Source organism: Tsukamurella pseudospumae, from assembly GCF_001575195.1.
Lineage (GTDB): Bacteria > Actinomycetota > Actinomycetes > Mycobacteriales > Mycobacteriaceae > Tsukamurella > Tsukamurella pseudospumae.
Window position 1 is genome coordinate 391,142 of record NZ_LSRF01000056.1, and the last position, 112,445, is coordinate 503,586.

Here is a 112,445-nt window from a genome sequence, read left to right on the forward strand (position 1 = left end):
TCTTGCGGACAGTGTGCGGGACCACCCATTCGAGGTCGTCTCCGCGCGCTGCGCGCCAGTTCCTGTGCACGTTGGACTCGCCCTGGGGTGTCCCCACCGCGCTCGGGAACACCAGGGACCACGGGAGTCCCCGCTCACGCTGCCTCCGCAGGGCGTTTACGCCCAGCAGATCGACGGTGACGGTGATCGGGTCTGCTCCGCCCTTGCGGAGCGGCACCCGCCGACCCTTGAAGTCGAGGTGCCACCCGAAGTACGCCGTCACGGGTGCGGGGGTGCCGTCCTCAGCGGGTTCTGCGTCGAGCCCGCGCACGTCGCTCCACTCCAACGCCAGAATCTCGCCGATGCGCACACCCGTCGCGAGCAGCATGTCGAACAGCTCCACGCGGTCGGCTCCGCGCCTCGGTCCGTAGTGTTTCGCCTGCTGCCAGGCGATGATCCGCTCGCGGAACTCAATCGCCTCGTCGGGGGTCAACGCCCTGGGCTTCTTCCGCGACTTCGGCGGCTTGTAGGCAGCGCTCACGGGGTTGAAATCCATCGCCCCGAGCTGCACGGCGATATCGCACGCCTGCTTGAGCACGGTGCGGCTCATCGCCACGTTGGTCTCTAAGTTCCGCAAGAACCTGTCGGCGCGCGGAGTGGTCAACTCGTACAGTTTCACCTTGCGCAGGGCAGGCTTGATCACCTCGTTGGTGCACCGCGCGTACTGGTACAGCGTCCCTTCACCCTTCGCAGGGTCTGCGCCGTCGATCCGCGTTGCGGCGACGCGCTCCTGCTCCCATCGCGCGAGCGCGAAGTCCAACAGCTCCTCAACCGTGTTCTCGCGGGTGAGGTCAGCATCGGTGCCATCAGTACCCCGCTTGCGTGTCCTCAGCTTTTCGAGCAGGCGTGACTTCGCCTTCGCCTTACCTGCTCCATACGCCTTCACGGGGCGGGTAATGCCGTCTAGGTCGCGGTATCGAGCCTCTGCGCGGAACTTACCTGGGCTCTCCTCCCAGCAGGAGATGTCGCCCCAGGTACCCATCTTAAGGGCAGGTCTACCCATCGCTCTCACCTCGCTCGATCTGCTCTTGGCGAATCTTGTCTTGTACCGCCCGCTCCATCGAGCCCTCGGGTGCAGGGTCGGGGAGCTGGACATACGCCGCACGCACGGTCTGTTCGAGCTGTTCGGCGGCGTCCTGGGCAGCGGGGGAGTCGGGGTCATAGCCGCCGGGGCGCTGCGGGAGGAGCACCTGTGCGTCGAAGCCTCCGAAGGCGACCCCGCCCTGGTGACTGGGCTTGAACACGTCGAGGGAGAAGTCGAGAGCCTCGGCTATCGCCGCCGCCTCCCACAGCTTCGGCGGGCGTCCGCCTTCGAGCTTCGTGATGGTCACACGGCTCACTGTTTCCCCAGCTAGGCGGCTTACTTCCTCGGCGAGCCGCGCCTGGTTCCACCGCTTGACCGCGCGCCCTGCACGTGTCACGTCTCCGAAATCCATGCAACGAATGTAACAGAAGACCTAGCTATTGTTCTAGAGCGGAACATGTGCTAGCTTCGTTTCAGAGGTTCCGGTTGGGAACATCTACCCTACCGAAAGGAACACCGTGGCATCCGCTCAGTCACACCAGTCCGCTGTCATGGCGGTACGCGCCCAGGGCGCTGTCTCGCTCACGCAGGCTGCGTCTGCGCTGGGCATCAGCGTCGCCACGGCGTCCCGTGCCGTCCGCGACGGCACCTTCCCCGTCCCGACGATCCGCATGGGCGCTCGGGTGATCGTGCCGACACCCAAGCTTCGCGAGCTGTTGCAGCTCACCGCGTCGGAGGTCGCCTGAGACCATGCTCAACTTTTTCGACGCTCCCATCAGCGACTTCATCGAAGTCAAGCTGCGCATCGACCGAGAACTGGGGCAGCGAACTCTGTCCGTTGCCCGCCCACGTGACCATCGTTTTTTCTGGCAGACCGTGAGCTGGGACGGTTCAGGACAGCTGGTGCTCCACCCGTCAGCCGCGCGCGACTTCGTGGAGAAGGTCGGCGACCTGTCCGAGGACATCAAGTTCGCCTACGTCACGAACGACGAGCGCTACACCTGGGATTCCGACGGCAAGGCGACTGAGCACCCCGCGACCGAGGTCAGCTTCACGAAGGTGGGGCGCAAGACGAAGCAGCACTATCTCGTCTTCACGCGCGCCGAGCTGGTCGCCGCCGCCGAGCAGATCGGCGAGTTGCTCTGCCCACGCTACGTGAGCACCGACTGACCCCAGAAAGTGCGAAAGCCGCCCCTGGACCGGGCGGCTTCGCAAACCAACTCCGAAAAGAGAACACACCACATGTTCAATAAATACGATAGCACATACCTATCAATCGCTGACGATGACTCGGGATACACCCGCGCGGAATGGGATGCCGAGCAGGCCGAAGCCGACGCCGACGCCCTCGCCGCTATCGAGTTCCCCCTATGCGCGTCTCCGCGCTCGCTGCGCTCCCGAGGTATCCGTGCCAAGGCCGAGACCGCACCTGCAATCAAGTTGCCGCCAGAGCGTGCACTCGTCGTCCACGAACACGGGGATATCCCGTGCCACGCGGTGCCTGACCACCGTCCCGCGCATGAAGTCCGCTGGCGAACTCCACGCGCCCTCGGTCTCCCGTGGGGCAGCACGGAGTTCGTGCTCGTCGGCCCCGAGGCGGCGATGGTCCCCGGCACGCACGTGACCGTCACGCACAAGAACGGGGCTACCTCGACGGCCTACGTCGGCAGCCTCGGCCCCCTGACCACGTGTGGTGGTCGGGTCGGATTCCCGCGATAGCAGATAGTGAAGGAAGCAGTAGGTATGACAAATGCGATGATCAGCTTCAACCTCACCGACGACTCGGACGGGATCGCGGCGCGGGTGGGTAGCACCACGGTCACGCTCGACCGTGCGACGGCGGATCGCCTGATCGTGGACCTGCTGATGCCCCGCGACGGGCAGCAGATGTACGCCGACGGCATCCCGTATGGACACCTGTCCCGTGCCGATGCCCTGGTAGCCGCGCAACGGCTGCGGGCACTGCTGGACCACCTGGAAGAGGCGGAACCACGCGACCCCGAGCCTGAACTACTGGTGGCGGTCACGTGGGCTAATGAGCGCACGCCCCAGGACATCTGGTGGGGCGTGTCGCACGACCGCATGGAACACCTTGACCTCGAAAGCGCACTCGCTGTGCGTCAGTACCTCGCACCGGCGGTGCAAGCGGCGGGCTTTCACTCGGTGCACATCTTCGGAGACGACATGGCGATGGTGTACCCGTCCAGCCTCGCCGCTCTGGATCACGCCATCGCGCTTGTCCTCCCCACCACCCCTATCGACCCCGCCGCACTACCCAAGGAGCACTGACATGGCACTCACACGCGCGGAAATCATGCGCCAGCAGGTCGCGGACGCGGTAGCAGACGCCGAGGTCGAGGACTTCGACCCGCTGGGTACGCCCGACGACGCACCCTCTCAGGAGCGCCCCCTCACGACGGATCAGGGTGCATCGGACCCGTCCGACCGCGAGGACGCGCTCACAGACGAGAACACGGGCGCGGACAAGGGCGACGACGACCTCGCCGACGACGGCGGGCGGATCAGTCCCGCGCACAAGAAATACCTGGTGGAGAGCGGTATCTCGCGGGCATACGTGGACTCCACGGAACTGATCTACACCACCCGCATCATGTCCGACCTCCCTGAATCTCTGCGGGGGCTGGCTGCGGACCCGCGCGGGCTCGTCTTCGCGTGGGACGTGCTGGGGCGACGAATCCCGCAGTTCCGCCCCGATCATCCCGCCGCTGACCGCGAGGGACGCGAGATGAAGTACGTGTTCGCGAAGGGCGACGGTGCCCCGTTCGGTGTCCTCCGTCGCGCGCGGATCGCGGGCGGGGTCATGCTGATCGTGGAGGGCACCAAGCAGGGGCACGCGGTAGCTGCGGCGCTCGACGCCGACGCGATGAACGAGAGTTCGTTCCGTAGCCGCCTGCGACCGCAGGGGACGCTCGACTCCACGGTGCGGACGTTGAAGGTCCACGGGGCCACCGTGGTCGGGATCGCAGGGTGCCGTTCCTGGTCGGTGAACGGAGGGGCGGACCCGCGATTGGTCCAGCTCGCCGAGGGTAAGCGCGTCGTGGTCATGCTGGATGCGGACGCCGCCGAGAACCGCTCCGTATACGACGCAGGCATCCTGCTACAGAAGGCGTTGTCGAACGCCGAGAGCGTGACCTTCGCGACCGTGCCCGGCGGCGGCAAGTCGGGGGCTGATGACTACCTCGCGGGCGTCGCCGAGGGGGATCGCCTCGCGGCGGTGGCGCGGCTCATCGACAGTGCCGCCAAGAAGCCTGCCCCAACCCGTCCCAGCGCGAAGAAGGCGCACCTGCACGCCGTCGGCGATGCCCCGATGCCCGAGCTGTTCGGCGACGGCGGAGGGCTGCTGGTGAAGGCGATCGCGGATCACTTGCTGGAAACGCACCCGATGGCCCTCGCCCCTGACGGGCGGCTCGCGGTGTACGACAACGGCGTCTACCGCATCTCCGACTACCACCTACAGGGGCTGCTCGGGGAGCTGCTCGGGGACTTCTTCACGGTCGCCCACCTGAACAACGTGAGGGCCTTCCTCGAAGGCCAGTGCCACCTGCGTGGACTCAAGTTGCGCCGCGAGCCTGACTCGCGCGACGCCCCGCTGATGAACGTGCTTAACGGCATGGTGGACCTCCGTACCGGCGCGGTCCTCCCGCATGACCCGAAGTACCTGTCCATGCGCCAGGTCGGGGTCGCTTGGAACCCTGACGCGGACACGGCCCCGTGGCGAGCGTGGCTCACCGACCGTATCGGCGAGGGCCAGGTGGACGCCTTCGAGGAGTGCCTGTCCCAGATTCTCGACCCCCGCCGTAGCCCGTCGAAGGCGCTGTTCATGTTCGGGCCTCCACGGTCGGGCAAGTCAACGGTCGGGCGCATCATCACGGTGCTCGCTGGTGGCGCGGAATCGACTGCTGCGGTGTCCCTGCAAGACCTCGCCGACTCGGATTACGCACGGGCGTCGCTGTTCGGGAAGGTCGCGAACGTGGCGATGGACATCCCCGCCGCGCACGTCACGAGCCTGGACGCCTTCAAGATGGCGACGGGCGGCGACCTCATGTGGGCGAACAAGAAGTACGGCAAGGACTTCGAGTTCCGCTCCGTAGCTCTGAACGTGTTTAGCGCCAACAAGATTCCGAGCGTAGCCGACGACTCGGGCGCGTACTTCGAGCGCATCATCCCCACGGGGTTCGTGCGCACCTACGCGGGCAAGGAAGACCCGCACGTCGAGGACGTGCTGATGGAGCACCTCGACGGGATGCTGGTCTGCCTGGTCCGCGCCTGGCAGGCGCGCGAGCAGCGCGGGAAGTGGCTCACGGGACACACCGCTGTAGTCGAGCGCTTCACCGGACAGTCCGACCGCGTGCACCGCTTCGTGACGAGCTGCTGCGCCGTCGGCGTGCGCGAGGTGCCCGCCACGGACCCGTCCATGCCCCAAGGCGTAACCGAGTTCCCGCAAGGCCCGCTCACGAAGAAGGAGCTGTACGGCATCTTCGCGGACTGGGTGACCGACGAGGGCGGCTCGCCGATGGGTCAGCGCGCGTTCGTAGAGCGCCTGCTGGCGATCAAGGGCGTGGAGCAGATTTACCACCCCATCACCCGTGCCCGTGTGCTGACCGTGGGGATGCGCCCACGAGACCAGTGGGATGAGATCGCAAGCCACTCAGACCTGATCCCCGCGCTGTTCCCGAACCTGGCCTCCGAAACTGCGCAGAACAAAACCCCAGGTGAGAGCATGTTTTCGGGCAGTTCTGCGCAAAATGCGCAGGTAGGTCCACAAACTTCCTCTAGCCCCTGCGGGGCTGAGGCGGGGGTAGTGGGAGGAGAGGTGGGTGTCCAGCCCACTTTCTCCGACCAAGTTGCTCAAACTGCGCAGATCGGCTCAGAAATCCCCTCTGAACAGGGGTTTTCTTCTGCGCAGTTTCAGAGCACCCCTTCCGACTCCACCCCTCCTGTGGCGGATGCGCCCCTCCTCCCGCGTCTGATTGCCCTCGTGGAGGCGGCGGCGGTGCAGCAGTTGCCCGACTCTGCCTCTTGGCTCTCCCGTATGGAGAGCGGCGAGGTTCAGGGCTGGGGGCGCGAGAAGGGCAAGCGTGCCTGGGATGAGGAAGCCGAACGCGGGGGCCTGTTCTCTCATCCTCCGCAGGTGACCACCAAGCAGATCGCAGGCCACCTCGACATCGCGCCTGACGCCGTAGTCCCGATGATGCGCCTGCTCGCGCTCAAGCTCGGGGACCAGTACTACATCCGCGAGCGGGCGGGCCAGGCCGACGACGGTGGGCGCATCACGGTGCCGAACCCCGCTGACTACCTCGACCCCGCTGCGAAGAAGGCGGCGAAGAAGTCCACAACCCCCGAGACGGGCGGCTGGATCATCGAGCGCCGCCCGAACATCAACCACCAGGCATAGGAGCCCTCACCATGATCACCCTCACTGACCCCTTCGGGCGCACCGTGTACGCGCCTGCTGCTACGGACGATCCGCGCGAAGTGCTTGTTCGCGTCCTCGACCAGCGCGCGACTCCTATGAGCTGCATCGGGCTCGATGTGGAGACCACAGGCATCGACTGGTCCGACTCCCTCCGCACCGTCCAGTTCGGTTGCGGCGAGCTGGCAGTGGTGCTCGACGCCGCGTCCCCGCTTCACCGTTACGCTGCCGCAGAGGTGCTGTCGCGCGCCGACGTGTGGTTCACCGCGCACAACGCGGCCTTCGATATCGGACACCTGCACCGTGCGGGGCTCATCGACTACCGCGAGCTGTGGTCGCGGACCGTGGACACGATCATCCTCCTGCGGCTGCTGCACCCGGGAGATGCGTGGTCCCGCCCTGCCCACGGACTGAAAGCCGCTACCGAGCAGTGGTGCGGTCAGGGCGCATCGTCGGCGGACGCGAAGGACGCGCTCAAGGCTCTGTGGCGCGAGAACAAGTGGCGCAAGGAATCCGACGGGTGGAAGAACACGCCTGTGGATGCGGAGCCGTACATCCTCTACGGTGCCGCCGACGTTTTCGACGGCTCGCTCCTCTGCGCGACACTGCTTCCGCTCGCTGCTGAGCTGATCGGCGGCGCGGTCATCGCCCGCGAGCACCGCGTGCAGATGCTGTGTCACGGCATGACCCTGCGCGGCCTGCGGGTAGACGTGGAGGCCGCAGCCCAGGATGCCGAGGCGACCGCCGAGCTGGTCGAGGTGCTGCGTGCGGATATCGCCGACCAGTTCGGATTGGAGAACCCCAACTCGGGGAAGCAGCTCACGGCGTGGTTCGCCGCGCGTGGAGTCGAGCTGCCGGATACGAAGGCGGACACGATCAAGGCACTCGACCTCGACGGGGAAGCGGCGGAGCTGCGCGACATGCTGCTCAAGCTCCGTGCCACCTCGAAGGAGGGCGCGACCTACCTCCGCAAGCTCAGCAGCGCCTCGACCGACTCCGACGGGATCACACGGCTCCATCCGAGCATCGGCGCACTAAACGCCCGTACGGGCCGATTCTCGATCACGGGGCCGAGCATGCAGAACTTCCCGCCGAGCCTGCGGAAGTACGTGCTCGCCGAGCCGGGACACGTTCTCGTGGACGCCGACTTCTCCGCTGTGGAGGTGCGCCTCGCCGCCGCCCTGGCGGGTGACGAGGCACTCGCCGGGGTCTTCCGCCGTGGTGAAGACCCGTACCTCGTGGTCGCTGGCGCGATCTGGGGCGTGAACGAGAGCACCCCGCCCGATTTGCGGAAGATGCGCCGCAGCGCCAGCAAGCCGGTACTGCTCGGGCACATCTACGGGCGTGGTCCGAACAGCCTCGCGAAGTCCCTGGGGATCGAGAAGAACGAGGCCAAGGCATTGCAGTCCAAGATGAACGAGCTGTTCCCGACCTTGCCCGCTTACGTCGCCCGTGCGCGGCACAGCACCGCTGCGGGACTCACCGCGACGCGCCTGCCGTCAGGCCGCGTCGTACAGGTTCACCCGCGCGAGCAGTACACCGCATCGGTGAACTCCACTGTCCAGGGCGCTGGCCGCGACCTTCTCGTGGACGCGTTGCTGGCGCTCGATGACCTCGGATACGGAGAGCGCGTCTGGCTCCCGATCCACGACGAGTGGATCGTCCAGGTGCCCGAGGAAGAGGCGGAGAAGGCGTGCGCAGACCTGTCTCGTGTGATGACTACCGAGCTTCGAGGAGTCCCGATTACCGCCGACGCCGAGGTCATCGGCTCGCACTGGCGGAAGGCGTGATCATGACCCTCGCGCACTCCCGACCAGCCCGCGCTCGTCGCCACCTGACTCTGGTCCCGCCCCTGTCCGAGACCGAGACCGAGACCGAGACCGAGACCGAGCCTGAGCCCGCGCCGTACGGGCAGCCCTACGGCGGTCGCCCCAAGTACGTGCACTCGATCCCTGAGCAAGCGCCGCCTGACGACCACCACGACCACCCTCCGCGCAGGCGGGTCGTGTGGCAGCGCCCGAACACCGACCAGGAGGGCCACTGACATGACCACCCCCTTCGACCCTCCCGCCAACGAACCGCTCACCCTGGCGGAGCTGGACGAGACCAGCTCGGCGACCGCGCCCGCTGATCCCGAGCGTCTTCCGAGCATCCCCGACGATCACCCGGGCTGGGGGAATCCCCGTGGAGAACTGTGGGGGCAAGTCGGCATCGCCCATGCGTGCCTCGCCGTGCTTTGGCCCGCCGTCGCCGCCGCCGACGAGGCGGAGGACGGCCCCGAGGTTCGGGCGGACCTCGCCCGCACCTACGAGGCTGACTACGGCATGAGCCTGCCCACCGCGTTCGCACGAGCTGCCGAGTATCGCGGTCCGCGCACGGAGCTGCTCCACGCTCGGGCCGTCGCCCTGACCAACGCGGCGGACGCGGGCACCGCTGCCCTCAACGGCTCCGACGACCAGGCCGTGATCACGGCCCTGTCCGAGCTGCACCGCTGCATCGACGGAGCGGCGGGCAATGCCCCCGACGAGGAGAACTGACGTGGATGCGTACACCCCCGATCCCATGATCCAGCGTGTGCTCGCCGAATCCGCCGCGCAGGCCGAGGCACAGGTGCAGGCCCGTGACGAGGCTGCACGGGCGACTGCTCCCGTGAGGGCCGAGCGGGAGGAGCAGCGGCTCGCAGCGGCGGAGTATCGGCTCGCGCTGGCCCGTCGCGCGCACGAGCGCACACGACGCGAGCTGGACGATGCATTGGCTGCCGCAATCCCGCTGCGCCGTGCGCACGGGATTGCGCAGCGGGCCGCGTACCGCGCGACGCACTTGCTGTTGACCCCCGAAGAGAAGGCCGCAAAGGCCGAGGAGAACCCGTGAAGATGCCCCGCCCAACAGCCCCCGTGGATGTGGTCGTGCTGCGCCTGGCGCTGGCGATCCCGACGATGATCGCGATGTGCTTGAACGGTGCCCATGCTGTGCACACGTGGTCGGGTGCCTACCCGCTCGTGGTCACCGTGAGCCTGTGGGTGCTGATCCCTCCGCTGTTGCCCGCTGCTGTCCACTTGGTCGCGGTCATCGGGCGATCCGCGAAGTCCGCGACGCGACCCGCGAGGTGGGCCGCGATGGCTGGCGCGTTCGCCGTCGGCGCGGGAGCGTTCACCGTCAGCTTCGTCATGCAGCAGGACATGATCCTCGCGATGGGAGTACCGCACCCTGTGGTCGCGGTGGTCGCGCCGCTGTTGTTCGACGCCCTCGCGGCAATGGCGACGGTCGGCCTGTTCATGGTCAACCACCACGGAGAGCAGCAGGCCGTGGTCGGGGCAACGGGCTCGACCACCGACCTGTCGCCTGTCGATGAACAGGACCACAGCGGGCAGCAACAGCATGTTGCCGCGACCACCGCCGAGCCACAGGGTGTTGCTCCCGCCGTTGTTCCCGCAGGTGGCGGGCCTGTTGCTGACCACGGCGCAGCAACCGAGCCTGCTGCCGACATGACCACGGACATCGACATGCGCCCCGAGCCGGCCTCGGACGTGGACGCGAGCAACAGCACCGTTGTTGCTCGCCCCGAGGAGGGCAACAACGCGGCCCCCGCTGCGGTTGCCGATGCCGCTGCCGACGCTGCGGAGCAACGCCGCGCTGTTGCTCAGGCGGTGGTCGAGGCCCGCTCGCTCAAGGCGTCCGTGGACTCCGTGGTTGCTGTGCTCGCCGCGCTTGACGCGGGCATGAGCCAGTCCGCTGCCGCCCGTGAAGCGGGCGTGGATCGGAGCACTGTGCGGAAGGTCATCGACACCGTGGAGGTGTCCCAGGTCTCCGACGGCACGCCCGCGCTGAGCCTGGTCGGGTAGCTGCGCGATCCGCAACGGCGTCGGGCGTAGAAGCTATACAATGTCAAGGGATATGCACGGCTGTGGTGGTGTTTGGCACTCACTGACGCCTATTGGCATCTATTGACACACCGCAAGGGTTTGGGGGACTATGGACAAGGACATCGCGGACATCATCGCGTGGGCGGAGGCGAACCAGTGGACCGTCAAGACCACAGGCGATGGGTACAAGCGGTTCTACGACCCTGATGACAACTACATCGTTGAGTATCCGAACACCCCAAGTAACGCGAGGCGGAGGATGGCGGCGTTGAAGGTCAAGCTCAAGAACGCGGGGTTGCAGGTACCGCCTCCCAGCAAGAAAGAACAACGCGCGATGCGCAACAAGCTCAAGAAGACCGAGACGGAAGGAGAGTGACGAAGCATGTGGGCTGTGACGATCACCTATGACGCTGACCCTGCCGTGGAGGCGATGCGCCATCTTGAGCAGGAGCTGATGACGCACGACGGCTCGGTGTCTCGGCGTCCTCGCGTGCTCTACGCCGACGACACGATGGTCACCGACGTGACCGTGTTCGTAGACGAGGTGGACCCCGTGCTCGCATTGCAGCACGCGAAGAAGCTCGTCTCCGAGGTTGTGGGCGACACCGCCCCGATCATCGCGAGTGAGGTCGTGGACGAGGAGCTGTACTTCGAGCGAGCCGACGCGCCGACCCTCCCCGCGTTGGTCTCCGCCCCGGAGGTCGGCGACATCCTCGATGTGAGCCGCCAGCGTGTGCACCAGTTGAAGGACACGGCAGGGTTCCCCGCGCCCCTGTACGTCCTGCGCAGTGGCGCGGTGTGGGCAGAGGATGCGATCAGGTCGTTCGCGCGGACGTGGGAGCGGAAGCCTGGGCCTCGGCAGCAACCCATCATCGCAGCGTTCCGTACGACCTAGCGGACACGCCTAAGAGCCGCCCTCGGGATATCCGAGGGCGGCTCTGTTCGCATCGTGCGTTCCTCAGTCCCTTTCGTCGTCGCCGCCGCGTCGAAGGTCTGGGGGAGGCTTGAGGTGAGCTTCTACCTCACCCGCGTGCAGGACTACCTTCCCTGCTGCGACCCCGCCTGCGGGGCTGAACCTTTGGCCTACGCGGTACATCCCTCCGTGGACATACTCCACCAGCCCCTGATGGCACCGTGTGAGTTCTCCTGCGTCAAGGACAATCTCCAAGAAGATGCCCAGCATACGGTTGCCGGTATCGAGCGCGATCTGCTCGATCTGCGCGCACGCGCTCTCGATGTCTTCGCGTGCGTCGTTCGTAACCAAGTAGACGGTGGGCCGCAGCCTCGCGACGCCGGGGAAATGGTCTCTCAGCTCCCGCTCGTGACAGTCCATCCCCTCATCCTGCCAGGGACGTGACACGTTGTGGGGCGGCACTTGTCGGTGCCCACGGGCATGGTCGATCACATGGACACACGAGCCCTGATCCGCTTGGCGCGCGACCACGGATGGACCCTGGATCAACGCCGTCGGCACCTTCGCCTGATACCGCCACAGGGCAGTCCGCACACGGTGGTGTGGCTGCCGCGCACGCCGAGCGACTGGCGCGCGACCAGGAACGCGGCCAGTCTCTTGCGCAGGTGCGGCGTTCCTGTACCTCACCGAGGCGGGCGGTGATCGAGCACGTCCAAGCGCGGGCTTGGGCTGTCACAAGGGTGTCCCTGCATGATGGTCGGTATGACTGAGAAACTCACCGCGAACATCATCACGGACGCGTCCAAGAGCGAACTGGACTGGAACCTCGACCGAGGTGCCACCGCCCTCGCGATGGGTGTCAGCGAGGACATGGTGGGAACCACGGTCGCCCTGGACGCGGCACGAGAACTCCGTCAGCGGTACTCGCGGAAGCTTGGCCCCGAGGTCGGCCTGTACGACGTGATCCTCGCGGAAGCGGTTCGTCGGAAGGCCACTGTCATCCTCGACGGCGTGACCGTGGTGGACGCGGGCACGCCAGCGGAGCTGACCGATGACTGCTCCGTGCCCGACGACATCTCCGCGCTCGACAGCTAGACCACTGACCGCGAAGGACGTGACACCGCGCGGTCCCGTTCTGTCACATCACAATGGCACTGTCGAGGCCATGACCACTTCGACGCCCCACCTCGTCGGCTACGCCCGCGTCTCGACCACGCACCAGGATTTGACCGCTCAGCTCGACGCGCTCACCGCCGCTGGGGTGCCTGAATCGCAGGTGTACTCGGACAAGCTCAGCGGCAGCGCGGGCACGAGCCGCCCTGGTCTCGACGCCCTCCTCGCGTATGTACGTGCCGGTGACGTGATCGTCGTGCACGGCGTGGATCGCCTGGGCCGCAGCGTCGCGGAAGTGTCCACCACGATTGCTCATCTCACCGAGCGCGGGGTGCTCATCCGCTCGATCCGTGAAGGCATCGACACCTCGACCGCGACGGGTCGCATGGTCGCGTCGATCTTGGCGTCCGTAGCTGAGATGGAGTTGGAGCTTGGACGCGAACGACGGTCGGCAGCCCGCGATGCCCGTCGAGCGCGCGGACTTCCGACGGGGCGACCGCCCGCCCTCGCACCCGAGCGCGCAGAGCAGCTCCGCCGCCTCGCCGCGACGGGCGAACCTGTGTCGGAGTTGGCGGCGGCGTTCGGCGTATCGAGGCGCACAGCCTTCCGCATCGTGTCGGGCAAGTAGGCGAAACCCCGCCGTCGCGGGTTTCGGCACGATCAGTTTTGGCGCTTGTTATGGCACTGCGCCACCTGGCGCGATGCCTCCGCACGGCTCCGACCGAAAAGGATGGGCGATACCGAAGTATTGGCACGCGGGCGATGCGCGCTCTACGAGCGCCCTCGATATCGTCCATCCGACACCGCCGCGACCACACCCCAGACCACGCTCACGGTCATCGCTCGGATCACGCCCACGGATCGGTCCCACGGATAGCGGGTCGGATCAACCTGTCGGACACCGCCTGTGCGGTGCCGACAAGGCCGTTCTCCCATCCGTGATGCGGGCAGAACCGCTCAATCGGCCCTCTGCGACCCATCCGCGATTCCCGATTCCTGATCTACACAGCCATCCGTGGGGCCGATCTGGCGCGTGGACGCAGGCAGCGCGAAAACATGCTCGTGTTTTCGTCCAGTAGGCACTCTCACCTGCTGCGTTTATGAACACGCGCACCTTCTCGTCGCACCCCGATTCCATGATCCGAACCGCTATCCGAACGGGCACCGCCTTCACTCCTGCAATGATCCGACCCCTCATCCGTGGGATGATCCTGGCGCTGGGGGCTGATCGGGCGCGAAAGTGGGCAGATCGGGCGGAATCAGGCCCGATTGGGCTTCGCCAAGCGCGGCCCAAGGGGTCTGACGGATACTGCGACCGCAAAGCACCGCACAGACGGGACTGTCCCACGCGATGATCCGAGGGTGTATCGGGCGGGACAGGATCGGGGTCGGGATGGGGATGCGCACGTGTTTGTGCCGTGGACTGATCGCGAGGGGACGTGACATGAAAACGGGCTTCGCACAGGGTTGTTCGCGCGTTGAGGGTGGACCTGAACAAATGTTCGGGTTATCGTTTAGGCAGACAAAGGAGTGATGGACATGCGCAGGACAGTGACAGCAATCGCAGCGGTAGCCGTGATGGGCGCTGCTCTGTCGTCGTGCTCGGACAAGATCGACGGCACTCCTGCCACCGACGCGGGCGCGGCGGGGGCTGTCTCCACGGCTGCGGGTTCGTCCGAAGCGGCTGAGCGGGTCTCCCCGCTGAGTGTCGTCACCTGTCAGTCGTCCGCGTCCGCTGGTGGCACGGAATGCCGTCTGGCTTCGCTTCCCGCCCCCTCCGCAACAACTACAGCGCTTGATCTTCGCCCTGGCGATCCCGTCGTATACCCGCGCGGTGCGGGCGGTTCCGCAGTCAGCGTGGGCGCATTCGTCACGGACGGCTCCGCCACCTATGCCCTCGTCGGCAGCACCTTCGTTCCTCCGCGTGTAGGAGCGAAGGTGACCACCACCGACGGGAAGGGTGTGGGCACTGTGGCGGTGATCGTGCGCGACACGAGCCCTACGTCGGCGCAGCCCAACAGTATGTGGCAACTCGCAGCGGTGAAGCTCGACAAGGCAGTGCGCCCCAGCGGGGGCGTGACGACCACAGGCGTCACCAACAACATGCCGCTGACGGTGACGGGCGCGCGGAGCAATTCTGCCCGCGTGACCGCTATCGCCGATGCGCAGGCGACGGGCAGCGGTAGTGATGCGTTCGGGTTGGGTGACCTCGGTGCGCCCGCCGTCAGCTCCGACGGGAAGCTGGTCGCCTTCGTCGGAACCTCAGACGCGACGCTGATCCCATTCACGACCCGCGTGCTGCCCGCATTGCCACAGCTCGGCTCGGGCGTGCACCTCCTCACCTCATAGCCCCGCCGTAGTCGCGTGTCGTAAGTGGCGCGAACAATCCCATGCGCGTGAAGGTGGATGTACATATCCACCGAGCAGAGGATCACGCATGGGAATCCCCGTGGCGGGTAGCGACCCCGCCGAGACACAGGCAACCGTCGGCGACAGCGGCGCAGCGGACTTCGCCAACGACTGGGAGCAGCGCGGACAGAAGATCACGGCTATCGGCCACCGCACCGTGAACTTCGATATCTCAGCGACAGGTCCGTTCCCCGACAGCATCAAGCAGAGCATCTTCAAGATCGCTCAAGCGTGCACGACGACAGGCGCGGGCCTGACCGCCGCCGCCGAAGCTGCACGTGCTCAGGCGGAGAACGACGAGACGTTCCAGAAGGACTACAAGGACACGACCGAAGTCTTGACCAAGGCGGTCGCGGCGAAGCAACAGGCACTGGTCATCACCGCGCTGGGCGGCAGCCCTGCGTACATGACATCGGCGCAGGCGAGCGAGACCGCAGCCCGCGCGGCTCGCCAGGCTGTGCTCGACGGCGGCGTGACCAAAACCCAAGCTGCTCTTGACTGCCTCCCCGAACATGGGCGGCAGGCGGCGGCTGCGCAGCAGACGGCGTATGACGGTCTCACTCTTCGCACCGGGTACGAGACGCCGACGCAGAACTCCACGCCGACGCAGATCGCCCCGCGAGTCGAGACGCCGAACACCAGCGGTGGCGCGAACCCGAAGCCGAGCGGCGGAACTCCGAGCAAGCCCACCGACACGAAGCCGTCGGGCAAGCCGACCGAGAACAAGAACGAGGTCGCCGACACCAAGGGCGGCGGCGACCCTTCCGCGAACAAGCCGACGGGACAGCAGAGCCCGCAGGGACAGCAGCCGCAGAACCAGCAGGGTGCGCCGCAGGGAGGCGGACAGTCCGCGCCCGCTGGCGGCGCGGCTCCCGCTGGCGGTCAGCCGCAGGGCACCAAGCCTGGCGGCGCGGTGCCCATCTCTGCGCCGACTCCCGTTCGCGCGACCGACCCGAGCAAGGGCGGCGGCGTGCGCCCCTCCACTCCGCCTTCCCAGCCGAGCAGCAACTCGCCCGTCGGCAAGGGCGGCGTGATCGGCAGCGGATCGGGAGGCGGAACCACCGCTTCGCCCGCTGGCAGCGGAAACCAGGCCAACAAGGCGGGCGGCGGCATCGGCAGCGGCGCTGGCGGCGGATCGACCGCGAACAACAGCGCGGGTGCACGCGGCGGCATGGGCGGCATGATGAGCGGCGCTGGCGCAGGCGGCGGACACGGGGCGGGGGGAACAGCCCGACCGAAGGGTGAGGTCAAGGCCGACCCTGCCGACAAGAAGATGCGCGGGGAAGACGTGGCAGAACAGGCACTCGGCGGGATCGTCCGCGACGGAGATACGGGCGCTCCTGTTCCTCCTCCCGCACCCGGCTCGAACGGCGGTGCGCCGACACCCCCGCCGATTCCCCCGAAGCCGTAACCCCACATCACCACTGACTTAGGAGGCCAACATGGCACCGAAACAACCCACTACCGCCGACCTCGACGCCATCGACAAGCTGGCGACCGACCTGGAAACCGAAGCTGCCTCCCTCGCTGCGCTCGCAGCAGGGAGCGAAGCGGGCGGTGCCGCCGATGCCCGCGCGACCGCGACGGGTAAGACCGCGATGACCGCATACCGCGCCGACGTGGCGAAGGCGCTGGGCTCGACGGTCCCGTTGTTCTACGCACAGGCCAAGGTGCTGCGCGACTGGACGGCGGGCACCCGCGCGATCCAGTCGAAGGCGGCAAAGGACATCAAGGCGAACGGCGACGCCCTCGGAGAAGTCCAGTTGCCGAAGGACAAGCCGCAGGGGCCGTCGAAGATCGCAGGCGGCGCGGTGCGTGCCGACGGGACGGTGGAGCTGTGACCGAGCGCCCTGTCGTATACGTGCAGCGAGCCATGCCCGCCGAGCCGAGCTACCTCGGCGAGGATGCTCCGCTGACGACGCTGGAAGAAGTGTGGGATGTCCTGGCGGGCTTGCGCTCGGACATCCTCCCGCTGCTCCGCACCGAGGCGGACCGCTTGGATGCCGAAACGCACCGATGCTGGAAGGAGTGGTCGGAGGTCGCGATGCCGTACGTCGCGGAGACCTCGAAGACCCACGACGAGGCGATCATCAACAGCGCGGCGATCTTCTACTTCGGGCCGCACCCTTACCGCCCCGAGCGGGTGACTGTGCTGCGCGCGCTCGCACGGGAAATCGAGGTCTTCCTCGACACGTACGAGGGCGGCTACCCCAGCAAGGAGTTGCTCTTCCACGCCTCGTGGTTGTTCTACCGCGCGATGGTCGAGCACACGGGGCAGTTGTCCCTCGACGGCAGCGGCGTGCCTCCCACGTTCATCGAGGGCGGCGTGGAGATTGATCCTCCCGTGCAGACGACACCGCTCGCGTGGCACCCCGACATCGAGCGCTTCGTCAGCCCCGACGCGAAGTGATCGACGTGTCGCGGCGTGCGTGGGGACACCTCGCTGCGGCACTCTCGAACTTGGCGGCTCCCCATCAGCCTCTGCTCGGGCGGGGAGCCGCCAGTCCAAGATCGTGTCGGCGCTCGCGCATCACCCGCTGACGCGCTGACATAGAGATGACGGGGACGCCCGTCCGTTGCCCACCGCCCCGTAGCGCGCCGTTATCTGTCCTGATCCTCGGCGCTACGGGGCGGTGGTGTATCCGCACCCGCCCTGCACCCGACCGTGCGTGTCGTAAGTGGCACGAACAATCCCCGCAGCGCAACGCTGAATACCAGGACAGATAGGAGGCTCACCATGAGCGATTCCCCTGTCGGGACCACCCCGACACCCCCGAACAAGAAGTCGTCCGTGATCGACCACGAGCGCATCGCGAGCGCGGTCAAGGCCATCCGCGCGCACGCCGCCGATTTCGACATCAGCAGCGAGTGCGACGCGATCCTCGCGAGCTTCGACCGCGAGGTCACCGAGGGCGTAGCCGGGTGCCCGCTGCCCGACGTGTGGAAGGGGCCGCGCGCCGCGCTGGTCGAGTGCCTGGACGCGATCAAGGCGAAGGTCAGCGAAATCCCCGCCGCCATGCAGTCCGACGCGACTGCCTTGGAGAACTTCTCCGCCCGCACACGCGGGACGCAGGACGACGCGAAGACGCAGGTGCAGCAGACCGCGCAGACGCTCGACAGCCTGACGGTGAAGTAGGAGGGATCGACATGGGTAAATCAGTAGTGGACAAGGTGTACGCCGACGTTTGCGGTCAATGCCGTGAAGGTGACCGCGCGATTCCGCAGGGCGACAACCGCGTGTTGCCCACCATCCCGCGCGATCCCGCCGACGTGCTGCGGCGGGTGGAGGCGGCGGGCTCGGGCATGAGCATGTTGAATCCGCTGTACCCCATCGCCGCTGTCAAGGACACGGTGACGGACCCGTTCGGCAAGCGGGACAAGGAAGTCGCGACGCGCGTGCTCAAGAAGATCGACGAGGCGACCAACGCCTTCAATGCGGTGGACGCCAACCTCCGCCCCATCTCGAAGCTGTTCGCGTTCCCCGATCCTGACGGGAACAACCCGAACGCGGCGAAGGCCGTGTGGCGGAAGGGCTCGGGTCGTCCAGATGACATCACCGCGTTGCCGGAGACGACGCAGTTGATCCACGCGCTCAAGACCAAGCTCGATGAGCTGTCCGACAACTCGCTCACGCAGGTGTACAACAGCGGGAAGGCGAAGGAGGACACCTACGTCCAGCAGATTTGGACGGGTGGGCGGCAGAACACGGCGAAGGCGTTGCGTAGCAGCCCCGTGGACGCGCTCTGCTCCGCGCTGACGGGGTGCAAGAGCGCGGGCGGCGGATCGCCCATCAACATCCTCGGCGGTGGGAAGGACAAGCCCGCCGAGACCACCTCGGGCACGTCCGCGCGCGATGCGATCAACGTGCTGTGGAAGGCACTCACCGACAAGGCGGACAAGGCGCGCGACGTTCTCGTGAAAGGCGAAGACCCCCTGCGCGGCGGGAAGGTGATGACCGAGGAAGTGACGAACGCCGCCACGAGCGTTCTCGCGAGCGCAGCAGCATCGCTGGGCACGGCGGTGTCCAAGGCGAAGTCGTGGAATCTCGCGCTTGAATCAGGCGAGGTAACGGAGGTAGTGAGCGATCCGAAGCCAACAACCCCCACTCCGACAACCCCCAAGCCGAACGTCACCACCCCTGCTCCGACGACGCCGAAGCCCGAGGACAACAAGAACAAGGACAACGAGAACAAGGGCACCAAGCCGCTCACCACCGATGACATCAAGAAGATGATGGAGCAGCAGACCCCGAAGACCACCACGCCTGCGGCTACCACGCCGAGCGCGAACATCCCAGGTCTCGGCGGTGGAGGTAACAGCGGTGGTGGCAGTGGTCCGCAGTCCGCCAAGCCCGCGTCCACGAACCCGAGCGGTGACGAGCCGAAGAAGGTCGAGCCGAGCAAGACGGACGACAAGAAGGACGAGGACGCGATCAAGAAGGCGGAGGAAGAGCGCAAGAAGAAGGCGGAGGAGGAAGCCGCCAAGAAGAAGGAAGAGGAGGAGAAGAAGCGCAAGGAGGAAGAGGCAGCCAAGAAGAAGGCTGAGGAGGAGAAGAAGGGCGAGGACAAGAAGGACGGTCCCAAGCCGACACCGCCTCCTGGCTCCGAGACCAAGCCCGGGGATGAGAAGGACAAGCCCGCTCCTGGCGCGGCGCAGCCTCCGCAGCAGGGTCAGCCTGGCGTGCCGAACGCGCCGCAGGACACCAAGCCCGACAACACCGTCAAGATCGGGAACAAGGACGTGACCTACCCCAGCGGTAAGTCCGCCGCCCTGGGTGAACTGCTCTCGCGTGGCACGCCTGAGCATCCCGCGTCGTTCTCCAACGCCGCCGCGCAGGCGGGGATCAACCTGCCGCCTGCGGGTGAGCCGGTCGGCCAGCCCGTGTCCCCGCAGCAGGCGCAGGTCGGTGACGCCGCCGTGGACAAGGACGGGAAGATGTACCAGGTCATCGGTGACGGAAAGGTCGTCGGTGAGGACGGTAAGACGCACAACTTCGCCGACCTCAAGTTCAGTGAGACGGGCAACGGGTTCTTCAAGCTGGACGGCACAGCGGGGGATGCGCCCGAGGGAGCGGTTCCCCCGCAGGGTGACGCGGGGCAAACCCCGAAGCAGGGTGATCAGCCTGGCGGTCAGCCTGGCGGTCAGCCTGGCGGTGCTCCCGCTCCTGGCGCTCCTGGTGTCCCGAACGCGCCCGCTGACGGCGCGGGCGGTCAGGGCGGCGCAAGTGCACAGCCTGGCGCACCCGCTGGCGCAAGCCCGCAGCCTGGCGCGGCCATTGGGGCGAATGCAGGCATTCCGCAGCCGTCGGCCTCGCCCACGCCTGATGACGGGTCCAAGCCCGCGCCTGGCGGTAAGCCTGACGGGGCAGGGGCGACCCCCGCTCCTGGCGCACCGCCCGCAGGCGGTGGGGCGTCCACGTCGGGCGACCCGACGCTGCCGCAGACGGGCAAGCCCGACGACAGCACCCGTCCGCCGACCGCGCTCGGCTCGGGTGTGCAGCACGACCAGACCGTACTCAACCCGAAGGCGGTCCCGAGCGGGAACTGATCGGTTGGCGGAGGTCGATAGCTCCGCCCCTGTCCGAGTTCACGGACAGGGGCGGAGCTGTTTTGTGGGGTGGGCTGAGTTACTCAGGGGATTGTCAATGTGGGTTGACAGCGGGCGCGTCGGGAGCGGGCAGCAGCTCGATCAAGAGCTGCGCGCCGTCGAGCAGGATGCTCACCTGCGGGGAGTCCACTAGCCGCTCAGTCACTTCTTCCATGATCAGGTGCGCGAACATCTGCGGGATGCCGAGCTGGGACAGGGCGGCAGGGAAATCGCAGGGCGTCCACGCCGACCACCAGCCCTCCTGCGGGTCGTAGTCGCACATGATGTGCGGACCCGTGATCGAGTGGACTCCGCTGCGGGTGCTGAGCGAGATGCGGGCCATGCAGACGGGCTCGCAGTCGAGCCAGACGATGTACGGGACCAAGCAGTACGGCTGATCGGTGCACACGCGCTAGTCCTCGCTGAACCAGCAGTTGGTGTTGCACTCGTCGTACATGTCGGGGTCGTAGTCCCAGCGAGGGGACACCTCGACCCCGCCCGCCTTCTCGATGGCGGCACGGATCTGAGCGGGTGGGAAGTTCTCCGGAGAGTGCCTGGGCGTGAGCGACGCCTCGCCGCCGAACCACAGCCACAGGCTGCCCGCCCACCTCGAATCCCTCGGCGTGGTCCCGCCAGGCAGCGTGATCGCGGCCTTGGCGTGGTCGGCGCGCTGAGGCATCAGCAGGTGGGCAGGGCTCGTGCCCAAGCAGATGCAGAGCACGAGGAACTGGTCGATGGAGAGGGCGTCCCCATCGCCTTCCTCGAACCGCTCAAGCTCCCACGTCTCGATCCCCGTCGCGGCTGCGACCGTGGACACGGACAGCCCCAGTGCGCGCCGACGGCGCGCGGCGTTCTTCCCCGCGACCGCGCCATACTTCGGAGCGGGGATGGTCGGTTCGGTGATCCATCGTCGGTTGCCAGGGAGCGGTGGGCGCTCTCCCTTCGCGAGAGCGTCGGCGTTCTCGGTGACGAAGCGGGCGATGTCATCGGTCATGTCGCTCACCTTTCCTCGGGTCGGTTGCCAGGGGCTTGGCTCGGACTGAGGATCGCGAGCGCATGGAGGAGGTCAGCCCGCAGTGCCGCGCGCAGGTCCGAGTTGATCGGCTCGCCCTGCTCGACCATTGCGGGGCTCACGACCACGGCGACGGGCTTCCCGTTGCGCGTGATCGTCACCGGACACGTCGCGCTCCGCTCGACGATCCAGCTCAGCGCCGCTCTGGCGCGATGCAACGGGATCGAGGTCATGCTCCGATCATGTCCGTGACCACCGACATCGGGCGGGCGCGCGGTGTCACGTCCCGTGCTCAGGTTCCCCCGACCTACGGTGTGATGTCAGGCGGGAAAGCGGCACGATATGCAGTCACCACATCGTCCGCGTGCTTCGTGACGGCATCGCGCGCCCTGACGAACTCACTGAGGAATGAGTCATCACTCTCCGGTGAGGTCTCCGCCGCTTTGGAGAGTCGCTCGCCAGCCGCCGTGACCTGTTCGACGGCGGTTGCCAGCTCGGTCGGAGGAGCCAGCATCCGTATCTGATAGTCGAGCGACTTCGCCTTGTCGAGCTGCGCACGGAGGGCGTCGCGGTATCCGTCCAGTTCACGACTGCGTTCCAGGTTCTGATCAATGGTGGTCGCAGTCGTGATCTTGAGCCGACGGAGGAATCCACGGAGCTTCGTAGCCAGAGGTAGCGCCCCCGTGACGGTCGCGACCAGATCGCCGACGTGCTGAGCCATCAGCTCGCGACGGTGGCGCTCGCGTTCGCGCGCCTCAGCAGCAGCAACGTCACGCTGTCTACGCTCTTCCGCCGCTGCGATGTCCCCCTGCTGGCGCTTCCGCGCCGCGTCGAGGTCCGCACGTTGGCGCTTACCCGCAGCTTCAAGGTCCGACCGCTGCCGAGCGAGCGCCGAGCGGTTGTTCCACCACACGCCCGCGAGCGCGAGCAGGGCTGCGACGAAGGCAGCAATCCCTGTCACGAGCGGGGCGTACTGCGCGATCCACGACGGAGGGTCGGTGGTCACGTGCACCGTCAGCTCGGGCGGAACTGTCGCCGACGGTGAAGGGCTTGGCGACGGTACGGGAGTCGGCGTCATACGTGGGACGCTACTGCGTGCGAAGGTAGCGCGCCCGTAGACGAGGGACTCGACAACGGCAGGTCAGCAGGAAGAACGTCAGCGGAGTGCAGGCGGCAACGATGCTCGGACGTGATAGCACGTTCGCGCGGTAGGTTGGCTGCAAAGCCCAAGGGAATGAGGGAGATATGGCATCCGAGGTCTACTACAAGTCCATCCTCGACGAGGTGTCCAAGACAATGCTCAAGACACATGGCGAGAATGGGAAGTACGGCACACCTGTTCCATCGTCCGAAGCGCTCCGCAGCGACCCCGATTCTCTGTCCGGGTACGTCAGGCAGCTTGGTCAGCGCACGTGGGATGCTGCTAACGGAGCGGTCTACGCCACCGACACGACCGATGTTCCGATTGAGGACCAGATCAAGGCGTGGCAGGAACTGCGGACCCTGCTGGACTCGTTCACGCGGCACGCGATCACTGAGTTGGAGATGTACCGCTGACGATTCGCCCCACGGCGATGGCAGCAGGTGATACCTCACTGCTCCCGCAGACGACGTAGCTCAGCTTCCAGCTCGGCTATCCGCTGCTCCTTCTCATCCACCGACTCTGCTGCGGGCGTTGCTACCTCCGTCCCGCGTGTGGGGGACCGTTTCGGAGCGACGTACTCGCTCATCCTCTCCGCCAGGCGATCCGCACTGCCCCCTGCGGTGTGCATGTACCGCAGGGCGGCGCGGACGGTGCGGTGCCTCATTCGCTCCATGAGTTCGGCGAGGGTCGCGCCACTCTCGGCGGCGTACAGGTTGCCTGTGTGCCGCAGGTCGTGGAATCGAAGGTCCGCGCGCCCAACAGCCTCTCGTGCGCGGTAGTACCAGGGGTCGTAGAGGGTGCCCTTCGGAAGCGCCTCACGGGAGTCTCGGGACGAGGTGAACAGCCAGTCGGTCGGCTCGGGTCCGACATGTTGTGTGAGGTGCAGGAACACGGCTGGGACAACGTGGGGCGGGATCGAGACCGTACCCTCAGACCCCGCCTTCGCGCCGTCGTCTACCTTGCGCCCACCCTTCTCGCGATCCTGGTACACACGGCGATCCACGACGAGGCGGGTGACAGGCATTCGCGGAGGGTTCGTCGGCGATGACGGGTCCACGCGGACATCACGGCGTTGGAGGGCGAGTAGTTCGCCGACGCGCAGGGTGCACCAGGTGGCGAGCGTGATCGTGAGCTGCCACTGCTCGGGGATCGCGGCTGTGATGTCAGCGACCTGATCAACGGTCGCGGGGACCGTCTTGCTTTCGCGGCTGGTGGTTGATGCACCACGAATCCTCACCGGGTTCACATCGAGCAGCTCATCGTCCACGGCGCTGTTCATGATCGCGCGCAACAGGTCATAGGTACGGCTGCGCTGGGTCGGGTGTTTCGGGAGCAGTTTCGAGTGCCAAGTGTTCACGTCGGCGCGGGTGATCTGGGAGAGAGCCGTGTCCCCGAAGGTCGGGTAGATGTGATCACGGAGAATCTGGGCGTAGCCCCAGCGTGTCAGGTCTGCGAGGGGCTTGCCCTTCACCATGCGGGTCTTCACCCACAAGTCGGCGTACTGGCGGAGCGTGGTCTCCTCGGCTTCCTCGACCCTCGCCGCCTCGGTGTCGAGCCGCGCCTGTTCAGCGGGATCGACCCAGGTTCCTTCGTCGATGTCTCGCTGGGTCCGTGAGAGCGCACTCTCGGCTTGCTTCTTGGTGCCGAACGTCCCGAGGGAGTAGTCGATGGAGCGGTGCGTATAGCGAGCCTGATACCGACCCGAGCGCATCCGCTTGATGTTCCCGAAGCCGCGCCGACCCGCCATGTCGAGCCCTCCCACCCGTAGTGGTGCGTACCGTTTTGCACCACTCATGCACCACTAGCCAGGGTAAAACATGTCCATCCGTGTACATCAGTCGACTACCAAGACGCAGTGTTCATGCAGGTAGAGCGACCATCTATGCAGGTGGGCGGGTCAGCGGAGAATGCGGCAGCCACGTTTCGATCCCAGCTAGGACCACCGAGAAACCGCCTGGTGACAGGCGGTTTTTTCGTTTTCGCCCCAGCTCGCCACACGGATCGCGACATGGGGACCGCCGAAGACCACCTACTCGTTCGGCACAGAGCGCTCCGGAAGGCCGTGGCACGAGCATCGCGCGCGGCGCCCATCGGCGCTGTCCGCACGAGCAGAATCGGTCTGGAGATCGATGCCGAGAGATCCACCGAAGGCGTCGACGGCGACCCCGACCGGCTCCGGCTCGGTCCGCGGGACCGCCTCCGCCTCCACGACCGCGTCCGTCAGCACGACCACGTCCGTCGGCACAGCCACACCCGCCGGCACGGGCGTCTCACCCGCCACCGTGGAGCGCTCCGCCCCGTCGACCCCAGGACCGCGACCCGAACGCCACCCGCCGAGCACCTGGGCGATGTAGAGCGGGATACCGACGAGACCTGAGGCCACCCCGAGTACGCACAGCGCGATAGACAGGTTCGTGGGGAGCGCATCGATGAACACGGTCGCGATCGCCAGAGCGATCAACGCGACGCAGAGGCCGTTCCAGAACAGAGCACGATCACTGACACCGTTCGCGCGTGAGAAGAGTCGGGTCGACACGGGTACCTCTGCCAGGTGCACGATGCGCGATGGGCCGAGTGGCTCCAGCCCCAGGACGGAGATCGATCTGACCCGCGCCGTCAGCGCCGGCGCGGCACGTCATGCATCGTAACCGGTCAGGCCCCTTCTCGCTCGGCAGCGCCGACCACCGATTCTCGAAACGTCAAGCGTTGCAACCACATATGCCAACTCGGCCTGCGCCTCCTTACTCGAATCCGGCGCCGCTGACACCAGAAACGGCGATCCGCACCGACGGACCGCCCCGCAACCCCGCGCAACCCTTGCCGCAGGTCTCGCGGCGGACGTCTGATGAGCCGCCACGATCGGTCCCGAAACCTGCTGAGGGAGAATGCAAATGCCCCAAAGAGAGCAAAGCGGCCACGACGGAGCCCGACCCCGCGACACCGATCGGACCCAACGTCACGTCGTGGCGGCGCCCCGCTGGGATTCCTGGGCACGCCCCGCCGGCTTTCCCAGCATGCAGGCGGCACTGATCTGGGCGGCGCGCCACGCCCCCGATGCGAGCGATCCGATCCGCCTCCTCGCTCGCCGCCTCGGGGTGCCCTACGAGGTCCTGCACTCGACGGAGGTCGTGCAGCGGTTCCTCCATGCCGGCGGCGTCCTGGACGCACGGCGCAACCTCGGACGCTTCCGCTAGACACTCGACTCCACCTGGGTGTTGACACTGCTTACATGCCGCTCTACCCTCATGTAAGCAACGCATACATCACCGAGGCGAGGAGCCACGAAGACATGACCACCACAGCAACGGGCACCGTCGAGGTCGATCTGGGCGGGCGCACCGTCACCGTCCCCAAGGACGGCCTGTACGACCGCTTCCGGATGGACACCCCGCTGGACGAGGTCGCACGGGACCCGCGGGTGCCGGGCGTCGACTTCTTCCGCACGCTCCCCAAGACGCAGGTGGACTCCCCCATCGGGCCCACGCGCACACCGAACTTCTACTACGCGATGTCCTCCGCGCGGCTGACGATGCTGGCCCCGACCAGAGCCATCCGCAAGCGCCTGCCGGCCGAGCTCGCGCCCCTCGAGGTCGCGCCGGGTCTCGGTCTTGCCTCGGTCATGCTCTTCCGCTACGACGTGTGCGACATCGACTTCTACACCGAGGCAGCCGTCGGCGTGGCGGTCCGGCCGGCCCGGCACGGCGGCCTCGGCCTGGCCGACCTCGCGTCCGCGCTCGGCGACGACCACCTGCACTCCTACGTGTTCTCGCTGCCCGTGAACACGCGGATCGCCCAGGTCCGCGGGCACGACGGCTACGGCTTCCCCAAGTGGGTCACCGAGCTCGACGTCGACATCGACGAGACCCGCACGACCGCGCGGATCGCCAACGCCGACGGTGGCGTCGACCTCGCCTTCTCCGCCCCTACCCCCAAGCAGAAGCGGCACGCGAGCGGCGCGAAGGTCTCGACCCTCACCTCGTACACACAGCGCGACGGCTCCTGGTTCTCCACGCTCAACCAGACCAACGTGCTCGCCAGCGGGACCTCGCTGCTCCCCCGCGGTATCGACCTCACCCTCGGCGAGGGCCGCGTGTCCGACGACCTGCGTTCGCTCAAGCCGATCCGCGCGATCCAGTTCGACGTGAACACTGGAGCCCAGGCCGCGTTGCACATGCCGGTTCCGTTCTCCGTCCGCTGACCCCGCCCCCTCCGAAAGGCGCACCATGAGCACCACCGCCCCGACATCCATGCGCGCGATCGTCGTCGACGACGAGAAGAACCTCGTCGTCGACGAGGTGCCCACGCCCGCGCCGGCCCCCGGCGAGGTGCTGGTCCGGATCGCGGCCGCGGGGATCAACCGCGCCGACCTGATGCAGCGCCAGGGCCTCTATCCGCCCCCGCCCGGGATCACGGACATCATGGGCATGGAGATCTCCGGAACCGTCGTGGCGCTCGGCCCGGACGTCGACGGTGCCGCCGTCGGCGACGAGGTGTGCGCCCTGTTGGCGGGTGGCGGCTACGCCGAGTACGCGGTCGTCCCGGCCGCCCAGTTGCTCCCCGTCCCCGCGGGCGTCTCCCTCGTCGATGCGGCTGCACTCCCCGAGGTGGCGAGCACCGTCTGGTCCACGATCGTCATGGACGCCGGCCTGAGGGCCGGCGAACTGATCCTCGTCCACGGCGGCGGAAGCGGCATCGGCACCCACGCGATCCAGGTCGCGAAGGCGCTGGGCGCACGGGTCGCGGTCACCGTGGGGTCCGAGGGTAAGGCCCAGCGGGCCCGCGAGCTCGGCGCCGACATCGTCATCAACTACCGCGAGCAGGACTTCGCGGCCGAGCTCGCGGGCCAGGTCGACGTGATCCTCGACATCATGGGCGGCAGCTACGTTCCCCGGAACGTCGACGCACTCGGCATCGGCGGCCGCCTGGTGGTCATCGGTATGCAGGGCGGGTACACCGGCGAGGTCAACGTCGGGGCGCTCATCGGCAAACGGGCGCGCATCATCGGCCTCAACGTGCGCAACCGCCCGCTGACCGGGCCCGGGTCCAAAGCCGAGATCGTCGCCGCGGTCGCCGCGGACGAGTGGCCACTGGTCGCGGAGGGACTCATCGCGCCGGTGATCTCGGCGCGACTCCCGCTCGCGGAGGCGGAACAGGGCCAGGCGCTGCTGGAGTCGAAGGATTCCGTCGGGAAGGTCCTGCTCCTGCCCCGGGAACCGTGACGCCACCAGGCGATTCGCCTCTCGCCGCAACAGTCGTGTAATTTGTTGTTCGCCCGAGAGGCACGCGGATGTAGCGCAGTTGGTAGCGCATCACCTTGCCAAGGTGAGGGTCGCGGGTTCGAATCCCGTCATCCGCTCCAGGAGCCCCGATCGCGTACGCGGTCGGGGCTTCAGCCATTCACGGCCGGGTATCGCCAGGGGGCGAAGGGAATTCGGCCTGCGGGAACTGCGGGGGAACGGGTCCTCCCTGCTGCACCGGCGGGTACCCGGGGTACGGCGGGTACGGCGGCTGGGGGCGCGGTTTCGACGCCCGGACGATGAGGATCACCACACCGGCGACGGCCGCGATGACGATCGCCAGCACGACCAGCACGATGAGCGCCCCGAGAACGATGACCATGGCCTTACCCTACTGCGCCGGGCACCGTCGGGCATCCGACCTGCGGACATGGACGGAACCGGCCCGGCTGTCCAGTCGGGCGTGATCGCCTGCTAACTTCCGACTGTGAGTGATTCCACACCGGAGCAGGTGCTCAACGATCGCGTCCGGGTCGCCTACAACGCCGTGTCCGACGAGGCACGGGCCGAGAAGGTGGCCAAGCAGCACGGGCGCGGCAAGATGACCGCGCGCGAGCGAGTGGCGGTGTTGGCCAACGGAGGCTTCCACGAGTTCGGTGCGCTCGCCGGTCCGGGACCGGCGCAGCAGGGTGCCGCTCCCCTGGTCGCGCCCGGCGACGGCGTGGTCACCGGAATCGGCTACATCGACGGCCGGCCCGCCGCGATCGCCGCCTTCGACTTCACCGTGCTCGGCGGCAGCAACGGCGCCACCGGCATGGCCAAACTCGATCGCTGCGCCGAACGCGCACTCCTCGACGAGATCCCGCTGATCATGCTCATGGACGGCGGCGGGCACCGCATGCAGGAGGCGCTCGACTCCCGCCTCGCGGCACCGGGATCCCAGCTCCTACTGCGCCTCGCCGACCTCTCCGGGCACGTGCCGCTCGTCGCGGCGATGATGGGCCCCGGCTTCGGCGCCCCCGCGAACATCTCCGCGTGCTGCGACTTCGTGACGATCGTCCGCGACATGGGCACCATCGGCATCTCCTCCGCGCCGCTCGTCCAAGCGGCCACCGGCGAGAACCTCACCAACGACGAGATCGGCGGCGCGGACCTGCAGGCGCAGCGCGGCGTCGTCGACATGGTGACCTCCGACGAGCAGGAGGCGCTCGATTCGATCCGCGCGTTCCTGAGCTACCTCCCGCCGTCCGCAGCTGGACAGCCGCTGATCAACGCGGGCCCGCACGAAGCCGGCGACGGTGCGGAGACGATCGACACGATGATCCCCGCATCGATGCGGCAGGCCTACGACGTCGTCGAGGTCATCGAGGCGATCGCGGATATCGACAGCGTCTTCGAGCTCAAGCGCACGCACGCACCGAATCTCGTGACGACGCTGGTGCGCGTGGACGGCCGCCCGATGGGCGTCGTGGCCAACCAGCCGCGGGTGCACGCCGGCGCGCTCGACGCGCACGCGTGCGAGAAGGCGGCGCACTTCATCGCCGTGTGCGACGCCTTCGGCCTGCCGTTGCTGATCCTCATCGACCTGCCCGGCTTCCTCGTCGGCGCGGGGGCCGAGGAGACGAACCTGGTGCGGCGCAGCGCCCGCCTCGGCTACGAGCTCGGCGCGGCCACGGTGCCGCGCTTCGTGATCGTGACCCGCAAGGCCTACGGCGCCGCGTACATCGCGATGGGCGGCGGGCGCAGCATCCACGCCGACCTGTCCCTCGCGTGGCCCACCGCGGAGATCTGCGCGATCCCCATCGAGAGCGCCGTCGACCTGGCGTTCCGGTCGCAGTACGAGTCGGCGCCGGATCCCGCGCAGGCGCGGACCGATCTGATCACCCTGTTCAAGGCCAATGTCGACCCGCTGCTCGCCGCCGACGGCTTCGGCATCGACGACGTCGTGCTGCCCTCGGCCACCCGCCCGATGCTCGCCGAGGCCTTGAGACGGGTGAAGCGTCGCCCGCCGCGCGTTCCGCAGAAGCGACGCTCGATCTCCCCCATCTGACCGGCGCTCGGACCGCGGTCGATCAGGCCCGACGGTGCCGCCGCACCGCGTCGGTGTTCGCGCAGCGCGGCGAGCAGTAGGACTGACGCCCGCCGCGGCTGGTATCGGCGAACACCCGATCGCAGCCCGCGCGGGCGCACGTCCCGAGCCGAGCCCCCTCTGCCTCGGTGGTGAACACGGCGAGCCCGCCGGCGGTGACGGCCCGCACCCGCCCCAGCAGTGACTCCGTCTCCGGGGTGAAGTGCAGGTGCGGGCGCCAGTCGTCGTGCGCGGTCAGGTAGATGCCTGCTGTTCCCTCGGCCAGCAGTGTGTTCACGGCGTCGCACCGCGCGGCAACGGTGTCCGCCTCGAAGGGCCCACGCAGCAGCGCGGTCCAGTCGTGCACGCCGGCGATCGTGTCGGCGTCCACGTCGATCCGACGGATCTCGTGGTCGCGCAACGCCCCCACCACCCGCTCGGGCGTCCAGGCCCCGTCGACCCGGAGATTGACCAGGTCGACCGAGAGCCGAACACCGGTCATGTTGTCGTGATCGAACTGCACGTGTCGATCATCCCGCCTGCGCCGCGATCTCGGGCCAGACGGCGGGGTACTCGGGCGCGACGAGCTTGATCCGCCGCACGCCGCAGGAGCAGAGCTGGTACATCACCACCCCCTCGCTGGTCGGGTGGTGCGACTCGGTCTCCCAGGAATGGGCCAGGTGCGTGATCTCGTTCATGCCGACCAGCGTGGAACGAGGTCATCAAGCGTTTCAACCATTACATCCGGCGTTCGGGTCACCCGCGCGTCCCGCAACGCCTGCGCGTACCCTAGGGGGGTATAGTTCGGTGGATGTCGACGGAAGGAGCCGCGATGGCCACCCATGCCCCTGCCGTCGTGGACCTCGAGATCGACGGCATGACCTGCGCATCGTGCGCGAACCGCATCGAACGCAAGCTGGGCAAGCTCGACGGGGTCACCGCCACCGTCAACTTCGCCACCGAGCGGGCGCACGTCACCGCCCCGGCCGACCTGCCGGTCGAGCGCCTCGTCGAGGCGGTCGAGGGCGCCGGGTACGGCGCGCGCGTGCCGGCACCGTCGGCCCCGGACGGCGAGGCCGCCGCCGGGCGCGACCGGGACCCGGTCGACGAGCTGCGCCGGCGACTCCTGGTGAGCCTGGCGCTCGGCGTCCCCGTGATCGCCCTGGCGATGATCCCGGCGCTGCAGTTCCCGTACTGGCAGTGGGTCTCGCTCGCGCTCGCGACGCCCGTCGTGCTGTGGGGCGGCCTGCCCTTCCACCGCGCCACCTGGACCAACCTGCGGCACGGCGCGGCCACCATGGACACGCTGATCACGCTCGGCACCCTGGCCGCGTACGGCTGGTCGGTGTACGCCCTGATCTGGGGCACCGCGGGGATGCCCGGGATGACGCACCCCTTCCGGCTCACGATCGAGCGGACCGACGGTGCCGGCAACATCTACCTCGAAGCGGCCGCCGGCATCACCGTCTTCCTCCTCGCCGGCCGGTACTTCGAGGCCACGAGCAAGCGCCGGGCCGGCGCGGCGCTGCGTACCCTGCTCGAGCTGGGCGCGAAGGACGCGACGCTGCTCCGCGACGGCATCGAGACCTCGATCCCCGCGGATCGACTGGTCATCGGCGACGAATTCGTCGTGCGGCCGGGCGAGAAGATCGCCACCGACGGGATCGTCGTCTCCGGCCAGTCCGCGATCGACGCCTCGCTGCTCACCGGCGAGTCCGTGCCCGTCGAGGTGCATCCCGGCGACGCAGTGACCGGCGCGACGGTCAACGCCGGAGGCCGGCTCGTGGTCCGCGCGACGCGGGTCGGATCCGACACCCAGCTCGCCCGGATGGGCCGGCTCGTCGAGGAGGCGCAGGCCGGCAAGGCCCAGGTGCAGCGCCTGGCGGACCGCGTCTCCGCGGTCTTCGTGCCGATCGTGATCGTGCTCGCCGTCGCAACGCTCGGATTCTGGCTCGGCACCGGGGCGTCGGCGTCGACGGCGCTCACCGCCGCCGTGTCCGTGCTCATCATCGCCTGCCCGTGTGCGCTCGGCCTCGCGACGCCGACGGCCCTGCTCGTCGGCACCGGGCGCGGCGCGCAGCTCGGGATCCTCATCAAGGGGCCCGAGGCCCTGGAGTCCACGCGCCGGATCGACACGGTGCTGCTCGACAAGACGGGCACCGTGACCACCGGGGTCATGCGGCTGCAGGCCGTGCACGTCGCCCTCGGCGAGGACGAGGACGAGGTGCTCACGGTCGCAGCCGCGATCGAGTCCGCGTCGGAACACCCCGTCGGCCGTGCGATCGCCGCCGCGGTGGCCGCGCCGGGCACCGTCGAGCGGTTCGCGAACGTTCCCGGCCTGGGCGTGCGCGGCACCGTCGGGGGCCGGACGGTGACCGCCGGACGTCCCGCGCTCCTCGGCGAGGAGGGCATGCCGCTGCCCGCCGAGCTGCGCGCACGGTTCGACGAGGCACAGGCCCTCGGTGGGACGGCGGTGCTCGTCGGCTGGGACGGCGCCGCCCGCGGCGTGCTGGTCGTCGCCGACGAGGTCAAGCCCACCTCCGCGGACGCCGTGGCACGCCTCGTCGGCCTCGGCCTGCGTCCGATCATGCTGACCGGCGACAACGAGCGCGCCGCGCGGGCCATCGCCGCACGGGTCGGCGTCGACGAGGTGATCGCCGACGTGCTCCCCACCGAGAAGGTCGACGCCGTGCGGCGCCTCCAGGCGGAGGGCCGGGCGATCGCGATGGTCGGCGACGGCGTCAACGACGCGGCGGCGCTGGCACAGGCGGACCTCGGCATCGCCATGGGAACCGGGACGGACGCGGCGATCGAGGCCGCGGACCTGACCCTGGTGAGCGGCGACCTGCGCACCGTCGTCGACGCGATCCGGCTCTCGCGTCGCACCCTGGGCACCATCCGGACGAACCTGTTCTGGGCCTTCGCCTACAACGCGGCCGCACTCCCCCTCGCCGCGGCCGGACTGCTCAACCCGATGCTCGCCGGCGCCGCGATGGCGCTGTCCTCGGTGTTCGTGGTGAGCAACAGCCTGCGACTACGGGGTTTTCGACCCCAGAAGGAATACTGATCGTCATGACCACTGAGACCGGCCACGAACACCATCATGGCTACATGTCCGACAAGGACGAGTACCTCAAGCGCCTGCGGCGCATCGAGGGCCAGGCCCGCGGGCTGCAGCGCATGGTCGAGGAGGAGAAGTACTGCATCGACATCCTGACGCAGGTCTCCGCGATGACCAAGGCGCTGCAGGCGGTCGGGCTCGGGCTCCTCGAGGACCACATGAGCCACTGTGTCGTGGATGCGGCACGGTCCGGCGACGAGGCCGAGACCGCCGCCAAGCTCAAGGAGGCGACGGACGCGATCGCCCGGTTCACGCGCTGAACCACTGTTGCAGAAGGGCAGGTACGGGCGTCCGATCATGCCCCGCACGGATTTTGCGCAATCCGCTCGCGAAGGGGCGGCCGATTACCGTACTATCAGTGTTGTCAGCGAAGTGAGACCTCTCTCACACTCCGGCACCCTCACCCTTGCACCCGCCCGGCCCACACCTCGCCGGGCGGGTGCTGGTGTGTTCCGGGCCTACTTCGCGTCGGCCGAGGCGAAGCGCGACAGCGCGAGCAACCGCGAGGTGGCCCGCAGGTACTTCTTGCGGTAGCCGCCGGCGACCATCTCGGGGGTGAAGATCTCGTCCAGCTTCGCACCCGACACGAGCACGGGGATGCCCGCGTCGTACAGCCGGTCCGCGAGCACGACGATGCGCAGCGCGACGGTCTGGTTGTCCGCGGGGTGCACACCACTGATGCACACCTTGGAGATCCCCTCGACCAGCTGCTTGTACCGCGACGGGTGCAGCTTCGACAGGTGCTCGGACAGCGCGTCGAAGCTGTCGAGAGTCGCCGTGGGGTCCGCCTCCGCGATCGCGACCAGCTCCTCGTCGGTGAGCGGATCGGGTGCCGGCGGCAGGTCGCGGTGCCGGTAGTCGGGGCCGTCGACCCGCACCGACTCGAAGACCGAGCTGAGCTTGTTGATCTCGCGCAGGAAGTCCTGGGCCGCGAACCGTCCCTCGCCCAGCTGCCCGGGCAGGGTGTTCGACGTGGCCACGATGGACACTCCGCGCGCCGCGAGCTCGGTGAGCAGCCGCGACATCACCATCGTGTCGCCCGGATCGTCGAGCTCGAACTCGTCGATGCAGAGCACCGTGTGGTCGGAGAGGTACTCGACGCACCGGTTGAAGCCCAGCGCGCCCACGAGATGGGTGTACTCGACGAAGGTGCCGAAGGACTTCGGCGACGGGACGCTGTGGAAGATCGACGCGAGGAGGTGGGTCTTGCCGACGCCGAACCCGCCGTCGAGGTAGAGGCCCACGCCGTGCGGGGGCGTGCTCTTGCGGCCGAACAGCCCCTTCTTGTTCCGCTGCTTGGTCAGCTTGATCACGTCGTCGACGAACCGCCGGCCGATCTTCACCGCCGCGGCCTGCGTGGGCTGGTTCGGGTCCGGGATGTAGCTGTCGAAACTGACCTCGCTGAACATCTCGGGCGGGACCAGTTGCTCCACCATCTGCTCCGGCGTCACCGTCGGGTTGCGATCCACGAGATGCAGCGTCATGGGTGGTGATCATATCCGCTGGTCCGCCGCGTGATGAAATCTCGCGCTACCGTCGTGACGTGATCGACCACCTTCCTCCGGACGATGCCGCCCTCGCCCACCGCTACGCCCACCCCTTCGCCGACGGACGGGCCTTCGTGCGGGCCAACATGATCAGCTCGCTCGACGGTTCCGCGACCGCCGCGGGCCGGTCCGGCGGGCTCGGCGGCGACGGCGACCGACGGGTGTTCCGGGTGCTGCGCGAGCAGGCCGACGTCGTGCTGGTCGGGGCGGCGACGGTACGCGATGAGGACTACGGCACGCCGGAGCACCCCGCGCTGGCGATCGTCACGCGGGGCGAGGTCGCGCACACTCCTCGCCTCTACCCGGCCGACGGGGCCGAACCCCTCGTCTACTCGGGTGGGGGCTCCTCCGTGGACCTGCGGGAGGTCCTCGCCGACCTGTACCGGCGCGGCTTCCGGCGCGTGCTCGCCGAGGGCGGCCCCGGCGTCCTCGGCGCCCTCCTCGCCGACGGCCTCGTCGACGAACTGTGCCTGACCGTCGCCCCGATGCTCGTCGGCGGCGACGGCCGACGCATCGTCACGGGCCCTGATCTGCCGACCGAGCACTGGCGCCGCCTGCAGATCCTCGGGGACGACGAGGGCTACCTCTACACGCGCTGGGCGCGGTGACACCGCACGGTGTGTCGACGCAGCGCGCGCGACACGGTGCCGCGCCGTCGACGCCGATCTGGCTAGGGTGAACGACATGTCCCACCCGCGCACCCGTGCACTCGCCGTCGGCGCGTTCGCCGTGGCTCTGGCCGCGTCCGCGTGCGCCCCGATCCCCGCGTCCGCCCCCGAGTACGTGAGCGACCTCGGCAAGGGTGGCCGCACACCGTCGTCGGCGGGACCGCAGGCGCCGAAGGGACCGGAGTGGAAAGCACCCGGCAAGGACGCGCTGACCTGGCAGGACTGCACGGAGCGACTCGCGACTCGCTACGCCGCCCCGGCGGCCGGGAACGCGACACTGCAGTGCGCATCGCTCACCGTCGAGGTCGGTGCGTCGCAGTCGCCGCTGCAGCTCGCGCTGACGCGTGCCGAGGTCCCCGGCACACCCGACACGGCCGCCCCGCTCGTCCTGGTCGGCGGCACCGAGTTCACGGGGCAGCGGGCGATCGCGACCCTCGCGTCGGCCGACTCGCCGATCCTGAAGAACCGGCCCGTGGTCGCCGTGGAACGGCGCGGTATCGGCGCCTCCGCTGCGCTGACCTGCCGGGGCGCCGCCGACCGAGCCGTGCTGCGCAGCGGATTCACTGCGGGAGCGGACCTGGACACCCGGATCCGCAAGATCGGAGAGGCGGCCCAGGGCGCGGCCACCGCCTGTGGCGACGCCTACCCCGCGACCCTCACCGAGTACACCGCCACCGCCGCCGCCGACGACCTCGAAGCCCTCCGGACCACGTGGAACGTGCCCGCGCTGGGGCTCCTCGCCGTCGGTGACGGCTCCACGACGGCGCTCGCGTACGCCTCGAAGCATCCGAAGCAGGTCGCGCGCCTCGTGCTCGACTCCCCCGTCCGCTACGGCGGCACCGAGCTCCAGCGTGCCGAGGACGCCGCGCGGGGCCTGTCGGCGACCGTCGACGCCTTCGCCGCGCAGTGCGGCCCGGCCTGCGCACTCGGCGCCGACCCCGCCGCCGCGATGCGCGGCATCATCGACGACGCCGTCGCGGGTCGCCTGGGCACGTTCACCGATACCGATGTCCGACGGGCCGTCCTCGTCACGCTCGGCATCGGGCCCGGGGACCGCGATGCGCGGATCACGCGCCTGGCGACCGCCCTGCAGGGCGCCCGCACGGGCGACGCGGCCCCTCTCCGCGCCCTCCTCCGCACCGCCGACGACGCGCTCGGCAGTGACGGTCAGTTCGTGGCCCGCTGCTCCGACGCCACCACCAAGGCGTCCCCGGACCAGATCAAGGCGTCAGCGCTGACGTGGGGCCCGCAGTACCGGCTCGGCGCGGCGACGGCGCTGGACCTCACCGTCTGCTCGGCCTGGCCCGCGATGCCCGCCCCTCCGAAGCTGACCGACCTGGAGGTGAAGTCGGTGGTCGCCACCGCGGCGGCGGACCCGCTCAGCGCGCGTACCGCGCTCGACACGCTCACCGGCCAGCTCACGGTCGTCGGGGCGCAGCCCTCGGCGGTCACCTGGGCCGGCATCGGCGACGGTGCCGTCATCCGGTCGTCGTGCGTGCAGAAGTCCCTGATCGCCTACCTGGACCGCCAGGACGCGCCGACGGTGCGGGGTTGCCCGGCCTGATGCGGCCGGGCCCGGCCGGACCCGCGCGCACCGTCGGATACGGTTTAGCGGTGTCGTCCCATGCCCTGTCTCGGATGAAGTCCGATCCCGCGCTCGTCGCCAAGGCCGTCCTGTGGCCGCTCGCGATCCTCACGCTGCTGCAACGGTTGATCATCCTGGTCCCGAACGGCAACAAGACCGACGATTTCACCACCGTCTACGCGGCCGCCGTCCGCTTCCTGCGGCACGAGGCGGTGTACACCGAGAATTACGACACCGTCGACCCGCACTACCTGTACCCGCCGTCGGGCACGCTGGTCATGGCCCCGTTCGGGTACTTCGACCCGGAGACCGCGCGGTACATCTTCGTGGCGTTCAGCGCGATCGCACTGCTCGCGGCGCTGTACATCATGCTGCGGATGTTCGGCTACGGACTGAACTCCGTGGTCGCACCGGTGGTGCTGTTCTTCGCGGTCGCCACGGAGGCGGTCACGAGCACTCTCGTGTACACGAACTTCAACTGCTTCGTGCTGCTGGCCGAAGTGGCGGCGATGGCGCTGCTGCTCAAGCGGAAGGATCTGTGGGCGGGCGTCCCGCTGGGCCTGTCCTTCGCGGTCAAGCCGCTGCTGTTCGTGATGCTCATCCTGATCGTCGTGAACCGGCAGTGGAAGGCGCTGATCGCTGCGGTCGGCATCCCCGTCGTGTTGATGGCCGGGGGCATGCTGCTGTCCGCGGACCGCACCGAGTTCTTCCACAAGACGCTCCCCTACCTCAGCGAGGCGCGGGACTACTACAACAGCTCGATCGCCGGGAACGCGCAGTATTTCGGCCTGCCCACCTGGCTGGACCTGTTCCTCCGCGCGGCCGTCGTGGTCATGGCCGCGGTCACGCTGTGGCTGCTGTGGCGCTACTACCGCACGAGCAACGAGCTGCTGTGGCTCGCCACCTCCACCGGCACCCTGCTCACCACGTCGTGGCTCGTGCTGTCGCTGGGCCAGGGCTACTACTCGATGCTGCTGTTCCCGATGCTGATGACCGTGGTCTACCGCAGCTCCGTGCTCGGCAACTGGGCGTCCTGGGTCGCGGTGTACGGCTTCCTCAGTTACGACAACTGGCTGTCCGGGAAGTGGCCCGCGTTCGGGCGATCCCTCGCCTACCTCAAGTGCACGCTCGGCTGGTCGCTACTGATCATCGTGCCCTTCTGCGTGCTGCTGTTCCGCTACCTCGACGCCCGGGCCGAGAACCGGCTCGGCGAGGGCATCGACCGCCCGCTGCACCCCGATGAGGAGCCCGGTCGGCACGAGCTGGCACAGTCCACCGCGCGCGGTTAGTTTGGAACCATGACTGAGCCCAAGCCCAAACTGCAACTGAGCGATTCGGAGTGGCGCCAGCGCCTCTCGGCGCCGGAGTTCCGCGTGCTGCGGCAGGCCGGCACCGAGGCGCCGTTCACCGGCGAGTACACCGACACCAAGACCTCCGGCGTGTACCGCTGCCGCGCGTGCGGTGAGGAGCTCTTCCGATCGGACAGCAAGTTCGAGTCGCACTGCGGCTGGCCGTCGTTCTTCTCCCCGCTCGCGGGCGAGAAGATCATAGAGCGGGAGGACACCTCGCTCGGCATGCGGCGCGTCGAGGTGCTGTGCGCCAACTGCGGCAGCCACCTCGGCCACGTCTTCGAGGGCGAGGGCTACGACACCCCCACCGACCTGCGTTACTGCATCAACAGCATCTCGATGCGCCTGGAGCCGGACGAGGCCTGAGCCCCGTCCGGCCGGGCATCACGGTAGGGCGTTGACGAGGTCGCGGACCTCGACGCGCGGGCCCGAGAAGAACGGCGTCTCCTCGCGGGTGTGGCGCCGCGCGTCCGTGGCCCGCAGGTCACGCATGAGGTCGACGATGCGATGCATCTCGGGCGCCTCGAAGGCCAGCAGCCACTCGTAGTCGCCGAGCGCGAACGCCGGCACGGTGTTGGCCCGGACATCGGGGTAGCCGCGCGCGGCGCGGCCGTGGTCGGCCAGCATCTTGCGGCGCTCGTCATCGGGCAGCAGGTACCACTCGAGGCTGCGCACGAACGGGTACACGCAGATGTACGCGCCCGGGTCCTCCCCCGCGAGGAAGGCGGGGATGTGGCTCTTGTTGAACTCCGCGGGGCGATGCAGCGCGGTGTTGGACCACACCGGGTCGCTCGCTCGGCCCAGCGCAGTACCCCGCCGGAACTCGTTGTAGGCGGCCTGCAGATCCTCGAGCCGCTCCGCGTGCCACCAGATCATGAAGTCCGCGTCGGCCCGCATCCCGGCGATGTTGTAGACGCCGCGGACCACCAGATCGCCCTCCTGGATCTTCGCCAGGAAGGCCTCCGCCCCGGTCGCCGCCGCCGCGCGCTGCTCGTCGTCCCCGAGCTCCCCCGGGGAGATCGAGAACACCGAGAACATCAGGTAGCGAACAGTCGAATTGAGCTCCGCGTAATCCAGTTTGGCCATATCCCCGATCGTAGTCCCGTGACCGGGACCGGCTCAGGACAGGTCGGCCAGGACGCGCTCGACCGCGCGCTCCGCGCGCGCGATGCAGGCCGGCACCCCGACACCGTCGAAGTAGGCGCCCGCCAGCGCCAGGCCGCTCGGCGTGGCGGCATCGATCGCCGCGAGCGTCTCGCGGTGCCCGGGCAGGTAGACCGGGATCCCCTCGTACCACCGCTGCACGTGCGCATGGGTCGGTTCGACGGTGACCCCCAGGATGTTCGCCAGATCGTCCCGCGCCGCGGCGATGAGGCCGGAGTCGAGATCGTCGACGATCCGGCTCACGCCGAGACGCCCGAAGGACAGCCGGACCGTGCCGTCCGGCAGGTGGTCCCACTTGCGGCCGGACAGCGTCAGGGCCTTGGCGCTGACCTGCTCACGGCTCGCCACGAGCACGCCGGAGAGGTCGGGCAACTCGACATCGTCCGGAAGGCGCAGCGTCACCAGGGCCGAGCTCGCCGCGGGGATCTTCGACACCGCGGCACCGAGCTCCGGCAGGTTCATGCCCACGAGCCGAGCCACCTGCGGCGCGGGCACGGCGAGCACGACCGCGTCGAACATCGAGCCGCGCAGGCTCCACCCCGGCCGCACCTCCGGCACGGGCGCGCCGAGCATGATCCGGTCGCCGAGCCGCTCGGTGAGCGCGTCGAGGAGCTGCTGGTACCCGCCGCGGAACGCACCGAAGACCGGACTGTCGTCGGGCTCGCCGAGCGCAACGCGCACCGCCTCCCCCAGCGACGGCGCACCGTCGTCGAGGCGGGCGGCGAGGGCGGGCAGGGCGGCGCGGACGGAGACGTCGTCGGCGTGCGCCGCGAACACCCCCGAGACCATCGGATCGACGCTGCGCTCGACCACCTCGTCGCCGAGCCGCGAGCGGACCAACGCACCGATCGACGCGTCGGCACCGGCGTTCCAGCGCAACGGGATCCGCACCTCGTCCGCGTCACCCGGGACGCCCATCAGGGTGCGGCCGAAGCCGCCCCGGAGGCCACCGTCGGCGAACAGCGCCGGGCGGCGCCCCGCGGGCTCGACCACCTCGTCGGCGAGGCCCAGCTCGGCCGCGAGGTCGAGGACCTCGGGACGACGCCGAAGGAAGGCCTCCGCGCCCACGTCCAGGCGCTGGTCGCCGAGCATCTCCGAGCGCAGCTTCCCGCCGACCCGGTTGCCCGACTCGAACACCGTGACCCGGGCGCCCGCCTGCTGCAGACGGAGCGCGGCCACCAGACCCGAGATTCCCGCCCCGACGACGGCGACATTGCTCACAGTTCGTGCACCAGGTCGACGACGCGGGTGAGCACGTCGGGATCCGTCGCGGGCAGGACGCCGTGCCCGAGGTTGAACACGTGCCCCGTCGCGCCGGCGGCGACCGCCGCGTCGCCCTCGGCGACCACGCGCCGGACCTGCGCCTCGACGGTGCCCCGATCGGCCATGAGGACGGCGGGGTCGAGGTTGCCCTGCAGCGCCCTGCCCGGCCCGACCCGACCCGCCGCGACGTCGAGCGGCGTGCGCCAGTCGACACCCACGACATCGGCGCCGGCCTCGCCCATCGCGCCCAGCAGCTCACCCGTGCCCACGCCGAAGTGGAACGCGGGCAACGCGGGAGCGGACTCCCTCAGTGCGGCGAAGACGCGCTCCGAGTGCGGCTGCACGTACGTGCGGTAGTCGGCGAGCGAGAGCGCGCCCGCCCACGAGTCGAACAGTTGGAAGGCCTGCGCGCCGGCCTCGGCCTGCGCCCGCAGGAAGGTGATCGCGATGTCGCCGAGCTTGCCCAGCAACGCGTTCCACGTGTCCGGATCCGAGTACATCAGCGCCTTGGTGCGCTCGTGGTTGCGGCTGGGACCGCCCTCCACCAGGTACGAGGCCAACGTGAAGGGCGCACCCGAGAAGCCGATGAGCGCGACGCCCGCGGGCAGCTCACCGCGCAGCATCCGCACAGCCTCCGCCACCGGCGCGACCTGCTCGGGATCGAGCTCCGGCATGGCCGCGACGGCGGCGGCGTCCCGGACGGGCTGCTCGATGACGGGGCCGATCCCGCTCACGATGTCGAGGTCGATGCCCGCTGCCTTGAGCGGCACGACGATGTCGGAGAACAGGATGGCGGCGTCCGTCCGGTGCCGGCGCACCGGCTGGAGGGTGATCTCGCACACCAGATCGGGGCGGAAACACGACTGCAGCATGCCGATTCCCTCGCGCACCTTGCGGTACTCGGGCAGCGAACGGCCCGCCTGGCGCATGAACCACACCGGCCGGCGCGAGGGCGTGGCGCCCGTCGCGGCGGCGAGCAGCGGGTAGGCGACCGCGTCGTCCCTCGTCGACTCGTCCTTGGTACTCATCGCCGTCGATCATGTCATGAGTGCGGCGCCGTGGGCTTCAGGCCTGCGGCGCGCCTCCGCCGAGAGCGCCGGCTTTGCGGCTACGGTCACGGTTTGTGAGCCAACCAGGAACGGGTGCCGATGGGGCGACCGACGGAGCGGGGCAGCGCGGCACCGAGCCGGAGCCCTTCCGCGTCGCCGTCGAATCCCTGCACACGGCGACGGTCCGCCCGGAGATCGAGATCGGGAGCATCCGGCCACCGCAACGGCTCGCGCCCTACAGCTACGCGCTCGGTGCCGAGGTCCGCTCACCGGAGACCGACGTCGTCCCCGAGTACTCCGACGGGGAGACATTCGGCCGCCTGATCCTGCTGTACGACCCGCACGGGCACGAGGCGTGGAACGGCCTGATGCGGCTCGTCGCGTACGTGCAGTCCGAGGTCGACGAGTCGCTCGCCTCCGATCCGCTGCTTCCCGAGGTCGCGTGGAGCTGGCTGACCGACGCGCTCGCCGAGCGTGGCCAGGAGGTCACCGCACTGGGCGGCACCGTCACCGCCACGGCGTCGGTGCGCTACGGCGACATCGCCGGACCGCCCCGCGCCCACCAGCTCGAACTGCGCGCGTCATGGACCCCGCTGGGAGAGAACCTGTCCGGGCACGTCGAGGCGTTCTGCTCGGTGCTGGAGATGGCTGCCGGGCTGCCCCCGGCCGGCATCACCCGACTCGGGTCGTAGGCCGGCCGTGGCGAAGGGCCCCGCGGAACCCGTTCCCGGCATTCCCCTGACCGAGCCCGACGAGGGCGTCCCCGAGCCCCTCACGACCGTCGAGGAGTTCGCCGACTGCGCGGCCGCGCTACTGCGCGGGACCGGCCCCGTCGCCCTCGACACCGAACGCGCCTCCGGATTCACCTACTCCTCCCGCGCGTACCTGATCCAGATCAAGCGGACCGGTTCCGGACTGTTCCTGCTGGACCCGATCCACGAGCCCGAGGGGCTCGCACCCGTCATCGGCGCGCTGCGGGGCGTCGAGTGGGTGCTGCACGCCGCCGACCAGGACCTGCCCTGCCTGCGCGACGACGGTTTCGTCTGCGACGAGCTGTTCGACACCGAGCTCGCCGGGCGGCTGTTGGGTGCGCCGCGGGTGAACCTGGCCGCGATGACCTCCGAGTACACGGGATACGCGCTGGCGAAGGGGCACGGCGCCGCCGACTGGAGCACTCGCCCGCTGCCGCACGATTGGCTCAACTACGCCGCCCTCGACGTCGAGGTCCTCGTGGACCTGCGCGACGAGGCCTACGAGCGCCTCGAGGACGCAGGGAAGCTCGAGTGGGCCCTCGAGGAGTTCGAGTACGAGCGCACCCGGCCGGACCCGCCGCCGAAGCAGGATCCGTGGCGTCGACTGTCGGGCCTGAGCACCCTGCGCAACCGCCGCCAGTTGGCCCGCGCCCGCGAGCTGTGGCTCGCGCGCGACGAGATGGCCGAGCAGCGCAATGTCGCGCCGGGACGCACCCTGCCCGATGCGGCGATCGTCAACGCCGCCGCGAAGAACCCCACCTCGGAGGCGGAGCTGACCGCGCTGCCGGTGTTCGGCGGGCCCAGGATGCGCCGATCGGCGAAGCGCTGGATGTCGGCGATCGACCGTGCCAACGCACTGTCGGACGCGAAGCTCCCCCCGCTGCACGGCCCGCGCAACGGCATGCCCGCCAACAACCGGTGGGCCAAGTCGAATCCCGAGGCCGCCGAGCGGCTCGCGAAGGTCCGGGCAGCGCTGGCCGGGATCTCCGACGAGGTCGCGGTGCCCGTCGAGAACCTTCTGCCCACCGACGCCGTCCGGCAGTTGTGCTGGGAGGGCACGGCCGCGGGCGTCACGCAGGTCGACGATGCCCTGGCAGCGTCGGGTGCGCGGGACTGGCAGCGTCGCCTGACGGTGCCCGCCGTCGCCGCCGCCCTGGCGACGGCGTAGGTGCGAGCGGCTCAGCGCACCTGCTCCCCCGCCACCTCCGCGGCGGGAAGGCTCACGTGGGCGCACGCTGTGACCCAACCGGTGATGCGGAACGCGATCTCCGACGGGGTCAGGCCCAGGTCACTGAGGATCTCGCCACGGGAGGCGTGGTCGAGGAAGGCCTGCTCGATGCCGAGCACCCGGGTGGGGACGTCCACCTCGGCGGTCTGCAGCGCCGCGGTCACCGCAGAACCGATGCCGCCCGCCACGCCGTTGTCCTCCAGGGTGACCACGAGCTGATGCGTGCGGGCCAGGTCCACGACGGACGCCGGCACCGGGAGCACCCAGCGCGGATCGACGACGGTCACCGAGATGCCCTGGTCCCGCAGGCGGGCGGCCACGTCGACGGCGGTGTGCGCGAACGCACCGACCGCGACGAGGAGCACGTCCGCGCCGCGACTGTCGTCCTCGACCAGCACGTCGACACCGTCGGGCAGGCGGCGGAGGGCCTCGAGGTCCGCGGGCACCGCGCCCTTGCCGTAGCGGACGAGCGTGGGCGCATCGTCGACCTCGAGGGCCTCGGCGAACTCCTCGCGCAGACGGGCGGCGTCGCGCGGCACCGCGGCACGCAGGCCGGGCACGATCGCGGCGAGCGAGAGGTCCCACATGCCGTGGTGGCTCGCACCGTCGGGACCCGTCACGCCGGAGCGGTCGAGCACGACCGTGACGCCCTGCTTCAGCAGCGCGACGTCCATGAGGAGCTGATCGAAGGCCCGGTTGAGGAAGGTGGCGTACAGCGCGACCACCGGGTGCATGCCGCCCAGCGCGAGGCCGGCGGCGGAGGTCAGCGCGTGCTGCTCGGCGATGCCCACGTCGTACATCCGGTCCGGGAACTTGCGCCCGAAGTCGGCGACGCCCGTCGGTTCGGCCATCGCACCGGTGATGGCGACGATGTCCGAGCGCTTCTCGCCGTGCGCGACCAGTTCCTCGGCGAACACCGACGTCCAGTCGGCCCCGCTGCCCCCGCCCACCGGCAGGCCGGTGGCGGGATCGATGACGCCGATGCCGTGCATCTGGTCGGCCTCGTGGTTCTCCGCGTGCTCGTAGCCGTTGCCCTTGCGGGTGATCGCGTGCACCACGACGGGGCCGCCGAAGTCCTTGGCGCGCCGCAGCGCGGCCTCCACGGCCGCCTCGTCGTGCCCGTCGATCGGACCTAGGTACTTCAGGCCGAGGTCCGCGAACAGCGCCTGCGGGCTGACCATGTCCTTGATGCCGGTCTTCATGCCGTGCAGCACGGAGTACGCGGGCTCGCCGAGCACGGGGACGTTGCGCAGCCGACGCCGTGCCTCCCCCAGCAGCCGCTCGTACTCGGGCTGGGTGCGCAGGCCGGAGAGGTGGGTGGCAAGGCCGCCGATCGTGGGCGCGTAGGACCGGCCGTTGTCGTTGACGACGACGACCACCGGCCGGTCGGACGCGGCGATGTTGTTGAGGGCCTCCCAGCACATCCCGCCGGTCAGGGCACCGTCACCGACGACCGCGACGACCGTGCGCTTCTCCCCCTTCAGCGCGAAGGCCTTCGCCAGGCCGTCGGCGTAGCTCAACGCCGCCGAGGCGTGCGAGGACTCGACCCAGTCGTGCTCGGACTCGGCCCGGCACGGGTAGCCGGAGAGCCCCCCGGCCTGTCGCAGCGTGTCGAAACCGTCGCGCCGGCCGGTGAGGATCTTGTGCACGTACGCCTGATGACCGGTGTCGAAGAGCACCGGGTCCACCGGCGAGTCGAAGACCCGGTGGATCGCCATCGTGAGCTCGACCACGCCGAGGTTCGGGCCGAGGTGCCCACCGGTGGCCGAGACCTTCTCCACGAGGAAGTCACGGATCTCCCCGGCCAGCGCAGTGAGCTGGTCCTGGTCCAGCCGACGCAGGTCGCGTGGGGACTCGATGGTGCTCAGCAGGTTCATATCCCTCGTGTCTACTCCCGTGAGAGGTGCTCCGCCCACCTTACCGGCCACGACGGTCCTCGTGCCCCGGCACCAGCACGGCGAAGGCCTCCAGGTGATGGGTTCCGGGGAAGGCGTCGTAGGCCGAGAGTTCGGCCACGCGGTAGCCGTTCTCGCACGCCGCGCCCAGGTCGCGGGCGAACGCCGCGGGATCGCAGCCGACGTGCACGATCGCCCGCGGGGCGGACGCGGTGATCGCGGTCATGACCGCCGCCCCGGCACCGGTGCGCGGTGGGTCCAGCACCACGGTCGACGGTGCGCGCAATCCCTTGAGCCGCGAGGCGACGTCGCCACGATGGAACACGACCGGCTCCTGTGCCAGGGTCTGTTTCCCGGCGGCGATGGCGCCGCCCGAGGTCTCCACGACGTCCACGGTCATGCCCTCGTCGACCAGCGCGCCGGCGAGCACGCCCGCGCCGCCGTACAGGTCCCAGGCATGGCCGGCGCCGCCGCCGTACTGCCCCGCGTATCCGCCGACGAGCGCGGCATAGCGGGTGGCTGCGTCGCGATGGGCCTGCCAGAAGCCGCCCACCGGGACCTTCCACGAGCGGGTGCCGACACGGTACTCGGCGAGCCCGTCCCCGGACAGCGCCTTCGCCGGCCGCCCGCGCCGGGCGGGCACCGCGGCGTGCGCGGCGCCGGCGTCGTCGAGCACGAGCGCGACCTCGGTGCCGGGCTCGGCGCGCACGGCTCCCGCGAGGTCCGTGAGCGCGGCGGGCAGCTGCACACAGGGCGCGGCGACGACCGCGGCGCTGCGGAACGCGTGTTGCCCGAGCGCGCCGGCACCGTCGGCCACCAGACGCGCGCGGTGCCGCCATCCGGTGACCGGGGCGCCGGACAGGGGCTCGACGGTCGGCTCGAACGCGCCCGGATCGAAGCCCCCGAACCGCGCGAGGAGGTCGTGGAGGACGTCGGCCTTGAGTTCTCGCTGGTAGGCGGGGGTGGTGAAGGTCAGGTCGCAGCAGCCCGCTCCGGCCGCCGCGGCGGCACAGGCCTCGGCGACGCGGTGCGGCGACGCCTCGAGGACCTCGACGGTGCCCGCGCGGGCGTAGGACTTCTTGACCTCGGTGACCCGGGCGCGCACCGTCTCCCCCGGCAGCGCGCCGCGCACGAAGACCGCGCGGCCCTCGTGCCGGGCGATGACGAAGCCGCCGTGCCCGGGCGCGCCGCAGGTCAGCTCGAGCAGGTCATTCGGCGCGAGCATGCGTGAACCTCCGGGCGACGAGGAAGACGATGAGCAGGCCGGCCGCGAACATCGGCCAGCCCATGAGGATCCGCGCGATGCCGAGCCCGCCGACGTTGTCGGTGACGTACAGGTAGAACTGGACTCCGAAGCGGAACGCGAACATGGCCGTCCACATCAGCGTGAGCCAGGTGAACGCCCGGAACTGCCGGAGGTCCGCACGCCAGTCCTGCGGTGCCGTCGGCGCATCGTCGTCGGTCTCGCCCGCGTCCTGCCGCTCGGAGAACAGGTGCCACAGCACCCCGACGAGGGGTCGCCGGACCAGGATCGACACCAGGCACGCGACCGCGAGCACGGCCTGCATCACGATGCCGTAGAGGAAGTAGCCCTTGCCGTTGCCGCCCACGAGCAGGGCGATCACGACGCACACCGCCACCCCGAAGAACCCCGAGATCGCGGGCTGGATCGAGCTGCGGGTCGCGAGCCGGACCACGGCCACCAGTGCGGCCACGACGAGCGCGGCGATGACGCCGCCCCACAGTCCCCACAGGGCGTTGGCGGGCACGAACGCCACGACCGGCAGGGCCGAGTACACCATGCCCTGCCAGCCACCCATCTGCTCGAGCACCTGGTCCTTGATCGAGGGTTCGGCGGTCTCCGCCGTCGTGTCCCGTTCCTCGCCGTCCGTCACCCGTCCACCCTACGTGGCGGCCCTGGCATGCTCGTCCCATGCAGTTCCTCGAGCGCACCACCGCCGTGCTCCTGCCCGGTTCGGGCTCGGACGCCGACTTCGTGCTCCGCGCCTTCGCCCCACTCACCCGGCTGTGCGCGCGGACCGTCGCCGTGGACGCGACGCCACCGTCGGTGGTGGCCGGGTACCGCGCCGCCCTCACCGCCGCAGCGTCCGACGGTCCGCTGTTGGCCTGCGGCGTGTCCCTGGGCTCGGCGGTCGCGGCGGGCTGGGCCCTGGAGAACCCCGACGCGGACATCACGCTGGTCCTCACCCTGCCGCCGTGGACGGGCGCCGCGGGCCCGGAGATCCCGGCGGCGATGTCGGCGCGGGTGACCGCGGACGTCGTCGATGAGGTCGGTGCGACCGAGGCCATCGCGCGGATGCGGGCGGGCAGTCCGCCATGGCTCGCGCGCGAGCTGAGCCGGTCGTGGGCCGCCCACGGGGACTTCCTCGCGCCCGCGCTCCGGGAGGCGGCCGTGTACGTGGCCCCGACGGAGGCCGAGTTCGGGCGGCTCTGCGCGCGCACCGTCGTCGTCGGCGCCGAGGGCGACCTGATCCACCCGGTCGCCGTCGCGCGGCAGTGGGGCGCGGCGATCCCGGGGGCGGCGGCGACGGCCGTCGACCTGGCCGACCTCGGCCCGGACCCGGAGGTCCTGGGCCGGGCCGGGCTCGCGGCGCTTACTGCTGGTTGTTGAGCCGGCTCAGGGCCGAGCCCTGGGTGAGCCGGTCCTGGTTGTTCTGCCGTAGGGCCGCGGGGCCGTCCGCGGCGGCGCGCTGCGCGACCTGCGCCGCGATCGACGCGGCGGCCTCCTCCTGTTGCGCCTGCTGCTGGGCCATGGCCTGCTGCAGCTGCTGCACCAGCTCGGCCGGCAGCTCGATCTCGAGGTGGTCGCGAGCGGGGCGCGGGTCGGTGCCGCGCCGGATCACGGTCTCCGCGAGCATCGCCCGCGCCAACTGCGCGGCCTGATCGGCGCTCTCGAGCGGCGAGGCCACGACGAACCGGACCATCCACCGCGGACCGTCGACGCCGATGAACCGGAGCACTCCGTCGGGCTGGACACCGACGACCTCGCGGCCCCAGTGACCGTCCTCGATCGTGACCTGCGCACCGTTCTCGCGGAGCGAGTCCGCCAGCTCGGTGACCACCTCACGCCACTGGCCGCCCGACTTCGGGGCAGCGAAGACGCCGGGCGTCACGCGGCCGGCGGGCGTGTCGAGGTGCACACCGATGGGCACACCCTCGGGGCTCATCTCCACCTGCAGCTGCGACTCCGGCGGCATCGCCAGAATGATCGAACCCAGGTCGAGGCGGCCCTCGTCGAGGCCCTCCTCGCTGCTCAGCGACGAGAGGTCGTACGGGCCGGCGCCGCTGCCCAGCTCCTGCGCCTCGTCGTCCTCGGCGGGCGCGGGGACGGTGTGGTGCTCCGGCTGGCCGATCGTGGCGTACGGGTCGACGCTCGAGGTGCTGCGCGGCTTGGACTTACGGCGGCCGAGGGCCATGGGGACTCGCTCCTGAGGTGTGTGGATCGGGTGGGACGGGGTGTGACCGGGCGCGGTCTACGACGAGGATTCGAGGCTGGCGTGGCCACCGGACGAGCCGTAGCCGCCGGCGCCGCGCACCGAGTCGTCGAGGAAGGTGACCTCGAGGAAATCGGGCAGTTCCACCCGCTGGACGAGCAGTTGGGCGATCCGGTCGCCCCGCTTGATCTCGACGGCGCTCTCGCGATCGGTGTTGAGCAGGCACACCTTGATCTCGCCGCGGTACCCGGCGTCGATCGTCCCGGGCGTGTTCACCACGGTGAGACCGTGTTTCGCGGCGAGGCCGGAGCGAGGGTGGATCAACCCGACGGTGCCGTAGGGCAGGGCCATCGCGATGCCGGTGGGGACCAGCGTGCGGGCACCGGGCTCGAGCCGGACGTCCATCGTCGAGTAGAGGTCCACGCCCGCGTCGCCGGGATGTGCGCGCTTGGGAAGTGGGAGGCCTTCGTCCAGCCGCAGTAGGGGTATCTGGCTCACCATGGGATGCAGACTACGCTGAGGGTGTGTCGGAAGATCGTGCAGTGAAGACCTCGAAGCCGGGAACCGGGTACTTCGAGAGGCTCACGGTGCCGTGGTACTGGTGGCTCGCAGGCGCGATCGTGGCCGGTCTGCTCTGTTTCGAGGTCACCCTGGCCACGCGCTGGGGCGATTGGATGATCGGCGTGTTCGTGGTGATCGTGGCCGTCATCGCCGTCCTGCTCTGGTCGATGGGGCGGGGCTCGGTCGCCGTGCGCGACGGTGAGCTGTGGGCGGGTAACGCCCATCTCCCGCTGGAGCTCGTCTCGCGGGCCGCGGCCGTGCCCGCGGCCGCGAAGAGTGCGGCGCTCGGTCGGCAGCTCGATCCCGCCGCCTTCCTGTACCACAAGGGGTGGATCAAGACGATGATCGTCGTGGTGCTGGACGATCCCGAGGATCCGACGCCCTACTGGATGGTGTCCACGCGGCACCCGGAGAAGATGCTGGAGCACATCCCGGCCGCGACGACGCTGGGCTGACCGAGGGCCCGAGCCGACGGTGGGCCGCCGCGCACGGCGAGGCTGATGCCGCCGCGGTGGCCCTGGTCGTCAGGCGCAGTCGACGCAGATCAGCTCGCTGCCGTTCGGGTCTGCGAGCCGGCTGCGGTGGTACACCAGGAAACAGCTGGTGCACGTGAATTCGTCAGCCTGCTTGGGCACCACTCGGACGCTCAGTTCCTCGCCCGAGAGGTCGGCGCCGGGCAGCTCGAAGGACTCGGCGGTCTCGCCCTCGTCCACGTCCACCGTGCCGGACTGGCCCTCGTTGCGGCGGGCCTTGAGCTCCTCCAGCGAGTCCTCCGAGACCTCGTCGGCCTCGGACCGCCGTGGCGCGTCGTAATCAGTTGCCATACCGTGTCATCCCCATCCTTGCTCGTGCCCCCGGTCTCGGGGTTTCCGAGACCGCCGGGCGCGTTGTCCCGCGCGAGCGGCCCAGAGTGTAGCTCACTCACGGATCGTTGTCACGGGGTTTGATCCCGGGCGCCGAATCCGCCGCTTGCAGCCGGTCTAACGCACGACGGGTCGGGATGATTCCCGCGCCGCGTCCGCGCCGCCTCCCCTGCTCCGGCGGCGTGCTCCCGTACAGTCGGGGCCGTGGTTTCCCAGCTCACCGGCGCAGGCCGGCGATTCGACCGGAACGGTGAACCGTTCCGTCGGCGCAGCATGCTGCCGATCCTCATCGTGATCGCGGTTCTCGCCGTCATCGCCATCGCCACCTGGGCGCGGGCCATGTCCTCCCAGGAGGAGGTCGCCGCGCCGGTGTCCTGTCCTCCCCCGGCCGCACCGTCGGCATCGGCCACCGCGACCGCCGGGACCACCGCTCCGGCCGGCGCCACGCCGCCGCCCGCGGCGCCCGCCCGGTTCGAGGTGGTCGCGCCCGACGACCTGATCTCCGTGCGGCCGGCGCCCCTGGCCTCGTCGACGGTGCGCGTCCTCAACGCCTCGGGTCAGTCGGGGCGCGCCGAGACCACTCTGAACAAGCTGGCCGACTACGGTTTCCAGGCTCCCAAGACCGGCGGCTACGGCAACGACCCGCTGTATCCCCAGATGGAGTGCCAGGCGCAGCTGCGGTTCGGCGACGCGGGCCGGGCCGCCGCCGCCGCGGCGTGGATCATCGCCCCGTGCGCGGAGCTCATCAACGACGGCCGGCGCGACAACACCGTCGACCTGGTGCTGGGTACCTTCTTCACCGATCTCGAACCCAGCACCGACGCGCAGGAGATCCTGCGGATCCTGCGTGCCGCGCCGGCGGGAGCGGCCGACGGCGGCGCGAACCCGGCCCTGGTGTCGGCGGTGCACACGCAGTCCTGCAACCGCTGATCGTCGGCGCTCCGGGCCGGCCCGCGGCTACAGGTTCTGCAACCCGCCGGCGGCGTCGAGTGCCGCGATCAGCCGATCGGCGATCCCGGGCGCTGCTGCGAGGGTGAGCGCACCGTCGGCGCTGGACGAGTCGGGACGCGGCACGATGACCCGGGCACCGGCCTCCTGAGCGATGAGCGCCCCTGCGGCCCAGTCCCACGGGCTCAGGCCGTGCTCGTAGTGGGCGTCCGCGCGGCCCGCCGCCACCATGCAGAGGTCGAGCGCGGCGGAGCCGATCCGGCGCACGTCACGCACCTGCGGCAGCAACTCCGCGAGCACGCGTCCCTGCTTCTCCCGGCGCTCGCGGGCGTAGCCGAATCCGGTCGCGACGAGCGCGAGCGCCGGGTCGGTGATCGGGTTCGCGCGCAGCTCCCGGAGGGCGCCGTCGGGCGCGATCTCCCGCGCGCCCGCACCGAGCGCCGCGGCGTAGACGGTGCCGTGCACCACGTCGGCGACGGCACCCGCGACGGACACCCCGTCGACCTGAGCACCGATGGAGACCGCGTAGGCGGGCACGCCGTAGAGGAAGTTGACGGTGCCGTCGATCGGGTCGACGATCCACCGCACCGCTCCCGGCTGCTCGTCCTCGCCGCCGAACTCCTCACCGAGGACCGTGTCGTCGGGGCGGAGCTCGGCGAGGCGATCCCGGACGAACCGCTCCGTCTCGGTGTCGACGACGGTGACCGGGTCGGTCGGGGTCGACTTGGTGGTCACCGCTTCCGGGGCCGCGCCCTCCGGTTGATCGAATGCGTTGGCGCCGAACACCTCCGCCCGTCGGGAGGCCACCCTGTGCGCGGCCTCCCGCGCGACGGTCACGGCGATCTCGGACAACTCCCACCGGTTGTGTTGCACGCCCTCCACAGAACCACAATCCGCGGTACTTTGACAGCGCCGGGTCACCCCGGCCGGAGGACGAGACGTCCGGAACTTCGAGGAATGCGGAGCAGGCAATGGCGGAGAATCTGGGGTTCGGCGTCGACATCGGCGGCAGCGGGATCAAGGGCGGGATCGTGGACCTGGACACCGGCGAACTGGTCGGCGAGCGGTTCAAGGTGCTCACGCCCCAGCCGTCCACGCCGGGCGCCTGCGCCGGCGCGGTCCGCGAGGTCATCACCCACTTCGGCTGGGAGGGTCCGGTGGGCATCACGGTGCCGGCGGTCGTGACCAGCGGCACGGTGCGCAGCGCCGCGAACATCGACCCGGGCTGGGTCGGTACCGACGCGAACGAGCTGTTCACGTCGACCCTCGGCCGACCGGTCACCGTGCTCAACGACGCCGACGCGGCCGGCCTCGCCGAGGACCGCTACGGCGCGGGCCGCGACTTCGACGGCGTGATCCTGCTGCTCACCCTGGGCACCGGGATCGGCTCCGCCCTGCTGTACCGCGGCACGCTGGTGCCGAACACGGAGTTCGGCCACATCGAGGTCGAGGGCAAGGAGGCCGAGCACCGCGCCGCGAGTTCGATCAAGGAACGCCGCGGGTGGAGCTACGAGAAGTGGGCCGGACAGGTCAGCCGGGTGTTCCGCGAGTACGAGAAACTGCTGTGGCCCGACCTGATCATCGTGGGCGGCGGCATCAGCCGCAAGGCCGACAAGTGGGTGCCGTTGCTCGAGGTGAAGACGCCCGTGATCCCCGCGAAGCTGCTGAACACCGCGGGCATCGTCGGAGCGGCGATGGCATCGCGGCAGGTGTGATTCGGCACGCTTCCGGCGCTTTGACCGCAGGTGAATGCGGGCGGAGCTACCGAATCGTTACAATGGGGGCCCGGCGTCGATGCGCCGGACCAGACGCCGGACCTCCTCGCCCCCGGACGCCGCAGCCACCACCGACGCCCCGTAGGCACGGGACCGGTGCTGTTGTCGCGCCCGGGAAGCGGTTCCGGCGCACGCAGGCACAGTAGGAAAGGGCGTACGTGGCAGCGACGCAGACCAGCTCCAGCGCACCGTCGGCGGACGGCGTGGACGGTTCGGCCACCTCGGCGGAGACCCCCGCCAAGAAGACCACCGCCAAGAAGGCACCCGCGAAGAAGGTCCCGGCCAAGAAGGCTACGGCCAAGAAGGCCCCCGCCAAGAAGGCCCCGGCGAAGAAGGCTGCGGCCAAGAAGGCCGCCGGTCCCGTCAAGCGCACGGCCAAGAAGGCCGCGGGCAAGAAGGACGCCTCCGCGGCCGGTGCCGAGGGCGGCGCCGAGGACGAGGAGGACGTCGAGCTCGACGGCGATCCCGATCCCACCGAGCTGTCGGACGAGGACGTCGCGATCGATGCCGATGACGCCGACGACGCGGGCGAGTCCGCCGACGCGGCCAAGGGCAAGAGCGCCGTCACCAAGCCCGCCCCGGCGGACGCGGAGGACGAGGAGCCCTCCGAGGCCGACAAGGCGTCCGGCGACTTCGTCTGGGACGAGGAGGAGTCGGAGGCACTGCGCCAGGCACGCAAGGACGCCGAGCTCACCGCCTCGGCGGACTCGGTGCGCGCCTACCTCAAGCAGATCGGCAAGGTCGCGCTCCTCAACGCCGAGGAGGAGGTCGAGCTCGCGAAGCGGATCGAGGCCGGCCTCTACGCCGAGCAGATGATCGGCCGCTGGCTCGAGCGCGGCGAGAAGCCGGCGATCGGCATCCGGCGCGACATGAACTGGATCTCCCGCGACGGCAATCGCGCGAAGAACCACCTGCTGGAGGCCAACCTGCGCCTCGTGGTCTCGCTCGCCAAGCGCTACACCGGCCGTGGCATGGCGTTCCTGGACCTGATCCAGGAGGGCAACCTGGGCCTGATCCGTGCGGTCGAGAAGTTCGACTACACCAAGGGCTACAAGTTCTCCACGTACGCCACCTGGTGGATCCGGCAGGCCATCACCCGCGCCATGGCCGACCAGGCCCGCACCATCCGCATCCCGGTGCACATGGTCGAGGTCATCAACAAGCTCGGCCGCATCCAGCGCGAGCTGCTCCAGGACCTGGGCCGCGAGCCCACGCCGGAGGAGCTGGCCAAGGAGATGGACATCACGCCGGAGAAGGTGCTGGAGATCCAGCAGTACGCGCGTGAGCCCATCTCGCTCGACCAGACCATCGGCGACGAGGGCGATTCCCAGCTCGGCGACTTCATCGAGGACTCCGAGGCCGTGGTGGCCGTGGACGCGGTGTCGTTCACCCTGCTGCAGGACCAGCTCCAGTCCGTGCTCGACACGCTCTCCGAGCGCGAGGCCGGCGTCGTCCGCCTGCGGTTCGGCCTCACCGACGGCCAGCCGCGGACTTTAGACGAGATCGGTCAGGTCTACGGCGTCACGCGTGAGCGCATCCGCCAGATCGAGTCGAAGACGATGAGCAAGCTGCGGCACCCGTCGCGCTCGCAGGTCCTCCGCGACTACCTGGACTAGGTCCCGTTTCCGAACGCCCGACGGTACGCCGTCGGGCGTTCGGCGTCTCGCGGACCGAACCGTTCCTCGTGGAGCGGGTGATACCTCCCGCGCAGCGCGATTCCTCCGAGGAGGGAGCCGGTCAGCGGGTGATTCGGGTGCGGATGGCCACTCGCACCCGTTTCGCCCGGTCGCACCCTGCATGCCGGGTGCGCTGGCGCATTTCGGGTGCGGATGGCTTCCCGCACCCGTTCTGCCCGGCGCAGCGGCTATGGCCGGCACGGTGATCCTCACGAAGGCCGATCGCAGGAGGACTTCAGCCACGGTCACTGGCCGCCCGCGGTCCGCTCCCCTCGTCCCGCCACCCACAGCGGACCGGTGAGGAGCCAGATCACGGTGATCACGCCGAGCGTGCCGAACACGCCCATGAGCGCCTCGCGCTGGGTGTCGTCGGCCACGGTGTAGCCCAGCCCCAGCGACACGGCGCCCGCGATCGCCACCGCGCCGAGCCAGCGGTAGAAGTCCGACCACTCCTTGCGGGTACGTTCCGGGCCGAGTTTCGGCACCCTGTGCGGCGTGGGGCCGCCCGCGAACCGGTGGGCGAACCGCTCGTCGGCCCAGGTGATCATGCGGTGCCCGAACATCAGGGTGCAGCCGAGGTAGATGCCCGCGAGCCGGTGCGCGAAGCCGACCTCGCCGCCCCGGTAGAGGTCGATCGCGACGGCGGCGATGAGGACCACGTCGAGGGCCGGCACGAGGGCCAGCGCGACCATCCCCGCCCGGCGCGCCCGCACGATGTAGCGGAGCGTCAGGCCGCCCAGCACCAGGACCCAGAACCCGATCTCGCACCCGGCGATCGTCCACAGCACCGGACTGTTCAACTCGTTCATACGCCCCACTCTGCCGGGCCGGCGCACAGTCGTCGTCCCCCCGACGATGCGCCGGCCTCCCCCGATCGGCGGACCCCGCCGGGGGCGTCGTGTGTTGGAATGAAGTCATGACGGGGGACGGACGCGACGCGTCGAAGGTGTTCGCCGCCGTGCCCGCGTTGGGTGCCGCCATGGTGGGCGCGCTGTTGTGGGCGGCGGGCGGGTGGTCCGCACGGGCGGTGAACGAGGACCTGTACCCGTGGCCGGTGAAGGCCGCACTCCTGTGCGCCGCACTCGCCTTCCAGATCCTGGCCCGCCGGCGTCCCGCGCTGGGGTTCGGCCTCACGCTGGCGCTCGTGCTCGCGGATCTTCCGTTCGGGCCGTCGGTGCCTCTGTGGATCGCACTGTCCGACCTCATCTACCTCGCCACGGCGCTCGGCTCCGAGCGGCTCGTCCGAGTGGTCGCGGGGGTGTCCTTGGCCCTCACGATCGGCGCGGCGGTCACCGCCACCGCGTTCGAGGGGGTCAAGGCCGGCGTGTACGCCGCGCTGATCCTCGTGGCCCTGACGTGGTCGCCGATCGGCTACGCGAGAGCCCTGCGCGCCTACCGGAAGCTCGCCGAGATGGAGCGGCAGGAGAGCGAGGCACGGCGCACGAACACGATCGCGGAGGAGCGCCGCCGGCTCGCACGGGAGCTGCACGACACGGTCGCCGGGCATCTCTCCGCGGTCGCCATCCTGGCCGATGCCGCCCAGCGAACGCCGCGGAATCCAGCCGTGCTGCAGTCGATCCGGTCCGGTAGCCTGGCCGCGCTCGAGGAGATGCGATCCACGATCAACCTGCTCACCTCTCCGGACGATGCGGCGGTCCGCACCACCCTCACGTCCCTCGAACCGCTCATCGAGACCGCCGGGGCGGCGGGCGTGAACGTTCGGTTGCGCGTGCCCGACGGTCCGCTGCCCACCGCCGCCGAGGCCGTGCTCACCCGCATCCTCGGCGAGGTCATCACGAACGCCACCAAACATGCGCCGGGCTCTCCGTTGGAGGTCGTCGTGGACACCGACCGGGAGGAGCTCACCATGACTGCGACCAATCCCCTGCCCGCCGCTGCGTGGTCGGAAGGCGCCGGCGACGGCCTGCGCAACATCGCCTTCCGCGCCGAGTCGGTCGGTGGCACCGCGACCGCCGGCCGGCAGGGCGACACCTGGGTCGTCCGGGCGAGCGTACCGATGGAGGTCGTGCGGTGACGGTCACCGTCGTCCTGGCGGACGACCACGCGGCAATCCGGGCCGGCCTGCGTCTGCTCCTCGAGTCCACCGGCGAGGTCCGGGTCGTCGGTGAGGCGGCCGACGGTGCCGCCGCGCTCCGGCAGGCCCGAGCCCTGAAACCGGATGTGGTTGTCATGGACGTCCGGATGCCGCGGGTGGACGGCCTCGCCGCGACCGCCTCGGTCGTGGCGGAGACCGACAGTGCGGTGCTCGTTCTCACGACCTTCGACCTCGACGAGTACGTGCTCGGCGCCCTGAGCGCCGGAGCGAGCGGTTTCCTGCTCAAGTCCGCCGGCGGCGACGAGCTCATCCGCGCCGTACAGGCGGTCGCGGACGGCGATGCTGTGCTGGACCCGAAGGTGACCCGCGCCGTGATCGGCGCGCTGCCTCGCGCGGCCGTCGAGCCCGCACCGGTGGACCTGTCCGCGCTCACCGACCGCGAGCGCGACGTGCTCGCCGGGCTGGGCGACGGGCTGTCGAACCAGCAGATCGCTCGTCGCCTGGACATCGGGGAGGCGACGGTCAAGACCCACGTGTCCCGGGTGCTGATGAAGCTCGGCGTGCAGTCGCGCGTGCAGGCCGCGGTGATCGCCGCGCAGTCCGGTTCCGGCGACGCCGGAACGAAGCCTTGACCTCAACATTGCTTCGGGTTGTCTGATGGAGTCGTTCCAGAGAAACGACACGAGGAGACACCATGACCGCCATCGACACCGCAACCTCATCGACGCTCCACATCACCCGCACGACAGCCGTGCTCGGCAGCGTCGGCCTCGCGCTGCTCGGCAACCTGATCCTGTGGCTCGTCGGCCTCGCCGCCGGCGGCGACTTCACCATGACCGACGAGGCCGGTGCCCGCGCGTCGGTGGCGCCCGGTGGCGTCGTACTCATGACGGTGGCGCCGCTCGCCGTCGGCATGACCGCGGCGGTGCTGCTCTCGAAGCTCTGGGCCCCGATCCTGCGCGTCGCGGCCGTCGTCGGCGCGGCCGCGTCGTTGGGCACCGTCGCGGGAACGCTCGCCGCGGACTTCGACGGTGCCTCCACGACGACGCTCGCGCTCATGCACGTGGTGATCGCCGCCGTGCTGGTGATCGCCCTCGAGGCCCTCTACCGTCGGGTGCGCTGACCGCGGACCGCGGACGATCCCACCGTCACCCGGTGGGACCGCCCACGGCGGATCCGTACCCTCATCCCCTCACCGGGTGAGGGTACGGATCCAGTTCCGGGTGGCGGCGGGGTCGATCACGTCGTCCAGCTCGAAGGTGGTGGCGGCGTGCAGGGCCCGGCCCCGCTGGTATGCCAGCGCCAGCAGCTGGTCGAAGAGCTCGGCGCGGGCGGCCTCGTCCGGCGCCGCGGCGAGTTCCTTGCTGAACCCCAGCCGCACGGCCCCCTCCGGGCCCATGCCGCCGATCTCGCCGGTCGGCCAGGCGACGGTGAACTGCGGGGCGTGGAAGCTGCCGCCGGTCATCGCCATGGCGCCGAGACCGTATCCCTTGCGCAGCACGAACACTCCGAGCGGGACCGTCAACCGGGCCCCGAGCACGAAGAGCCGGGAGAAGCGGCGTACCGTCGCCTGTTCCTCGGCGTCGGGGCCCACCATGAACCCCGGGGTGTCGCAGAGCGAGACCACCGGAAGCCCGTGCGCCTGCGCCAGTTCCAGGAAGTCCGCGAGCTTGTCGGCGCCCTCGGCATCGATGGCACCGCCCAGGTACCGGGTGCTGTTGGCGATGAGGGCGTAGGGCACGCCCTCCACCCGTACCAGCGCCGTGATGACGCCGACCCCGTAGTCGCGGCGCAGCTCCAGGACGGAGTCCTTGTCGACGATCGCGGCGATCGCGGCGCGGACGTCGTAGGCGCGCAAGCGGTTCTCGGGCACCACATGCCGAGCCCTGCGCGGATCGGGGGCGGTCCAGTCGTCGACCGGGCCCGCGAAGTAGCCGAGGTACCTCCGCGCCTGCCGAACCGCCTGCACCTCGTCGTCCGCGACGACGTGCACGACGCCGTTGCGGCGCTGCACGTCGAGCGGACCGATCGCCTCCGGGCGGAACTCGCCGAGCCCGCCCCCGGAGATCATGGCCGGGCCGCCCATGCCGATGTTCGCGTCGGGCGTCGCGATGATCACGTCGCAGATGCCCGCGAGCGCGGCGTTCCCCGCGAAGCAGCGTCCTGAGACCACCGCGATCAGCGGAACCCGCCCGCGCAACGCGCCGAGCGAGCGGAAGGTCGGGACGTCCAGGCCCGCAACGATGTCCAGGTCGGTGTCGCCGGGCCTGCCTCCGCCGCCCTCGGCGAAGAGCACGATCGGGACGCCGCGACGCTCCGCCACATCGATGAGCCGGTCGGTCTTGGCGTGGTTGCGCCAGCCCTGCGTGCCGGCCAGCACCGTGTAGTCGTAGGAGATCACCATCGCCTCGGTGCCGTCGATCGTGGCGAGGCCGCCGATCAGGCCGTCCGCGGCGCCGGTGGCGATCAGGTCCTCCTCGGACCGGCGGGCGCGCTGCGCCGGCAGGAGCAGCGCCCCGTACTCGGTGAAGCTGCCCTCGTCCACGAGGTCGTCGATGTTCTCGCGCGCGGTGCGCCGCCCGATCTTCCGCCGCTTGGCCACGGCGTCCGGGCGGCCCTCGTCGCGGGTCACGCGGTGTCGCTCACGCACCTCGTCGAGGTCCGCGCGGGACCGGTCGAGGTCCTGCTCGTCCCCGCCGGCGCCGCTGCCGCTCGAGCCGTCCGCCGGCATGTACGCCACGAGCGGCGTCCCCGCGCTCACGGTCTGCCCGGGTCGCACGAGCACCTCGCCGACGGTGACCGGCACCGCCAGCACCTGCTCGTGCTCCATTTTCATCGCCTCGAGGACGACCAGTGCGGTGCCCGGTTCGGCGGTCGCGCCCTCCTCCGCCACGGCGACGACGGTGCCCGTCATCGTCGCGACCAGGACGTCACCGTCGAGATCGACCGACGGTGCCGGGCCCGCGTCCACCACGGACGCGAGTTCCGCGATCCGGCGGCCGAGGTAGCCCGTATCGACGGGGCCCGAACGGAATTCGGCGTCCGCGAGCACGGCGCGCAGCAGCGCGATGGTGGTTCCGGGGCCGTCGATGACGAACTCCCCCAGCGCCGCGTCGAGCTTGGCGAAGGCGCGCTCCGCGGTCGCCGCGCGCACGATCACCTTCGCGAGCAGGGAGTCGTACCGGGCCGAAGTGGTCAGGCCGGGCCTGCCGTAGCCGTCCACGCGCACACCGGGCCCCGTCGGGGGCGTGTACCCGGTGAGCTCCCCCGCCGACGGGAGGACGGTCCCGTCGGGCTGCGGCACCTCGAGGTTGACGCGCGCCTGCACCGCGGTCCCGAGCGCGGCGGCCGGTGCGCCGGTGACGATCCCGTCGCGGCAGGTGATGCCGTCGGGCAGGCCCACCGAGGCGAGCGCGGCGCCGTCGGCGAGGGCGAGCTGCGCGGCCACCAGGTCGACGCCGGTGACCTCCTCGGTCACGGTGTGCTCCACCTGGATCCGCGGATTGACCTCCAGGAACACTGCCGCAGCGTCCCGCACGAGGAATTCGACGGTCGCGAGGCCGCGGTACCCGGCCGCGGCGCACAGGCGGGCGGCGTGGCCGTGCAGGGAATTCCGCAGCTCGTCGGTCAGTGCGGGCGCCGGCGCGATCTCGATCAGTTTCTGGTTGCGGCGCTGCACGCTGCAGTCCCGGTCGCCGAGCGCGAGGGCGCTCTGCCCGTCGCCGACGATCTGCACCTCGATGTGCCGGGCCCCGGTCTGCAGTTCCTCCGCGAAGACCCGGCCGTCGCCGAAGCCCAACTCGGCCTCGGAAACGCAGGCGCGGTATGCGGATTCGAGGTCGTCCTCGAACCGCGGCCCGGGCAGGACGGCCCGCATGCCGCGCCCGCCGCCACCGGCGACGGCCTTGATCATGACGCCGCTCGGGCGGCCGGCGGCGAACGCTCGCACCGTCGCGAGGTCGGCGCCGCCGTCGGTGGCGGCGGGCACGGGAACGCCCGCCGCGACGGCGGCCGCTCGGGCGGCGGCCTTGTCACCGAAGGCGCGCAGCACCTCCGGGGCCGGGCCGACGAAGACGAGCCCGGCGTCGGCACACGCCGCGGCGAAGCCCGCGTTCTCGGCGAGGAATCCGTAGCCCGGGTGCACGGCGTCGGCCCCGGTCCGCGCGGCGGCCGCGAGCACGGCGTCGACGTCCAGGTACGCCGCAGGGCCGGATCCGTCCAGCGCCACGGCGTCATCGGCCGCGGCGACGTGCGGGGTGTCGGCGTCGTCCGCGGCGTACACCGCCACGGTGGGGACGCCCAGATCCCGTGCCGTGCGGATGATCCGCAGCGCGATCTCGCCCCGGTTCGCGATGAGCAGTTTCACTTCGACTCCCCCTCGGCGGCCAGTGCCGCCGCGCGCTCGAACAGATCACCCTTGCGGATCTTCCCGGTTGCCGTCATCGGCAGCGAATCCACCACGACGAAATCGGGAACCTTGTAGGCCGCCATGTTCTCCCGGGACCACGCCCGCAGCTCGGCGACGTCGACCCGTCCCTCCGCCACGACGAATGCCAGGGGCACCTGCCCCTTCCGGGCGTCGGGGCGCGGGACCACGGACACCGCGCCGATGGCCGGGTGATCCTTGAGCAACGCCTCCACCTCCGACGGGAAGACCGACATGCCGTTCACCTTGATCATCTCCTTCGTGCGAGCGAGATAGTGCACCGCGCCCCACTCGTCGAGCCTGCCGACGTCACCGGTGTGCAGCCAGCCGTCGCGGATCGCCTCGGCGGTGGCCTCGGGGCGGCGGTGGTATGCAGTGAGGATGGACTGGCTCCGCACGACGATCTCCCCGGTCCCGCCGACGGGGACGGGCGCACCGTCGGCGTCCACGATCAGGATGTCCGTGCCGGGCACGGGAAGTCCGCAGAACACGGGGTCGGCCGTGAGGTCCCGGTCGTCGTCCTGGAAGCCCAGGGTGAAGGTGTCGGCGGTGTGCGTCTCGGTCATGCCGTAGGAGGCCTCGCGGAGCGTCCCGCCGGTCAGCCCGCGCCACCGGGCGCGCAGCTCCGGGGTCAGCTTGAGCACGAAGGAGACCGCGAGGGGGTTGACGACGGTGCCGAACGCGGCGCCGTCGAAACCCGGGAGTTCCATCAGCTCGACGTAGTTGTCGACGGTGCCCACGAGGTCGGTGACCGCGTAGCGGGCGACGAGCGCCGCGACGGCGACCGGGTCCCAACGGGTCAGGAGTACCACCGTCTGGCCGTTGATCAGCGGCTTGAGGATGCCGAAATCCTCTCCGGCGATCCAGAACACGGGCAGGAAGTTCAGGCCGACCGCGACGGGGTCCCCCACCGGCGCGCCGCCCGCGAGCGTCGCGGTGGCGGCGGTGTAGGCCATGTGCCGCTGCGTGTGCTCGCACCCCTTCGGCAGGCCCGTGGTGCCCCCGGTGTAGTTCAGCGCGGCGAGCGCGTCGGGGTCCGATCCACGGATCGGCGCGGGCGCGACTGCGGCCACGCGGTGCCAGTCGCTGCGCGGGTCCGGCGCGGTGTCGAAGGGCGGCAGCGCATCGGCGAACGGCGCTGTGCCGTCGAGGAGATCGCCCAGGGCCGTGGCTATCACGGTGTGCACGGGCGTCTGCGCGCGCACGGACTGCACCAGGTCCAGCAGGTCCGTCTGGGCCAGGAGCACGCCCACACCGGCGTCCTCCAGCTCGTGCTGCAGCTCACGCCCCTTCAGCAACGGATTGACGGGGACGTGGACGGCACCGAGCTTGAGGATCCCGAGCATGGCGATGGCGAACTGCGGGCAGTTGCCCAGGTACACACCCACCGCGTCACCCGGCCGCACCCCGTACTCGGCCAGCAGTCCGGCGAACCGGTCGGACAGGTCGTCGTACTCCGCGTAGGTCACCTCCCGCCCGTAGAAGGCGATCGCGACGGTGTCCGGGCGCTGCTGCGCCCAGTGCCGCAGGTGCTCGACCATCGCCGGCGCGCCGGCGGGGTATTCGACGGTGCGCGGCACCTGCGCCGGCCAGTTCCGCAGGCGCAGCGCGCGGATCTCCTCAGCGGCGGCGTCGAGCGCGGCGGCACCGTCGGTGATCGTGTCGGACATGCTTCTCCTTAGCCGACCGGCACCTCTCGGATGCCGATCAATCGCTCTGCGACGCGGATCTGGTCCGCGATGAAGCGCTCGCGCTCGGCCGCACTGCCGCGGGCCACGCGCTTCGCGCCGTGGTGGATGATGTCGTTGAGGATGCGGACCAGGGCCGCGGGCTCGAGGCACAGGTCGACGGTGCCGGGATCGAGCGCCGCGAGGTAGGCGGTGTAGCGGCGGTGAGTGCGCCGGATCATCCGCTCCCAGATCACGGCCACGTCGTCGCGGACCGGTGCCATCGCGTCGAACAGAGCGACCAGGCCGCCGTTCGCGAACACCCCGTCGGCGTAGGCCCGCATCGTCGCGGCGATGACCTCGCGCGGGTCCGTGGTATCGATCCCCGCGAGCGACTGCGTCGCCTCGAGCTCGGCCGCGACCCGGTCCACGAGGGCCAACAGGATCTCGTCCTTGGACCGGAAGTAGGCGTAGAACGTGGGCCGCGAGGTCTGTGCGCGGGCCGCGATGAGCTCGACGGTGGTGGCCGCGTAGCCGAGGTCGTCGAAGCACTCGGCCGCCGCCCGGAGGAGTTCCTCCCGGCGGGCTCCCCCGGCGTCCTTGCGGTTGGCGCGGGCCCGCTCCTGCGATTCGCTGATCGTCACGCTCACGAGTCTGCTCGGCTCCGCTCGGACCTTCAAGGACGCCGGGGACGCGTCACGCCGATGCCGGGACGCCGGGCACGGCCTCCGGATCCTCGCGGACGGCCTTGCCGTTCGTCTCCGTGAGGAAGTACGCGCTGGCCAGCGTGACCAGGCCCATCGCCGCGAGGTACACCGAGACGAAGGTGGTCGACCGGGTCTCGGCGATGATCGCGGTCATGATGAGCGGCGCCACGCCCGAGACGCCGACGGCCGCGAGCTGGTAGGCCAGCGAGGCTCCCGAGTAGCGGATCCGCGGTTCGAACAGCTCCGCCATGAACGCGGCGAGCGGGCCGTAGGTGAGCGCCTGTCCGAAGCTCGAGACGAACATCGCGACCAGCAGCAGACCGATGTTGGTGGTCTCCGCGAGCCAGAAGAACGGGAACGCCCAGACCATGAGGACGGCGGCGCCGACGAGGATCAGCGGACGGCGCCCCACCCGGTCGGAGACCGCGCCCGCGGCCATGATCACCAGCGGCATCACGACGGAGGTCACGAGGACGCACATCAGGATGGAGTTGCTGCTCATGCCGAGGCCGCCCGCGGAGGGCTTCTTGCTGCCGTAGCTGACGAAGCCCGCGATGGAGACGTAGAAGGCGGAGTTGGTGCCGGCCAGCAGGCCCGCGCCGAGCAGGATCTTGCCCCAGTGGAAGCGGACGGCCTCGGACAGCGGCGCCGCCGCGACCGCCTCCTTGCCGGCGTTCTTCGCCGCGACCTCCTGCTGCAGGGCGAGGAACTCGGGCGAGTCCTCGATCTTGTTGTGGATGTACATCACGACGGGCACGAGCACCGCGCTGGCCCAGAACGGCACGCGCCAGCCCCAGCTGAGGAACGCGGCATCGTCGAGGATGCTGTTCATCAGGATCATCATCAGGTTGCCCATGAGCAGGCCCAGCGGGACGCCCATCTGGCCGAAGGTGCCGGCGAAGCCGCGCTTCTTCGGACCGGCGGACTCGGTCAGCAGCAGTACCACGCCGCCCCACTGGCCACCGCAGGCGAGGCCCTGTACGAATCGCAGCGTCACCAGCAGGATCGGCGCGAGCGAGCCGATCGCCGAGGCGGTCGGCAGGCAGCCGATGAGGAAGGTGGCCGCGCCCATCGCGGTGAGGCACCAGATGAGCATCGGCTTGCGGCCGATCTTGTCGCCGAAGTGGCCGGCGAGGATGCCGCCGAGCGGCCGGGCGATGAAGCCGACCGAGAACGTGGCGAAGGCCATCAGGGTGCCCATCAGCGGCGACAGGTCCGGGAAGAAGACCTTGTCGAACACGAGGGCGGCGGCGGTGCCGTAGACGAAGAAGTCGTACCACTCGATCGAGCTGCTGATCAGCCCGGCGGTGAGGAGTTTGCCGTGCGACTTCTTCACCGGCACGACCGCACCGGACTCGCTGGTCTGTGTCATGGATAACCCTTCGTGAACGTTGTGATCCCCACCACAGAGAATGCTTGACGTTGACGTTCGTGTCAACCGCTTTCGAGAAATCGCTAAGCGTTTGCTTATGCAGATGGCGTGGTGTTTCCGCGACCTGGCACCGTTCCGCCGCGATGTCCGCACCGATCACGTAGAACTGGTCCATGGCGCTCCTCGAACCCGATTTCCCCTCCGCGAACGGCCGCGACACGATCCGCGCGTGGATCTACACCCCCGTGCGCGAGCCCCGCGCGATCGTCCAGCTGATCCACGGTCTCGGCGAGCACTCCCGCCGCTACCTGCGGCTGATCACCGCGCTCCTCGACGAGGGCTTCGTGGTGGCCGCCGAGGACCACGCCGGGCACGGCGCCACCGCGATGACCTCGGGCGTGTGGGGCGACGCGGGCGTCGACGCCGGGCACGTCATGGTGGCCGACGCCCGTTCACTCGGTGCGACGGTGCGCGCACGTCACCCGGGCCTGCCGTACGTGGCCTTCGGCCACTCGATGGGCTCGATGATCGCCCGCGGTGCGGCGATCGAGTCTCCGTCGGAGATCGACGGTCTCGTCCTGTGCGGCATCGCGGCGCAGATCCCCGGTGCCGACACGGGCATCGACCGGGCGGCGCTGGCCGCGGAGCCCGACCAGGCCGGGGCCGCCCCGCTCGAGTACGTCGGAACCCTGTTCGACGGCTTCGTCTCCCGGTTCGGCGCGGGCGCGGGCCCGACGGACTGGGTGGCCCGCGACCCCGACGTGGTCCGCGACCACGCGGCGGACCCGTTCAACAACTTCGGAGCGCCGCTGTCGGTCCGCTTCCTGCGCGGCTTCATCGACCTCTACGACGCCGCGAACGGCGACGGCTTCTACGCGGCCCTGCCGTCCACGACGCCCGTCCTGATCCTCGCCGGCGACCAGGATCCGGTCGCCAACTACGGCGAGGGCGCCTACCACGTGGCGAACCGCCTCGTCGCCACGGGACATCCCGATGTGCGGACCCGCGTCTACCCCGGCGTCCGGCACGAGGTGCACAACGAGCCCGAGACGCGCGACGACGTGGCGGCCGAACTGATCGCCTTCATCGAGCGCGTCATCGCCTGAGACGCCGCGGAGCCCCGTCGTGATCGACGGGGCTCCGGGGCATGGGGCTCGGGGGTCGGGTTCTAGCGCGTGCGCAGCTCCCGCTTGAGGATCTTGCCGGTACCGCCCTTGGGCAGCTCGGCGAGGAGATGGATCTCGCGCGGGTACTTGTACGCCGCCAGGCGCTCGCGGCTGAAGTCCGTCAGCGCCTCGGCGTCGGCGCTCGCGCCCGGCCGGAGCACGACGAAGGCGACGACCTCCTCCCCCAGCCGGTCGTCGGGACGCCCCACGACGGCGGCCTCGACGACATCGGGGGGGCTGTAGAGCACCTCCTCGACCTCGCGCGGGTAGACGTTGTAGCCGCCGCGGATCACCAGGTCCTTGAGCCGGTCGACGATGAAGAAGTAGCCGTCCTCGTCGCGATAGCCCAGGTCTCCGGTGTGCAGCCAGCCGTTCCGCAACGCCTCGGCGGTCGCCTCGGGCCGCTTGTAGTAGCCCTTCATCACGTTGTGCCCGCGGACCACGATCTCGCCGACGTTGTCGGCACCGGGCGGGAGTTCCGCACCGTCGGCATCGACGGCCCGCAGCTCGACTCCCCAGATGGGCTTGCCGATGGAGAGCACCTTGCGCTGCTCCGCGCTGATGTTGAAGGTCGCCGTGGACGCGGTCTCGGAGAGCCCGTAGCCCTCCAGGATCGCCAGGCCCGGGAACTTCTCCTCGAAGGCCCGGATCACGCCGCCGGGGATCGACGCGCCGCCGGAGACGGCCGCGCGCAGACTGCTCAGATCGCGGCCCGCGGTGTCCTCGCCGAGGAGCGCGACGTACATCGTCGGGACGCCGGACAGCACTGTGACGCGACGCCGTTCGATCACGTCGACCACCGCGCCCGCCTCGAACCGCGGCACCAGCGCGACCGAACCACCCCACCGCACAGCGGCGTTGAGCACGCTGGACAGCCCGAACACGTGGAACAGCGGCAGCGCGCCGAGGGCGACGTCGTCGTCACGCATACCGAACAGTTGCGGCGCGACGGTGCAGTTCATGTAGAGCTCGAAGTGGGTCAGCTCGGCGCCCTTGGGGCGCCCCGTGGTCCCCGAGGTGTAGAGCAGGACCGCGGTGTCGTCCGAGCTCGTGGGATGGATCTCCCCGGTGTCCGGCTCCGCCAGGAGCTCGGCGAAGGGCACGGCGCCCGACGGTGTCGGTGCGCCCAGCGAGACGACCACCACGTCGCCGACCGAGGCCTCCGCGGCGCCCGCCAGCGCGGCCTCGGCGGAGAAGTCGGACGCGATGAGCAGCTTCGCGTCGCTGTCGCCCACGTGGTACGCCACCTCGCGGGCGGTGAACAAGGGGTTCAGCGGCACCATCGTCAGCCCGGCCTTGAGGAGGCCGAAGTAGACCAGCACGAACTCCGGGAGGTTCGGTAGCTGCACGGCCACCTTGTCCCCCGGCGCGAGCCCGCGCTCCAGCAGCGAGGCGGCGACCCGCCCCGACTGCTCGTCGACCTCGCGGTAGGTGATCTCGCGGTCGCCGAAGTACAGGGCCGGAGCGTCGGGCGTCGCGGAGGCCGACTCCCGCAGCATGACCGCCAGGTTGAACGACATGCGCCTACTCCCCCGCCAGCACGCGACGCGGGACGTCGACCAGCATGGTGTCGATCTGCGCCTGCGTCACGCCGCGCTCGAGCACGTACGGGAAGACGTCCTCGAAGACGTGCGTGTAGTGCCACTGGAGCATGCCCGCCTTGACGTTCGGGTCGATCCAGTCGATGTAGCAGGACGCGTCCTGCGAGAGCACGATCTTCTCGGTGTAGCCGCGGCGCACCATCTCGATGAGGGTGTCGTTGCGCGCCTCGAAGGTCGTCTCCAGGTTGATGCCGAACCGGTCGAAGCCGAGCGTGAAGCCGGCGTCGGCGAGCGCCGAGAGGTGGTCGACGTCGGTGGAATCGCCGCTGTGCCCCAGGACGATCCGCGCCGGATCCACGCCCTCCTCGTCGCACATCACCCGCTTGACGAGCAGACCGGTCTCCGAGCCGGGGTGGGTGTGCACGGTGATGGGGACGCCGGTGGCGGTGTGCGCCTTCGCCACCGCGCGCATCACCCGTTCCACCCCCTCGGTGAGGCCGTGATGGTCGATGGCGCACTTGAGCATGCCCGCCTTCACGCCCGTCTCGCCGATACCCTGCTCGATGTCGCGGACGAACATGTCCGCCATGGGATCCGGGAAGTCGACGCCCGTCATCGCCGTCAGGGCCGGGCCGCGGTACATGAAGTACCGCGGCACGTCCCGGTAGGTGTAGACGCCGGTGGCCGCGACGATCTTGACCGGCGTCCGCTCCGCGATCCGCTGGATGCGCGGGATGTAGCGGCCGAGGCCCACCACCGTCGGATCGACGATGGTGCGCACCCCGGCGTCGTACGCCTTCTGCAGCTGCGCCACCGCGTCGTCCGCGCGGGCGTCCTCGTCACCGAAGTCCTCCGGATAGTTCTGCTGGATATCCGGGGTGAGCACGAAGACGTGCTCGTGCATCAGCGTGACGCCGAGGTCGGCTGCGTCGATGTCTCCGGTGACGGTGTGGACGGCTCCCATGGTTCCTACTTTCCGACGGTGACTCGTGATGGGGCTGGGCGGGTTTCGGTCAGGCGGGCAGGTCGATCAGGCCCGCGAGCGCGGCGCGATGCCGGCCGGCGGTGCCCAGCCCGATCTGATCGGCCTTGGCGCGCTTGAGATACAGGTGCACCGGCGCCTCCCAGGTCATGCCGATGCCGCCGTGCAGTTGCACCGCCTCCTCCGCCGCACGCACGGCGAGGTCCGAGCAGTACGCGGCGGCCACGGCGACCGCGATGACGCTCTCGGGATCCTCGGGCCCCAGTTCCGCGAGCGTGACGACGGCCGAACGGGCCGCCGCGGACGCGGACTCCGCATCGGCGTACAGCTCGGCGAGCCGGTGCTTGAGCGCCTGGAAGCCGCCGACGATCCGGCCGAACTGCCTGCGTTCCTTGAGATACGCGACGGTGGTGCTCACGCACCAGCGCGCGACACCGGCCTGCTCGGCGGCGAGCAGTGCCGCACCGGTGAGCAGGCCCGCGCGGATCGCGGCGGCACCGTCGGACGTGAGGACGTCGCCCCGCGCGCCGTCGAGGACGACGTCGGCGACCTGCCGCGTCATGTCCAGGGAGGAGACGGGCTCGATGCGGGTGTCGGACGCCGGAACGGCGTACAGCGCACCGTCGGAGCCCGGGACGAGGAGGACATCGGTACCGATCACCCCGGCGACGGATCGCACGGTGCCCGACAGCGCACCGTCGACGACGGGGACCGTCGGAACCGGCCCGTGCGGGTCCACGGAGAAGGGCACGACGAGTGCTGCGGACCGCTTCCCCGACGCGAGCGTCTCGGCGAGAACGCCGGCGCCGGCGGCCAGCGCCGTCGCGGTGGCGATGCCCGCGCAGGTGAGGAAGTCCGTTGCCGCGCAGGCGGCCCCGAGCTCCTCCGCGACGACGCCGGCGACGGCCGCACCGGCCCCGGCGCCGCCCAGGTCCTCGGGCACCAGCAGGCCCGCGACGCCCATCTCGGCGAGCTCGCCGTCGATCCCGGGGGCCGGGGTCCCGTCGTAGGCCGCGATGAGATCCGACGGTGCCGTGCGCCGCCCGAGGAGGTCGCGCACCGCCGCCCGCAGGTCGTCCTCGACGTCGGTGTTCAACAACTGCGGTGTGAAGCTCACTTGGGCACGTCCTTCCACGGCAGGTCCTTGTCGACCCGGTGCTCCGGCGGCAGGCCCAGCACGCGCTCCGCCACGATGTTCTTGAGGATCTCGGAGGTCCCGCCCTCGATCGAGTTGCCCTTGGCACGCAGATAGCGGTACCCCGCGTCGCGGCCGTAGAAGTCGACCCGGTCGGGGCGGACCATCGTCCAATCCGCGTACCGCAGGCCGTCCTCGGCGAGCAGCTCCAGTTCGAGCCCCGACAGCTTCTGGTTGAGCCGCGCGAAGGACAGCTTCATCGCCGCGCCCTCCGGCCCGGGTTGCCCGGACGCGAGCTTCTGCCCCAGCCGCTGCGCCGTGACGCGAGCGACCTCGCTGTCCACCCACAGGCGGAGCAGGTCGTCGTGCAGGTCGGGCGTGCGCAGCTCAGGACGCTCGCGCCAGGTCCTCGCGACGACGCCGATCATGCCGTCCTCGCGCTGCGCGGCGCGGCCGCCGATCGCGACCCGCTCGTTGTTGAGCGTGGCGTTCGCGACCTGCCAGCCCTGACCCACCGCACCGAGGCGATGGACGTCCGGGATCCGCACGCCCTCGAGGAAGACCTCGTTGAACTCGGCCTCGCCGGTGATCTGCCGCAGCGGCCGCACGTCGATGCCCGGGTCGGACATGTCGCACAGGAAGTACGTCAGGCCCTTGTGCTTCGGCAGGTCGGGATCGGTGCGGGCGACCAGGATCGCCCACTGCGCGTTGTGCGCGCCCGAGGTCCAGACCTTCTGGCCCGTGACCACCCAATCGTCGCCGTCGCGGACCGCGCGGGTCGCGAGGCCCGCGAGGTCGGAACCGGCGCCGGGCTCGCTGAAGAGCTGGCACCAGATCTCCTCGCCCGTCCAGAGCGGGCGCAGGAAGCGGTCGATCTGCTCTGACGTGCCGAAGGACAGGATCGTGGGCGCGGCCATGCCGAGACCGATCCCGTTGACGTGACTGCGGTTGTCGGGCGCGCCGGCGGCGGCGAACCGCGCGTCGACCGCCTGCTGCAGGGCCCGCGAGAGCCCCAGTCCGCCACGGCCTTCCGGGTACGCGACCCACGCGAGACCGGCGTCGTACCGGGCCCGCAGGAACTCCAGCGGGTCGGTCTCGGCCGGCGGATGCGCGGCGAGGAACTCGTCGACCCGCCCGGCGAGCTCCTCCGGACCCGGCACCGTCACCGCTGTGCCCGGGCCGCCGCGCGCTTCTTCAGCTCCGCGCGCGCGAGGGAGTTCTTGTGCACCTCGTCCGGCCCGTCGGCGAACCGGAGGGTGCGGATGCCGGCGTAGTACTCGGCGAGCGGGAAGTCCTGCGACAGGCCGCCGGCGCCGTGCGCCTGGATGGCCTTGTCCAGGATCCACTGCACGGTCTGCGGCGTCGCGATCTTGATCGCCTGGATCTCCGTGTGGGCGCCGCGGTTGCCCACGGTGTCCATCAGCCACGCGGTCTTGAGGACGAGCAGGCGCAGCTGCTCGATCCGCACGCGGGACTCGGCGATCCAATCGCGGATCACGCCCTGCTCCGAGAGCGGCTTGCCGAAGGCGGTGCGCTCCGAGACCCGGTCGCACATCGCCTCGACCGCGCGCTCCGCCACGCCGATCGAGCGCATGCAGTGGTGGATGCGGCCGGGCCCGAGGCGGGCCTGCGCGATGGCGAAGCCGTCACCCTCCTCGCCGATCAGGTTGCTCGCGGGCACGCGCACGTCGGTGAACCGCAGCTCGGCGTGGCCCCCGTGGCTGTGGTCGTCGTAGCCGAAGACGTGCATGCCGCGCAGCACCTCGAGGCCAGGGGTGTCCCGCGGCACGAGGATCTGCGACTGCTGACGGTGGCGCTCGGCGTCGGGGGCGGTCTTGCCCATGACGATGAAGATCTTGCAGTTCGGGTTCATCGCGCCCGTGATCCACCACTTGCGGCCGTTGATGACGTAGTCGTCGCCGTCGCGGACGATGGACAGGCCGATGTTGGTGGCGTCGGAGCTCGCGACGTCGGGCTCGGTCATCGCGAAGGCGGAGCGGATGTCCCCGTTCAGGAGCGGCTTCAGCCATTGCTCCTTCTGCTCCGCGGTGCCGAACTCGTTGAGCACCTCCATGTTCCCCGTATCCGGCGCGGCGCAGTTGAACACGGCGGGCGCGAGGTGCAGGCTGCGGCCGGTGATCTCGGCGAGCGGCGCGTACTGCAGGTTGGTCAGGCCCGCTCCGTTCTCGCCGGGCAGGAAGAAGTTCCAGAAACCCCGGCTGCGGGCCTCGGCGCGCAGCTCGGCGAGCACCGGGGCGCTGTCCCACGCCCAGCGGTCGTCCAGCTCTTCCAGCTCGCGGTGGAAGGTCTCCTCCGCCGGGTAGACGTGGCTGTCCATGAAGTCGTCGACCCGCCCGATCAGCTCGGTGGTCTTGGCGTCGTACGCGAATTCCATTGTCAGTTCTCCTTGAGTGCGGCGAGTCCGGCGTCGAGCAGCGGGTCCACTGCCTGCCCGGCCTCGGCGAAGCCTGCGCCCACGGTCTGGCCGTTGACGTAGCGGTAGTGGATGCCCTCGACGATGCCCGCGAGCTTGAAGCTCGCGAGGGCGATGTAGAAGCCGAGGTCGCCGAGGTCGCGGCTGGACCCGGCGGCGTAGCGGTCGATGATCTGCTGCTCGCTGAGGAAGCCCGGGGCCTCCGAGACATCGCTGACGGTGCCCGCCGAGATCTTCGCGAGCCGGCCGTAGACCAGCATCAGGGCGAGGTCGGTGAGCGAGTCGCCGATGGTCGCGAGCTCCCAGTCGACCACGGCGCCGGGCTCGTCCTGCGGGGTCACCAACACGTTGTCGAGCCGGTAGTCGCCGTGCACGATGCCGGGGGCGGCGTCCGCGGGGACCCGCGCCTCCAGCGCAGCGAACAGCTCGTCGACCTTGGGCAGGTCGCGGGTGTGCGCTGCGGCGAACTGCTTGCGCCACCGCTGGACCTGCCGGCCGAGGAAGCCCTCAGGGCGGCCGTAGTCGGCGAGGCCGACGCTCGCGGGGTCGACGTGGTGCAGCTCGATCAAGGTGTCGACGAGCCGCTCGGAGATCGCGCGGGTGCGGTCGGCGCCCAGCGCCTCGAGCTCGGACGCTCGCCGGTAGGGCACGCCGTCGATCTCGCTCATGAGGTAGAACGGAGCCCCGAGCACCTCGGGATCGTCGCAGAAGGCATACATCACGGGCACGGGCACGGCGGTACCGCCGAGCGCCGACATCATGCGGTACTCGCGACCCATGTCGTGTGCCGTGGCCAGTAGCTTGCCGACCGGCGGGCGGCGCAGGATCCAGGAGGAGGCACCGTCGGAAACGCGGTAGGTGAGATTGGACTTGCCACCCGCGATGAGGACCGCCGTCAGATCCGAGCCCGCGCCCTGCACGTGCTGCGGAAGCCAGGTGCCGAGGACGTCGAGGTCGAGGCCCGGGTGCTGCTCGGTCATCAGAACACCACCACGGAGACGATCTCGCCGACGCACGCCGGTCGCTCGCCTCCCTCGATCTCGATGGTCACCTTCGCGATCACCTGCTGGCCGCCGCCGCCCGGCGTGACGGACAGCAGCTCGACGCCGGCGCGCACGCGCGAGCCCACGGGGACCGGGGCGGGGAAGCGAACCTTGTTGCTGCCGTAGTTCACCCCCATCTTCGTGCCCTCGACGGTGTAGATCTGCCACGTCAGCATGGGGATCAGCGAGAGGGTGAGGTAGCCGTGGGCGATGGTCGTGCCGAACGGTCCGGCCTTCGCCTTCTCCGGGTCGACGTGGATCCACTGGTGATCGCCGGTCGCCTCGGCGAACATGTCGATGCGTTTCTGGTCGATCTCGACCCAGTCGCTGTAGCCGAGGTGCTCGCCGACGGCCGCCTGCAGCTCCTCGAGTCCGTTGAGTACCCGCATGATGGTGTGCCCCTAGTCCTTCGGTCCGCCGGCGACGTAGACCACCTGGCCGGAGACGAAGCCGGCACCCTCGCTCGCGAAGAAGCTGGCGGTGTGGGCGATGTCGGCGGGCAGGCCGACGCGCTGCACCGGGATCTCCTTGGCCGCAGCGGTCTTGAAGTCCTCGAACGAGACGCCCATGCGCTCCGCGGTGGCGGCGGTCATGTCCGTGGCGATGAAGCCCGGGGCGATCGCGTTGGCGGTGACGCCGAACCGGCCCAGCTCGAGGGCGAGGGTCTTCGTCAGGCCCTGCATGCCGGCCTTCGCGGCCGAGTAGTTGGCCTGGCCGCGGTTGCCGAGCGCCGAGGTCGACGACAGGTTGACGATGCGGCCCCAGCCCTCCTTGGTCTGGTACTTCTGCACCTCGCGCGACATCAGGAAGGCGCCGCGCAGGTGCACGCCCATCACCGAATCCCAGTCGGAGACGGTCATCTTGAAGATCAGGTTGTCGCGGATGATGCCGGCGTTGTTGATCAGGATCGTGGGCGGCCCCAGCTCCTCGGCGACGCGGGTGACCGCGGTGGTCACCTTCTCCTCGTCGGAGACGTCGACGCCCACGCCGATCGCCCGGCCGCCGGCGGCGGTGATCCGGTCAGCGACCTCCTGGCAGGCGGCCTCGTCGAGGTCGAGGACGGCGACGGCGTGGCCGTCGGAGGCGAGGCGGGCGGCGACCTCGGCGCCGATGCCGCGAGCGGCTCCGGTCACGATGGCGATGCGCTGGGTCATGAGAACTCCTTCTGTGGGGACGTGCGGCGGGCGAGCGCGGGGACGAGGTCGGCCAGCGCGGCCCGGGTGGTGTCGGGATCGGTGTGGTGCACGGCGCGGATGCCGAGGGCGGCGGCACCGTCGACGTTGGGCGTCGCGTCGTCGATGAACGCCGCGCGCTCCGGCTGGACGCCGAGGCGCTCCAGCGCGAGGGTGAAGATCGCGGGGTCGGGCTTGCGCAGCCCCACCTCCTCCGAGATGATCACCGGCGCGAACAGCGCGGCGAGACGCTCACGGGGATAGAGGTTCCCGCCGCCCCAGCTGTTGGAGACGATGGCGACGGGCACGCCCGCGGCGCGCAGGTCCTCCGCGAGCTCCCACATCGCCGGGTCCTCCTGGATCCGCGCGAACATCCGCCGCAGCACGCCCTCGGGGTGCACCGGCGCGCCGGAGGTCGTGCGCAGCGCGGCGGCGAACTCCGCGTCGAACGCGGCCTCGGGGAGTTCCCCGGTCTCAAGCCGGTGGATCGGGCTGCCCGCGGCGGCGTCGCGGCCGAGCCACGACTTGAGCGTGGCGGTGAAGCTCGCGGGGTCGATGCCCTCGTCCGCGATCCACGCCTCGATGCTGTGGCGCATCGGCTCGGTGAGGACGCCGCCGTAGTCGAACAGCACGGCATCGACCTCGCGGCCCGCGGCGGCGTCGACCTCGCGGCCCGCCGCGCCCGACGGTGCCGTCACCGGTCCGCCTGGTAGACGACGCGGCCCACGGTGGTGCCGTCGGCGAGGCGTTGGAGGCCGTCCGGGACCGCGTCGAACGAAAGCCGCTCGCTCACCAACGGATTGACGAGGCCCTTGTCCGCGAGCGCGGTCAGCTCCGCGTGGCACTGCTGGATGGCGGCGGGGTCGTACGCGTTGTACAGGCCCCAGTGCAGGCCCACGATCGAGTAGTTCTTGATGAGGGCGTGGTTGAGCGCGGCCTCCTGGATGGTGCCGCCGGCGAAACCGATGATGAGGATCCGGCCCTCGAAGGCGACGCACTTGGTGGAGCGCTGGTAGGTGTCGCCGCCGACCGGGTCGTAGATCACGTCGGCGCCGCGGCCGCCGGTCTCGGCCTTGACCACCTCGACGAAGTCCTGGGTGTGCCGGTCGATCACGACGTCGGCGCCCAGCGTGCGGGCCACCTCCGCCTTCGCCTCACCGCCGACGACGCCGATGACCTTCGCGCCGGCCGCCTTGCCGAGTTGGATCGCGGCGCTGCCGACGCCACCGGCCGCCGCGTGCACCAGCAGCGTCTCACCGGACTGCAGGTGCGCCCGGCGGTGCAGGCCGAACCAGCCGGTCTGGTAGCCGATGAACAGCGAGGACGCCTGCGCGTCGTCGAGCGACGCCGGGGCCGCGAAGGTCTGCGCGGCGTTCAACACCGCGTACTCCGCGAATCCGCCGGCGGGGAGCGCCGCGCCGCCGAGCACGCGGTCACCCACGGCGAAGCCGTCGACGCCCTCGCCGAGCGCCGTGATCTCACCGCACAGCTCGACGCCCGGTGTGAACGGGAGGTCCGGCTTGACCTGGTAGAGGCCGCGGCACATGAGCACGTCGGGGAAGTTCGCCGCGGTCGCGAGGGTGCGCACCACGACCTGGCCCGCGGCGGGCTCGGGCGTCGGGATATCGACCTCGCGCAGCACCGCGAGCGGCTCGCCCAGTTCGGGGACCTGCCATGCCCTCATCGCGTGCTCTCCTTCTCTTCCAGCCGCTGCTGGAGCTTGTTCATTCCGTGCAGCCACTTGTCGGTGGCACCCGCACGGGTCGCGTAATAGCCCGCCACCTCGGGGTGCGGGAGGATCAGGAACTCGTCGCCGGCGAGCGCGTCGACGGCCTGCGTCGCGACCTGCTCGGGGGTGAGTGCCGTGTCACGGCTCAGGAGTTCCTCGAGGTCGCCGGACTGTTCGAGCATCCGGGTCTGCACGCCCTGCGGGCAGATCGCCTGGACCACGACGCCCCGATGCCGGTAGGTCACCGACAGCCACTCTGCGAACGCGACCGCGGCGTGCTTGGTCACCGAGTAGGCGGGCGCACCGATCATCGTGAGCAGGCCCGCCGCCGAGGCGGTGACGACGAACCGACCACCGCCGTTGGCAGCCCACTCGGGGACCAGCAGCCGCGCGGCTCGCACGTGCGCCATGACATTGACCTGCAGCGAGATGTCCCAGTCGGATTCGGGGGCCTCGAGGCCACGGCCCCGGTCGACACCGGCGTTGGCGTACCAGGCGTCGATCGTGCCGAGCTCGCGGCGAGCGACCTCGACGAGCGCGGTCACGCCCTCCTCGGAGGCCGCGTCGCCCGGCGCGGCGACCGCGGTGCCGCCCGCAGCGGTGATCTCGGCGACGACGCGAGCGGCACCGTCGGCGTCGAGATCGGAGACGACGACGCGGGCCCCACGGGCACCCAGTTCCCGGGCCAGCGCCGCGCCGATGCCGTTACCGGCCCCGGTGACGACGACGCCGCGGCCGTTCGGATCGAAGGCGGGCACGGCTAGACCCCGCCGGTGAGCAGGACGCCGCCGTCGACGGTGAGCGTCTGGCCGGTCATCCAGGCCGCATCGTCGGACAGCAGGAACGCGACGACCGAGCCGATGTCGTCCGGAACGCCGAGCCGCTTGAGCGGGTAGGCCGCGGAGACCTGCTCCTCGCGACCCTCGTAGAGCGCGGTGGCGAAGCGGGTCTTCACGACGGCCGGCGCGACCGCGTTGACGCGGATGTTCGGGCCGAGCTCGACGGCGAGCTCCTCGGTGAGGTGGATGACGGCGGCCTTGGTGACGCCGTAGAAGGCGATGCCGGGCGCGGGGCGCAGTCCGGCGACCGAGCCGACGTTGACGATCGCACCGCCGTGCTCCTTCTGCCAGGCGGCGTGGACCTTCTTGGTCCAGGACAGGGTGGAGAGCACATTGACCTCGAAGATCTTGCGCGCCGCGTCGGTGTCCAGGTCCATCAGCGGGCCGTACACCGGGTTGATGCCGGTGTTGTTGACGAAGAAGTCGGCGCTGCCGAAGGTCTCGATCGCGGTGGCGATCGCCTGGTCCTGGTGCTCCGCGTCGTCGCCCGAGCCCGCCACGGCCACCGCGACCTCGGGTCCGCCCAGTTCCGCGACGGCGGCGTCGAGCGCCTCCTGCTTGCGGGCCGTGATGACGACCTTCGCACCGTCGGCCACCAGCCGCTGGGCGATGGCCAGGCCGATGCCCCGGCTGGCTCCCGTGACGATCGCGGTCTTCCCGGCGAATCGGGTCATGCTGCACACCTTCCGTTCAAACTGACTAAGCGCTCGCTTATTTTGTAGCTTAGGACACACCTCGCGCGGAGACGACCCCTCCGGAGCACGCAGCCCTGTGACTCTTCTCACACAGTACTGAACACGCTCGCCGCAGGCCCCCGGAAACGACGGAGCGGCCCGCGCGAAGGCGCGGGCCGCTCCGGGGCGATTCAGCAGTGGATCAGCTGAGCCGTTCGATGATCATCGCCATGCCCTGGCCGCCGCCGACGCACATCGTCTCGAGGCCGAACTGCTTGTCGTGCCACTGCAGCGAGTTGATGAGCGTGCTGGTGATCCGCGCGCCCGTCATACCGAAGGGGTGGCCGATCGCGATGGCGCCGCCGTTGACGTTCACCTTGTCGGCGTCGATGCCGAGGTCGCGGACCGACGGGATCACCTGTGCCGCGAAGGCCTCGTTGACCTCCATGAGGTCGATGTCGCCGATGGACAGACCCGCGCGCTGCAGCGCCTGCTTCGATGCCTCGACGGGGCCCAGCCCCATGATCTCGGGCGAGAGGCCCGTGACGCCGGTGGAGACGATGCGCGCGAGCGGCGTGAGGCCGAGCGCCTTGGCCTTGGTGTCCGACATGATCACGACCGCGGCGGCCCCGTCGTTGAGCGGGCAGCAGTTGCCGGCCGTGACGGTGCCGTCCGGGCGGAAGACCGGCTTGAGCCCCGCGATGCCCTCGTAGGTGACGCCCGCACGCGGACCGTCGTCCTTGCTGACGACGGTGCCGTCGGCGAGGGTGACCGGGGTGATGTCCTTGGCCCAGAAGCCCGAGGCGATGGCGGCCTCAGCGCGGTTCTGGCTGCGCACGCCCCACTCGTCCTGATCCTGCCGGCTGACGTTCTTGAACTGCGCGACGTTCTCCGCGGTCTGGCCCATGGCGATGTAGACATCGGGCAGGAGGCCGTTCTCACGCGGGTCGACCCAGGTCTGGCCACCCGCCGCGAAGGTCGCGGTACGCGCCTCGGCGTCCGCGAACAGGGCGTTCTTGGTGTCCGGCAGGCCGTCGGCGTTGCCCTTGATGTAGCGGCTCACGGTCTCGACGCCGCCCGAGAGGAACACGTCACCCTCGCCGGCCTTGATGGCGTGGAAGGCCATCCGGGTGGTCTGCAGGCTCGAGCTGCAGTACCGGTTGACGGTGACGCCGGGCAGGTGATCGAGCCCGGCCTCGACGGCGACCACGCGGGCGATGTTGAAGCCCGACTCACCCGCCGGCTGGCCGCAGCCGAACATCAGGTCGTCGATGTCGCGCGGGTCCAGCTCCGGAACCTTGGCCAGCGCGGCACGCACCATCTGGACGGACAGGTCGTCCGGTCGAACGTCCTTCAGGGAGCCCTTCGCGGCGCGGCCGATGGGCGACCGCGCGGTGGAGACGATGACGGCTTCGGGCATGTGAGACCTCCGAGTTCGAACCATAAGTAACTAAGCGCTCGCTTAGCGGTGTACCATCCACTCTGCACCACTGCGTCGCGAGCGTCAATCCGCCCGTCGCTGTGGTCCCGTTCACAATAGGCAGACCGCCGCGCGGTGGCACACCCGGAAGGGAAGACGATGACCGAACCCGACGCACCGTCCCGCGCGGACGCCACCCGCGCCCGCCTCCTGGCAGCCGCCGCAGCCGCCTTCGCCGAACGTGGATTCCACGGCACCACCACCCGCGACATCGCCGCCGCGGCCGGCATGAGCCCCGCCGCGGTGTACGTGCACTACAAGTCCAAAGAGCAGCTGCTGCACCAACTCTCGAAGGTGGGCCACCAGCGGATCATCGACGCGATCGACGCCGTCGACGACGCCGCGGACGCCCCCGCCGACCGGCTGGCCCGCGCCGTCCGCGCGTTCGCCAGCCACCACGCGACGGCGCACACCAGCGTGCGGGTGGTCAACTACGAGCTCGACGCCCTCACCGAGGAGCACCGCGCCGAGATCGGCGCTCTGCGCCGCGAGATCACCCGGCGCATGCGCGCGATCGTCGACGCCGGCGTGGCCGACGGCTCGTTCGACACCCCCGATCCGCGAATGGCGACGATCGCCGTCCTGTCCAGCGGCATCGACATCGGCCGCTGGTACCACGACGGCGGCGAGATCACCCCGGAGCGGATCGGCGACTTCTACGCCGACCTGGCCCTGCGCACCGTCGGTGCGACCACACTGGACACACAGCAGTAGAACCGAAGGAGAACACCATGCTGCGCACCATCTACACCGAGGACCACGAGGCGTTCCGCGACACGCTGCGCTCGTTCATCGAGGCGGAGGTCGTTCCCCACTACGACGAGTGGTACGCGAACGGGATCGTGCCGAAGGAGTTCTACCGCAAGCTCGGCGAACTGGGCGTGTTCGGCATCGAGGTGCCCGAGGAGTTCGGCGGCGCCGGCGAGCACACCTTCAAGTACGAGGCGATCATCGCCGAGGAGTGCGCCCGGGCGGGCGTCTCCTTCGGCGGCAGCGGCGTGCACGTGAACCTGTGCCTGCCCTACCTGATGAAGTACTGCACCCAGGAACAGAAGGAGCGTTGGCTGCCCGGCTTCGTCGAGGGCACCAACATGTTCGCCATCGCCATGACGGAGCCGGGCACCGGCTCGGACCTGGCCGGCATGAAGAGCACCGCCAAGCTCTCCGAGGACGGCACGCACTACGTGCTCAACGGTTCCAAGACCTTCATCACCGGCGGCGTCAACGCCGACCGCGTGATCGTGTGCGCGCGCACCTCCCCCGCCACCGCGGAGGACCGCCGCTACGGCATCTCCCTGTTCGTGGTCGACACCACGCTCCCCGGCTACGAGGTCGGCCGCAAGCTCGACAAGCTGGGCCTGAAGGTCTCGGACACGGCGGAGCTGTCGTTCACCGACGTCGAGGTGCCCGTGGAGGACCTGCTCGGCGAGGAGAACAAGGGCTTCGGCTACCTCGGACAGAACCTGCCCCAGGAGCGCCTGTCGATCGCCAACGGCGCGTACGCCCAGGCCAAGGCCGCGATCGCCTTCGCCCAGGACTACACGCAGCAGCGCAACATCTTCGGTAAGCCGGTGGCCTCGTTCCAGAACACCAAGTTCGAGCTCGCGGCGTGCAAGGCGAAGCTCGACGCGATGGAGTCCAGCGTGGACCGCGGCATCGAGCTGCACGACGCCGGCAAGCTCACCGCCGCCGACGCCGCCTCGCTCAAGCTGTTCTGCACGGAGGCCGCGTCCGACATCATCGACCGCTGCCTGCAGCTGCACGGCGGCTACGGCTACATGAACGAGTACCCGATCGCCCGCCTCTACGCCGACAACCGCGTCAACCGCATCTACGGCGGCACCTCCGAGGTGATGAAGACGATCATCGCCAAGGACATGGGGCTGTAACGACCGCCCTGCACGGCGGTGCTTGACTGAGCGCATGGACCTGCTGATCGGCCTGGTCGCGGTCGTGCTCTTCGGGGCCGCGGTGTGGAACGTGCGGCGTGCCGGGCCGGGCTCCGAGCGCATGCTCGGTACCGCCCGGTACGCGCGCGCGTGGGTGCGGGCGAGCCCCGTCGCCGCCCTGATGTGGCTGGTCGTGATGGCCAACACCGTGATGCTGCTCGGGCTGCCGCGGAGCCTCGGCGAGCAGGTCCTCGCGGCCCACAGCACCAATCTCGACCAGTTCGGCTCCCACCCGCTGCAGTCCCTGGTCACGTCCGCGCTGTGGATCGACCCCGTCGACATCCCGTTCGTCACGCTGATGACCGTGCTGGTGCTCGGCCCCGCCGAGCGGTGGCTGGGCCACGTGGGGATGCCCGCCGTCTACTTCGCCGGCAGCGCGACCGCCTCGCTGATCTCGGTGCTGTCCGCGAACCGGCTTCTCGCGCACGGGATCATCACCGACGACCTCGACGTGCAGGGCATGATCGACGTGGGTGTGAGCTACGGCAGCCTGTGCCTCGCCGGGCTGATGGTCTACCGGATCACCTCGTGGCGCCGGCGGATCGGCGCGATGATCACTCTACCGATCCTGGTCGCTCTGAGCATGCCGATGTTCGGCCTGTACTCCACCCTCGGGCACCAGCGCGCCGTCCTTCTGGGCTACCTCCTCTACCCCGTCACCCGGGTCCCGTCGATCCGCCGCCGCGCCGCGAACTGGACCTGGCGGTTCCGGGTCACCACACCCTGACGCGGTCCTTCGGGTCGAGCCATTCGCCGTCGCCGGCCTTCACGCCGAAGGTGTCGGCGAAGGATCCGACATTCTTGACCACCTGGTTCGCCCGGAACTCGTTGGGCGCGTGTGGATCCGTGGCCAGCGACTGAATCGCCGCGGCCTGCCGGGCCTTGTTGCGCCAGATCCGTCCCCAGCTCAGGAACAGGGGCGTCAGGTCCGGGCCGGACGCCGGTGTCGCGCCGCCCGACGGTGCCGCGCTCGCCCCCGCACTCGCCGACGGTGCGATGCTCGCCCGGCCCGCCCCCTCGGTCCCGGCGTCGCGGTTGGCGACGGCGATCCGGTAGGCGGCCACGGCGATCGACAGGCCGCCGAGGTCGGCGAGGTTCTCCCCCACCGTGAGTCCGCCGTTGACCTTGTTCTCCGGCGGGAGGCCCGCCGGCACGAGCGCGTCGTACTGGGCGATGAGTGCCTTCGTCCGCTTCTCGAACTCGGTCCGGTCGGCCGGCTCCCACCAGTCCTTGAGGTTGCCGTCACCGTCGTACTTGGCTCCCTGATCGTCGAAGGCATGACCGATCTCGTGCCCGATCACCGCGCCGATACCGCCGTAGTTGACCGCGGACTGCGCATCCGGGGAGAAGAACGGCGACTGCAGGATCGCCGCCGGGAAGACGATCTCGTTCATGCCGGGGTTGTAATAGGCGTTGACCGTCTGCGGTGTCATCAGCCACTCGCCCTTGTCCACCGGCTTGGCCAGCTTCGCGAGCTGGTAGGCGTTGTCGAACTCGCCGGACGCGCGGACGTTGTCGACGATCGACCTCGAATCCGTCTTCAAATCCGAATAGTCGCGCCACTGGTCCGGGTAGCCGATCTTGGTGCGGATCTTCTCGAGCTTCGCCGCCGCCGCCCGGCGAGTGGCCGGCGTCATCCAGTCGAGGTCCTCGAAGCTCGCGCGGTAGGCGCTGCGCAGGTTGTTCACCAGCTGCTCGGCCTGCTTCTTCGCGTCGGCGGGGAAGTGCTTCTTGACGTACAGCTCCCCCAGCGCCTCACCGAGGGCGCCCTCGACCACCGCCACGCCGCGCTTCCACCGATCGCGCTGCTGCTCCACCCCGCTCAGTGCCTTCGAGTAGAACTCGAAGTTGGCGGTCACGATCGGCGCCGCGAGGTACGCGGCGTAGGCCCGCACCACCTGAATCCGGGCGTGGTCCTTGAGGGTGTTCAGGTCGGTGTCCGCCCACAGCTTGGCCGCCGAGGTGAGGAAGCTCGGCTGCGCCACGACGATGTTCTTCACGTCGTCGGCCTTGATCCCCACGGCCTTCTGCCAGCGGTTCCAGTCGTAGCCGGGCGCCAACTTGCCCAGTTCCGACCACGGGTACGGGTTGTAGGTGTTGGTGGCGTCGCGCGAGCGCACCCGGTCCCAGTGGCCCTTCGCGACGGAGGTCTCGAACGCGAGCACCCGCGCGGCGACGGCGGGCGGGTCCGACAGGCCCGCGAGCGAGGCGACCTTCTCGAGGTAGGCGCGGTACTTGTCGCGCACCTCCGCGTACTTGGCGTCGCGGTAGTACGCCTCGTCGGGCAGCCCGATGCCGGACTGCACCAGGTTGAGCACGTACTTCGAGGAGTCCTTCTGATCGGTGTCGACGTAGTAGCCGACGAGCCCGCTCACGCCCTGCTTCTGGTGCGCGCCGGTCACGTCCAGCAGCGCGTCCTTGTCGGCCGCCTTGTCGATCGCCTCGAGGTCCGGTTTGATCGGGTCGGCGCCCGCGGCATCGATCCGTGCGGTGTCCATGAACGAGTCGTAGACGTCGCGGATCTTCGCCTCGGAGCTGCGCGTGCGCGGATCCTTGATGCTCTCGATGATGGTCTTGAGCTGGTCGAGGGCCCGGTCGGACAGGTCGGTGAAGGTGTTGAACGAGGCCTTGTCCGCCGGGATCGTGAAGCCCTCGTACCACGCGCCGTTGACGTGCCGGAACAGGTCGTCCTGCGGCCGCACGCCCGGGGCGACGCCCGAGAGGTCCGGGCCGCTCAGGGGGCGCGGCGGGGCCGCGGAGGTCGACGGTCCGCCGCCCGGCGCGGTGACGCCGCAGGCGGCGAGCACGCCGGCGCCCGCCAGCACTCCGAACCCGGCGAGGAAGCGCCGGCGGTCGAAGCCGGGCCGGCCGAACGGATCCCGGTCCGTGCGATGCGGGTGGGCGTGATCGGTGGCATCGTCGCTACGCATACCCGAATCTAACCCGATCCCCCGCCAGGATGTGCGACGGACTAACTACCCGATCCGGTTTCGGCCGCCTGCGGACGTGCGTCCCGCGAGGTCACGACGATGGCGATCACGACGAGCGCGATCCCGATCGCCTCGATCCAGCCCGGGCGCTGGCCCAGCATCACCGCGCCGACGCCGGTCGCGGTGACCGGCAGGAGCGCGAGCAGCAGCGCGAACCGCGCTCGGCCGACCCGTCCCAGCACCACCTGGTCCAGCACGTACGGGACCACCGAGCTGAGCAGGCCGAGGCCCAGCCCCAGGACCCACACCTCCCAGTGCAGGAAGGATCCGGCGCGACTCACCAGGTCGGGGGCCAGGCCGGGCACGGCCAGCACGACCGCACCGGCCGCCAGCCCCACGCCGAGCCCCTCGATGCCGCCGCCGGCGTCGGCGACGCGCTTGCCGATCACGATGTACCCGGCCCACAGGGCCGCCGCGAGCAGCGCGAATCCGACGCCGACGGCACCGTCGGCCCCGGACACCGCACCGATGTTCACTCCCGCCACGCACACCACCCCGACCAGCGCCGCCGCGGCGGCGAGCAGGTCGACGGCGCGCCGCGACCCCGCGACCGCGACGGTGATCGGCCCGAGGAACTCGATCGCGACCGCGGTGCCGAGGTCGATGTGCGCGATCGCCTCGTAGAAGGCCATGTTCATGAGCACCGTCACGGTGCCGAACAGGGCGGCGACGCGCAGCCGCGCGGCGGACCAGTCCCAGCGGCGGGGTCGCAGCGCCACCAGCAGGATCAGGCCCGCCCCCGCGCCGCGCAACCACGCCACCGCGACGGGTGAGAGCGTCTCGAACAGGCCGACGCCGAGCGATGCGCCCACGTACTGGCTGATCGCCCCGATCACGAACATCGCGGGGATCATCAGCGGCGTCACGTCGCCCAGCCTAAGGGCCCGCTCAATCGGTTTTGTTCACCCTCCGAGAACATGCCGCCCACCTCCCGGATGCGGTGGAACAAATCGGTACCCTCGAACGTATAAAGAGATGTAAGAACGGTTCACCTAGGAACGGAGGAATCATGACGAACACTGTCACTTCAGAGGCCCCCGCGGGCGACGCCTTCGCTCCCCTCACCGCGTCCGATCGCTGCGATCGCTGCGCGGCGGCCGCCCAGGTCCGAGCGGTTCTCCCCTCGGGCTTCGAGCTGCTCTTCTGCGGCCACCACTTCACCGAGCACAGGGCGAAGCTCGACGCGCAGGGCGCGACCGTCGTGGGCGAGCCGCTCACCGTGTAGTCACCGACCCCGGCCGACGGCGCCGCGCATCCGCCCTACTTCCGGATGCGCGGCGCCGTCGTCGTTCCGGGGTCACTTCCAGGTGCGCAGTGCCGCGATGCGCTCACGGAGCTGATCGGCCGAGGCCATCGCGGTCACCGGGCCGCCCAGCCTGCTGCGCAGCTCGTTGTGCACCACGCCGTGCGGCTTGCCGGTGCGGTGGTGGTGCATCGCGACCAGCGAATTGAGCTCACGGCGCAGCGCCGAGAGCTGCGCGCCGGCGGTGGCGCGCTCCTCGACCTCGGGCGGCGGCGCGGGCCTGTCCTCGACCGCCGACCGACCGCCGACCTGTTCCTTCTGCCGCTGCTGCAGCAGTGCGCGCATCTGCTCCGCGTCGAGCAGGCCCGGGAGGCCCAGGTAGTCGGCCTCCTCCTCGCTGCCGGCGAAGGTCGCGGTGCCGTAGGAGGATCCGTCGTAGATGAGCTGGTCCAGCTCGGCGTCGGCGTGCAGCGAGATGAACGCCTTCTCCTCCTCGCCCGGCTCGTCCTTCTGCTTGTTGGCGTCGATGAGCAGCGCGTCCTCGAGACCGTCGGACTCCCGGTGCGGCTTGCCGAGCACGTGGTCGCGCTGTTCCTCCAGCTTCGCGGCGAGGTCGAGCAGGACGGGCACCGAGGGCAGGAAGACGCTCGCCGTCTCGCCGGGTACGCGCAGTCGCACGAAGCGCCCGATGGCCTGCGCGAAGAACAGCGGTGTCGACGCGCTCGTCGCGTACACGCCGACGGCGAGCCGCGGGACGTCGACGCCCTCGGACACCATGCGCACGGCGACCATCCACTTGTCGGTGCCCTCGGAGAAGGCCGAGATCCGCTTCGACGCCGTCGGATCGTCCGAGAGCACCACGGTGACCTTCTCGCCGCTGATCTCCTCGAGGAGTTCCGCGTAGTCGCGCGCGGTGGACTGGTCGGTGGCGATCACGAGGCCGCCCGCGTCGGGCATCGCCCGACGGAGCTGATCGAGCCGGGTGTTCGCGGCCTGCAGCACCGCGGGGATCCAGTCGCCGTGCGGGTCGAGCGCCGTCCGCCAGGCGCGCCCGGTCTGTTCCTTGCTGAGCGGCTCGCCGAGGCGGGCCGTGAACTCCTCGCCGGCGCTGGTGCGCCAGCTGGCCTGGCCCGAGTAGGCCAGGAAGACGACGGGGCGCACGACACCGTCGGCGAGCGCGTCCGAGTAGCCGTAGACGTGGTCGGCCTTGGAGCGCTGGCCGCCGCCGAACTCCGGCTCGTAGGTCACGAACGGGATCGGGTTGTCGTCGCTGCGGAACGGGGTACCCGTCAGCGCGAGCCGCCGCGTGGCGCCCTCGAAGGCCTCGCGCACACCCTCGCCCCAGCTCTTGGCGTCGCCCGCGTGGTGGATCTCGTCGAGGATGACCAGGGTTTTGTAGGCCGTGGTGCGCGCATGGTGCTTGTACGGGTGCATGCCGACCTGGGCGTAGGTGATCACGACCCCGTCGAAATCCGACGACGTGCTGCCGCCCGAGTTGGTGAAGTTCGGGTCGAGGTTGATGCCGCTGCGCGCCGCGGCCTCGGCCCACTGGTACTTCAGGTGCTCCGTGGGCGCGACCACCGTGACGCGCTCGACGGTGCGGTCGGCGAGCAGCTCGGAGGCCACCCGCAGCGCGAAGGTCGTCTTACCGGCACCCGGCGTCGCCACGGCGAGGAAGTCCTGCGGCCTCGCGGTCAGGTACTTCGTGAGCGCTCGGCGCTGCCAGACACGAAGTGAAACCGCCATCGAGAAACGCACCCCTAAACCGCGAAGAGAAGGCCCGCCCGGCAGGTGTTGCGAGCGCGGGCGGGTCGATCGTGAACCCTGAAGGAGTCTACTCGCAACACGCGCCGATCCCGGTTCCGGCGTGATCGGCCCCGGTGCGGAAGACTGGACCTCGATGGACGACGCAGAGGGACCGGCTCCGGGCCGGCAGCAGGGTCCCGCGAAGGACGCGGGGCCGGTCGATCCGGGTCCGCACACGCGTGACCTGGACCGGCCCCGGCGCGCCCCGCTGCACCTGCGCGCATGGGCCGTGGTGCGGGACATGCCCGCCGTGCTGTGGCGCACCGTCGTCAAGTCCTGGGACGATTCGATCGTCGGACACAGCGCCCAGGCCGCCTTCTGGACCACCCTCTCACTGGCGCCGCTGCTGCTGGCGCTGATGGGCCTCATCGGCTATGTCGCGAACTGGTTCGGCCCGGACACCATCGGCGTGATCCACGACCGGATCATCTCCTTCGGCCTGCGGGTGTTCACCCCCAACGTGGTCGACGAGATCATCCGCCCCATGGTCGACGGGGTGCTCCAACAGGGCCGCGGCGATGTCGCGTCCGTCGGCTTCATCCTGGCCCTGTGGGCCGGGTCGTCCGCGCTGTCCTCGTACGTCGACTCGATCAACATGGCCCACGACCAGCACACCGTCCGCAATCCCGTCTTCCAGCGGCTGTTCGCCCTGCTGCTCTACGTCGAGTTCCTGGTGATCGCGGTGTTCACGCTGCCGCTGGTGGCGCTGGGGCCGACCTTCATCGTCAAGTACATCCCCGCGTCGTGGCACCCGGCCGTCGGGCAGCTCATCGACTTCGGATACCTGCCCTTCGTCGTGCTGATGCTGGTCGGCGGGCTGGCCCTGCTCTATCGGCAGGCCCTGCCGCGGCCGTTGCCCTGGTACCGGCACCTGCCGGGCGCCGCCCTCGCCGCGCTGATCTTCCTCGTCGCGTCGACCGGGCTGCGGGTGTACCTGTCGTTCATCGCGTCCGGACGGGGCATCTCCTACGGAGCGCTCGCGACGCCGATCGCGTTCTTGCTGTTCACGTTCTTCCTCGGCTTCGCCGTGATGGTGGGCGCCGAGTTCAACGCCGCCCTCCAGACCCGCTGGCCCGCCCGCGAGATCCGCACCGACCAACTGCGCGACTGGGTGGTCGAGCAGATCAAGGAGGTCGGCATCCCCGACCCCGGGAAGGCGGCGTCCGAGGGACTGCGCCGCGCCACCGACCCGATCCGTCGACGGCAGCGCCCCGAACCCGCACCCGAGCAGCCCGCACCGCCGCCTCGGCCCGCTGCGCCGGCGCCCGCACCCCGGGTCGGGCCCCGCTGACCTACTTCTTCATGCGGTCGTAGATCTTCTTGCATTCAGGGCACACGGGCGAGCCTGGCTTCGCCGACTTCGTGACCGGAAAGGTCTCGCCGCACAGGGCCACGACGTAATTGCCCATCACCGCCGACTCCGCGATCTTGTTCTTCCGCACGTAGTGGAAGAACTTGGGTGCGTCGTCGTCGTTGCCGGTGTCGGCGTCGACATCGACGTCCGGCTTCTCCAGGGTCTTCGTGCTCATGACTTTCATTCTGCCAGGCGCAGTGGGACGATCGAAGGGTGGGAAATCAGGAGGACGGCACGTACGTCATCACCGACGCGGAGGAGTCGTACGAGGATCAGTACCGGCGCCGCGTGCGGCGCTACCTCATGATCATGGCCATCCGCATCCCCGCGCTCGTCATCTCCGCCTGGATCTACTCGGCGACCGGTAACTGGGTCATCGCGCTCGCGGTGCTGGCCGGATCGATCCCGATCCCGTGGATCGCGGTGATCCGCGCGAACGATCGGCCCCGCAAGCGCAAGGGCGCACCGGACCGGTTCACCCGGCGCAAGCTGGACCGCCTCGCGCTGCAGGGACACCCGATCACGACGCTCCCCGGACACGGCGAGTAGGTGCACCTCTCCCCCGCCCTGGTACCACTGTGCCGGCGGCTCGGCCCCGTGCTGGCCGCCGCCGACTTCGCGGAATCCACTGTCGCCCATCGGCTGGGTGCGGCGTACGGCTGCCTCTCGCGGGGCGAGCCCGGCCCCGTCGAGGCCGCGGCGCCCGGCGACGCGCCGCTCGACGTCCTGATCAGGTTGTTCCTCGCCGCAGCGCCCGTGTCCCGCCCGCAGGTCGACGATGCGATCGCCCCGGTCACCGTCGACGAGGCCCTTGAGGCCGGTCTGCTCGAGCCCGACCCCGGCGATCCGTCCCGCGTGCGCGCGGCGCTGAGCCTGCGCCCCCTGGACCTGCCCGACGGTCCGCAATGGTTCGTCTCCGACCTCGACGGTCTGATGCGTCCGCACCTCCAGCACCGCGAGCACGTGCTCGGCGTGGGCCACGCCTCCCAGTCCCTGCTGCGGGCAACGCCCCGCGGGCCCGTGGGCACCGTCCTCGACCTCGGAACGGGCTGCGGGGTGCACGCGTGCGCCGCCGCGCGGTTCGCGGACACCGTGACGGCCACCGATGTCAGCGAACGGGCCGCAGGATTCGCCGCCGCGTCGGCGGCGCTGAACGGCGTCGGCGTCGAGGTGCTGACCGGCGACTGGTTCGCGCCGGTCGCGGGGCGCACCTTCGACCTGGTGCTCGCGAATCCGCCCTTCGTCGTGGGCGAGGGCCGCGTCGACCACACCTACCGAGACTCGGGACTCGACCTCGACGGCGCCTCGGAGTTGGTGGTGCGCGGCGCACCGTCGCACCTGGCGGACGGAGGGACGGCCGCGCTGCTCGCCTCCTGGGTGCACCGCGACGACGAGGCCTGGCAGGCGCGCGTGGCGTCCTGGCTCCCGTCCGAGGGCGTCGCCGCGTGGGTGCTCCAGCGCGACGTGGCGGCCCCCGCGCTGTACGTCGGCACGTGGCTGCGGGACGAGGGGCTCGACCCGCGCGTCGGCGAGGGCCGCGCCAAATCCGATCGATGGCTCGCGCACCTCGCCGACGCGGCCGTCACCGGCATCGGCTTCGGGTTCGTGTTCCTGCGGTCGATCGACGGCCCGTCCGAGGTGGTGTGCGAGGAGCTCGCACATCCCTTCGACGACCCGCTGGGCGCCGAGGTGCCCGAGCACTTCGCCCGGATGTCCCGGCTCCGGGACCTCGACCTGGACGCCGCGCGGCCGCTCCTCGGCGACGACGTGGCCCTCGAGCGCGTGTCCGTCAGCGGTGAGGAGGGCTGGGACGAGGTGGCGGTCCGGGTCACCCGGATGTCGGGGCCCCGCTGGACCCACGAGACCGACGACGCCGGCGCCCGGCTGCTCGCGGGATGCCGCGGGGAGCTCACGACCGAGGACCTGGTGATCCTGCTCGAGGCCGCGACCGGCGCGGACGATCTCGCCGAACCGGCCCGTCGCCTGCTCGCGGATCTCCACCGGCACGGATTCGTAACCCTCCTCTAAGCAACTTCTCAGAACACCTCTGTGTTTTCGCAGGTCAGAGGATCCGGGCTCGGGAACTCTGCGCGCCCGCCGTCCGTTGAACCTCATGTACCGGCGAACAGGAGGCAGCCACATGGCACACCGCGTCAACACCGCTAGCACCGCCCGCCCCGCTGATCGGGTGCGGCCCCCGCTGACCGAGGCCGATCTCGATGCCCAGAGCCCCGCGGCGGATCTGGTGCGGGTGTACCTGAACGGCATCGGCCGCACCGCTCTGCTGACCGCGGAGGACGAGGTCGAGCTGGCCAAGCGGATCGAGGCGGGGCTCTACGCCCAGCATCTGCTGGCCACCAAGAAGCGGATGGCCGCGTCGAAGAAGCGCGACCTGGCGTTCATCGTCCGTGACGGGCAGGCAGCCCGCCAGCACCTGCTGGAGGCGAACCTGCGCCTGGTGGTGTCGCTGGCCAAGCGCTACACGGGCCGCGGCATGCCACTGCTGGACCTGATCCAGGAGGGCAACCTCGGGCTCATCCGCGCGATGGAGAAGTTCGACTACGCCAAGGGCTTCAAGTTCTCGACCTACGCCACCTGGTGGATCCGCCAGGCGATCACGCGCGGCATGGCAGACCAGTCCCGCACCATCCGCCTGCCCGTCCACCTCGTGGAGCAGGTGAACAAGCTGGCCCGCATCCGGCGTGAGCTGCACCAGCAGCTGGGCCGCGAGGCCACCGACGCCGAGTTGGCCGCCGAGTCGGGCATCCCGGCCGAGAAGATCGCCGACCTGATGGACCACTCGCGGGACCCGGTGAGCCTCGACATGCCCGTCGGCTCCGACGAGGAGGCGCCGCTGGGCGACTTCATCGAGGACGCCGAGGCCGCCTCCGCCGAGTCGGCCGTCATCTCGCGGCTCATGCACAGCGACGTGCGCTCCGTGCTGGCCACCCTCGACGAGCGAGAGCAGCAGGTCATCCGCCTGCGCTACGGCCTCGACGACGGTCAGCCGCGCACCCTCGACCAGATCGGCAAGCTGTTCGGCCTCTCCCGCGAGCGGGTGCGCCAGATCGAGCGCGAGGTCATGAGCAAGCTCCGCAACGGCGAGCGGGCGGACCGCCTGCGCGCGTACGCGAGCTAGGGACCAACCCTTCGAAGGAACCGCGTCGGCTGCTACAGCCGGCGCGGTTCCGCTTGTTGGGCGAGAACGTCGTCGGCGTGTCCGATCCGGATCACCGTCGACAGCACCGACGCCCCGTCCGTGGTCGCGAGGATCGGCTGGCAGTCGATCGACGCGATCTCCGGAACCTCGTAGGCCAGCGCGGCGATCCGCGTCACGACCTCGGTGAGCGCGGCACGGTCCACGCCCGCCTCGCCCGCGAAGCCGTCGAGCAGCGGTGCCGACCGGGTGGCGGTGATCAGGTCCTGCGCCGCGGCGTCCGTCAGGGGGAGCAGACGGTACGCCCTGTCCCCCAGGAGCTCCGGGACCGCTCCGCTGAGCCCGAAGGACAGCAGCGGGCCGATGCGCCGGTCGTTCTCGTACCCGACGGCACAGCCGATCCCCTTGTGCGCCATGCGCTGCACGTGCAGCGTGGTCTCGCCGGTGGCATCCGTCAGTTCCCGGAACGCGTCGGCGACGGCCTGCGGCCCGGCGAGGTCCAATCGAACTGCGGCGAGGTCGGCCCGCAGGCGCCAGCGCTCCCCCATCGCCTTGACCGCGACCGGATAGCCGAGGCGTTCCGCAGCGGCGACCGCATCGTCCACGGACGACGCGACCTCGAAGGGCACCACGTCGATCCCGTAGAGCCGCAGCAGTTCCGCGCTCCGCTCGAAGGTCAGAGTGACGGGTCCGCCCGCTGCCCTCCCTGCGGCGTCGGGCGCACCGTCGGACTCCAGGGGCGGGAGCCACTCGCGGACGCGGGTCCGGGCGGTCTCCACGTCGGTGCCCTCGGGTCGCGCGGTGTCCGAGACGGGGCGCGCGCGCCACTGCGCGTACCGCCATCCGTGGGCCAGGACCCGCGCCGCCCGCTCCGGCTCCGGGTACGACGGGACCGAGCCCCGCACCCGCACCCCGTCCTCGTCGGTGGCGGCGAGCAACTCCGTGACGCCGTCGAAGGCCAGGAAGGTCGAGACGATCGGCTTGATCAGCTTCCGCGACGCCTCGAGCAGCACGGCGGCGTGGGCCTCCGGCGGCGCTTCGACCGGGGGCACGAAGACGGCGATGATCGCGTCCACCGCATCGTCGGCCAGCGCCGCATCGATGGCGGCCCCGAACTCCTCCGGGGTGGCGGCGGCGCCGAGGTCGACGGGCTGCGCGACGTCGAGCCCCTCCCGGATCCCGGTGTGCGTGGCGAGGATCCCCAGCGCCGTCGAATTGCCGATGACGGCGACCCGCGGTCCCGCCGGCAGCGGCTGATAGCTGAAGAAGGTCGCGCAGTCGAACAGCTCCGGGATCGAATCGACCTGCACCACACCGGAGTTCTCGAACAGCGCCTCCGATCCGCGCCGGCGCCGGTCGACGTCGATCCCACCCCGGTGCACCGCGACGATCGGCTTCTGCCGCGCCAGGCGGCGCGCGATACGGCCGAATTTGCGCGGGTTGCCGAAGCTCTCCAGGTAGAGCAGCACGACCTCGGTGGAGTCGTCGGTGTCCCAGTACTGGAGCACGTCGTTGCCGGACACGTCGGCGCGGTTGCCGGCCGAGACGAAGGTCGTCAGGCCCACGCCGCGCTTCGCCGCGGTGTCGAGGATGGCGATCCCCAGAGCGCCGGACTGGCAGAAGAATCCGACGTTGCCACGGCCGGGTACGACGGGGGCCAGCGTCGCGTTGAGCCGCACCTCCCGGTCGGTGTTGACGACGCCGAGCGCGTTCGGTCCGATCAGCCGCATGCCGTGCGAGCGCACCGCCGAGAGCAACCGCTGCTCGGACTCCTTGCCGCGCCCGCCCGCGTCCGAGAAGCCCGACGAGACGACGAGCAGGGTCCGGACGTCCTTGGCGAGGCAGTCGTCGAGCACCTGGTCCATATTGTCGGCCGGCACCGCGACCACTGCGAGGTCGACCTGGTCGGGGATGTCGCGCACGGACTCGTAGGCCCGGATCCCGGCGACCGAGCGCCGCTCGGGGTGCACGGGATAGACGGGACCCGCGAAATCACCGGCGATGATGTTGCGCAGCACCGCGTGTCCGACCTTGCCGGGCGTCGCCGAGGCGCCGATGACGGCGATCGAGGTGGGCCGCAACGCGTTGCTCACACTGCGCGCCTCGGACGCGAGCTCGCGCGCGTTGCGCACGGCGACCAGCGCCTCCGTCGGGTCGATGCCGAACTCGACGTGCACGACGCTGCCGTCGAAACTGCGCCGCAGCTCGTATCCGGCGGCCTTGAACACGCCCACCATGTAGCGGTTCTCGGCGAGCACCTCCGCCTCGAAGCGGTGGAAGCCGTTCTCCGCGGCGGCGCCCGCGAGATGCTCGAGCAGGATCGGGCCGAGGCCCCGCCCCTGATGCTCGTCCGCGACGACGAACGCGACCTCCGCCGAGGTCGGCTTGCCCGCGTCCGCGAGGCCCTCGTAGAGCCCCACGGCGATCACCTTGCCTCCGAGGATCGCGAGCAGGCACACGCGCTGCTCGTGGTCGACGGTGGTCATCCGCGCGACATCGCGCGGCGGCATCACCGGGTAGGGACCGAAGTAGCGCAGGTACCGGGTGCGTTCGGACAGGCCGGCGTGGAACTCCACCATCGCGTCGGCGTCGTCGGGAACCACGGGCCGCAGGTGCACGACGCCTCCGTCGGAGGCGAGGACGTCGGCCACCCAGTGCACCGGGAACTCGTAGGGACCGGCGTTGGAGTGCAGGCCCGGCGCGGGGAACGGATCGGTCGCGGGGCCGGACGGGTACAGCGGGGTCTCGTCAGTCACGGGGATCCTCCGGGTCGGGTCCTGGAGTGCGAAGTGCGGCAGGGAACACGTCAGTCACGGGGGTCCTCCGGATCGAGGCCCGGAGTGCGAACTGCGGGAGGGAACAGGTCAGTCACGGGGGTCCTCCGGATCCAAACCGTGGAGGGGGAAAACAGCGGAACGGGCGCGGGCGATGAAGCGGTCGGCGGTGGCGTCCAGCGTGGGCGCCGCCGGGTCGAACGACGACGGCTCCCAGGGGGTGAAGGAGGTGTCGCCGCCCTCGCCCATCGTCTCGGGCAGCGTCCCGACCGCGCCCACCTGATCGGTCGGTAGGGCGCCCGCGAGGTCGCGCCACTCGTCGGGGATGGGCGTCTCCGGCGCGATGTCGACGCCGACGACCGCCCCGATCAGGTGCGTCCACGCGCGGGGCACCACCTGCACGAGCTGGTAGCCGCCGCCTCCGACCGCGAGCCAGCGCCCGTCGCACAGCTCGTCGGCCAGGTCACGCATCGCGAGGATCGCTGCGCGCTGGCCGTCGACGGTGAGCGAGAGATCGGTGAGCGGATCGCTCGCGTGGGAGTCGCAGCCGCACTGGCTCACGATCAGCTGCGGCCGGAACTCGCGGACCACCGAGGGGACGACCGCGTGGAAGGCCCGCAGCCACAGGCCGTCCGGGCAGAAGGCGGGCACCGGGACGTTGATCGCGGTGCCGCGCGCTTCGGGTCCGCCGAGCTCCGTGGGGTAGCCGGTGTTCGGCCACAGGTGCTGTGGGTCCTCGTGCAGGGACACCGTGAGCACGCGCGGGTCGTTCCAGAACTGCGCCTGCACCCCGTCGCCGTGGTGGGCGTCGATGTCGATGTAGGCGATCCGGTCGAAGCCGTTGTCCAGCAGCCACGAGATCGCGATGGCCGCATCGTTGTAGATGCAGAACCCGGAGGCGTGCGTGCGCATCGCGTGGTGCATGCCGCCGGCGATGTTGACGGCCCGTGTGGCGGCGCCGCCGGCGATCGCCCTGGCCCCCGTGAGGGTGGAGCCCACGAGGCTCGCCGCCGCCTCGTGCATGTGCAGGAACACGGGGTTGTCGTCGTTCCCGAGGCCGTATCCGGTGAGGTCGATCCGCGAGCGACCGGACCCCGCGACCCGGACCGCCGCCTGGTAGTCGTCGGTGTGGGCACGCCCGAGCTCGATGGCGTCGAACCCGCGCGGCGCCACCACCTCCACCCCGTCGAGCACCCCGAGCATCCGCGCGAGCTCCATCGTCAGGTGCAGCCGGACCGGATCCATCGGGTGGGAGTGGGAGAAGCGGTAGTCGAGGACCGAGGGATCCCAGACCACCTGGGAGTCGGGGAACCGTGCCATGGCTGACGACCCTAGTCGTTGCGTCCGTGGGACGCGCCGAAGTTAGGTAACCTTTAGTCAGGATGGCGGGGCGCCGCCTCGGTTAAGCTTGCGGCGACGATAAGGAGCTGGATACGTGAACGATCTGGTGGACACCACCGAGATGTACCTGCGGACCATCTACGAGCTCGAGGAGGAGGGCGTCGTTCCCCTGCGGGCGCGGATCGCGGAGCGCCTCGAGCAGAGTGGCCCCACGGTGTCGCAGACGGTGCAGCGCATGGAGCGCGACGGGCTCGTCCGGGTGGCGGGCGACCGCCATCTCGAGCTCAGCGAGAAGGGTCGTCAGCTCGCGATCGCGGTGATGCGCAAGCACCGGCTCGCCGAGCGGCTGCTGGTGGACGTGATCGGCCTGCAGTGGGAGAACGTGCACGCCGAGGCGTGCCGCTGGGAGCACGTGATGAGCGAGGACGTGGAGCGCCGCCTGCTCGAGGTGTTGGGCAACCCCACCACCTCGCCCTACGGCAACCCGATCCCGGGGCTCGGCGAGCTCGGCGTGGCGATCGGCAACGAACCCGCGCGCCCCGCCCGCCTCACCGACCTGCCGCAGGGCGGGCCCTCCGCCGTGGTGATCAAACGCCTCGCCGAACACGTGCAGGCGGACACCGATCTGATCGCGCGTTTCCGCGAGGCGGGCGTAGTGCCGGACGCACGCGTCTCGGTCACCGTGCAGCGCGGTGCGGTGGTCATCTCGGTGGCCGGGCACGAGGACTTCGAGCTGCCCGACGAGATGGCCCACGCCGTCTTCGTCGAGGCGGTCTAGGTCGCCGTGCAGCTCCTGGTGACCGGCGGCGCCGGCTACGTGGGCAGCGTGTGCACGCAGGTGCTGCTCGAGCGGGGCCACGAGGTCACGGTGATCGACGACCTCAGCACCGGCAACCGCGACGCCGTGCCTGCGGGCGCGACCTTCGTCGAAGGCGATGTGGCGCAGGCCGCGCGCCCCCTGCTCGCCGACGGCGAGTTCGACGGTGTGCTGCACTTCGCCGCCAAGTCGCTGGTGGGCGAGTCCGTGTCGCATCCGCACATGTACTGGCAGGGCAACGTGGTGACCACCCTGTCGCTGCTCGACGCGATGCTGGCCGCCGGCGTGCCCCGGTTGGTGTTCTCGTCGACCGCCGCCACCTACGGCGAGCCGGAGTCGGTGCCGATCACGGAGGACACCCGCACCGCCCCCACCAACACCTACGGTGCGACGAAGCTCGCGATCGACGCGGCGATCACGTCCTACGCCACCGCGTACGGCCTGGCGGCCGTGTCGCTGCGGTACTTCAACGTGGCCGGCAGCTACGGCGGTTTCGGCGAGAACCGCGAGGTCGAGACGCACCTGATCCCGCTGGTGCTGCAGACCGCGCTGGGCCAGCGCAAGGACATCGCGGTGTTCGGCGCGGACTACCCGACCACCGACGGCACGGCGGTCCGCGACTACGTGCACGTCAAGGACCTGGCCGAGGCGCACGTGCTGGCGCTGGACCACGCCCGCCAGGGCGAGCACGAGGTGTTCAACCTCGGCTCGGGCGAGGGCTTCTCGGTGCGCCAGGTGATCGACACGTGCCGCGAGGTCACGGGCCGGGACATCCCCGAGATCGCGGCGGACCGGCGCGCCGGTGATCCCGCGGTGCTCGTGGCGTCCTCACAGCGCGCGATCGATGCGCTGGGCTGGCGGCCCGAGCACACCGACCTGCGCGGCATCGTCGCCGATGCGTGGGCGTACACGCAGGCGCTGGGCGACCGGGCCCACGCCGCCCGCCGCGCCTGACTGGTCAACCCGCCAGCGTGAACTCCGCGTCCCGCGGAGGCAGCTCGACGCCGAGCCTGCGGGCCATCGCGACCCCCAGCTCCGCCGCCTCGGACATCTCGGACGGGTGCAGTCCGGCACCGAACGCGGTAGCCAGGAGCCGGGCGGCCCGGTAACCGCGGTCCGCGGCCAGCGCTGCGTCGAGGGCGATACCCGTGAGCGGACCGTCACCGCGGAGATAGCCCGACGCCGCGACGAGAGTGGCCGCGGCCGCACGCGGTGTGCCCCGCAGCCGCCGGGCGAGTTCCGCGAACAGGAGCCGCGCCTCGTCGGCGATCACCGTGAGCGCCAACGCCATCGCGGCATCGCGCACCTGCAGGTCGAGCAGCGCGCCGCCGAGCAGCGCGACATCGGCGTCCGTGAGCTCGGCCGATCGTTGGCCCGTCGCTGCGGCGACGATCGCCGCGAGCAGCTCCCCGGGATCATCGTCCGCCTCGAACGCCGCGGCGTCCCGGCAGCGGTCGGCGACGACGCCCGGCCCCTCCTCCGCCAGCAGATCGGTGAGCGCCGCCCGCGAGCGGTGAACCGTGCGGCCCTCGACCAGCGCGGCCAGCATCACCGGTGAGGTCTCCGGGTCCGGGACGGCGCCGCTCTCCCCGTGCCGGCACACCCAGCGCTCCCCTGCGGCCACCCGCGGCAGCAGCATCACGTCCTCGATCTCGAGGTCGGGGTCCGCGAGGCTCCGGGACCGGGCGTGCTGCTGCAGCACCTGGAGAAGCGCAGGGGTGGCCCGGACCAGCGGCCGATCGTCGACCACCACGCAGAACACGCGGTCGGCGCCCTGGATCCGGAGCAGGCGCACCGCCTCACCGAGGTGCCGGCGGCAGTCCTTGCGCAGATCGCCCGCCTTGGTGAGTCCCAGGTCGATGCGCGCCGTGGCACCGATCCGCCCCGTCACCTCGTCGTGCGCGAGCAGCACGACCGAGTGGTCCGGGTAGAATCCCAGCAGGGCGGGAACGGCGGCGAGCAGGTCGCCGACGGAGTCGATCTTCATGGCCGTGGTCGTGCGTCGATTCGTCATGCGGGGAATGCTCGCGGAGACCGGCGACGGGTTCCGGCGCCCGCGCGGCACTGCTCCCCACTGTGGTTATGAAACGTTCTGTGCGCTGCGGTTCCTCCACAGGACCGCCCGTACCGGACACCACCCGCCGGGCGGCCGACGCCCCGCATCCGCGCGGGCTACTGTGAACCGCGTGATCGGCTTACCGCGGTTCTCGGACCGCACCCGGGACTGGTTCCTCAGCGGCATGTCCGAACGGGCGGGAACGCACGTCGGCCCCCACGCGAGCGACGCGGAGCATCCGCAGCCGTGGTGGAAGGTCATGTGCTTGACCGGCGTCGACTACTTCTCGACCCTCGGCTACCAACCGGCCATCGCGTTCATCGCGGCCGGCGTGGTCTCGCCGATCGCGACGCTCGTGCTGATCGCCCTGACCCTGTTCGGCGCGCTCCCGGTCTACAAGCGGGTGTCGCGGGAGAGTTTCAACGGTTCGGGCTCGCTGGCGATGTTCGAGCGCCTCCTGCCGTGGTGGGGCGGCAAGCTGTTCGTGCTGGTCCTCCTGGGCTTCGCGGCCACCGACTTCATCATCACCATCACGCTCTCGTCCTCGGACGCGGCCGAGCACATCGTCGAGAATCCGCTCGTCCCCTCGTTCTTCCACGGCGCGAACATCCCGATCACGCTGGGCTTGGTGTTGCTTCTGGGGCTGGTCTTCCTCAAGGGGTTCCGAGAGGCGATCGGCACCGCGGTCGTGCTGGTGACCATCTACCTGGCGCTCAACGTCGTGACGATCATCGTCGCCCTGTGGCACGTCGCCGAGCGGCCGCAGCGGATCGTCGACTGGCAGGACCTGCTGTGGGCCCAGCACTCGAACCCGCTCATGGTGATCGCCGTCGCCCTGGTGGTGTTCCCGAAGCTCGCGCTCGGCCTGTCCGGCTTCGAGACCGGCGTCGCCGTGATGCCGCAGATCAAGGGCGACCCGAACGACGCACCCGAGTACCCGGCGAAGCGGATCCGCGACACCGGCCGCCTGCTCACCACCGCGGCCGTCATCATGAGCGTGCTGCTCGCGACCTCCAGTTTCGCGACCACGATCCTCATCCCGGCGAAGGAGTTCGAGCCCGACGGCAAGGCCAACGGCCGCGCCCTCGCCTGGCTCGCGCACGAGTACCTCGGCAACGGCTTCGGCACCGTCTACGACGTCTCGACGGTGGCCATCCTGTGGTTCGCGGGCGCGTCCGCGATGGCCGGCCTGCTCAACCTGGTGCCCCGCTACCTGCCGCGCTACGGCATGGCGCCGCGGTGGGCCTCCGCCGTCCGGCCGCTGGTCGTGGTGCTCACGGTGATCGCCCTCGTCATCGTCCTGATCTTCGAGGCCGACGTGAACGCCCAGGGCGGCGCCTACGCGACCGGCGTCCTGGTGCTGATGACCTCCGCCGCGATCGCGGTGACCATCTCCGCCCGGCGCAAGCGGCAGACCGTCGCGACGTGGGCCTTCGGGCTCATCTCCGCGGTCTTCGTCTACACGACGATCGACAACATCATCGAGCGGCCCGACGGTGTGCGGATCGCGGCGCTGTTCATCCTCGCCATCGCGGTGGTCTCCATCGGCTCGCGCGTCCGCCGCTCGTTCGAGCTCCGCGCCTCGTCGATCACCTTCGACGAGAAGGCCCTGGAGTTCATCCGCGACGACGCCGCCGCCCAGCACGCCATCCGGATCGTCTCCCACGAGCCCGACGTGGACACCAAGAAGGAGTACCGCGACAAGGTGCGGGCCGAGCGCAAGTTCGGGCACATCCCGGGTCGGTCGCGGGTGATCCTGCTCGAGGTGTGGCCGCGCGACTCCTCTGACTTCGAGGAGGATCTGGAGGTCCGGGGCATCGAGAAGTTCGGGTACCGCCTGCTCAAGGTCCGTTCGGGCAGCATCGCCAACACCATCGCCGCGGTGTTGCTCTACATCCGCGACGAGACCGGCGTGGTGCCCGAGGTCTACTTCCAGTGGTCGGAGATGAATCCCGTGCTCAACATGGGCAAGTACCTCGTGGAGGGCTCGGGCGAGGTCGCCGCGGTCTGCCACGAGGTGCTCCGGCAGGCCGAGCACGACGCCAAGCGCCGCCCGACGGTGCACGTCTCCTGACCCGTGCCCGGCGCGGGTGCCGCGGGGCGCGTCAGGGCCGGTAGGCGAAGGGCAGTTGGTGGTGCGACACGGGCAGCGTCTCGACCCGCATCCACGGGTACCGCTGCCCGACGGTGCGCGCCAGGGCCGCGCCGTCGTGGTACCGACTGCGCAGCCCGACGACGACCGTGACCCCGCCCGGCAGGTCCGCGAGCACGTCCAGGTCGACGGGGCGCGGCCGCTTCGGCACGAGCAGCTGCGGGCGTGGCCCGCCGGCTGCGAGTTCGGCCAGTTCCCCGAACGCGGGGCACGGCGGCCAGTGCCCCCTCGTCTCCCATCGCCGGTACGCCCGGAGTCGTCCGCCCGACGGTGCCGCGAGCAGTGGGAGCGCTCGGAGCACCGTGGTGGGCTTGAGCGGGACGAACACGCCGGTCGGATCGAGCAGGGTGAGCCCGACGACCCGTTCCGGATGCGCCGCGGCATGGGCGACGGCGATCTGCGCGCCGTACGAGTGCGCGAGCACCCGGACTTTCCCGGCACCGACGCCGTCGAGCACCTCGTCGACCCAGCCCGGCAGGTCATCGTGTGTCCGCATGCCCGTCCGCGCACTGCCGCCGACGTCCCCGGGGAGATCCGGGGCGATGACGCGGTGCGAGCGCACGAGTCCAGCGGCCTGCGCGCACCAGGAGGCGGCGGTGTCCCCGCCACCCGGCAGACACAGCAGGGGCGAGGCGGCGTCGTCGCCCGCGATCAGGACCCGGGTCCGGGCCAGCGCACCGTCGACGACGACCCGCCGCACGGGGACTCCCCAGTCCCGGACCACCGCGTCGTACGCGCTCTCGACGTCCTCACCCATGCCATTCCTCTCGATCATCGAGATATTCGACTATCAAGCTACCTGATAGGTTCGAGCCGTGAGCGACAACGAGCACCTCGTGCACGCCCTGCGCGCCGCGGCAGTGCGCTGGGACGACGAGATCGCGGCCTTCGGCGCGCGGCACGCGCTGGGCGGCACGGACGTCCGCGCCCTCATCGCGCTGCTCGACCTCGAGCGGGCCGGCGAATCCGCCACCCCGGGCGTCCTCGCCGGCGAACTGGGCCTGAGCTCGGCGGCCTGCACGGCGCTGGTCGACCGGCTCGCCGCGGCGGGCCTCGTCGGACGCGCCCCGGACCCGGCGGACCGACGGCGCGTGCGGCTCACCGTCACCGATCGGGCGCGCACGCTCGGGGAGGGCTTCTTCCGGGCCTTCCTCGGCCCGATCCGGGCCGCGGCCGCCGCCCTCTCCCCCGCGGAGGCGCAGGTGGTGGCGCGTTTCCTCGGATCGACGAATCCGCCGTGAGCAGAAACACGCGTGACCGGGGAATCGGGACAACCGCCGGGAAGTTGTTCCTCTGTGAAAAACTGATGGTTCCTCCTCGCGGAGGAGCACGGTGACGGAGGTAGTGGCATGGACGAGCAGTCCCACATGTACGAGCTGGAGTTCCCGGGCCCCACGGTGTCGGACACCGACGGCAACGGGCCCGTGCTGGTGCACGCGCTGGACGGCTACGCCGACGCGGGGCACGCCCTGGGTCTGCTGCGCAAGCACCTCAAGCAGAACCTCTCCGCGGAGCTGGTCGCGTCCTTCGACGTCGACGAGCTGATCGACTACCGCTCCCGCCGCCCCTCCATGACCTTCGAGGACGGATTCACCGGCGTCGAGGAGCCCGAGCTCAACCTCTACGCGATCCGCGACACCGCGGGCACGCCCTTCCTGCTGCTCGCCGGCGCCGAGCCGGATCTTCGCTGGAACGGCTTCGTCAGCGCCGTCGCGGGCCTCGCCGAGCGGTTCGGCGTGCGCACCGTGGTCGGGTTGCACGCGATCCCGATGGCAGTGCCGCACACCCGTCCGGTGCCGGTCACCGCGCACGGCAACAATCCCGACCTGCGCGAGGGCATCCGGTCGTGGGAGGGCACGATGCGGCTGCCCGGCAGCGCGGCGGGGATGCTCGAGCTGCGGATGGCCGACAAGGGCTACGACACCGTCGGCCTGTCGGTCCACGTGCCGCACTACCTGGCGCAGAACGACTACCCCGAGGCCGTGCTCGGCATGCTGGGCGCGCTGCGCAGCACCGTCGGGCTCGACCTGCCCGACGGTGAGCTCCCCGTCGAGGCCGCCGAGCTGCGCGAGCAGATCGACGCGCAGGTCTCGTCCAGCGCCGAGATCTCCTCGGTCGTGGAGACCCTCGAGCAGCAGTACGACGAGGCCGCTGCGCAGCCGCGCGAGCTGCTCATCGCCGACGGCGAGGCGATCCCGACCGGTGACGACCTGGCGAGCGAGTTCGAGGCCTTCCTCGCGGAGCAGGCCGGCGACGAGGGCGAGAACGGCGAGAATCCGTGACCACGGTGCGCCGGCGGACGGCGCTGATCCACGGTCACCGTCGGGCGTACCGGATGGGCGGCAGCGGGCCCGCGCTCCTGCTGATCCACGGCATGGCCGACAACTCCTCGACCTTCGAGCCGCTGTTCGAGCGGCTCGCCGAGGACTACACGGTGATCGCGCCAGACCTCCTCGGCCACGGGGACTCCGACCGGCCGCGCGCCGACTACTCGCTGCCCGCGTTCGCCAACGCCATGCGTGATCTGCTGCTCTACCTCGGCGTCGAGCGGGCCACTCTGGTCGGCCACTCCCTCGGCGGCGGCATCGCCGGCCAGTTCACTTACCAGTTCCCGGAGATGGTCGAGCGGCTCGTCTTCGTGAACACGGGCGGCGTGACCCGATCGGTCTCGCCGGTGCTGCGCGCGGTCTCGCTGCCGCTCTCGGAGGTCGCGATCCGCTCGCTGGCGCTGCCGGGCGTGCTGCCGGTCACCAATGCGGCCCTGGGACTCCTCGGCCGGGTCCCGCTGAAACTGTTCGTCGACAACGCCGAGTGCGCCCGGGTCCTCACGGGCCTGCCGCACGCGGGAACGCCCCGCGCCTTCGCGCGCACGCTGCGGGCCGTCGTCGACCCGTCGGGCCAGGTGGTGACGATGCTGGACCGGACCTACATCGCCGATTCCGTGCCGGTACTGGTGGTGTGGGGTTCCGACGATCCGATCATCCCCGTCGAGCACGCGCACCTGCTGCACGCCGCACTGCCCGCCTCCCGCCTGGAGGTGTTCGACGGTACCGGCCACTTCCCGTTCCGGACGGATCCGGAGCGCTTCCTGCGCGTCCTGACCGAGTTCGTCGATTCGACGGTGCCCGCACGCCTCACGCAGGACGACCTGCAAAACGCACTGCGCCGCGATGTCGCCCTCGACGTCGAGGTCGAGGTCGAAACGCCCGCGTAACCGACGGCGCCGCCGCACGTAACGCGGCCCGCGCACACTTCACAGCGCAGAGCAGACGCTGTGAGGAGGCCGTGATGAGTCCCGAGATCCTGCCGTTCCGGGCGCGCCCGTACGCGCCCGACCTGTGTTTCGCCACGATCCACGGGCACCGTCGCGCCTACCGGATCGGCGGCAGCGGCCCCGCGCTGCTGCTCCTGCACGGCATCGGGGACAACTCCCTGGTCTGGGAACCGGTGATGGAGCGACTGACCGACCGGTACACCGTGATCGCGCCGGACCTGTTGGGGCACGGCCTCTCCGATCGACCGCGTGCGGACTACTCGGTGTCCGCGTTCGCCAACGGGATGCGGGATCTGCTGTGCTACCTCGGCATCGACCGGGTGACGATCGTGGGCCACTCCCTGGGCGGCGGTGTGGCGGGCCAGTTCTCGTACCAGTACCCGGAGATGGTCGAGCGGATCGCGTTCGTGGCCCCCGGCGGTGTGGATCACGACGTCTCGCCGCTCCTGCGCCTACTGTCGCTGCCGTTCGCCGAGCAGATCGTCGCACTCACCGCCCTTCCGGGCGCGAAGCAGGTCCTGGCAGGCGCGCTGCTCGCGAGCGCCGCACTGCCGGGCCCCCTGCGCGCCGACGCGGTGCAACTGCGTCGCGCCCTCGACCGGATGCCGAACACCGCCTCACCGCACGCCTTCTCGCGCACGCTGCGATCGGTGGTCGACCTCCGCGGTCAGGTCGTCACGATGCGCGATCGCTGCTATCTGACCGCACGGGTGCCGACTCTGATCGCCTGGGGTGCGGACGATTCCATCATCCCCTCGGCCCATGCCGAGGTGCTGCGCGCGGCGCTGCCCGAGGCGCGCGTGGAGGTGTTCGACGGCGTCGGGCACTTCCCGATGACAGAGGCACCGGATCGGTTCCTGGACGTGCTCACCGACTTCCTCGCGTCGACCGAACCCGCCCGCCTGGCGCGCACGCACCTCCGCGACGGCCTGCGCGCGGCGGCGGGCGTCACCGTCGTCCCTCCCGCGCGGGAGCTGGGCTGAACAGCCGCGATGCCGGTCCGTAGAATCAGATGAGTGAACCTCACCGACCTGCTCCCGTCCGACCCGACGGCGGATGCGGTCTTCGAGGCCTTCCTCGACTGGACCACCGGCCGTGGCATCGAGCTCTACCCCGCACAGGAGGAGGCGTTGATCGCGGCGTGCTCCGGCGCGAACGTCATCGTCGCCACTCCCACCGGTTCCGGGAAGTCCCTGGTGGCGATGGGCGCCCAGTTCGCGGCGCTCGCGCAGGGCCGGCGCACGTACTACACCGCGCCGATCAAGGCGCTGGTCAGCGAGAAGTTCTTCGCCCTCTGTGAGGTCTTCGGCACCGAGAAGGTGGGCATGGTGACCGGCGATGCTGCGGTCAACGCCGACGCGCCGATCGTGTGCGCGACCGCCGAGATCGTGGCGAACCTCGCGCTGCGCGAGGGAAAGGACTCGGACATCGCGCAGGTGGTCATGGACGAGTTCCACTACTACTCGGAGCCGGACCGCGGCTGGGCGTGGCAGGTGCCGTTGATCGAGCTGCCGCACGCGCAGTTCATCCTCATGTCGGCCACGCTCGGTGACACGTCGTTCTTCGAGGAGGACCTCACGCGGCGCACCGGCCGGGAGACCGTGCTCGTGGCAGGTGCGGAACGCCCCGTGCCGCTGCACTTCTCGTACTCGACCATGGCCGTCCAGGACCAGATCGTGGAGCTGGTCACGACGCACCAGGCGCCGGTGTACGTGGTGCACTTCACGCAGCAGGCCGCGGCCGAACGCGCGCAGGCACTGATGTCGTTGCCGCTCACCTCCAAGGAGCAGAAGGCGGAGATCGCGGAAGCGATCGGCGACTTCCAGTTCACCACGGGTTTCGGCAAGACCCTCTCGCGGCTGATCCGGTCCGGTATCGGCGTGCACCACGCGGGCATGCTCCCCCGCTACCGACGCCTCGTCGAGAAGCTCGCCCAGGAGGGCCTGCTCAAGGTCATCTGCGGCACCGACACGCTCGGCGTCGGCATCAACGTGCCCATCCGCACCGTCTACCTGACGGGCCTGACCAAGTTCGACGGAACGCGGACCCGCCACCTGCGCGCGCGCGAGTTCCACCAGATCGCCGGCCGCGCGGGCCGCGCCGGATTCGACACGATGGGCACCGTCGTCGTGGCGGCGCCGGACCACGAGATCGAGAACGCGCGCCGCGAGGCGAAGGCGGGCGGCGACCCGGCGAAGCTCAAGCGCGTCCAGCGCCGCAAGCCGCCGGAGGGCTTCGTCTCCTGGGGGAAGGCCACCTTCGAGAAGCTGGTCGCCGCGGCCCCGGAGCCACTCACTTCCCGCTTCTCCGTGACCAATTCGATGTTGCTCAACGTGATCGCCCGGCCGGAGAACTGCTTCTCCTCGATGCGGCACCTACTGGAGGACAACCACGAGTCTCGGCGGAATCAGCTGCGCCACATCCGCACCGCGATCACCCTGTTCCGCGGCCTCCAGTCCGGCGGCGTCGTGGAGAAGCTCGCCGAGCCCGACGGGTTCGGCCGGCACGTGCGGCTCACCGTCGACCTGCAGCCCGATTTCGCTCTGAATCAGCCCCTCGCACCCTTCGCGCTGGCCGCGCTCGAGCTGCTCGATCCCGAGGAGCCCGATTACGCACTCGACGTCATCTCGGTGATCGAGTCGGTGCTCGACGATCCGCGGCCCGTGCTGCGGGCACAGCAGAACGCCGCCCGCGGCGCGGCCGTCGCGGAGATGAAGGCGGACGGCATCGACTACGACGAGCGGATGGCGCTGCTCGAGGACGTGACCTACCCGAAGCCCCTCGAGGACGTCCTCGTGCCCGCGTTCGCGACCTACGCGGCGGGCCACGCGTGGGTGACGCAGTTCGAGCTGTCGCCGAAATCCGTGGTGCGCGAGATGATCGAGCGCGCGATGACCTTCAACGACCTGGTCTCGAAGTACCAGCTCGGCCGCTCCGAAGGGGCCGTGCTGCGGTACCTCTCGAACGCCTTCAAGACGCTGCGGCACACCGTCCCGGAGGCGGCGCGCACGCCGGAACTCGAGGATTACATCGCCTGGTTGGGCGCCCTCGTGCGGTACGTGGACAGCTCGCTCGTGGACGAGTGGGAGGAGATGACCTCGCCGGATCCGGTGAAGGCGCACGCCTCCGCGCCGGAGATCGGGCGGTCCACCTCGCTGACCTCCGACGAGCGCGCCTTCGCGGTGATGGTGCGGAACGCCATGTTCCGCCGGGTGCAGCTCGTCGCCGAGGAGGAGTACGACCTGCTCGACGCGATGGACCCCGGTGTCGACTGGTACGCCGCCTTCGACGACTACTACGAGGACTACGACGGCATCGAGACGGGCGCCGACGCCCGTGGGCCGCAGCTGTTCTCGCTCGACACCTCCATGCCCCGCGCGTGGAAGGTGCGGCAGACGATCGCCGATCCCGACGGCGACCACGGCTGGGCGATCACCGCCGTGGTCGACCTGCCGGCGTCCGACGACCGCGGCGATGTCGTGCTCGTGGACGTCGAGGTCGTCTCGGGCTGAGTCAGAGCGCACCCAGGTACTGCAGCACGGCGAGCACCCGCCGATGGTCGCTGTCCGCGGGCGGCAGGTCCAGTTTCGCGAGGATGCTGTTGATGTGCTTGGCGACGGCGCGCTCCGTGATCACGAGGGATGCCGCGATCCCGGCGTTCGAGCGCCCACTCGCCATCTGCTCCAACACCTCCCGCTCACGCGGTGTGAGGCGGGCCAGCGGATCGCGGTCGCGCCGCACCAGCAGCTGCGCCACGACCTCGGGGTCGAGGGCGGTGCCCCCGGCGGCGACGCGGCGCAGCGTCTCGGCGAACTCGTCGACGTCCGCCACGCGCTGTTTGAGCAGGTACCCCACACCCGCGGTCTCGGTCGCCAGGAGCTCGCCCGCGTAGCGCTCCTCGACGTACTGGGACAGCAGCACGACCGCGGTACCGGGCGACTCGCGCCGGATCTCCAAGGCTGCGCGGACCCCCTCGTCGCGGAAGCCCGGAGGCATTCGCACGTCGACGACGGCGATGTCGGGCCGGTGCCGCTCCACGGCTGTGATCAGCGCCGCCCCGTCGCCGACCTCGGCGACGACGTCGAATCCCGCGTACCCGAGCACCTGCGCCAGGCCCACGCGCAACAGGACCGAGTCCTCGGCGATCACCGCACGCACGGCAGCTCCGCCCGCACCGTGGTCGGGCCACCCGGCGGGCTCGTGACCCGCAGGTCACCGTCGACCGACGCCACCCGACGGGCCAGCCCGGCCAGGCCGGTCCCGCCGGACGGATCCGCACCGCCGGCACCGTCGTCCTCGACGGTCACGACGATCGTCTCCGGGCCGCCGTCGACGACCACACCCGCGCGGGTGGCGTGCGCGTGCTTGATCACGTTGGTCAGAGTCTCGGAGACCACGAAGTACGCCACGGCCTCGACCGCGGGGTCGGGCCGGTACGGCAGCCGCACCGTCAGGTCGACCGGGATCGCCGCGGTCCCGGCGAGTCCGGACAGGGCGGCGTCGAGGCCCCTGTCCTCGAGCACCGGCGGGTGCAGGCCCCGCACGAGGTGCCCGAGTTCGGCGATCGCGAGCTTCGCCTGGTCGTGCGCGTCGTCGAGGACCGCTCGGGCGGGCTCGGGCAGGTCGGCGAGCGTGGCACGCGCGACCCCGAGGTTCACGGCGAGAGAGACGAGACGCTGCTGCACGCCGTCGTGCAGGTCCCGTTCGAGTCGCCGGCGTTCGGCGTCGGCGGCCTCGACCACGCCCGCGCGGCTCTCGGTGAGGTCGTCCACCCTCCGGCTGAGCCGCTCGCCGTCGCCGGGGCCGAGAAGAACTGCCGCACAACGTGCGTCGACGACCGGCAGGAGCGGCGTCGCCCACCACAGCAGTGCGCCGCCGACGGCCGCGGCGACCGTCCACGCGCACGCCTCCCAGACGGTGTGCGGGAGCCCGCCGCCGGGACGGGCCCACATCCAGAGCAGGCTGGTGCCGCAGCCGACCACGAGCAGCCACCCCGCGATCACGGTGAGGAAGGCCAGCAGGAGCAGCGGACCGACCAGGACGTGATAGACCAGCTGCCGCACCCGCGCCACGGATCGCCACACCCGCTCATCGCGCGACGGCGGGATCACGACGCCGACGCGGGCGAGCCGGGAGCGGTGCGCGGCGGTGAGGACGGGCGAGGCCACCACCGGCGCGATGACCGGGACGGCCAGAAGAGCGATGGTGGCGACGGGCAGCTTCGCGGGCAGCGACACCCAGGGGGCGACGATCACGGCCACAACGGCGGCGTGCAGGGGCATCACGGCGACGGTGTTGGGCCAGGTGGGACGGGACATGCTCTCACCGTGTGTCCCGCGCGGCGACCACGACCAGCATGCTGGCATCCCTGTTCCGGGGGATGCGGGGGTCACCGTCGAGAGGCGTACTGGCACCGGCGAGATCCGGCGCTCCCACGAGGAGGCTGGGGAGACAGTCGTTTCCGTCGAAGGAGCCACATCGTGATCACCCCGTCCGCCGTCCGGCCCCCCGCCGCCACCAGCACACCCGTCGACGTCACGCCCGTCGACGGCCGGCCCCGTGGGCGCGGGGTCGCCGCCGTCCTGCTCGCCGCGGGTGCGGCGCTGACGCCGTGGCTGGTGGTTCTCGGCACGACCCTGCCGGCCACCACCACCGTGCGGCACTGGCCACTCGCGTGGGTCGGTCTCGACGCGCTGGAGGCCCTGGGACTGCTGACGACGGGCGCCCTCCTCCTCCTCGACGATCCGCGTGCGCGACAGGCCGCCGCGGCGACGGGCACGCTCCTCCTCGCCGACGCCTGGTTCGACGTGACGACCGCCGCCGCCGGGAGTGAGTTCGCCGTCGCGCTCGCGATGGCGGTGTGTGCGGAGCTACCACTCGCCGTTGCGTGCGCCCGGATCGCGATGCGGTGCGACGACGCCTACCCGGAGATGTGCCGGTCCAGGGCCTCGAGCGACTGATCGAGGTACTCCGGCGGGAACGGCGGCATGGCGCCGACGAAGTCCCGGAAGGACTGCGGGGTGTCGGTCCAGTCGTAGGTCAGGGTCACCTCGGTGCCGTTCCCCGACGGGGCGAGGTCGTACCGCCACCACCATCCGCCCGCCTGCCACTGACCCTCCCGACTCGTCCCCGGCAGCCAGCCGATGACGCGGTCGCGTTCGAAGTCGGTGACCTTGTTCTCCATCACGTAATCGCCGCCCGCCTGCTCCAGGTACATGTTCACCGAGAACATCTGCCCGACGTGATCGAGCGGGGCGGTGTCGACGGCGTCCCGGACCCAATCGGTGGGCTCGATGTCCTCGTGGCGCGCGGGATCGGCGAGGACGGCGAAGACCCGATCGGGGCTCGCGGCGATGACGCGGGTGGTGGACATTCGCTCGGACATGGTGACTCACTCTCTCCGGTGTCTCCACGGCGCGCGTCGGCTCCGCACGCCATGTTCACAGCGTACACATGGACGCCCGTGCCCGTGGCACTTCGCACGGGCCCCCGTGCTCAGACCTCGCCGGTCGGCAGGACCGCCTTGCGGATCTTCCCCGCCGGTGTCAGCGGCAGCGCGTCCACGACGAGTACCTCGTCCGGCACCTTGTACGCGGCGAACGCTGCGCGGCAGGCCTCCCGGATCACATCGGGCTCGATCTCGGCGCCGCGCGCCGGAACCACGAAGGCCCGGCCGGTCTCGCCGTACACCGCGTTCGGAACGCCGATCACGGCCACCATCGCGACGCCCGCGAGTCCGCCCACGAAGTTCTCGACCTCGGCGGGGTAGACGTTGTACCCGCCGCGCACGTACATCTCCTTGAGGCGGCCGCGCAGGGCGACATGGCCGTCCTCGGAGAGCACGGCGACATCTCCCGTCGCGAGCCAGCCGTCCGCGCCGAACGCGGCAGCGGTCGCCTCGGGCATGCCCCAGTAGCCCGCCGCCACCGACGGTCCGCGCACCTGCAGTTCCCCGTCCGCGCCGGGCGGGACCGGCGCACCGTCGGGCCCGACGACGCGCACCCGCACACCGGCCAGAGGCGTCCCGATCGATGTGGCGATCAGTTCCGGCCCGTCGTCGGCGGCCGAGACGATGCACGCCCCGGAGGCCTCCGACGCGCCGTACAGGTTCGCGATCCGCACGCCCGGGAATGCCTGCCGCATCCGCTGGGCCAGAGCGGGTTCCAGGTTCGCCCCGCCGACCACACACAGCCGGACGGCGCTCAGGTCCCGATCGCCGATGCCGCCGAGCATGAGCGTGTACATGGTGGGCACGCCGACCAGCACCGTCACGCGACGCGAGGCCGCGGCGTCGAGGCTCTGCTCCGGGTGGAATCCCGGGACCAGGGCAACGGCTGCGCCGGCGACCGCGGCGGCCGCGATCGTGCAGGTCAGCCCTCCCACGTGGTTGAGCGGCATGTGCCCGAGGATCACGTCCGTGCCGATGAGATCGAACCGCTCCGCCTCGCCAGCCGCGGATGCCAGGATTCCGCCCTGGGTGAGGACGGCCCCCTTGGGCGCCCCGGTGGTGCCGGACGTGTAGAGGATCACCGCCGGCGCCGCGCCGACGGCGGATGCGGGCGGCGCTCCTGCTCGGCCACCGCGACCGCCGGCGACGAATTCGGGCCAGGAGAGGGCGCCGGACACCGCCGCGAGGTCGCCGGCACCGTCACCGTCTGCGAGGAAGACGATGCCCTCGACGCCGGGGATCCGGTCGCGCATCGCGGCGAGCATCGCGACGAAGTCGTACCCGCGCGCCTCCGCCGCGCACACCAGCAGGCGAGCGACCGACTGCCCGAGCATGTATTCGAACTCCTGCTCGCGGTAGACCACGTTGAGCGTCACCAGGACCGCACCGATCTTCGCGGTCGCGAGCCACAACAGTATCCACTCGGTGCAGTTGGGCGCGGCGACCGCGACCCGGTCCCCCTCGTCGATCCCCACCGCGAGCAGCGCCTCCGCCACCTCACGGGCACCCTCGTCCACCGCGCGGTAACCGAGGACACCGGCATCGGTGAGGAGGAAGGCGCGATCCGGAGCGTCACGCGCCCACCGCGCGACGACCTCCGCGACCCCCGATTCCGCTGCTGCGAGCACCTGTTCATCCGCCACGGATCGAGCGTGTCACGCGCCGCGGCCGTACGCGGTCAGTCCGCGGGATCCGCCTCGACCGGCGGGCCGATGACCACCGGATCAGTCGCGGCGGGCGCGATCCTGGTGCAGCGACTTCACGCGCCGCTCCTCGCGCAGGACCACCTGGTAGCTCGCGCGCTCCGTGGCGAGCCACTCCGGATTCTCCGCGATGATCGCGTCGATCTGCTCGGTGGTCAGCGCGTCCTCGACCCCGCCCCTTGCCAAGCCGGAGATCGACACCCCCAGCTTGGACGCG

The 112,445-nt window shown here is 70.3% G+C and carries 113 protein-coding genes and 1 tRNA gene (2 of these 114 running past the window's edge); 60 read left to right on the top strand and 54 right to left on the bottom strand.

What is annotated here, in order from left to right:
• On the bottom strand, positions 1-1,042 hold the 5' portion of the coding sequence (locus AXK60_RS16295; protein ID WP_175400045.1) for a tyrosine-type recombinase/integrase. 173 nt of this gene lie to the left of the window's left edge; 1,042 of the gene's 1,215 nt are visible here — the first part of the coding sequence; the start codon lies at positions 1,040-1,042; the stop codon falls past the left edge of the window.
• Entirely contained in the window at positions 1,035-1,475 is a 441-nt protein-coding gene (locus AXK60_RS27100) for a helix-turn-helix transcriptional regulator (RefSeq protein WP_175400046.1), read from the bottom strand. Before AXK60_RS27100 ends, AXK60_RS16295 begins: the two co-directional genes overlap by 8 nt.
• Positions 1,476-1,614: 139 nt before the next feature.
• Here AXK60_RS27100 and AXK60_RS16305 point away from each other — a divergent pair, with 139 nt between their 5' ends.
• The 12 genes from AXK60_RS16305 to AXK60_RS16355 all read left to right on the top strand — a co-directional run bounded on the left by AXK60_RS16305 (position 1,615) and on the right by AXK60_RS16355 (position 11,255).
• Positions 1,615-1,809: a helix-turn-helix transcriptional regulator gene (locus AXK60_RS16305; protein ID WP_068572584.1), complete on the top strand. Its 195-nt coding sequence runs from the start codon at positions 1,615-1,617 to the stop codon at positions 1,807-1,809.
• Between the two features lie 4 nt (positions 1,810-1,813).
• On the top strand, positions 1,814-2,233 hold the full coding sequence (locus AXK60_RS26555; RefSeq protein ID WP_139058000.1) for a hypothetical protein: 420 nt from the start codon (positions 1,814-1,816) through the stop codon (positions 2,231-2,233).
• 327 nt (positions 2,234-2,560) lie between these two features.
• A complete protein-coding gene (locus AXK60_RS26560) occupies positions 2,561-2,782 on the top strand; it encodes a hypothetical protein (protein ID WP_139058001.1) in 222 nt (73 codons plus the stop codon).
• A gap of 36 nt (positions 2,783-2,818) precedes the next feature.
• Positions 2,819-3,352 carry a hypothetical protein gene (locus tag AXK60_RS27105; protein ID WP_068572588.1) on the top strand — a complete coding sequence of 178 codons (534 nt, stop codon included), beginning with the start codon at positions 2,819-2,821 and terminating at the stop codon, positions 3,350-3,352.
• A 1-nt stretch (position 3,353) separates the two neighbouring features.
• Positions 3,354-6,479: a DNA primase family protein gene (locus AXK60_RS16320; protein WP_068572589.1), complete on the top strand. Its 3,126-nt coding sequence runs from the start codon at positions 3,354-3,356 to the stop codon at positions 6,477-6,479.
• 11 nt (positions 6,480-6,490) lie between these two features.
• On the top strand, positions 6,491-8,287 hold the full coding sequence (locus AXK60_RS16325) for a DNA polymerase (protein ID WP_082778071.1): 1,797 nt from the start codon (positions 6,491-6,493) through the stop codon (positions 8,285-8,287).
• A gap of 2 nt (positions 8,288-8,289) precedes the next feature.
• Positions 8,290-8,541, top strand: a complete 252-nt coding sequence (locus tag AXK60_RS16330; protein WP_139058002.1) for a hypothetical protein — start codon at positions 8,290-8,292, stop codon at positions 8,539-8,541.
• Between the two features lies 1 nt (position 8,542).
• Positions 8,543-9,034, top strand: coding sequence for a hypothetical protein (locus tag AXK60_RS16335; protein WP_068572595.1), 492 nt, complete (start codon positions 8,543-8,545; stop codon positions 9,032-9,034).
• A 1-nt stretch (position 9,035) separates the two neighbouring features.
• The gene (locus tag AXK60_RS16340) at positions 9,036-9,368 is read left to right on the top strand and encodes a hypothetical protein (RefSeq protein ID WP_068572597.1); all 333 of its coding nucleotides are present in this window, start codon (positions 9,036-9,038) and stop codon (positions 9,366-9,368) included.
• Complete coding sequence (locus AXK60_RS16345) at positions 9,365-10,339, top strand: helix-turn-helix domain-containing protein (protein WP_139058003.1); 975 nt, start codon at positions 9,365-9,367, stop codon at positions 10,337-10,339. The genes AXK60_RS16340 and AXK60_RS16345 overlap by 4 nt, the downstream gene beginning before the upstream one ends.
• A gap of 130 nt (positions 10,340-10,469) precedes the next feature.
• Entirely contained in the window at positions 10,470-10,736 is a 267-nt protein-coding gene (locus AXK60_RS16350; protein WP_068572601.1) for a hypothetical protein, read from the top strand.
• 15 nt (positions 10,737-10,751) lie between these two features.
• Positions 10,752-11,255, top strand: coding sequence for a hypothetical protein (locus tag AXK60_RS16355; RefSeq protein WP_068572603.1), 504 nt, complete (start codon positions 10,752-10,754; stop codon positions 11,253-11,255).
• 63 nt (positions 11,256-11,318) lie between these two features.
• Here AXK60_RS16355 and AXK60_RS16360 read toward each other — a convergent pair whose 3' ends face one another.
• The gene (locus AXK60_RS16360) at positions 11,319-11,693 is read right to left on the bottom strand and encodes a hypothetical protein (protein WP_068572604.1); all 375 of its coding nucleotides are present in this window, start codon (positions 11,691-11,693) and stop codon (positions 11,319-11,321) included.
• 342 nt (positions 11,694-12,035) lie between these two features.
• Here AXK60_RS16360 and AXK60_RS16365 point away from each other — a divergent pair, with 342 nt between their 5' ends.
• The 8 genes from AXK60_RS16365 to AXK60_RS16400 all read left to right on the top strand — a co-directional run bounded on the left by AXK60_RS16365 (position 12,036) and on the right by AXK60_RS16400 (position 20,342).
• Positions 12,036-12,368: a hypothetical protein gene (locus AXK60_RS16365; RefSeq protein ID WP_068572606.1), complete on the top strand. Its 333-nt coding sequence runs from the start codon at positions 12,036-12,038 to the stop codon at positions 12,366-12,368.
• A gap of 70 nt (positions 12,369-12,438) precedes the next feature.
• Positions 12,439-13,014, top strand: coding sequence for a recombinase family protein (locus AXK60_RS16370; protein WP_068572608.1), 576 nt, complete (start codon positions 12,439-12,441; stop codon positions 13,012-13,014).
• A gap of 1,310 nt (positions 13,015-14,324) precedes the next feature.
• The gene (locus tag AXK60_RS16375; RefSeq protein WP_139058004.1) at positions 14,325-14,735 is read left to right on the top strand and encodes a hypothetical protein; all 411 of its coding nucleotides are present in this window, start codon (positions 14,325-14,327) and stop codon (positions 14,733-14,735) included.
• Positions 14,736-14,823: 88 nt separating this feature from the next.
• Positions 14,824-16,206 carry a hypothetical protein gene (locus tag AXK60_RS16380; RefSeq protein WP_068572611.1) on the top strand — a complete coding sequence of 461 codons (1,383 nt, stop codon included), beginning with the start codon at positions 14,824-14,826 and terminating at the stop codon, positions 16,204-16,206.
• A gap of 31 nt (positions 16,207-16,237) precedes the next feature.
• The gene (locus AXK60_RS16385; RefSeq protein WP_068572612.1) at positions 16,238-16,636 is read left to right on the top strand and encodes a hypothetical protein; all 399 of its coding nucleotides are present in this window, start codon (positions 16,238-16,240) and stop codon (positions 16,634-16,636) included.
• Positions 16,633-17,205, top strand: coding sequence for a hypothetical protein (locus tag AXK60_RS16390; protein WP_139058005.1), 573 nt, complete (start codon positions 16,633-16,635; stop codon positions 17,203-17,205). Before AXK60_RS16385 ends, AXK60_RS16390 begins: the two co-directional genes overlap by 4 nt.
• Positions 17,206-17,532: 327 nt before the next feature.
• On the top strand, positions 17,533-17,931 hold the full coding sequence (locus AXK60_RS16395) for a hypothetical protein (RefSeq protein ID WP_068572617.1): 399 nt from the start codon (positions 17,533-17,535) through the stop codon (positions 17,929-17,931).
• Positions 17,932-17,942: 11 nt separating this feature from the next.
• Positions 17,943-20,342 (top strand): hypothetical protein, encoded by a 2,400-nt coding sequence (locus AXK60_RS16400; protein WP_139058006.1) that lies wholly within the window; start codon positions 17,943-17,945, stop codon positions 20,340-20,342.
• 94 nt (positions 20,343-20,436) lie between these two features.
• On the opposite strand, the gene AXK60_RS16405 is transcribed toward AXK60_RS16400, so the two are convergent.
• From AXK60_RS16405 to AXK60_RS16420, 4 genes are all read right to left on the bottom strand, one after another.
• Positions 20,437-20,790, bottom strand: a complete 354-nt coding sequence (locus AXK60_RS16405; protein WP_068572621.1) for a hypothetical protein — start codon at positions 20,788-20,790, stop codon at positions 20,437-20,439.
• A 3-nt stretch (positions 20,791-20,793) separates the two neighbouring features.
• Positions 20,794-21,375, bottom strand: a complete 582-nt coding sequence (locus AXK60_RS16410; protein WP_139058007.1) for a helix-turn-helix domain-containing protein — start codon at positions 21,373-21,375, stop codon at positions 20,794-20,796.
• A 5-nt stretch (positions 21,376-21,380) separates the two neighbouring features.
• Positions 21,381-21,626, bottom strand: a complete 246-nt coding sequence (locus AXK60_RS16415) for a type II toxin-antitoxin system Phd/YefM family antitoxin (RefSeq protein ID WP_068572625.1) — start codon at positions 21,624-21,626, stop codon at positions 21,381-21,383.
• Positions 21,627-21,700: 74 nt separating this feature from the next.
• Positions 21,701-22,471, bottom strand: a complete 771-nt coding sequence (locus tag AXK60_RS16420) for a hypothetical protein (protein WP_139058008.1) — start codon at positions 22,469-22,471, stop codon at positions 21,701-21,703.
• A gap of 167 nt (positions 22,472-22,638) precedes the next feature.
• Between AXK60_RS16420 and AXK60_RS16425 the strand changes: the two genes are divergently transcribed.
• Positions 22,639-22,950: a hypothetical protein gene (locus tag AXK60_RS16425; RefSeq protein ID WP_068572628.1), complete on the top strand. Its 312-nt coding sequence runs from the start codon at positions 22,639-22,641 to the stop codon at positions 22,948-22,950.
• 35 nt (positions 22,951-22,985) lie between these two features.
• Here the strand turns inward: AXK60_RS16425 and AXK60_RS16430 are convergent, their stop codons facing one another.
• Both AXK60_RS16430 and AXK60_RS16435 read right to left on the bottom strand, forming a co-directional pair.
• Positions 22,986-24,284, bottom strand: coding sequence for a tyrosine-type recombinase/integrase (locus tag AXK60_RS16430; protein ID WP_068572630.1), 1,299 nt, complete (start codon positions 24,282-24,284; stop codon positions 22,986-22,988).
• A gap of 282 nt (positions 24,285-24,566) precedes the next feature.
• Positions 24,567-25,073 carry a hypothetical protein gene (locus tag AXK60_RS16435; RefSeq protein ID WP_068572632.1) on the bottom strand — a complete coding sequence of 169 codons (507 nt, stop codon included), beginning with the start codon at positions 25,071-25,073 and terminating at the stop codon, positions 24,567-24,569.
• 427 nt (positions 25,074-25,500) lie between these two features.
• Between AXK60_RS16435 and AXK60_RS16440 the strand changes: the two genes are divergently transcribed.
• From AXK60_RS16440 to AXK60_RS16455, 4 genes are all read left to right on the top strand, one after another.
• Positions 25,501-25,731 carry a hypothetical protein gene (locus AXK60_RS16440; protein WP_068572634.1) on the top strand — a complete coding sequence of 77 codons (231 nt, stop codon included), beginning with the start codon at positions 25,501-25,503 and terminating at the stop codon, positions 25,729-25,731.
• Between the two features lie 95 nt (positions 25,732-25,826).
• Positions 25,827-26,735 (top strand): acetoacetate decarboxylase family protein, encoded by a 909-nt coding sequence (locus AXK60_RS16445; protein ID WP_068572636.1) that lies wholly within the window; start codon positions 25,827-25,829, stop codon positions 26,733-26,735.
• Positions 26,736-26,784: 49 nt separating this feature from the next.
• Complete coding sequence (locus AXK60_RS16450) at positions 26,785-27,756, top strand: NAD(P)H-quinone oxidoreductase (RefSeq protein WP_068572892.1); 972 nt, start codon at positions 26,785-26,787, stop codon at positions 27,754-27,756.
• A gap of 64 nt (positions 27,757-27,820) precedes the next feature.
• Positions 27,821-27,896, top strand: a tRNA-Gly gene (locus AXK60_RS16455).
• A gap of 38 nt (positions 27,897-27,934) precedes the next feature.
• Here the strand turns inward: AXK60_RS16455 and AXK60_RS16460 are convergent.
• Positions 27,935-28,156, bottom strand: a complete 222-nt coding sequence (locus tag AXK60_RS16460; protein WP_068572638.1) for a hypothetical protein — start codon at positions 28,154-28,156, stop codon at positions 27,935-27,937.
• Positions 28,157-28,261: 105 nt separating this feature from the next.
• On the opposite strand from AXK60_RS16460, the gene AXK60_RS16465 reads away from it, so the two are divergent.
• A complete protein-coding gene (locus AXK60_RS16465; protein ID WP_082789410.1) occupies positions 28,262-29,824 on the top strand; it encodes an acyl-CoA carboxylase subunit beta in 1,563 nt (520 codons plus the stop codon).
• A 22-nt stretch (positions 29,825-29,846) separates the two neighbouring features.
• Here AXK60_RS16465 and AXK60_RS16470 read toward each other — a convergent pair whose 3' ends face one another.
• Both AXK60_RS16470 and AXK60_RS27110 read right to left on the bottom strand, forming a co-directional pair.
• Positions 29,847-30,365, bottom strand: a complete 519-nt coding sequence (locus AXK60_RS16470) for a CGNR zinc finger domain-containing protein (RefSeq protein WP_068572641.1) — start codon at positions 30,363-30,365, stop codon at positions 29,847-29,849.
• Between the two features lie 7 nt (positions 30,366-30,372).
• Complete coding sequence (locus AXK60_RS27110) at positions 30,373-30,540, bottom strand: hypothetical protein (RefSeq protein ID WP_156485728.1); 168 nt, start codon at positions 30,538-30,540, stop codon at positions 30,373-30,375.
• Between the two features lie 113 nt (positions 30,541-30,653).
• Between AXK60_RS27110 and AXK60_RS16475 the strand changes: the two genes are divergently transcribed.
• Together AXK60_RS16475 and AXK60_RS16480 are read left to right on the top strand one after the other, a co-directional pair.
• Positions 30,654-32,909, top strand: a complete 2,256-nt coding sequence (locus tag AXK60_RS16475; protein WP_082778073.1) for a heavy metal translocating P-type ATPase — start codon at positions 30,654-30,656, stop codon at positions 32,907-32,909.
• 5 nt (positions 32,910-32,914) lie between these two features.
• Positions 32,915-33,223, top strand: a complete 309-nt coding sequence (locus AXK60_RS16480; protein WP_068572646.1) for a metal-sensitive transcriptional regulator — start codon at positions 32,915-32,917, stop codon at positions 33,221-33,223.
• Positions 33,224-33,421: 198 nt separating this feature from the next.
• On the opposite strand, the gene zapE is transcribed toward AXK60_RS16480, so the two are convergent.
• Complete coding sequence (gene zapE / locus AXK60_RS16485; protein WP_068572648.1) at positions 33,422-34,447, bottom strand: cell division protein ZapE; 1,026 nt, start codon at positions 34,445-34,447, stop codon at positions 33,422-33,424.
• 59 nt (positions 34,448-34,506) lie between these two features.
• Between zapE and AXK60_RS16490 the strand changes: the two genes are divergently transcribed.
• From AXK60_RS16490 to msrB, 4 genes are all read left to right on the top strand, one after another.
• Positions 34,507-35,118, top strand: coding sequence for a dihydrofolate reductase family protein (locus AXK60_RS16490; RefSeq protein ID WP_068572649.1), 612 nt, complete (start codon positions 34,507-34,509; stop codon positions 35,116-35,118).
• A gap of 76 nt (positions 35,119-35,194) precedes the next feature.
• Positions 35,195-36,742 (top strand): alpha/beta fold hydrolase, encoded by a 1,548-nt coding sequence (locus AXK60_RS16495; RefSeq protein WP_139058009.1) that lies wholly within the window; start codon positions 35,195-35,197, stop codon positions 36,740-36,742.
• 50 nt (positions 36,743-36,792) lie between these two features.
• Positions 36,793-38,052: a glycosyltransferase family 87 protein gene (locus AXK60_RS16500; RefSeq protein WP_244881120.1), complete on the top strand. Its 1,260-nt coding sequence runs from the start codon at positions 36,793-36,795 to the stop codon at positions 38,050-38,052.
• Positions 38,053-38,061: 9 nt separating this feature from the next.
• A complete protein-coding gene (gene msrB, locus AXK60_RS16505; RefSeq protein ID WP_068572654.1) occupies positions 38,062-38,478 on the top strand; it encodes a peptide-methionine (R)-S-oxide reductase MsrB in 417 nt (138 codons plus the stop codon).
• 18 nt (positions 38,479-38,496) lie between these two features.
• Here msrB and hemQ read toward each other — a convergent pair whose 3' ends face one another.
• Genes hemQ through hemE form a run of 3 tightly spaced genes read right to left on the bottom strand, consistent with a single transcriptional unit; the run spans position 38,497 to position 41,567 of the window.
• Positions 38,497-39,198, bottom strand: coding sequence for a hydrogen peroxide-dependent heme synthase (gene hemQ / locus AXK60_RS16510; protein ID WP_068572656.1), 702 nt, complete (start codon positions 39,196-39,198; stop codon positions 38,497-38,499).
• A gap of 33 nt (positions 39,199-39,231) precedes the next feature.
• Positions 39,232-40,497: a protoporphyrinogen oxidase gene (gene hemG, locus AXK60_RS16515; RefSeq protein WP_068572659.1), complete on the bottom strand. Its 1,266-nt coding sequence runs from the start codon at positions 40,495-40,497 to the stop codon at positions 39,232-39,234.
• Complete coding sequence (gene hemE / locus AXK60_RS16520; protein ID WP_068572661.1) at positions 40,494-41,567, bottom strand: uroporphyrinogen decarboxylase; 1,074 nt, start codon at positions 41,565-41,567, stop codon at positions 40,494-40,496. The genes hemG and hemE overlap by 4 nt, the downstream gene beginning before the upstream one ends.
• A gap of 95 nt (positions 41,568-41,662) precedes the next feature.
• On the opposite strand from hemE, the gene AXK60_RS16525 reads away from it, so the two are divergent.
• Both AXK60_RS16525 and AXK60_RS16530 read left to right on the top strand, forming a co-directional pair.
• Positions 41,663-42,280 carry a DUF3000 domain-containing protein gene (locus AXK60_RS16525; protein ID WP_068572663.1) on the top strand — a complete coding sequence of 206 codons (618 nt, stop codon included), beginning with the start codon at positions 41,663-41,665 and terminating at the stop codon, positions 42,278-42,280.
• Positions 42,281-42,287: 7 nt separating this feature from the next.
• Positions 42,288-43,508: an HRDC domain-containing protein gene (locus AXK60_RS16530; protein ID WP_068572665.1), complete on the top strand. Its 1,221-nt coding sequence runs from the start codon at positions 42,288-42,290 to the stop codon at positions 43,506-43,508.
• Between the two features lie 11 nt (positions 43,509-43,519).
• Here AXK60_RS16530 and dxs read toward each other — a convergent pair whose 3' ends face one another.
• The 3 genes from dxs to AXK60_RS16545 are packed head-to-tail and all read right to left on the bottom strand — an operon-like array spanning position 43,520 to position 47,358.
• Positions 43,520-45,445 carry a 1-deoxy-D-xylulose-5-phosphate synthase gene (gene dxs, locus AXK60_RS16535; RefSeq protein WP_068572667.1) on the bottom strand — a complete coding sequence of 642 codons (1,926 nt, stop codon included), beginning with the start codon at positions 45,443-45,445 and terminating at the stop codon, positions 43,520-43,522.
• Positions 45,446-45,485: 40 nt separating this feature from the next.
• The gene (locus AXK60_RS16540; RefSeq protein ID WP_068572669.1) at positions 45,486-46,688 is read right to left on the bottom strand and encodes a class I SAM-dependent RNA methyltransferase; all 1,203 of its coding nucleotides are present in this window, start codon (positions 46,686-46,688) and stop codon (positions 45,486-45,488) included.
• Positions 46,672-47,358, bottom strand: a complete 687-nt coding sequence (locus tag AXK60_RS16545) for a DUF3159 domain-containing protein (protein ID WP_068746471.1) — start codon at positions 47,356-47,358, stop codon at positions 46,672-46,674. The genes AXK60_RS16540 and AXK60_RS16545 overlap by 17 nt, the downstream gene beginning before the upstream one ends.
• Before the next feature lie 38 nt (positions 47,359-47,396).
• Here AXK60_RS16545 and AXK60_RS27835 point away from each other — a divergent pair, with 38 nt between their 5' ends.
• Complete coding sequence (locus AXK60_RS27835) at positions 47,397-48,095, top strand: hypothetical protein (RefSeq protein ID WP_068572671.1); 699 nt, start codon at positions 47,397-47,399, stop codon at positions 48,093-48,095.
• Here AXK60_RS27835 and AXK60_RS16555 read toward each other — a convergent pair.
• Both AXK60_RS16555 and dut read right to left on the bottom strand, forming a co-directional pair.
• The gene (locus tag AXK60_RS16555) at positions 48,079-48,900 is read right to left on the bottom strand and encodes a DUF3710 domain-containing protein (RefSeq protein WP_068572673.1); all 822 of its coding nucleotides are present in this window, start codon (positions 48,898-48,900) and stop codon (positions 48,079-48,081) included. The genes AXK60_RS27835 and AXK60_RS16555 overlap by 17 nt on opposite strands.
• Before the next feature lie 57 nt (positions 48,901-48,957).
• Complete coding sequence (gene dut, locus AXK60_RS16560; protein ID WP_068572675.1) at positions 48,958-49,419, bottom strand: dUTP diphosphatase; 462 nt, start codon at positions 49,417-49,419, stop codon at positions 48,958-48,960.
• A gap of 23 nt (positions 49,420-49,442) precedes the next feature.
• Between dut and AXK60_RS16565 the strand changes: the two genes are divergently transcribed.
• Entirely contained in the window at positions 49,443-49,934 is a 492-nt protein-coding gene (locus tag AXK60_RS16565; RefSeq protein WP_068572677.1) for a DUF3093 domain-containing protein, read from the top strand.
• Between the two features lie 69 nt (positions 49,935-50,003).
• On the opposite strand, the gene AXK60_RS16570 is transcribed toward AXK60_RS16565, so the two are convergent.
• On the bottom strand, positions 50,004-50,303 hold the full coding sequence (locus AXK60_RS16570) for a DUF4193 domain-containing protein (RefSeq protein ID WP_068572678.1): 300 nt from the start codon (positions 50,301-50,303) through the stop codon (positions 50,004-50,006).
• A gap of 243 nt (positions 50,304-50,546) precedes the next feature.
• Between AXK60_RS16570 and cei the strand changes: the two genes are divergently transcribed.
• Positions 50,547-51,272, top strand: a complete 726-nt coding sequence (gene cei, locus AXK60_RS16575) for an envelope integrity protein Cei (protein ID WP_068746470.1) — start codon at positions 50,547-50,549, stop codon at positions 51,270-51,272.
• 27 nt (positions 51,273-51,299) lie between these two features.
• Here cei and AXK60_RS16580 read toward each other — a convergent pair whose 3' ends face one another.
• The gene (locus AXK60_RS16580) at positions 51,300-52,172 is read right to left on the bottom strand and encodes an inositol monophosphatase family protein (protein WP_175400047.1); all 873 of its coding nucleotides are present in this window, start codon (positions 52,170-52,172) and stop codon (positions 51,300-51,302) included.
• Positions 52,173-52,261: 89 nt separating this feature from the next.
• Between AXK60_RS16580 and ppgK the strand changes: the two genes are divergently transcribed.
• The gene (gene ppgK / locus AXK60_RS16585) at positions 52,262-53,005 is read left to right on the top strand and encodes a polyphosphate--glucose phosphotransferase (protein ID WP_068572683.1); all 744 of its coding nucleotides are present in this window, start codon (positions 52,262-52,264) and stop codon (positions 53,003-53,005) included.
• Between the two features lie 218 nt (positions 53,006-53,223).
• Positions 53,224-54,681: an RNA polymerase sigma factor gene (locus AXK60_RS16590; RefSeq protein ID WP_068572685.1), complete on the top strand. Its 1,458-nt coding sequence runs from the start codon at positions 53,224-53,226 to the stop codon at positions 54,679-54,681.
• A gap of 305 nt (positions 54,682-54,986) precedes the next feature.
• Here the strand turns inward: AXK60_RS16590 and AXK60_RS16595 are convergent, their stop codons facing one another.
• Entirely contained in the window at positions 54,987-55,550 is a 564-nt protein-coding gene (locus tag AXK60_RS16595) for a hypothetical protein (protein ID WP_068572687.1), read from the bottom strand.
• Between the two features lie 107 nt (positions 55,551-55,657).
• Here AXK60_RS16595 and AXK60_RS16600 point away from each other — a divergent pair, with 107 nt between their 5' ends.
• The 3 genes from AXK60_RS16600 to AXK60_RS16610 all read left to right on the top strand — a co-directional run bounded on the left by AXK60_RS16600 (position 55,658) and on the right by AXK60_RS16610 (position 57,920).
• Positions 55,658-56,776 carry a sensor histidine kinase gene (locus AXK60_RS16600; protein WP_068572689.1) on the top strand — a complete coding sequence of 373 codons (1,119 nt, stop codon included), beginning with the start codon at positions 55,658-55,660 and terminating at the stop codon, positions 56,774-56,776.
• Positions 56,773-57,429 (top strand): response regulator, encoded by a 657-nt coding sequence (locus tag AXK60_RS16605; protein ID WP_068572691.1) that lies wholly within the window; start codon positions 56,773-56,775, stop codon positions 57,427-57,429. Before AXK60_RS16600 ends, AXK60_RS16605 begins: the two co-directional genes overlap by 4 nt.
• A 62-nt stretch (positions 57,430-57,491) precedes the next feature.
• Positions 57,492-57,920 carry a DUF6069 family protein gene (locus tag AXK60_RS16610; protein WP_068572693.1) on the top strand — a complete coding sequence of 143 codons (429 nt, stop codon included), beginning with the start codon at positions 57,492-57,494 and terminating at the stop codon, positions 57,918-57,920.
• 69 nt (positions 57,921-57,989) lie between these two features.
• Here the strand turns inward: AXK60_RS16610 and AXK60_RS16615 are convergent, their stop codons facing one another.
• The 4 genes from AXK60_RS16615 to AXK60_RS16630 are packed head-to-tail and all read right to left on the bottom strand — an operon-like array spanning position 57,990 to position 64,969.
• Positions 57,990-61,163 (bottom strand): acetyl-CoA carboxylase family protein, encoded by a 3,174-nt coding sequence (locus AXK60_RS16615; protein ID WP_068572695.1) that lies wholly within the window; start codon positions 61,161-61,163, stop codon positions 57,990-57,992.
• On the bottom strand, positions 61,160-62,893 hold the full coding sequence (locus tag AXK60_RS16620) for an AMP-binding protein (protein WP_068572698.1): 1,734 nt from the start codon (positions 62,891-62,893) through the stop codon (positions 61,160-61,162). Before AXK60_RS16620 ends, AXK60_RS16615 begins: the two co-directional genes overlap by 4 nt.
• Positions 62,894-62,901: 8 nt before the next feature.
• A complete protein-coding gene (locus tag AXK60_RS16625) occupies positions 62,902-63,534 on the bottom strand; it encodes a TetR/AcrR family transcriptional regulator (protein WP_231855587.1) in 633 nt (210 codons plus the stop codon).
• 52 nt (positions 63,535-63,586) lie between these two features.
• Positions 63,587-64,969, bottom strand: a complete 1,383-nt coding sequence (locus AXK60_RS16630; RefSeq protein WP_068572701.1) for an MFS transporter — start codon at positions 64,967-64,969, stop codon at positions 63,587-63,589.
• A 173-nt stretch (positions 64,970-65,142) separates the two neighbouring features.
• On the opposite strand from AXK60_RS16630, the gene AXK60_RS16635 reads away from it, so the two are divergent.
• Complete coding sequence (locus AXK60_RS16635; protein WP_068572702.1) at positions 65,143-66,075, top strand: alpha/beta fold hydrolase; 933 nt, start codon at positions 65,143-65,145, stop codon at positions 66,073-66,075.
• A gap of 62 nt (positions 66,076-66,137) precedes the next feature.
• On the opposite strand, the gene AXK60_RS16640 is transcribed toward AXK60_RS16635, so the two are convergent.
• The 13 genes from AXK60_RS16640 to AXK60_RS16700 all read right to left on the bottom strand — a co-directional run bounded on the left by AXK60_RS16640 (position 66,138) and on the right by AXK60_RS16700 (position 79,104).
• A complete protein-coding gene (locus tag AXK60_RS16640; protein ID WP_068572704.1) occupies positions 66,138-67,655 on the bottom strand; it encodes a long-chain-fatty-acid--CoA ligase in 1,518 nt (505 codons plus the stop codon).
• 4 nt (positions 67,656-67,659) lie between these two features.
• Positions 67,660-68,640: a phosphotriesterase family protein gene (locus AXK60_RS16645; protein ID WP_068572706.1), complete on the bottom strand. Its 981-nt coding sequence runs from the start codon at positions 68,638-68,640 to the stop codon at positions 67,660-67,662.
• 49 nt (positions 68,641-68,689) lie between these two features.
• Positions 68,690-69,775: an acyl-CoA dehydrogenase family protein gene (locus tag AXK60_RS16650; RefSeq protein ID WP_068572708.1), complete on the bottom strand. Its 1,086-nt coding sequence runs from the start codon at positions 69,773-69,775 to the stop codon at positions 68,690-68,692.
• Positions 69,772-70,959, bottom strand: a complete 1,188-nt coding sequence (locus AXK60_RS16655) for an acyl-CoA dehydrogenase family protein (RefSeq protein ID WP_068572710.1) — start codon at positions 70,957-70,959, stop codon at positions 69,772-69,774. Before AXK60_RS16655 ends, AXK60_RS16650 begins: the two co-directional genes overlap by 4 nt.
• Positions 70,956-72,188 carry an acyl-CoA dehydrogenase family protein gene (locus AXK60_RS16660; protein ID WP_068572712.1) on the bottom strand — a complete coding sequence of 411 codons (1,233 nt, stop codon included), beginning with the start codon at positions 72,186-72,188 and terminating at the stop codon, positions 70,956-70,958. Before AXK60_RS16660 ends, AXK60_RS16655 begins: the two co-directional genes overlap by 4 nt.
• Before the next feature lie 2 nt (positions 72,189-72,190).
• On the bottom strand, positions 72,191-73,207 hold the full coding sequence (locus AXK60_RS16665) for a phosphotransferase family protein (RefSeq protein ID WP_068572714.1): 1,017 nt from the start codon (positions 73,205-73,207) through the stop codon (positions 72,191-72,193).
• Positions 73,207-73,659: a MaoC family dehydratase gene (locus AXK60_RS16670; RefSeq protein ID WP_068572716.1), complete on the bottom strand. Its 453-nt coding sequence runs from the start codon at positions 73,657-73,659 to the stop codon at positions 73,207-73,209. The genes AXK60_RS16665 and AXK60_RS16670 overlap by 1 nt, the downstream gene beginning before the upstream one ends.
• Positions 73,660-73,671: 12 nt before the next feature.
• Complete coding sequence (locus AXK60_RS16675) at positions 73,672-74,424, bottom strand: SDR family oxidoreductase (protein ID WP_068572718.1); 753 nt, start codon at positions 74,422-74,424, stop codon at positions 73,672-73,674.
• The gene (locus AXK60_RS16680) at positions 74,421-75,140 is read right to left on the bottom strand and encodes an HAD family hydrolase (protein ID WP_068572720.1); all 720 of its coding nucleotides are present in this window, start codon (positions 75,138-75,140) and stop codon (positions 74,421-74,423) included. The genes AXK60_RS16675 and AXK60_RS16680 overlap by 4 nt, the downstream gene beginning before the upstream one ends.
• A complete protein-coding gene (locus tag AXK60_RS16685) occupies positions 75,137-76,126 on the bottom strand; it encodes an NADPH:quinone oxidoreductase family protein (protein ID WP_068572722.1) in 990 nt (329 codons plus the stop codon). Before AXK60_RS16685 ends, AXK60_RS16680 begins: the two co-directional genes overlap by 4 nt.
• Complete coding sequence (locus AXK60_RS16690) at positions 76,123-76,929, bottom strand: SDR family NAD(P)-dependent oxidoreductase (protein ID WP_068572724.1); 807 nt, start codon at positions 76,927-76,929, stop codon at positions 76,123-76,125. Before AXK60_RS16690 ends, AXK60_RS16685 begins: the two co-directional genes overlap by 4 nt.
• Positions 76,930-76,931: 2 nt before the next feature.
• Positions 76,932-77,684: an SDR family oxidoreductase gene (locus AXK60_RS16695; protein ID WP_068572726.1), complete on the bottom strand. Its 753-nt coding sequence runs from the start codon at positions 77,682-77,684 to the stop codon at positions 76,932-76,934.
• A 202-nt stretch (positions 77,685-77,886) separates the two neighbouring features.
• A complete protein-coding gene (locus AXK60_RS16700; RefSeq protein WP_068572728.1) occupies positions 77,887-79,104 on the bottom strand; it encodes an acetyl-CoA C-acetyltransferase in 1,218 nt (405 codons plus the stop codon).
• Positions 79,105-79,263: 159 nt separating this feature from the next.
• Here AXK60_RS16700 and AXK60_RS16705 point away from each other — a divergent pair, with 159 nt between their 5' ends.
• The 3 genes from AXK60_RS16705 to AXK60_RS16715 are packed head-to-tail and all read left to right on the top strand — an operon-like array spanning position 79,264 to position 81,840.
• A complete protein-coding gene (locus AXK60_RS16705; RefSeq protein ID WP_068572730.1) occupies positions 79,264-79,878 on the top strand; it encodes a TetR/AcrR family transcriptional regulator in 615 nt (204 codons plus the stop codon).
• A gap of 17 nt (positions 79,879-79,895) precedes the next feature.
• A complete protein-coding gene (locus AXK60_RS16710; protein WP_068572733.1) occupies positions 79,896-81,053 on the top strand; it encodes an acyl-CoA dehydrogenase family protein in 1,158 nt (385 codons plus the stop codon).
• A gap of 34 nt (positions 81,054-81,087) precedes the next feature.
• A complete protein-coding gene (locus tag AXK60_RS16715; RefSeq protein ID WP_068572735.1) occupies positions 81,088-81,840 on the top strand; it encodes a rhomboid-like protein in 753 nt (250 codons plus the stop codon).
• On the opposite strand, the gene AXK60_RS16720 is transcribed toward AXK60_RS16715, so the two are convergent.
• Both AXK60_RS16720 and AXK60_RS16725 read right to left on the bottom strand, forming a co-directional pair.
• On the bottom strand, positions 81,827-84,043 hold the full coding sequence (locus AXK60_RS16720) for a M13 family metallopeptidase (RefSeq protein WP_244881121.1): 2,217 nt from the start codon (positions 84,041-84,043) through the stop codon (positions 81,827-81,829). The two genes, AXK60_RS16715 and AXK60_RS16720, sit on opposite strands and share 14 nt — an antisense overlap.
• Positions 84,044-84,084: 41 nt before the next feature.
• Positions 84,085-84,969 (bottom strand): EamA family transporter, encoded by an 885-nt coding sequence (locus AXK60_RS16725; RefSeq protein ID WP_244881122.1) that lies wholly within the window; start codon positions 84,967-84,969, stop codon positions 84,085-84,087.
• 143 nt (positions 84,970-85,112) lie between these two features.
• Here AXK60_RS16725 and AXK60_RS16730 point away from each other — a divergent pair, with 143 nt between their 5' ends.
• Positions 85,113-85,328, top strand: coding sequence for a DUF7455 domain-containing protein (locus tag AXK60_RS16730; RefSeq protein ID WP_068572737.1), 216 nt, complete (start codon positions 85,113-85,115; stop codon positions 85,326-85,328).
• Between the two features lie 72 nt (positions 85,329-85,400).
• Here the strand turns inward: AXK60_RS16730 and AXK60_RS16735 are convergent, their stop codons facing one another.
• Complete coding sequence (locus tag AXK60_RS16735; protein ID WP_068572739.1) at positions 85,401-87,092, bottom strand: DEAD/DEAH box helicase; 1,692 nt, start codon at positions 87,090-87,092, stop codon at positions 85,401-85,403.
• Positions 87,093-87,246: 154 nt separating this feature from the next.
• On the opposite strand from AXK60_RS16735, the gene AXK60_RS16740 reads away from it, so the two are divergent.
• Positions 87,247-88,443 carry a YihY/virulence factor BrkB family protein gene (locus tag AXK60_RS16740; protein WP_068572902.1) on the top strand — a complete coding sequence of 399 codons (1,197 nt, stop codon included), beginning with the start codon at positions 87,247-87,249 and terminating at the stop codon, positions 88,441-88,443.
• 1 nt (position 88,444) lies between these two features.
• Here the strand turns inward: AXK60_RS16740 and AXK60_RS16745 are convergent, their stop codons facing one another.
• Positions 88,445-88,681 carry a DUF3039 domain-containing protein gene (locus AXK60_RS16745; protein ID WP_068572741.1) on the bottom strand — a complete coding sequence of 79 codons (237 nt, stop codon included), beginning with the start codon at positions 88,679-88,681 and terminating at the stop codon, positions 88,445-88,447.
• Positions 88,682-88,719: 38 nt separating this feature from the next.
• Between AXK60_RS16745 and AXK60_RS16750 the strand changes: the two genes are divergently transcribed.
• The 3 genes from AXK60_RS16750 (at position 88,720) to AXK60_RS16760 (ending at position 91,645) form a co-directional block, all read left to right on the top strand.
• Positions 88,720-89,055, top strand: a complete 336-nt coding sequence (locus AXK60_RS16750) for a DUF3099 domain-containing protein (protein ID WP_068572743.1) — start codon at positions 88,720-88,722, stop codon at positions 89,053-89,055.
• Positions 89,056-90,534 carry a DUF7782 domain-containing protein gene (locus AXK60_RS16755; RefSeq protein WP_068572745.1) on the top strand — a complete coding sequence of 493 codons (1,479 nt, stop codon included), beginning with the start codon at positions 89,056-89,058 and terminating at the stop codon, positions 90,532-90,534.
• Between the two features lie 112 nt (positions 90,535-90,646).
• The gene (locus AXK60_RS16760) at positions 90,647-91,645 is read left to right on the top strand and encodes a sigma-70 family RNA polymerase sigma factor (protein ID WP_068572746.1); all 999 of its coding nucleotides are present in this window, start codon (positions 90,647-90,649) and stop codon (positions 91,643-91,645) included.
• 32 nt (positions 91,646-91,677) lie between these two features.
• On the opposite strand, the gene AXK60_RS16765 is transcribed toward AXK60_RS16760, so the two are convergent.
• Together AXK60_RS16765 and AXK60_RS16770 are read right to left on the bottom strand one after the other, a co-directional pair.
• Positions 91,678-94,419, bottom strand: a complete 2,742-nt coding sequence (locus AXK60_RS16765) for a bifunctional acetate--CoA ligase family protein/GNAT family N-acetyltransferase (RefSeq protein WP_175400048.1) — start codon at positions 94,417-94,419, stop codon at positions 91,678-91,680.
• A 108-nt stretch (positions 94,420-94,527) separates the two neighbouring features.
• On the bottom strand, positions 94,528-95,757 hold the full coding sequence (locus AXK60_RS16770) for an acetoin utilization protein AcuC (protein ID WP_068572748.1): 1,230 nt from the start codon (positions 95,755-95,757) through the stop codon (positions 94,528-94,530).
• 115 nt (positions 95,758-95,872) lie between these two features.
• On the opposite strand from AXK60_RS16770, the gene AXK60_RS16775 reads away from it, so the two are divergent.
• Together AXK60_RS16775 and galE are read left to right on the top strand one after the other, a co-directional pair.
• Positions 95,873-96,556: an iron-dependent transcriptional repressor DtxR gene (locus AXK60_RS16775; protein ID WP_068572750.1), complete on the top strand. Its 684-nt coding sequence runs from the start codon at positions 95,873-95,875 to the stop codon at positions 96,554-96,556.
• Between the two features lie 6 nt (positions 96,557-96,562).
• Positions 96,563-97,549, top strand: coding sequence for a UDP-glucose 4-epimerase GalE (galE, locus tag AXK60_RS16780; protein WP_068572752.1), 987 nt, complete (start codon positions 96,563-96,565; stop codon positions 97,547-97,549).
• Between the two features lie 4 nt (positions 97,550-97,553).
• Here galE and AXK60_RS16785 read toward each other — a convergent pair whose 3' ends face one another.
• Positions 97,554-98,609 (bottom strand): DUF4192 domain-containing protein, encoded by a 1,056-nt coding sequence (locus tag AXK60_RS16785; protein ID WP_082778075.1) that lies wholly within the window; start codon positions 98,607-98,609, stop codon positions 97,554-97,556.
• 226 nt (positions 98,610-98,835) lie between these two features.
• Here AXK60_RS16785 and AXK60_RS16790 point away from each other — a divergent pair, with 226 nt between their 5' ends.
• Positions 98,836-100,725: an APC family permease gene (locus AXK60_RS16790; RefSeq protein WP_231855591.1), complete on the top strand. Its 1,890-nt coding sequence runs from the start codon at positions 98,836-98,838 to the stop codon at positions 100,723-100,725.
• Between the two features lie 31 nt (positions 100,726-100,756).
• On the opposite strand, the gene AXK60_RS16795 is transcribed toward AXK60_RS16790, so the two are convergent.
• Positions 100,757-101,578, bottom strand: a complete 822-nt coding sequence (locus tag AXK60_RS16795) for an alpha/beta fold hydrolase (RefSeq protein ID WP_068746456.1) — start codon at positions 101,576-101,578, stop codon at positions 100,757-100,759.
• A 40-nt stretch (positions 101,579-101,618) separates the two neighbouring features.
• Here AXK60_RS16795 and AXK60_RS16800 point away from each other — a divergent pair, with 40 nt between their 5' ends.
• The 5 genes from AXK60_RS16800 (at position 101,619) to AXK60_RS16820 (ending at position 107,589) form a co-directional block, all read left to right on the top strand.
• Positions 101,619-102,044 (top strand): MarR family winged helix-turn-helix transcriptional regulator, encoded by a 426-nt coding sequence (locus AXK60_RS16800; RefSeq protein WP_068572760.1) that lies wholly within the window; start codon positions 101,619-101,621, stop codon positions 102,042-102,044.
• A gap of 108 nt (positions 102,045-102,152) precedes the next feature.
• Complete coding sequence (locus tag AXK60_RS16805) at positions 102,153-103,085, top strand: proteasome assembly chaperone family protein (RefSeq protein ID WP_068572762.1); 933 nt, start codon at positions 102,153-102,155, stop codon at positions 103,083-103,085.
• Positions 103,082-104,017, top strand: a complete 936-nt coding sequence (locus AXK60_RS16810) for an alpha/beta fold hydrolase (protein ID WP_068572764.1) — start codon at positions 103,082-103,084, stop codon at positions 104,015-104,017. Before AXK60_RS16805 ends, AXK60_RS16810 begins: the two co-directional genes overlap by 4 nt.
• A gap of 74 nt (positions 104,018-104,091) precedes the next feature.
• Complete coding sequence (locus AXK60_RS16815; RefSeq protein ID WP_068572767.1) at positions 104,092-105,060, top strand: alpha/beta fold hydrolase; 969 nt, start codon at positions 104,092-104,094, stop codon at positions 105,058-105,060.
• A gap of 33 nt (positions 105,061-105,093) precedes the next feature.
• Positions 105,094-107,589 (top strand): DEAD/DEAH box helicase, encoded by a 2,496-nt coding sequence (locus AXK60_RS16820; protein WP_068572769.1) that lies wholly within the window; start codon positions 105,094-105,096, stop codon positions 107,587-107,589.
• 1 nt (position 107,590) lies between these two features.
• Here AXK60_RS16820 and AXK60_RS16825 read toward each other — a convergent pair whose 3' ends face one another.
• Both AXK60_RS16825 and AXK60_RS16830 read right to left on the bottom strand, forming a co-directional pair.
• On the bottom strand, positions 107,591-108,235 hold the full coding sequence (locus AXK60_RS16825) for a response regulator transcription factor (protein ID WP_068572770.1): 645 nt from the start codon (positions 108,233-108,235) through the stop codon (positions 107,591-107,593).
• Entirely contained in the window at positions 108,223-109,395 is a 1,173-nt protein-coding gene (locus AXK60_RS16830; protein WP_068982544.1) for a sensor histidine kinase, read from the bottom strand. Before AXK60_RS16830 ends, AXK60_RS16825 begins: the two co-directional genes overlap by 13 nt.
• Positions 109,396-109,557: 162 nt before the next feature.
• On the opposite strand from AXK60_RS16830, the gene AXK60_RS16840 reads away from it, so the two are divergent.
• The gene (locus AXK60_RS16840; protein ID WP_175400049.1) at positions 109,558-110,037 is read left to right on the top strand and encodes a hypothetical protein; all 480 of its coding nucleotides are present in this window, start codon (positions 109,558-109,560) and stop codon (positions 110,035-110,037) included.
• On the opposite strand, the gene AXK60_RS16845 is transcribed toward AXK60_RS16840, so the two are convergent.
• From AXK60_RS16845 to AXK60_RS16855, 3 genes are all read right to left on the bottom strand, one after another.
• On the bottom strand, positions 109,998-110,462 hold the full coding sequence (locus tag AXK60_RS16845) for an SRPBCC family protein (RefSeq protein WP_068572777.1): 465 nt from the start codon (positions 110,460-110,462) through the stop codon (positions 109,998-110,000). The two genes, AXK60_RS16840 and AXK60_RS16845, sit on opposite strands and share 40 nt — an antisense overlap.
• 110 nt (positions 110,463-110,572) lie before the next feature.
• The gene (locus AXK60_RS16850) at positions 110,573-112,168 is read right to left on the bottom strand and encodes a class I adenylate-forming enzyme family protein (protein ID WP_068572779.1); all 1,596 of its coding nucleotides are present in this window, start codon (positions 112,166-112,168) and stop codon (positions 110,573-110,575) included.
• 81 nt (positions 112,169-112,249) lie between these two features.
• Positions 112,250-112,445 carry the 3' portion of a DUF5997 family protein gene (locus AXK60_RS16855; protein WP_068572908.1) on the bottom strand. Its footprint extends 191 nt past the window's final position, so 196 of the gene's 387 nt are visible here — the last part of the coding sequence; its start codon lies off the right edge, out of view; it ends in the stop codon at positions 112,250-112,252.

What these genes read in the sequence shown, in the direction of transcription:
- AXK60_RS16555 (WP_068572673.1), bottom strand. Translation starts at nt 48,900, where the DNA reads ATGGCCCTCGGCCGCCGTAAGTCCAAGCCGCGCAGCACCTCGAGCGTC.
- AXK60_RS26555 (WP_139058000.1), top strand. Translation starts at nt 1,814, where the DNA reads ATGCTCAACTTTTTCGACGCTCCCATCAGCGACTTCATCGAAGTCAAG.
- AXK60_RS16645 (WP_068572706.1), bottom strand. Translation starts at nt 68,640, where the DNA reads ATGGGAGCCGTCCACACCGTCACCGGAGACATCGACGCAGCCGACCTC.
- AXK60_RS16640 (WP_068572704.1), bottom strand. Translation starts at nt 67,655, where the DNA reads ATGTCGTTCAACCTGGCGGTCATGCTGCGGGAGTCGGCCTCCGCGACG.
- AXK60_RS16430 (WP_068572630.1), bottom strand. Translation starts at nt 24,284, where the DNA reads ATGGCGGGTCGGCGCGGCTTCGGGAACATCAAGCGGATGCGCTCGGGT.
- AXK60_RS16335 (WP_068572595.1), top strand. Translation starts at nt 8,543, where the DNA reads ATGACCACCCCCTTCGACCCTCCCGCCAACGAACCGCTCACCCTGGCG.
- AXK60_RS16370 (WP_068572608.1), top strand. Translation starts at nt 12,439, where the DNA reads ATGACCACTTCGACGCCCCACCTCGTCGGCTACGCCCGCGTCTCGACC.
- AXK60_RS16600 (WP_068572689.1), top strand. Translation starts at nt 55,658, where the DNA reads ATGACGGGGGACGGACGCGACGCGTCGAAGGTGTTCGCCGCCGTGCCC.
- dut (WP_068572675.1), bottom strand. Translation starts at nt 49,419, where the DNA reads ATGGTGAGCCAGATACCCCTACTGCGGCTGGACGAAGGCCTCCCACTT.
- zapE (WP_068572648.1), bottom strand. Translation starts at nt 34,447, where the DNA reads ATGACGCTGCATCTCGTGGATCGCAACCCGACGGTGACGCCGGAGCAG.
- AXK60_RS27835 (WP_068572671.1), top strand. Translation starts at nt 47,397, where the DNA reads ATGCAGTTCCTCGAGCGCACCACCGCCGTGCTCCTGCCCGGTTCGGGC.
- AXK60_RS16730 (WP_068572737.1), top strand. Translation starts at nt 85,113, where the DNA reads ATGACGAACACTGTCACTTCAGAGGCCCCCGCGGGCGACGCCTTCGCT.
- AXK60_RS16420 (WP_139058008.1), bottom strand. Translation starts at nt 22,471, where the DNA reads ATGACGCCGACTCCCGTACCGTCGCCAAGCCCTTCACCGTCGGCGACA.
- AXK60_RS16720 (WP_244881121.1), bottom strand. Translation starts at nt 84,043, where the DNA reads ATGCGTAGCGACGATGCCACCGATCACGCCCACCCGCATCGCACGGAC.
- hemQ (WP_068572656.1), bottom strand. Translation starts at nt 39,198, where the DNA reads ATGGCCAAACTGGATTACGCGGAGCTCAATTCGACTGTTCGCTACCTG.
- AXK60_RS16480 (WP_068572646.1), top strand. Translation starts at nt 32,915, where the DNA reads ATGACCACTGAGACCGGCCACGAACACCATCATGGCTACATGTCCGAC.
- AXK60_RS16815 (WP_068572767.1), top strand. Translation starts at nt 104,092, where the DNA reads ATGAGTCCCGAGATCCTGCCGTTCCGGGCGCGCCCGTACGCGCCCGAC.
- AXK60_RS16705 (WP_068572730.1), top strand. Translation starts at nt 79,264, where the DNA reads ATGACCGAACCCGACGCACCGTCCCGCGCGGACGCCACCCGCGCCCGC.
- AXK60_RS16745 (WP_068572741.1), bottom strand. Translation starts at nt 88,681, where the DNA reads ATGAGCACGAAGACCCTGGAGAAGCCGGACGTCGATGTCGACGCCGAC.
- AXK60_RS27110 (WP_156485728.1), bottom strand. Translation starts at nt 30,540, where the DNA reads ATGAACGAGATCACGCACCTGGCCCATTCCTGGGAGACCGAGTCGCAC.
- hemE (WP_068572661.1), bottom strand. Translation starts at nt 41,567, where the DNA reads ATGAGTACCAAGGACGAGTCGACGAGGGACGACGCGGTCGCCTACCCG.
- dxs (WP_068572667.1), bottom strand. Translation starts at nt 45,445, where the DNA reads ATGAACCTGCTGAGCACCATCGAGTCCCCACGCGACCTGCGTCGGCTG.
- msrB (WP_068572654.1), top strand. Translation starts at nt 38,062, where the DNA reads ATGACTGAGCCCAAGCCCAAACTGCAACTGAGCGATTCGGAGTGGCGC.
- AXK60_RS16700 (WP_068572728.1), bottom strand. Translation starts at nt 79,104, where the DNA reads ATGCCCGAAGCCGTCATCGTCTCCACCGCGCGGTCGCCCATCGGCCGC.
- AXK60_RS16380 (WP_068572611.1), top strand. Translation starts at nt 14,824, where the DNA reads ATGGGAATCCCCGTGGCGGGTAGCGACCCCGCCGAGACACAGGCAACC.
- AXK60_RS16385 (WP_068572612.1), top strand. Translation starts at nt 16,238, where the DNA reads ATGGCACCGAAACAACCCACTACCGCCGACCTCGACGCCATCGACAAG.
- AXK60_RS27105 (WP_068572588.1), top strand. Translation starts at nt 2,819, where the DNA reads ATGATCAGCTTCAACCTCACCGACGACTCGGACGGGATCGCGGCGCGG.
- AXK60_RS16740 (WP_068572902.1), top strand. Translation starts at nt 87,247, where the DNA reads ATGGACGACGCAGAGGGACCGGCTCCGGGCCGGCAGCAGGGTCCCGCG.
- AXK60_RS16795 (WP_068746456.1), bottom strand. Translation starts at nt 101,578, where the DNA reads ATGATCGAGAGGAATGGCATGGGTGAGGACGTCGAGAGCGCGTACGAC.
- AXK60_RS16685 (WP_068572722.1), bottom strand. Translation starts at nt 76,126, where the DNA reads ATGAGGGCATGGCAGGTCCCCGAACTGGGCGAGCCGCTCGCGGTGCTG.
- AXK60_RS16770 (WP_068572748.1), bottom strand. Translation starts at nt 95,757, where the DNA reads ATGGCACGGTTCCCCGACTCCCAGGTGGTCTGGGATCCCTCGGTCCTC.
- AXK60_RS16665 (WP_068572714.1), bottom strand. Translation starts at nt 73,207, where the DNA reads ATGACCGAGCAGCACCCGGGCCTCGACCTCGACGTCCTCGGCACCTGG.
- AXK60_RS16805 (WP_068572762.1), top strand. Translation starts at nt 102,153, where the DNA reads ATGGACGAGCAGTCCCACATGTACGAGCTGGAGTTCCCGGGCCCCACG.
- AXK60_RS16360 (WP_068572604.1), bottom strand. Translation starts at nt 11,693, where the DNA reads ATGGACTGTCACGAGCGGGAGCTGAGAGACCATTTCCCCGGCGTCGCG.
- AXK60_RS16325 (WP_082778071.1), top strand. Translation starts at nt 6,491, where the DNA reads ATGATCACCCTCACTGACCCCTTCGGGCGCACCGTGTACGCGCCTGCT.
- AXK60_RS16460 (WP_068572638.1), bottom strand. Translation starts at nt 28,156, where the DNA reads ATGGTCATCGTTCTCGGGGCGCTCATCGTGCTGGTCGTGCTGGCGATC.
- AXK60_RS16540 (WP_068572669.1), bottom strand. Translation starts at nt 46,688, where the DNA reads ATGCTCGCGCCGAATGACCTGCTCGAGCTGACCTGCGGCGCGCCCGGG.
- AXK60_RS16450 (WP_068572892.1), top strand. Translation starts at nt 26,785, where the DNA reads ATGCGCGCGATCGTCGTCGACGACGAGAAGAACCTCGTCGTCGACGAG.
- AXK60_RS16395 (WP_068572617.1), top strand. Translation starts at nt 17,533, where the DNA reads ATGAGCGATTCCCCTGTCGGGACCACCCCGACACCCCCGAACAAGAAG.
- AXK60_RS16305 (WP_068572584.1), top strand. Translation starts at nt 1,615, where the DNA reads ATGGCGGTACGCGCCCAGGGCGCTGTCTCGCTCACGCAGGCTGCGTCT.
- AXK60_RS16660 (WP_068572712.1), bottom strand. Translation starts at nt 72,188, where the DNA reads ATGGAATTCGCGTACGACGCCAAGACCACCGAGCTGATCGGGCGGGTC.
- AXK60_RS27100 (WP_175400046.1), bottom strand. Translation starts at nt 1,475, where the DNA reads ATGGATTTCGGAGACGTGACACGTGCAGGGCGCGCGGTCAAGCGGTGG.
- AXK60_RS16330 (WP_139058002.1), top strand. Translation starts at nt 8,290, where the DNA reads ATGACCCTCGCGCACTCCCGACCAGCCCGCGCTCGTCGCCACCTGACT.
- AXK60_RS16845 (WP_068572777.1), bottom strand. Translation starts at nt 110,462, where the DNA reads ATGTCCGAGCGAATGTCCACCACCCGCGTCATCGCCGCGAGCCCCGAT.
- AXK60_RS16350 (WP_068572601.1), top strand. Translation starts at nt 10,470, where the DNA reads ATGGACAAGGACATCGCGGACATCATCGCGTGGGCGGAGGCGAACCAG.
- AXK60_RS16630 (WP_068572701.1), bottom strand. Translation starts at nt 64,969, where the DNA reads ATGACACAGACCAGCGAGTCCGGTGCGGTCGTGCCGGTGAAGAAGTCG.
- AXK60_RS16410 (WP_139058007.1), bottom strand. Translation starts at nt 21,375, where the DNA reads ATGACCGATGACATCGCCCGCTTCGTCACCGAGAACGCCGACGCTCTC.
- AXK60_RS16495 (WP_139058009.1), top strand. Translation starts at nt 35,195, where the DNA reads ATGTCCCACCCGCGCACCCGTGCACTCGCCGTCGGCGCGTTCGCCGTG.
- AXK60_RS16595 (WP_068572687.1), bottom strand. Translation starts at nt 55,550, where the DNA reads ATGAACGAGTTGAACAGTCCGGTGCTGTGGACGATCGCCGGGTGCGAG.
- AXK60_RS16785 (WP_082778075.1), bottom strand. Translation starts at nt 98,609, where the DNA reads ATGACGAATCGACGCACGACCACGGCCATGAAGATCGACTCCGTCGGC.
- AXK60_RS16830 (WP_068982544.1), bottom strand. Translation starts at nt 109,395, where the DNA reads ATGTCCCGTCCCACCTGGCCCAACACCGTCGCCGTGATGCCCCTGCAC.
- AXK60_RS16760 (WP_068572746.1), top strand. Translation starts at nt 90,647, where the DNA reads ATGGCACACCGCGTCAACACCGCTAGCACCGCCCGCCCCGCTGATCGG.
- AXK60_RS16715 (WP_068572735.1), top strand. Translation starts at nt 81,088, where the DNA reads ATGGACCTGCTGATCGGCCTGGTCGCGGTCGTGCTCTTCGGGGCCGCG.
- AXK60_RS16735 (WP_068572739.1), bottom strand. Translation starts at nt 87,092, where the DNA reads ATGGCGGTTTCACTTCGTGTCTGGCAGCGCCGAGCGCTCACGAAGTAC.
- AXK60_RS16710 (WP_068572733.1), top strand. Translation starts at nt 79,896, where the DNA reads ATGCTGCGCACCATCTACACCGAGGACCACGAGGCGTTCCGCGACACG.
- AXK60_RS16670 (WP_068572716.1), bottom strand. Translation starts at nt 73,659, where the DNA reads ATGCGGGTACTCAACGGACTCGAGGAGCTGCAGGCGGCCGTCGGCGAG.
- AXK60_RS16790 (WP_231855591.1), top strand. Translation starts at nt 98,836, where the DNA reads ATGTCCGAACGGGCGGGAACGCACGTCGGCCCCCACGCGAGCGACGCG.
- AXK60_RS16400 (WP_139058006.1), top strand. Translation starts at nt 17,943, where the DNA reads ATGGGTAAATCAGTAGTGGACAAGGTGTACGCCGACGTTTGCGGTCAA.
- AXK60_RS16610 (WP_068572693.1), top strand. Translation starts at nt 57,492, where the DNA reads ATGACCGCCATCGACACCGCAACCTCATCGACGCTCCACATCACCCGC.
- ppgK (WP_068572683.1), top strand. Translation starts at nt 52,262, where the DNA reads ATGGCGGAGAATCTGGGGTTCGGCGTCGACATCGGCGGCAGCGGGATC.
- AXK60_RS16475 (WP_082778073.1), top strand. Translation starts at nt 30,654, where the DNA reads ATGTCGACGGAAGGAGCCGCGATGGCCACCCATGCCCCTGCCGTCGTG.
- AXK60_RS16425 (WP_068572628.1), top strand. Translation starts at nt 22,639, where the DNA reads ATGGCATCCGAGGTCTACTACAAGTCCATCCTCGACGAGGTGTCCAAG.
- AXK60_RS16675 (WP_068572718.1), bottom strand. Translation starts at nt 74,424, where the DNA reads ATGACCCAGCGCATCGCCATCGTGACCGGAGCCGCTCGCGGCATCGGC.
- AXK60_RS16415 (WP_068572625.1), bottom strand. Translation starts at nt 21,626, where the DNA reads ATGACCTCGATCCCGTTGCATCGCGCCAGAGCGGCGCTGAGCTGGATC.
- AXK60_RS16365 (WP_068572606.1), top strand. Translation starts at nt 12,036, where the DNA reads ATGACTGAGAAACTCACCGCGAACATCATCACGGACGCGTCCAAGAGC.
- AXK60_RS16620 (WP_068572698.1), bottom strand. Translation starts at nt 62,893, where the DNA reads ATGTCCGACACGATCACCGACGGTGCCGCCGCGCTCGACGCCGCCGCT.
- AXK60_RS16695 (WP_068572726.1), bottom strand. Translation starts at nt 77,684, where the DNA reads ATGACCCGATTCGCCGGGAAGACCGCGATCGTCACGGGAGCCAGCCGG.
- AXK60_RS16570 (WP_068572678.1), bottom strand. Translation starts at nt 50,303, where the DNA reads ATGGCAACTGATTACGACGCGCCACGGCGGTCCGAGGCCGACGAGGTC.
- AXK60_RS16635 (WP_068572702.1), top strand. Translation starts at nt 65,143, where the DNA reads ATGGCGCTCCTCGAACCCGATTTCCCCTCCGCGAACGGCCGCGACACG.
- AXK60_RS16320 (WP_068572589.1), top strand. Translation starts at nt 3,354, where the DNA reads ATGGCACTCACACGCGCGGAAATCATGCGCCAGCAGGTCGCGGACGCG.
- AXK60_RS16445 (WP_068572636.1), top strand. Translation starts at nt 25,827, where the DNA reads ATGACCACCACAGCAACGGGCACCGTCGAGGTCGATCTGGGCGGGCGC.